The sequence below is a fragment of the Gardnerella sp. DNF01205 genome (genome assembly GCF_049244135.1).
Lineage (GTDB): Bacteria > Actinomycetota > Actinomycetes > Actinomycetales > Bifidobacteriaceae > Bifidobacterium > Bifidobacterium leopoldii.
On the sequence record NZ_CP058378.1, the window covers coordinates 979466 to 1094808 of the forward strand.

Sequence of the window (115343 nt, forward strand, 5' to 3'; positions counted from 1 at the left end):
TCATGGTTCGTTGCTTTTTGCATTGCTCACGCACGTCATATTACAGCTGTTGCTCCTGAAACATTGCGCAGTATGATTATTGCTCGCGCTCAACGTGAATTAAGCGTTAATCACGCTGATAATGCGAATACAGAGGAATAACAATGCCTTGGTGGATTTGGCTACTCATAACAGTTTTTATGCTGATCATGGTAGCGCTAGGAGTTGTTATTGTCGTTTTAAGCGCAATAAAAATAGCTAGGGTCTGCTTTGGCATTTCCGAAGACGTTTCTTCTAGATTTGAACGTTTGCATGAACCAAATAAAGAAGATAATGAAAATCCTCGAGATCCATTATTTACACTTCCTATTAAAGATGCAACGAATCGATATGAGCGAACGCACGCAAGAGTTATTGAGCGTCATCAAAAAATTCGCGAAAATCACCGTAAAATATGGCAGCATTGGGATAAAAAATCTCTTCGCGAAGAAGACATTCAGCTATAGCATATAAGAAAGCGACTAATACTTTTTATGTCTCATTTATCACATAAAAAAGACTGCAAAAATAAATCAAGCAATCCAACTGACTGCAATGAGAATGATGTAGTATTATCTCCTTCACAACGTTTCGCAGCTTTTAAAAATACAATGAAGCACGAGCGTTCAATGGCATCTAAATTTGAGCGTTCTTTGTCTTTTGAACTTGATGATTTTCAACTTGATGCTATTGATGCACTAGAAAATGGCAATAATGTTTTAGTTGCTGCTCCTACTGGAGCTGGTAAAACTGTTGTTGCGGATTTTGCTGTATTTCTTGCGCAAAATCGCAATGTAAAAGCTTTTTACACAACGCCTATTAAAGCTTTAAGTAATCAAAAATATCACGATTTCTGCGAACTGTACGGCTCAGACAGAGTAGGGTTATTAACTGGAGATACTTCTGTAAATCCTGAAGCAGACATTGTTGTAATGACTACTGAAGTTTTAAGAAATATGCTTTACGAGCATTCGATTACGTTGCAATCTTTAGGTTTTGTCGTTCTTGACGAAATTCATTATCTTGCAGATAAATTCCGCGGAGCTGTGTGGGAAGAAGTTATTATTCACCTTCCGAAATCAGTGAAAATTATTGGGTTGTCTGCAACTGTTTCAAATGTTGAAGATTTTTCTGCATGGCTAGAATCAGTGCGTGGAGAAACTCATTTGGTTGTCGACGAACACAGACCTGTGCCTTTAGAAAGACATGTTGTTATTCAAGAGGATTCTGTAACTGAGCCTGAGTTACTCGATTTATACGACCATGACAATAATGGGAACGTAACTAAGCGCGTTAACCCTGCATTGACTAGGAAACTTAATGAATTTGAATACCGCGCTCGTCGCCGTAAAGAATCTTACAGCGATAGCAAATACCGTTACAGAAAAGGTAAGAAGCACAGTATTAACGGGGGAGTTGCACAGTTAGATAAATGCGCGAAACGACATACTCCTCGCCGCTGGGCTGTTATTGACGAATTAGATTACCTAGGAATGCTGCCAGGAATTTATTTTATATTCTCTCGTTCCGGATGCGATCAAGCTGTTCAACAATGTTTAAACGCAGGATTAATACTTACATCTGATGAAGAAATGTACGAAATACGTAAAATTGTCGACAGCATGGTTGCAAATCAACTTTCTAAAGAAGATTTACACGCTTTAAGCTTTGAGCGTTTTCGTTTTGCTCTCGAACAAGGATTTGCAGCACATCATGCCGGTATGATTGCGTTATTCCGTCACATTGTTGAAACGCTATTTGAACGCGGACTTATTAAAGTTGTTTTTGCAACAGAAACACTTGCTTTAGGCTTAAATATGCCAGCTCGAAGCGTTGTTGTAGAAAAGCTAGTAAAATTTGACGGTACTGGGCATGTACCTCTTACACCTGGAGAATTTACGCAACTTACAGGTCGTGCTGGAAGACGTGGAATTGACGATATTGGTTACGCAATTCTTGTAGATCATGCTGATTTTGTTCCTCAACAGGCTGCAGCGCTTTCTAGTAAACGCGTATACCCACTACATTCCAGCTTCGTTCCTACGTTTAATATGGCAGTTAATTTGCTGAACTCAAGCGATGCAGATACTGCTCGAACAACACTAGATCGTTCTTTTGCTCAATGGGAAGCTAATGCTTCTGCTGAACGTTTACATAATCGCATGAACGAACTTGAAACAGCTCTTAAAGGCTATGAAGAAGCATTCCACTGCGAACATGGGGATTTTGCTGAATTCTTACAATTACGTATGAAGCTTAAAGAAGCTCAACACGATCAACGCCGTAAACTGAAACATACTTTATTCCACACAGATGCAGAACGCACAGCAGCGTTTAAAGCGCTGGATGATGTTATTGCAAATCTTAAAGAAGCTGAGCGAACGCATCCGTGTGCAGGTTGTGCAGATATTCAACAACATTTGCGTTGGGGCTACCATTGGATTAGAGAACATAAGGAACTTGATCAAGTACGTGAACGCTACGAATCTCGTACTGGTTCTGTTGCTAGAACTTTTGACCATATTTGTGACGTATTGTACAGTTTGGATTATTTACAATCTGAAGATTCTTCACAAAACCAAATTTTGCACCTTACTGAGCGCGGTCAATTGTTAAGAAGGTTGTATAACGAACTAGACATTGTATTTGCTGAAGCTATTTGCGAAGGAATTTTTAATAATCTTTCACCACTTGAATTATTATCGTGCTTGTCTGCATTAGTTTATGAATCTAGAGGACCTGCAGGGGGAGAACCTAGACGATATCCAGGCGGCAAGGATGGCGCGATATTTAATACAGTATTGCGAATGAAAGAATTATTTATGCGTACTAGCGCATTATGCGCAGACGCTCATTTGCCAGCGTTAAGACCGCTTGAATTTGGTGCTGTAGATATTATGTATGATTGGGCTAATGGTGCTGATCTAGCTGAAATTTTGCGCAATACTGACAGCACTGGAGGAGATTTCGTGCGTCAAGCTAAACGTCTTATTGATTTACTTACTCAACTTTTCGCAGCAGGAGAATATTTACAATCTATAGATGGCGTAGATAAAAATCTTTCTTCGTGCGCTTATGAAGCTGCAAAACTATTAAACCGTGGAGTTGTTGCATACTCAGATGTATAAGTATGAGCATATACAAATAAAACGCATGTATTTTGTATATATAAATCGTTTTTATATATATAGTCCGTGCAATTCGGTAATTTTATAAAGTACTACACAAGGAGATACTATGGCAGAACGCAGTTTACGCGGTATGAGCATTGGTGCGAAATCATTAGAATCTGACGATAATGTAGATTTCGCGGCACGAAATGATGTTGTGTATGTGTGCCCAAAGGGACATCGCACGATTCTTCCTTTTGCTCAAGGCGCAGAAATTCCTGAAGAGTGGGAATGCCGCTGCGGCACGATTGCACATCGCGAAGGCGACGATGATCGTCCAGATGATGATTTCAACAAGCCTTCTAGAACGCATTGGGATATGCTGCTTGAACGTCGTAGTGAAGAAGAATTAAAAACTTTACTAGACAAACGTCTAAAAATGCATCATGAGGGCTGGATTCCTGACTATGAGTGAATTCTCGGTGACTTCAGGATGCACTAGTCGTCGCATTATTCTGCTTGATCTTGATGGCACATTAACAAAGTCAGATGCTGGTATTATTACTTGCGCAAAGCTTGCATTGAAAGAATTGAAACAGTCTATTCCGGACGATGCTGAAATGCATCGTTTTATAGGTCCTTCAATTTTAGAATCTCTTCAACGCAATAATGTGCCTGAATCGCTGCTAGCAAAGGGACTTGCTACGTATCGCAAGTATTATTCTGAAGTAGCAACTTTTGATGATCCAAATAATCCTGGTAAAAAGATTCCAGGATGCCTACTTAACAAAGTATACGATGGAATACTTGAGCAACTCACAAAACTTCGTGAAGCTGGATATTATTTAGCAACCGCATCTTGCAAGCCAGAATATCAAGTAAAGCCTATTTGCGATTATTTTGGTTTAACGAAGTATCTTGACGGAATTTATGGCGCTAGCAAAGATATGTCGCGCATTAGCAAAACTCAAGTTATTCGTTATGTTTTTGATGAGATTGATTACAATCCAGAAAAAGGCGACAGAGCTTTGATGGTTGGAGACCGCTGGACTGATGCCGACGGAGCAAAAGATTGCGGCTTGGATTGCTTGGGATGCGCTTGGGGCTATGCTGAGCCTGGCGAGCTTGAAGCACACGGATCTTACAGAATTATTGATAACGTAAGCGAATTAAGCACTGCAATTTGCGAATATTTCGCTTAATCTAATCAGAATTTTTGTCGTAACGGCTTTTTCTTTACACCCTCGTAAAGTTTCGGTCGTTTTTTGGCGGGAAAACGGCTTTTTCTTTACATACATGCACAGTTTCTGTCGGTTGAGCTTATTATTTGACTAGATTTACTTGATATTTATCCGATAATGTACGTTATGTCAAATTAGAGATAAATAATCAAACACAACCAACAAAATCTCAACTACTATCAAATAATATCCCTACGATACTTCTTACTAAATAATCTAAGACTTGCAACTTCGGTACGCACAAAATAGCATTGCAAAAATATTGACAAAAATAAGCGCGATAATAATCACATATGACGTAATCAGCGTTGATCTCATTAATAACCAATAATCATCGCGAACAAATCCAAAATCGCGAACAATATGTAAAAGCATGTACGCAAGCATTGCGCAAGGAAGCCCACAACAATGCGTAATAACAATACTCCAAGGCATTAAACCAATAGAATTTCTCTTATTACTATTGCTAATACTATTTGCCTTCAAATAAGCATTTTTTCGAAATTTTACTAAAAAACGCACGCAAGCAAATAAACTATAGAAAAACAATGATACTGAAGCAAACCAGCAAATAACAGCGATAATAACAACTACAAACATGCCATTATCCCCACGTTTCCTGAACAAGACTCCATGAGTTTGAAGATGTATGAGAAGTAGGTTTTGAATAAGATTTGCGAGTAGACTTACTACTTTTTTCTTCAACTTGCGTAGCATCAACAGAATTTTCAGAAGATAAGTCCTCTTCAACTCTAGAAACAATGCGGCCAACAGCAATAGCAAATACTGCTAAACCAGAAGCAAGCATACTACGCATATTATCTTGATTCTCATCGCACTCTTGAACAGATTGACCATCACAAATAATAGTCATATTTCTCAAACGCTCTTCTGAGTATCGATTAAGAAAAATAATAGCCGTAGTAACATTAACTAAATTAACGCCAGCATCAAGCAGCCTTTTAGCTACAGCCATAATCGCAATATCCTTAAAAGAATACAAACGACGAGAACCAGAACCGCTAGATGCATGAATTGAAGGCTCTATAATGCTTTTACGAGCCCAATAATCGAGTTGCCGGTAAGTAATACCGGCAACCTTCATAGCGACACTACCACGGTATCCTGAAGCGTGATCAGCAGACAGAGAAAAATTAAAAAGCTCCCCCTGTACTGCGTTAATCACATTATCGGACTGTGACTGCGTCATGTGCGAAAAATACCAGTCTGAATTTGCCAATCATAATTTCATCGCCATTATGCAGCACTGATTCATCAACACGTTCACGATTTACATACGTACCATTTAGACTTCCAGAATCTGAAATGCTAAACACGCCATTATGGCGCTTAAACACTGCATGAGCACGCGAAACAGTAGAATCATCTAACAAAATATCAGCATGCGAATCGCGCCCAACTGTTACTAAGTCTTCATCGAGAAGATAGCGAGAACCAGACACTGCTCCCCTAGTTGAAATCAACAACGCAGTACCAGGACGTAGTTTCGCTATAGTATCAAAATCATCCTGCTGCATAGGACGATCTGAAGTTGTATTCATTGGAATATGAATAGCTGGCATACCAATAATAGTGGTTTCGCCAGCTGTAGGAATCGGTTCAGTCATACTTGCTATTCTACCTTGTTACTCGACTGGTTTTGCATATTCGTACTGTTTTGGTTCGCGTGTCGAAGTAATTTCTACCTCATCAGGCACTGAAACCATTACAGAAGAACCAAATTTAATTTTTAAACGCGACCCAACACCGCCTGCAATATTAACAGCATTTTGCAAATTCTGAGGGTCACCAATTGCTTTCACAATATAAGGAGGATCAATCATAATATTGTCACATATAAGACCATGCTTAGTTTGTGAAATATAGCTTGAAGTAACTATTCTCACACCGTTAATAGACATAACTTCTACGCCAGCATTTCGCAATTCCTCTATTAGCTGAAACATCGTAGCGGCATCAATATTCTCTTTTTCACCTGCGGTAATGTGAACTACAATACCTTTACCTACTGCCGGCAGACGTCCAGAAATAAGACCATTTGCTTGAGCATTCTGCTGAGCAATGCGACGAGCTTCATCTTGTTTATCTACTGCTTCACGCAACGAATTAAGCTGACCTGTTAATTCACTTTTTCGGCTTTCCAAACTCTGAATTTGAGAATGAGTTTCTGTAATAAGACGCGTCAACTCCTCTTCACTCATTGTTTCATACAAAAGTGAGTTACTACGATTAACTTGAATCATGTACGCAAAACCTAATAAAGCGCAGAGCAACATCATTAAAAAGCCCGTAAATATACGCGCCCGCGTCACATGACCACTTAGTGAAGATTTTACTTTACGATGAACTGCTGGGAAAGATCCAGTTTGAGTTTCATCACTTTCACGATCATGCGCTTTTTGACGACGCATTTTATGAAGAATATCATCACCTTGTGGAGAATGAGAAAACATTGAAACCATATGCTAACTCCTGAAGATGAAACGACGAATTGCAGAAACGTTAGAGAAAATACGAATTCCTAAAACAACAATAACTGCAGTTTGTAATTGTGCACCTACACCAAGCTGATTTCCAAGTAAAACAAGCAACGTAGCTGCTATAACGTTTGAGAAGAATGAAATAACAAAAACTTTATCCGAAAAGTTTCTTTCAAAATATGCACGTGCAGCACCAAGCAACGCATCTAGTGCTGCAACGACCATAATAGGTAAATAAGGCTGAATGACAATAGGAATATCTGGATGAACAACAACTCCAATTAATACTCCCAAAATTAATCCAAAAATCGCTGCCATGCTTATCTCCTAATTCTCTCGTTGGCAAAACTGATATCGCCTGTGTTTGCTGCGCTGAGTCGTATAACTCTCGAAGGTGAAACCTGTGGATTAATGCCTGCATTAGCTAAAGATGCGTACCATTTCATGCGTTTCATATCATTACACTGTTTAATTAAATCATCAGAATCGCCAATAACTTCAATAACATATGGACTTTGAGTTTGATTAACTCCAATAAGAATAGTTTGGCCAGCAACACGAATAGAAGTTTGTGCTCCAAGTCTATGCCCATTAACAGAAATAGCTTCAGCGCCTGCTTTCCACAATAATGATACAAATTGTTGAATATCGCGATCTGTAACTAATCGCATTCTTGCGCCATTACTCTCGCGAGGCAAAGAACCGCTATTCACATCGCTCGAAGCAGAAATAGGATTAGCAATAGTTACAGTAATCCCAGAACCTTCTACAGCATGAGTGCCATTAACCATATCATCTGATTTACTAACTTCATCCTCTTCAGGCGTAGTAATTTTTTGCGACTCATGATCTACGTTATTTCTCAATAACGTTACTTCTTCTACAAGCTTATCGAAACGAGACGTATAACCTGACAACTCATTAGCTAATGAAGAACGTATTGCTTTTCTAGGATCAGTGTGTAACTTACGAACAAACTGACTCCCAACAGTACCGATAGAAACACACAATAAAAATACTATAGCTCTAGTGAACCACAGATTAAACGGTTTAACAGGTTGTTTACTTAATCTTGCATCCATAAACATTGGATCAACCGGACGATTAGTTAAATCATCAATAAGACGCAAAGCATAATCGTCAATATAACGTCTACGATCATGATTGTGAGCAAAACCACTAGGAGACATTACAACATGATGCGTTGAAATACCAGTAAATGAGTGCGAGAATAATGCTCTACGCCTAGTTAACAACATTCCATCAGGAGCAGCAAAAGACATTGGCATAGTGCTTTTATGAGACGTATGTTTTACATCTAAATCTTTGATACTATCTTTTAAACTAACAAATTCATCTTGCTTAGTCATATGTGCGTACACGCCTTATTTAGTTTTTTCTTGACTTAGCAAGTAACAAATAAGCTTGCATATAGTAAAGCAAGCCAGCATACCAATATAGAGCAATACCCCACACTCCACATGCAAGTGCAGCAGCATAAAGCAGGAACATAGACTCAGTAGCTACAGCATAAACAATCATTAAAGAAACGATCGAAAGCATAAGAAGCGCTGTACCAGCTTTACCTACAAAGTTAACAGGCAAAGGACCATAATCTCTTTGCGCAAGTACTATTACAAGTACAGCCATAATAACATCACGCAATACTACTAATAAAAGTGCCCACCAAGGGATAATCATTGCAACAGCTAAAGCTAACGTACTGCAAAAAATCAATAGACGATCAGCTATAGGATCAAGGATTTGACCCAACTTACTAACTTGATTCAAAGTACGAGCAATATAACCATCAAGACAATCAGAAAACGCAGATATTGCTAAAACAATAAGAGCAAAAGTCATCTGATGCTGTGTAATAAGCCAAGCAATATAAGGAATTGAACATATGCGCAAAAAACTGATTAGATTAGGTATTGTCAAAACTCGATTCATTGCTTCAGGACTATATTCCTGATTAATAACGAACTTAGTCATAATATCTTCCTCATACGAAATCACTCAATTAATCAGCATATATTCGCATCAAAAAAACTCGCTTGTTGTGCAATACTTAATATGTTGGGGACATATTTCATGTCCCCAACATACATCTAATATTTATTCGTGCCAAGCAGCTTTTGCAGTATTACGAATAGCTTCAATCGCCTCTTTAGGACTTTCTGCTCCATAAACTGCAGAACCTGCAACAAGCACATCAGCACCAGCTTCAGCAACTATTGCTGCAGTTGAAGGACTAACTCCTCCATCGACCTGAATATGAGTCTGCAATCCGCGACGAGTAATTTCGTCACGTAAACGGCGAACCTTATTCATTTGATTAGCTAAGAACTTCTGTCCACCGAAACCAGGCTCAACAGTCATAATAAGAACCATATCGAATTCATCAAGAATATCGAAAATAGGTTCAACTGGTTCCGCAGGGCGCACAGCAAAGCAAGCTTTACAACCCATATCGCGAAGCTGACGAGCTAATCTCACTGGAGCATGAGTAGCACCCATATGGAAACTCACAGAAGCAGCTCCAAGCTTAGCGTATTCTGGAGCCCAACGATCTGGATCCTCAATCATCAAATGTACGTCAACTGGAAGTTTAGTAACCTCACAAATTCGCTTAACAATTGGTTCACCCAAAGTCAAATTAGGTACAAAGTGATGATCCATTACATCGACATGAACAAGATCCGCATTAGATATTGCATCAAGGTCACGCTCAAGATTGCAAAAATCTGCGGAAAGAATGCTAGGTGCTATTTGTATATTCATGTGTACTATTCTAGAAAATGCAAGCGACTAGTTTTATAAAAACAAAATTTTTAAAATTGTTTTTTCAAATACTTGAAACTTATTTACTAGAAGTATTCTGAGACTCACGTTCTCTTTCATCTGAAGTTATATCTATAAGTCGTTCAACAAGAGAATCACGAGTACTAGCACTCTTTTGCAGCAAAGCAAAAACAATAGTTGCACAAATAAATACGATAATAGAAACCCAAACATTAATGCGAACACCTAAGAAAACATGTGAAAAATCAATTCGCAATGCCTCAATCCATACTCGTCCGATTGTGTACCACATAACATAAAGTGCGAATACGGAACCGGCTTTTAACTTCTTAGCTATAACTTTGCCAAAATAAATAAGCAATGCAGCACCGATGAAATTCCAAATCATCTCGTACAAAAATGTTGGATGAAATAATGTGCCTTCTGGGCACGTTAACCCATCATAACATCTTTCACTATGACCTATTGCTTGTGTGGTATCATAATTTAACTTCAAACCCCATGGCAAGTTAGTAGGAGCTCCGTAAAGTTCTTGATTAAACCAATTCCCCAATCTTCCTATACCTTGAGCAATAAGCACTGCAGGAGCTGCACAATCAGCTAGTAATCCAATAGGATATTTACGATACTTGCATAACACACAAGCAGCCAATGCGCCTAAGAATATGCCGCCCCAAATTCCTAGACCACCATTCCAAATTCTAAATATTTCTAAAAAATCACCATTAGAGCCAAAAAACTTTTCTGGAGTTGTAATAACGTGATACAAACGCGCGCCAATTATTCCAGCAGGAAGACTGACTAAAACAAGATCAAGTATCTGGTTAAAATCTCCTCCAAGACGCTTCCATCGACGCGTAGTAATCCACATTGCAACCAAAATACCGGCAAGAATACTAAGAGCGTAAAACTTTATGTTTACAAAGCCAAGAGAAAATTGCGAAATACTTGGCGACGGGATAAAACAGACTGTCATGGCGTCGATATTAGTCTAAGCCCACGATTGCGACAGATAAATTCAGAAATGAGCAAGTTGCAAAAGCACAAGCAGCACAGGACCGCACAGCAAAATAGAATCTACTCGGTCAAGAACACCACCATGACCTTTTAGCAAATGCCCCATGTCTTTAATACCAATATCTCTTTTAAGCATAGAAGCACACAAGTCACCGAATGTGCCAATGATTCCAGAAGAAATACCCATGACTAATGGCATCCACCAGAAATTGAACCAAGAGGAACCATAAAAACCTGCAATAATTGCATATGCTCCTATAATTGCAAAAAGCATTGAGCCTATTAAGCCTTCTACAGACTTCTTAGGAGAGATTCGCGGAGAAAGCTTATGTTTGCCCAACCATGCACCAGCAAATAATCCGCCAGTGTCACTTAATGCAGGTAAAAATACCAAAAGCATAGCGTGAGCAACTGCGTATTTTGTATTTGTAAGAGCTAATACAATGCAAGAAGCTAAAAGTGGAATGTACAACACCACGAATAGCGAAACAGACGTATTCGTAAATAAAGTATGTTCGTATGATGAGCGGTTAGAACCATCGAGCTTTTTTTCTACAGCTTGCATCGTTCTATCTGAAATAGTACTGCTAAGAGTCGCACAAATTACTGTAAGAAGCAAAGATGCAGTAATTCCACTAGCCATAGCAACAGCATGCCATTTTGCATAGTATGTTGCAAAAATAGTTACAAGCGAACATATTGATAACGTTACGAAAGGAATACGCAAACCGAGAGTTGCAAAATCAACATGTAATTCCCACAATGCCAGAACCATAAAAATGGCCATAAGCACTATAAAGACATCAATGCTAATAATTAAGCAAGAAACAATTGCTACAACTAGTATTGCGGCAGTAGCAATTGCTTGAGGCATATTCCTGCCCGTGCGACGATTAATATCACTTAAAGTTTCATGGGTGCCATGTGTAGCAGTATCTGCTTTGTCAAAAGACAATCCTACTTCTGATGCAGTTTTTTCAGCATTTGCTTTACTGACTTCATTGGCAAAATTATGCTGTTTTATTTGACTCATACGGCACCCATTCAGTTTGAAACTACAAAAATCTCAGACTTCCATAATTTCTTTTTGCTTACCTTCAAGCAAAACGTCTAAAGAATCAGTAACTTGCTTAGTTACTTTATCAAGCTCTTTTTGTAAACGATCGCCTTCATCTTCGCCAAGTTCACCATCTTTAACAGACTTGTCAATAGATTCCTTAGCTTTGCGACGAATATTGCGAACTGCAACTTTGCCTTCTTCTGCTTTATTCTTAGCAAGCTTGACGTATTCCTTGCGACGCTCTTCCGTGAGCTCTGGCATAGTAACACGAATAACATTGCCATCACGATTAGGGCTTACACCTAAATCAGAATCGCGAATAGCCTTTTCAACAGCATTCGCTTGAGAAGCGTCAAAAGGCGTAACTGAAAGAGTTCTAGGCTCTGGAACACCAATAGATGCAACAGCTTTAATTGGAGTTGGAGCACCATAATAATCAACCATAATTCCGTTTAGCAAAGCAGGATTAGCACGACCGGTGCGAATACCCATAAAATTCTCTTTAGTAGCTTCAACAGACTTATTCATCTGTTCACGGGCTTGATCAATTATTGCTGACATGTGTTCTCCTTTATAATATTTAAGCAAATGTTGGCTCTGCATTAGACACTAATGTGCCAATAGATTCTCCAACAAGAGCACTAGTTACGTTACCTTCGCCCTCAAGACCAAACACACGAATTTTTTGATTATTATCGCGAGCCATAGAAAGCGCAGACGCATCCATAACAGCTAAACCATCAACGATAGCGCGATTGTAGTTTAGTGTTAAGAACTTACGAGCAGTAGAATCTTTACGAGGATCAGCACTATATACGCCATCCACACCATTCTTGCCCATAAGAACTTCATCGCAATGAATTTCCAATGAACGTTGAATAGAAACAGTATCAGTAGAAAAATATGGCATTCCGGCACCAGCACCAAAAATAACCACACGACCCTTTTCAAGGTGACGAATTGCTTTCAACGGAATATAAGGTTCTGCAACCTGACCCATTGTAATAGCAGTTTGTACGCGAGTTGCTTGCCCTGCTTGCTCAAGAAAATCCTGAAGAGCCAAGCAGTTCATTACAGTGCCCAACATACCCATATAATCGCCACGGCTACGATCAATACCTGCTTGCTGCAGTTCTGCTCCCCTAAAGAAGTTACCGCCGCCGACAACAATAGCAACCTGAACGCCTTGATTCACTGCAGCTACTATTTCGCCAGCAATCCTACGAATAACATTAGTATCAATACCAACAGCGCCACCACCGAATGCTTCTCCAGAAAGCTTTAATAAAACCCTACGGGACTTTCCTTCATCCGTTTGTGCAATAGCCATACAGATTCCTCCAGTCATAACGGCGAATGAGGTATATCTTTGTCAGTTTATCTATCAATAACGACACTCAAAACGCACGTTAAGCTGGAAAATGAATATAAAAAATGGGTTGCGCACAACTTGTGCACGCAACCCTATATACAAGAACAAAAATAAATTCTTATATAATTAGTGCTTATTCAGCAGCACCTTTGCCAACCTCAACGCGAGCAAAGGCAAGAGCGGTGCCGCCAACTTCCTTGAACAAGTCACCAACGCTCTTGGATGGATCCTTAACGTATGCCTGCTCGAGAAGTACAGTTTCCTTGAAGAAAGCGTTCATACGTCCTTCAACAATCTTTGGAACAATCTTCTCTGGCTTGCCTTCAGCCAAGGACTTCTCGGTTGCAACGCGACGCTCAGATTCCAAAACTTCTTCTGGAACATCTTCGCGGCGAAGCCACTGCGCACCCATAGCGGAAATCTGCAAAGCAGCTTCGTGAGCAACCTTTGCACCAGCCTCGTCAGTAGCAATCATGGAAACGATGCTTGGAGGCAATTCCACAGACTTCTTGTGAGCATAAATCTCAACGTGTGGACCGCTTACCTTAGCAACCTGACCAACCTTGACGTGCTCGCCAAACAAAGCTGCTGCTTCTTCAACAGATTCCTTAACAGTTGCGCTATCAGCTGGTGCTGCAAGTACTTCTTCAGCAGTAGAAGCATTAGCTTCAACAGCATGGTCAAGAACAGTGTTTGAGAATTCCACAAACTTTGGTGTCTTTGCCACAAAGTCAGTTTCAGAATTCAACTCAACTGCGTAACCAGTTTCGCCTTCAGCAGACTTAACAACCTTAGAAGCGATGGTACCTTCCTGAGCCTTACGACCTTCACGCTTACCAGCTGCCTGAATACCCTTAGCGCGGATGATTTCCTTAGCGCGGGCAACGTCGCCTTCAGCTTCAGTAAGAGCCTTTTTAACGTCCATCATGCCGGCGCCGGTTTCTTCACGCACCTGCTTAATCAACGCTGCAGTAATTGCTGCCATTTTGTTCTCCTCGTATCAATATGATTCTTAAAAGCTGCAAAAAGCAAAATCAATTGGATTTTGCAGCTTCTAGATAAGAATCTGGTTGCAAATTAGCTTATCAGGCGTTTGCCTCAGTATTTTCTTCCTTGGCAGGCTCAGCTTCAGCTTCGCCTTCCTTGGTGAGCAATTCCTTCTCCCAAGCTGCCATTGGCTGAGCATCATTACCTTCAGACTTAGCGCCCTTACCGGCATGCTCAAGCAAGCCTTCAGCTACAGCATCAGCCATCAAGCTGGTCAATAACTCAATGCCACGAATAGCATCGTCGTTAGCAGGAATTGGATACTCAACAGCCTCAGGATCAGTGTTAGTATCAACAATTGCCACAACTGGAATACCGAGCTTATGGGCTTCTTCAACAGCCAAAGCTTCCTTGTTAATATCAACAACGAACATGGCGGATGGAGTGCGGTTCATGTTGCGAATACCACCGAGCTGCTTGGAAAGCTTGTCCTTCTCGCGCTCGAGAAGCAAAAGTTCCTTCTTAGTCAAGCCGGATCCACGAACATCGCTGAAGTCCATTTCCTCAAGTTCCTTCAAGCGCTTTACGCGAGTAGAAACAGTCTGGAAATTGGTCAACATACCGCCAAGCCAACGCTCGCAAACATAAGGCATGTTTACGCGAGTTGCCTGATTCTGTACAGCTTCCTGAGCCTGCTTCTTAGTGCCCACGAAGAGAACAGTGCCATTGTGAGCAACAGTCTGCTTGATGAAGTCATAAGCCTTGTCGATCATGTCGAGAGACTTGAACAAATTGATGATATGAATACCATTGCGCTGGGTAAGAATGAACTGCTTCATCTTTGGGTTCCAGCGACGAGTCTGATGACCGAAGTGCAAACCAGCCTTCAGCATTTCGCTCATGGTAATCTGTGCCATATCTATATACCTTTCTTGTCGGTTATTTCCTGGCCATGTCTGTTCGCATGCAACCTGGCTGACACATGCCTAAATCCAAGCTGACCGACACGAACGGACGCGTACATGGCGCGTATTTGCGAATCCGTGTAGACAATAAAAAGCGAGCAATCATATAACGCGGCAATACTCATGCTCAAAATGGACACGCAGAGAGTGATTATATCAGATACTCAATACCAAAAATCGGCATCCTTGTAGCTATAAAAGCAACAAAAATGCCGATAACTTTTAAAAAATTATTTACACATAACGCATAAAAACTAAAACTTAGCTACGCATATTATTGCGCAACTCACGCAACGCTTGACGGCGCACATCCTTTTCAAGCCTATCCAAATAAATATGACCATCTAAATGATCACACTCATGCTGAATCATTCTAGCCATAAGACCTTCACCTTCAAGCACTACAGTCTTACCATCTAAATCAATTCCACGAGCTCTAGCATAATTTGCACGCCTAGTTTTGTACCATAATCCCGGAACAGAAAGGCAACCCTCGTCGTCGTACTGTTCACCTTTTAGCTCTTCAATTACTGGATTTAGAATATAGCCAATTCGACCATTTATATTGTAAGAAAAAGCTCTAAAACTTACACCAATCTGATTAGCAGACAATCCAGCTCTACCTGGATCATTTACCGTTTCCAATAAATCATCAACTAAATGTTTCACAGCTGGCGTAATTTCACGAATCTCATCACAAGGAGTTCGCAATACGGGATCCGGAACAATACGAATTTTTCTAATAGACACTCGATTACTCTTTCTTTTATGTAAGTAGGAATAACGAAAAAACAACTACAAATATGTAAGCTTTTTACTCGACATGTTCATTATGATCACTATGCGATGTCGAAGAGGAATCTGATGAAGATTCTTCACCAAAACGCTTCAAATGATTCGCAGCTTGATCGATAGCTTGACGTACTCGAGGAGTTACAGCTTCCTGTGCTTGCTTAACAGTCTCCTGTGCTTGCTTAACAGTCTCAGTAGTTTTATCGAGAATCTTTACAGTTGCTGGCAAAGGACGAGTATTAGGCTTTGGAGCATACAATTGCGTTTCGATAATATCAGCATAGCGAGCAAGAATCTTCGGACGAACAATCTTCATACTTGGAGTCAAGGTTCCAGCATCTTGAGTAAATTCATCTTGCAAAATAACAAACTTACGAACAGACTCAGCGCGAGAAACAGTACTATTAGCTTGGTCAATAAATTGCTGAATTACTGAACGCACTGCTTCGTTAGTAGCAATCTCACTCATAGTAAGGTTAACATCCATACCCTTATTCTTTAGCCAAGAACGAACCATATCTGGATCAAGCTCAATTAAAGCAGAAACAAATGGCTTACCATCGCCCACTACTACAGCATGAGAAACTAATGGGCATTGAGCAATAATACCTTCCATAGGAGCAGGACTTATATTCTTGCCACCGGCAGTAATAATAATATCTTTTTTGCGACCAGTAATAGACAAGAATCCTTCATCATCTATTGAGCCAAGATCGCCTGAATGCAACCATCCATCTTCGTCAATAACTTCTGCAGTAAGCTCAGGCTTATTGAAATATCCCATAAATACGTTAGGACCTTTAATAAGCACTTCATCGTCGTCAGCAAGACGGATAGCTATACCAGGACCAGGTCGACCTACAGATCCAACTTGATTTGCATGCTCAAAATTAACTACACAAGGAGCGGCAGTTTCAGTCATTCCATACCCTTGAATAAAAGTAATACCATCAAGACCATTAAAGAAATGAGCCAAATCAGCATCCATTGGAGCTCCACCGCAAGCTAACCATGAAAGATTAGGACCTAAAGCTGAACGAATAGAAGAACCAACTGTTTTCATGTACATCGCATGATTCATGCGTGCAGCAAGAGAATGAGTTTTACCTTCAACATTGTCGCGAGACCATTGAATGAAATGCTTTACAGCTTTAGCAAAGATACGACCCTTTATGCCAGCACCAGCTTTTTGTGACGCAGCATTATAAACTTTTTCAAAAACTCTAGGCACGCCAAGTAAATACGTAGGCTTAAAACTACGCAAATCAGCCAAAAGATGCTTAGCATTAGGCACATATCCAATAACACCGTGAGCACCAATAGCAACATATTGAATGTACCGAGCAAAACAATGCGCCAATGGAAGGAATAAAAGCAAACGATTTGGTTTGCATAACATATCGTTAAGAACATCGTAACCAGCAAAAACAATATGCGTAAAATTACGATTTGAAAGCATTGCGCCTTTAGGTCTACCAGTCGAGCCAGAGGTGTAAACAATAGTAGCTAAATCATCTGCCTTAACAACATCAACAGCTTTATTAAGCTCATCCTCAGTAATAGATCTACCAAAATCAACAACTGCTTCCAAGCCACCAGCTTTGAAATTAAATACGGTTTTCAAAGTTATATGTTTATGATCCTGACGAACACGCTCTAAGCATTGAGCATGCGCATCGTCTCCAGCAAAAGCAATAACTGGCTTAACTTCATCGATAATGTCAGCTGCCTGCAATGCTGAATCTGTTTCATAAATAGGAACGCTTACAGCACCAATACATGCACAAGCAAAATCGACAATACCCCACTCATAACATGTAGCAGAGTAAATAACAACTTTGGAGCCATGCTGAACTCCGAGTGCTATTAAGCCTCGAGCTACTGCACGAACTTTCGCGAGCATTTCAGATGAAGTAACATCATGCCAACGACGAGTTTCATCGTCTTGCCATTGAGCAACCAAGTCTTGTGGGCTACGCATAGCACGATTGGCGAGTAAGGAATAAATGGTATCACCGTCTTGAGTTGGGTGAATGGCTTCTACAGCAAATTCTCGGAGCATATTATTTATTGTACTTGATAACAGAATCGACACGACTGCACGAAGTACAAAAAATAATACTTAATATTGTCATTTACAAACAAACACTGGGAAAAAACTTAGATTCTACAAGTCGTGCAAGGTAGAATGTTTAATCTTACAAAAGTGAACCCCTTTATTGCTAAAATTGTTGAAAAATCAGCAAATCAAGCAATAAGGGGCTCATATTTATTTGAATATATGTACATAAGTCTTCAAACGCATTATCATAGATGTCTTATTTCAGCTACCTACTATAAGCGACGATTTTATCCTAGATCTGCATACGTGCAAATCCAACGATTATTTTTCAATTCCAAAGATAACGACGCCCAGTATTTCACAGGTCCTGCACAAATGCGCACAACACCTTCAAAATGATTCGGGCTGACTAACATTCCATTAAACAAACTCGGAACTGCAGGAAAACTACGCACAGCAGAGCGAGTTTCCGAATCGTTATTATCAGTGAAATACTCATCCATCAGTTTCCACATGTTAGTTAATTTAGTAATACAACTTTTTGTTAAAAGCTGCGACATTGCTGGAGAAATAGGCCTACCTCTCGAAATATCTGCAGCTATGCAAGCAATTTGACAAGTTTTTAAAGCTAAATTAACAAAAGCCTGCTCATCTCTACTGTCGAAATAACACATTCCAACATGGTATTTCAAGCATTCACGCGAAAAACCAACACTAACTTCACCCTCATATACAGGCAAGCTAATACGAGGTCTACAGAAAACATGTGGAGGATCCTCGTCATTGTTTTTCTTAGTCTTTGAGGACTTATCTTTCAGCTCATCATCACTGTAATCGTTATCTTCCATGCCATAGGCATCAGCAAAATCTATCTTCATGTTTCTCTCCTGTTTTAACAATTATTTAAAACTGTTGTTATTTAAAACTTGTTAAGCTTATATTTCTACAAACTAAACGAGTTTAGATAAAAGCTTACAACGTAATTTTTCTCTAACTGCGTAATTAATAAAAATGTGGATAAATTACAAAATATTCGTCGTTTTTATTGAAAATAAACGATTTTATGCGTGTTGAATTATACACATTACGGTTTAAAAGAATAGCAAATATAGCTAAAAAATCATATTTATGCATAAATCAATAGAATGTTCATATAGATATAACAATTTTGAAAACAAAAATGGCGGCTCAGAGCAAATTACTGAACCGCCATATTTTATGCAATAAGCATCATACTTATAACACTAACGAATATCCTGATGGAATGGGTTAAATACTACGTTGCAACGCTGGAAGCTCTTAACATCAACATAACCTGTAGAAGCCATTGTTCTGCGCAATGCACCAACAAAGTTTGTAGTACCATCTGCTTCATGACTTGGACCGAAAAGAATATTTTCTAACGGAGCCACAGTGCCAACATTTGAGCGCATGCCACGAGGAAGTGATGAATGGCGAGCCTCAGCACCCCAATGAGTGCCATGACCAGGAGCCTCAGTTGCGCGAGCTAATGGAGTACCAAGCATAACTGCGTCAGCTCCAACTGCAAGAGCCTTAATAAAGCTGCCGGAATTACCCATTCCTCCATCAGCAATAATTTGCACGTAACGACCGCCGGATTCATCCATATAATCCCTACGAGCTTCAGCAACATCCGCAATGGCAGTAGCCATAGGTGCTTGCACACCTAAAGTATTCATTGTTGCGGATACTGCTCCGCCGCCAAATCCGACTAAAATACCTGCAGCTCCAGTTCTCATCAAATGAAGAGCAGAAGTATAATCCGCGCAACCTCCAACAATAACAGGGACATCGAGATCGTAAATAAACTTCTTTAAATCAAGAGGTTCATGATCTTTAGAAACATGTTCCGCAGATACTGCTGTTCCGCGAATCACAAATAAATCAACACCAGCTTCTAGCACAGTGTTATATAATTCTTGCGTGCGTTGTGGAGAAAGAGCTCCTGCTACTGTCACTCCAGCATCTCTGATTGTATGCAAACGCTTTGCAATCAATTCTGGTTTGATTGGCTCAGTATAAATCTCCTGAATGCGGCGTGTTGCAATATTTGACGGCATCTCAGCTATTTCTTTTAACAAAGGTTCTGGATTCTCATATCGAGTCCATAAACCTTCTAGATCAAGAACTCCAAGACCACCCATTTGACCAATTGCAATCGCAGTATCCGGGCTAGTAACAGAATCCATCGGAGCAGCAATAATTGGGATATCAAACGTGTAAGCATCTACTTGCCATGAAGTAGATACAGCTTGAGGATCACGCGAGCGGCGCGAAGGAACAATAGCAATATCGTCAAGCGAATATGCAACTCGGGCTTTTTTGCCCAAACCAATTTCAATTTCCTGAGACATACTTCTTAGGCTAGTGCCTTATGCTGACGAGTTACGACTCATAGTAAGACTCATAGTAAGACTCATAGTAATTCAAAAGCTATTTATCATTATTTTTACGCAAAGCACTGTATATAGCTTTTGCTTTATTCTCGCCAATTCCAGGTACTTTTTGCAAATCTTCTAATGAAGCATTTTTCAAAGATTTTATTGAACCAAAAGATGCAAGCAAACGCTTGCGATACACTGCTCCAATTCCAGGAATTGCATCAAAAGTAGAATGCAATGAACCTTTTCTTCGCAATTTACGATGATACGAAATAGCAAAACGATGAGACTCGTCTCTAGCACGCTGCAATAAATACAATCCTTCTGAGCTTCTCTTAAAAATGATTGGATAATCTTCGTCAGGAAGCCACACTTCTTCAAGCTTCTTAGCTAAACCACAAACAGTAATATCACTTACGCCAGCATCTCTCATAGCTCTTTTAGCAGCTTTTGCTTGTTCTTTTCCTCCATCGACAATAATTAATTGAGGTTTATAAGCAAAATGCCGCGCACTAGTCAATGAATTACCTGAAAAATGCTTATTAGAAATACTGTTAGCATCGCAAATATTAATATCAGATGAGTCAGATGTATCTGATGTATCTGATGAATCTGATGCATCAAGCCTATTTTCTGCATAAACATCTTTATGCTTAAACCTTCGCAATAATGTTTCATAAACAGCACTTAAATCATCTATTTTACCATCACCATGTTCACCTCGAACCGCAAAATGACGGTACTCACTAGGACGAGCAACACCATCTTCAAAAACAACCATAGAAGCAACTTGATAACTGCCATCAACTGTATTTGAGATATCATAACATTCAATTCGCAAAGGAGATTTACTCATTCCAAGCGCCTTTGCTATTTCATTCATAGCTTCTGTTCTCATATCTATGCTGTTAATACGGCTAGATTTTATTCGTTTCAATTCCTGACTAGCATTATCGTTTGCACGATCCATAAGAGCACGTTTTTCTCCGCGCTCTGCAACTCTAATACTTACTTGAGAACCACGAATATTGCTAAGCCACAATTCAAGCTCTTGCTTACGTTCATCAGAAATTTTAATTGGAACTATAATCTCACGAGGAACAGGCGAAATAGGAGCAAGTAAATCCTCACGACCTGTTCTCTCTTGACGTTCACGACGAGTTTTAGTAGCTTGCGCTCGCAATATTACATCAGTTGCAGTAGCTTGCTGCGTAGAGCTAACAGCGTCGCGAACTTTCTTAATGCTAATAGTATCTTCATGGTTTTGTGTGTAATTTTGCTCATATTCTGCGTATACGCGAGTTAATAAATCAGCTATAAGATCACTGTCACTGATATGCTCATTTCGTTCTACCGACCAATTTTTCTCTCCACGAATCATTCCAGCTCTGACAAAAAATACATGAATTGACGCTTCAAGCTCATCTCCGCAGAATCCAAAAACATCTGCTTCTACATCATTGTCAAACACAACTGCATTTTGTTGCAAAATAGTGTTCAAAACAGCAATTTCGTCACGCAATTTAGCTGCACGCTCAAATTCTAGCTCTTCACTTGCTTCTTTCATCTCATTCTTAATTTGTGAAATATAAGACTCTCCAACACTGCCTGTAAGTATGCCAACTACATGTTCTACCATCTTGCGATGTTCGCTAGGATCTATGTTTCCTATACAAGGAGCTGAACATTTACCAATCGAAGCAAATAAGCAAGGTCTACCAGTCCTATGAGCTTTGCTAAAAACAGAGGATGAGCATGTGCGAATAGGAAAAGTTTTAAGTAAAGAATCTAAACTATGACGAAGAGGCCACACTTTTGCATACGGACCAAAATATCTAGCATGCCGCGCACTACGATTTCTAGTAATCCATACTCTTGGAAAAGTTTCCTCTAGCGAAACTGCAACATAAGGATATGTTTTATCGTCACGAAAAACTACATTAAACCTAGGATTAAAAGCTTTAATCCAAGTATATTCAAGTGTAAGAGCCTCAAATTCAGTGCTTACAACAGTCCATTCCAAACTGCGAGCTGTAAGAACCATAGATTGAGTTCTAGGATGAAGTTGGTAAAGAGGTTGAAAATAATTCGCTAAACGATTGCGTAAATTTTTTGCTTTTCCAACGTAAATAACTCGCCCCTCGCCATCACGCCACTTGTATACTCCAGGTTGCGCTGGAATATCACGAGAAGCTGGACGGAATAAATCACGGGTATCACCAAGCAATGGAGCTCCTAATGCATTTACTCTTTCATCATCAAATGATGAATCTTTCGAAAACTGTTCATCTATTATTGCTTGCGTTTTACGCCATTTTTCACTATCTCTCATCCTATTTTCTTCTTGCAAATCATATGCTTTATAAGAATTTTTATTAAGATCATTATCTTTCATTTTCACCTCCTTTCCTAAACAAGATTTATGCAACTATTCATGAGATTTGTCGAGTAAATTTCTCAGTTCAGCAAATTACAGATCGGTAACTTTTTTGAACGCTTAATGTAACATTTGCTTAAGGAATTTACCTGTCCAACTCTCGCCATTACGCGCTACGCTCTCAGGACTACCTTCTGCAACTAAGGTTCCGCCTTTATCTCCTCCTTCTGGACCTAAATCAATAATCCAATCTGCAGATTTCACAACATCAAGATTATGTTCAATTACAATAACACTGTTGCCTTTATCTACAAGAGATTGCAAAACCGCTAGAAGTTTCCTAACATCTTCAAAATGCAGTCCAGTAGTAGGTTCATCAAGAATATAAACTGTTTTACCAGTAGATCTTCTCTGCAGCTCTGTAGCAAGCTTTACTCGTTGAGACTCACCGCCAGAAAGCGTTGTTGCGCTTTGACCAAGACGAATATAGCCCAAGCCAACTTTTACTAAAGTATCTAAATATCGAGAAATAGAAGGATATGCTTTGAAAAATATTGCAGCTTCACAAATAGGCATATTAAGAACATCTGCAACAGACTTTCCGTTATATGTAACTTCCAAAGTTTCACGGTTATAACGTTTACCATGACAAACTTCACACTCTACGTATACGTCAGGCAAAAAGTTCATTTCTATTTTTAAAGTACCGTCGCCATGGCATGCTTCACATCTGCCTCCTTTAACATTAAACGAGAAGCGACCAGGACCATAGCCACGAACTTTTGCTTCTGGAGTCTGAGCAAACAATGAACGTATTTTATCCCAAACACCAGTGTAAGTTGCTGGATTAGAACGAGGAGTTCTTCCTATAGGATTCTGATCGACATGCACTACTTTGTCACAAAGCTCAATACCATCAATACGTTTGTGCTTTCCTGGAACAATTCGAGCACCATTTAGTTTGTCTGCAAGAACAGGATATAAAATTGAGTTTATAAGTGTTGATTTACCAGATCCAGATACACCCGTTATGCATGTGAATACTCCCAAAGGTATGCTTACATCAATATTTTTTAAATTATGCTCATGGGCATTAATTATATGGAGCATACGATTTTCGTCTACACTACGACGTTGTTTTGGCACATCTATTGAGCGTCTGTGAGCAATATAATCTCCAGTAATTGAACGCTGAGCTTTAATAATTCCATCAGACGGACCTGAATATACTACTTCTCCTCCATGCTCGCCAGCTTCTGGACCAATATCAACAAGCCAATCGGACTGACGAATAGTATCTTCATCATGCTCGACAACAATAAGCGTATTACCAAGATTTCGCAGATGATGCAATGTTGCAATCAAACGCTCATTATCTCTTTGATGCAATCCAATAGACGGCTCATCAAGCACGTACATAACACCAACTAAACCTGATCCAATTTGAGTAGCTAAACGAATACGTTGAGCCTCTCCACCAGACAAAGTTTTTGCAGCTCTTGAAAGAGTGAGATAGCTTAAACCCACATCGTTCAAAAAACCAAGTCGAGCACGAATCTCTTTTAATATTTCTGTTGCAATTACTGCTTGAGAACCATCCAAATGCAAAGCATTTACCCATGCTAGACTTCGCTCTACTGGCATATCGCAAACTTCAGCTATGGAAGTATTAGATACTGTAACTGCAAGAACTTCTGGACGTAAACGCTTTCCATTACATTTTTGGCATGGAACTTCACGCATATACGACTCATAATATTGACGCATTTGATCAGAATCAGTTTCGTCATGTTTGCGCATAAGCGTACGAACTACACCTTCAAAGCCAGTAGAATATTCACGCTGACGCCCCCACCTATTTGTGTAGGAAACTTGAACTGTGAAATCATGACCATACATGATGTCATGTTTAACGTCTTCCGCTAGATCCTTCCACGGAGTATTCATATCAAAATGCAAATCTTTAGCAAGTCCTGAAAGTATGTGCTGATAATACATTCCAGCTGACTTATTCATTGCCCACGGCTCAATAGCTCCCTGCGCAAGAGATTTGTCTGGGTCTGGGATAACAAGTTCAGGATCAATTTCGAGATTGTATCCAATGCCAGAACATTCAGAGCAAGCACCATAAGGAGCATTGAATGAAAATGTTCTAGGCTCAATCTCATCAAGCTCTAATTGATGATTATTTGGGCATGCGCGATGCTCCGAAAATGATTTACGACGCGTTTGTGAGTCTTCTGGTTCGTCAACAAAATCAGCAATTACTACTCCCTTAGATAGTTTTAATGCTGTTTCAATCGAATCAGTTAATCGAACACGAATGCCATCTTTAATAACTAAACGATCTACTACTACTTCAATTGTATGTTTCTTCTGTTTAGTAAGAGTAATATCTTCAGAAAGCTCATGCATTTGTCCGTCAATAATCGCACGAGCATAACCATCTGAGCGCAAAAGCTCAAGCGTGTCTTTAAATTCTCCTTTACGACCACGAACTACTGGAGCAAGAATTTGTAACCTCGTACGTTCTGGCATAGCAAGCAACGAATCAGTCATTTGCTGAGGAGTTTGAGAGCTTACTATTTGACCACATTCAGGACAGTGAGGCACACCAATCCTAGCAAACAATAATCGCAAATAATCATATATTTCTGTAATAGTTCCAACAGTAGAACGAGGATTACGATTCGTAGTTTTTTGATCAATAGAAACAGCAGGACTTAGGCCCTCAATAAAATCAACATCAGGCTTATCCATACGTCCTAAAAATTGGCGAGCATAAGCACTAAGCGACTCAACATAGCGTCGCTGACCTTCTGCAAAAAGCGTATCAAACGCAAGCGAGGACTTACCAGATCCAGAAAGACCAGTAAAAACAACCATACGATTCCTAGGAATCGATAAACTTACATTTTTTAGATTATGCTCTCTAGCACCCTGGATAGTTATTTTCCATTCAGAAGGAATACTAGATAAATCAGCTATAAAAGTACCGTTGTTAGCGCTCATAGGAGCATTATCAAGCAATTCTTGCAACGAGTCATTTTGTTCATTCGCCTGTTTTGACACAATTACCTCCACACTTCCCCATAATCACTTGAATATTCCCAACCAATACCCAATTTTATTACTAACAAGAAAATTATAGAACAAGTGTTCGAAAAAGTAAAGTATTTGACTATCAACCACATGCTGTATTCGTTACCAGTAAGCAGTATAATGGTGAGTTTGGTTATGACTTTTATAAGTAATAAATACTAACAGCCTAAATTTTGGGGAACGGAACAGACATTATGCCTATTGACGCACAAGCTTTAACCATTCAGATTGGTGCGCGAACGCTGTTAAATCCTACCGATTTTCACGTCACAAAGGGAGATAAGATCGGTTTAGTCGGCAGAAACGGCGCAGGCAAAACTACGCTTACTCGCGTTATTACAGGAGACATGCTGCCAGCAGGAGGCTCGGTTAGAGTTAGTGGAGGTTTAGGCTACTTACCTCAAGACACGCACGCAGCAGACCCAGAGCAAAGTGTTATAGATCGCATTATGAGTGCTCGAGATATTGCTTCTATCGTTTCGCGTATTCGCAAAGCGGAAAAAGAAATGACAGATCCAGATCCAGACATAATGACTAAAGCTATGAACCGCTACGACAAAGCAATGCAAGATTTTGAAAAAGCAGGCGGTTATTCAGTGCAATCTGAAGCAATATCGATGGCAACAAGCTTGGGACTTCCACAAGAAGTTATGCAACAAGCTTTAGGAACACTTTCAGGTGGTCAACGTCGCCGGATAGAACTTGCTAGAATTCTGTTTTCTGACGCAGATACATTAATTCTCGATGAGCCTACAAACCACTTAGACGCAGACTCAATAATATGGTTGCGCAATTATCTTAAACGATTTGAAGGCGGATTCCTAGTAATTTCTCACTCCACAGAATTACTAGACGAAGTAGTCAACAAAGTATGGCATTTAGATGCGCAACTTGCAAAAATAGACATGTACTCAATGGGTTGGAAAGCATACTTGCATCAGCGCGTAGTAGACGAAGAAAGACGTCGTCGCGAACGAGAAGTTGCAGAAAAGAAAGCTGAACGCCTTATGAAACAAGGCATTCGCTTGCATGCTAAAGCTACAAAAGCAGTTGCTGCTCAAAACATGATGCGAAGAGCTGAACGCCTATTAAGCGAAACAAGTGAAGCTCAAAAACAAGAAAAAGTTGCAGATATTCGTTTTCCAGAACCAGCTGCATGCGGAAAAACTCCAATTATGGCAAAAGATATTTCCAAAGCGTATGGTTCTAATATTGTTTTCGCTGGAATTAATCTTGCTATAGACAAAGGTTCACGCGTTGTCATTCTAGGCTATAACGGTGCTGGAAAAACAACAACATTACGCATTTTGGCAGGAGAAGAAACAGCAGATACTGGTGAAGTTCAATACGGACACGGATGCAAAATCGGTTATTTTGCACAGGAACACGATACATTAGACTTGGATTCTACAGTTTTGGAAAACCTTCAGCATGTTGCACCAAACCTGGATGACACGCAAGCACGTTCTATGCTTGGCAGCTTCCTGTTTTCCGGCGACGACGCAATGAAGCCTGCAAGAGTGCTTTCAGGTGGCGAAAAAACGCGTCTAGCACTTGCAACACTAGTCACTTCCAAGGCCAATGTGCTACTACTAGACGAACCTACTAACAACTTAGACCCAGCATCTCGAGATGAAATACTTAAAGCTATTGCAAAGTATGAGGGAGCAATTGTTCTTGTTACACACGATGAGGGTGCAGTTCAAGCCTTACAACCTGAGCGAGTGCTACTCATGCCTGATGGCGACGAAGACTTGTGGAATGACGAATATCTCGATTTAGTTGCCGAAGAGTAAAATGTTGAACTGAATTACTTGAATTGTGCAATAGAATGGTTAAGCAGTGATTTCAACGTACGCGTCTAAGACTTTGCCAAATACGGCAAATAGTGACAACAGTCGTATAAGCAATCAAATTGACAAACATTGCATAAAACGTACGCTACATTTTTTGCGAATACCATTCATCGTAATAATTCTTATAACCTTATTTGAATGTTCTATTGGAAATCTGCCATTTTGGAGTAGTGTTACAGGAAGCACAGATAGCATTTCTGCACACAACGATATAGGTTCTGGAATTAGACGCTTAGCTTCCGGCGGCATTCTTATAACGGATCCTTCAGAAGCATATTTAGAAGTAACATCCGATGGAAGTTCGCCTTATATTCGCTTAGAGCCTGCGATTATTAAAAAGAAAAGCAAAAATAATAATCTTATTTCAAACATCAATGTTTTAGTTGAAGCAAACAAATACTTAAGCAAACCTCAAAGCACAAACACTGCTTCTCTAAACCCATCTTTGCTTAAACTTCCAAAACAAGCAGTAGGAAAATCTTGCATTGTTAGAGTGTGGCTGCAGCATCCAATAGGATCAATATTGAATATTGAAGACTCAAGAGCAAACGTTCGAGTGCCTTTTAGGTGGTCATGGGGTCGCGTATTAATACTTGCTATTTTTGCATTTTTTGTTACGCTTTGGAATCCTTGGTCCAAGCTTTGGAAAATTAAACTCAACACTCATAGTCTTATTCAACGTTGCTGCTTTGCTGCTTCTCTTCTTCCATTTATTGCTGTTGGTTTAATAACTATTTTTTGGAATTTACGAAACGCAACTCCTATGCATTTTTACACAAACGGTAATTATGCATATGATTTTGATCAATATGCTCACACTGCAGACGCATTGTTAAAAGGTCAAGTGCATTTAAATCTTCCTGTTCCTAATGAGTTAGAACACTTGCAAAATCCTTACGATCCTACGGCTAGAAATAATTTGTTAAACCACTCAGTACAACATATGTATTGGGATTACGCATACTACAAAGGTCACTGGTATTCCTACTTCGGAGTTCTTCCAGCAATATTGCTATTTTTGCCTTATCGCATTATTTCAAGACTATGGACTCCTGAAGGCTCTATGCTTCCAACAACAGTAGCTACGATAATATTCTTAATTGGTTTTCTTATCGCAGGTTCCCTATTGGTTATTCGAATTATTGAGCAGACTTCAAAAAAAGTATCTTTAGGAACGACATCCATCGTTCTTGCTTTATTCTTCATTACTTCAAATACAGTGTATTTGTGGTTTAGAACGTCATTTTATTCCGTACCTATGGCAGCCTCACTTTTCTTCACATCTCTTGGATTGTGGTGCTACTTAGGTTTTAATAGAACACACTCTTTGCTAAATATTGTTTTAGGTTCTTTCTTTATCGCATTAAATTTAGGATGTAGACCTACTTTTTCTATAGCTGTTCTTTTTGCACTTCCTGCAATTTATTCGCATATAGAAAAAGATTTACCAAATATTTTGCGCAACTGGAAACAAGTTTCTTCATGGCATAAGCCTTTTAAATATTTTGCAGCTTGGATACTGCCATGCGTAATTACTGCAATTCCATTTGGCATTTATAATCTTTTGCGCTTTGGCTCACCGTTAAATTTTGGCAATGAGTATCAAATAACTATTACTGACATGACGACTATGCGTTTGCCGTCACAAAATATTTTGCCGTCTATTTTCAGCTATATTGCGCTACCTTTACGTTTTATTCCAACTTTTCCTTGGATTGGTATTCAGCCTATTGCATTTGACCGTTGGCAATATGCAGAGCCTATGATTGGCGGAATGTTTACACTTTCACCATTGGCATTAGTTGGCATAATATGCGTATTTATTATGAAAAAACGCTGCCGCACGCATATTGCTTGGCAAACAAGCGTAATAGCTATAATAGTTGGGCTTGTTCTTATTGTTTTTGACAGCTTAAAAGCTGGTATCGGATGGAGATATATTGCTGATTTTGCGTGGTCTTTTGCTATAGCTGCCGCAATTGGAATTAGCTTGCTTTTAGAATATGCATCCACTTTGCAATCAGAAAATTCTTTACATAAAAAAACTATTGCTTACACAATACGCTTACTTGTAGCAGTATTGCTATTTGCTTCTATTGCTATCGCTGTACTCAGTTGGTTTGTTACAGGACGTGAAGACAGCACGCTTCGTTTTAACCCAAACTTATGGTTCGCGTTTAGAAGTTGGATGACATTGTTTTAAATAATTATTTATATAATTACTATTCTTCTAACAATGCATCTACAGTTCGAAGAAGCGCATGCAATCCGCTAATAAACTGTTGCGGCTCTGGCAATAATGACAATGCTAAATACCCATTAACTGGCATATCGAAATAATATCCAGGTTGAGAAACTAAATTATAATCTTTCATCAATCTCAAAGCTAATACATCATCGTCAATGCAAGATGGTACACGCAATAAAATATTCCATCCGCCCTCCGCACGCAACGCGCTAACACAGCATTTAGGCGTGGATGCCAACGTTTCTCGAAGCGTATGCAGATTATTAATAATACGATTTCGTACAATAGCGCTTTGAGAAGATGCATATTGCAATAATTCTGGTATTCGCTCAGAAACAGTATTACCAATAGGCAAAAAATCATCCGCTATAACGTCAAGCCTTTTTTGTGCTTCATAAACATCATCTTTAGGACCTGAAACTTCAATCCAACCAACTTTTGCGTGAGGAGCAGCAAGCATTTTGGAGAATCCATCAAGCGCAAAAACTAAAGTAGAAGATTCTCCAGCAAGACGAGCATTTCCAGCAAAAGGTTCAAGCGAATATTCATAAAATACTTCGTCTGCAATAATCGCAACACCATTATCACGACATAATTGCAATAGTATTTCACGTTCTTCAGGCTTGACATATGAGCCTGTAGGATTATTTGGATTAATAAGCACAAGAGCTTTAATACGCAAAGACACATCTTCTAAAAGTTCTCTAGCACGCGCAATATCAATAGTCCAAGAACCATCATAGTGCAAAGGATACGGTATTGCATTCACACATTGCAAGCGCGCAATAGACTCTATAAGAGGATATCCAGGAGTTGGTCCCATAACGGCATCCCCTGCATCACATAAAAGCATCATAAGCCATGCGTAAGCTTGAGAAGTTGAAGAAAGCACATAAAGCTGATCTGGATTAAGCTTTGATGGAACAGACTTTTCAGTGCGGTTATCTCGCTTATTGATAAAGTTTGAAAGAATATCGCGAATTTCCTTAGGACCCCTAGGGTCTGCCGTGTAACGTCCACTTAAACATTTAGGCGCTAAGCCGTGAGACGTTGGATTGGAATCGTTTAATTTAGTAAGCTTTACACCATTAAAAATAGCTTTTCTCTGAGCTAAAATAATAGGATTTGGCTCACTCACATCTACTCTAGAAGAAAATCGCACGAAACTACCCTAACACTTGGCATAACAAAAGCTGGGCTGCAGTATAAACTGCTCACCCAGCTCAATAGATAACAAATAATATTTAGTTATTTTTTAGTTTTGCTGCATCTTTTGCATTGCATAGTAAGCTGCACCAATAATTCCAGCCTCATTATGCAATGTTGCAACAACAATAGGAGTTTTAATATCGATATGCGGCAAGAACTTTTCGCTTACGCGGCTAACACCGCCACCGACAACAAACAAATCTGGGTTGAAATACTTTTCCATCAGGCCGTAGTACTTAGTCAAACGCTTAGCCCACTTCTTATAGCCCATATCCAACTTTTCACGAACAGAAGAAGCAGCGTACTTTTCAGCATCGCCCTTACCTTTTTCAAGCTGAATATGACCAAGCTCAGTGTTTGGAATAAGCACACCGTTGTAAATCAAAGCCGTGCCGATACCAGTGCCAAGAGTAGTAGCAATAACCAAGCCATCCTTGTCTTTCGCCGCACCAAAACGCTGCTCAGCTAAACCAGCAGCATCGGCATCGTTAACTACTGTTACAGGACGACCACAAGCCTCGCTAAAGACTTCAGTAACATCAACACCAATCCAAGACTGGTCAAGATTTGCCATAAAATCGAGCTTCTTACCAGGCTTAATTGGAGCAGGGAATGCAATTCCAACAGGAACATCTGCAGGTACTTCAAAATGTTCAAGCTGCTGACGAACAATATCTGCAACTGCTTGAGGCGTAGAAACCGCAGGAGTGAGAATTTTGTATCGAGGTTCTGCGAACTCTCCCTTTTCCAAATTTACTGGAGCAGCCTTAATACCGGATCCACCAATATCGACGCCAAATGCTTGTGCAGTGTCAATCATTTCACTAACACTCCCCTCTGAATGTGTGCTGTATGGACAATTACCAGTATTCTATCGTATATTTGATACGACACGCTTACTGTTTACTAACTTCTACTTCAACGAAGGCATAGGTTTCCAGTCTTGATCGTGCAAAATTTTTCGAGAATCAATCCAACCGGTAAACAATTTACCAATACCCGAAATAATATGCTCACGATCGACAGCTATCAAACGAATAAGCTCTTTAGCAGCTGTTAAAGCAGTTCCAAGCGCAAACATAAACGGACGAAAATCGCCATGAACCATAAAGTAGCGAGCCATAAAGCCTCTATTTCGCATAATATGATAACGATTCATGTCCGATGTTGAATTTAGCTGACGCACTCCTGCAATATCCCAATTAGGAATATCACGAGTGCGACGAAGAATAATATCCGGAACAACAATAGGATTCGTAACCTTACTCGCAAGATACCCGTAAGTAGTATCATCCCAGTAAATAAAGTAGCGCGAATCCGGGAAGCCGATTTTTTCAACTATATCTCGACGAATCAAACCGCCCTCAAAACACATCGTATTCATAACTTTGTATCCAGCTCTGCCGAAAGCAGCAGGCGCAATAGGATTTGGAATACCAAGCGGAACCAAAAAATCGTACTGCCAGTAGAATTTACCACCGTCATAATCTAAACGACTTCCTTGAACAACAGCATGACGCTTAGTCCAAGGAGCAAGACGCTCAATAGATTCAGGCACTGTTTCAACATCGTCATCCATAACCCAGAACCACTTAGCTCCAAGTTCATAAGCTTTTTTAACACCAGCACTAAAACCGCCAGCACCACCAAGATTTTCATCTTGAGGAGCATACACAACATGAAGTTCATTGCCTTCACAATCTTTTTGAGCTTTACCCCAACGATTAGTTAAAGAAGCTTCAAGACGAGCAACCATTTCGCCGGTTTTGTCACTGCACTCATTGTCAACAACGACAATACGCCAAGGGCATTCTTTTAAACATTCAAACGAATGGAATAAATTCTCCAAAAGCTCTTGACGCTTATAAGTGACAACAACAATAGCTAATTTATCAATGCTAGTTGCGTTATTAGTAGTAATTTTTTTTGATGCACTCGTATTGCTCATACTTGTATTCTCGCACCTACCCTCGCCACACAATTATCACAACAATGTTCTTAGCATGAGATACAAAAGAATAGTTAGTTTCAGGGAAGGTGAAAATCCTTACTGGCGGTAACAAAATACGTATTTCATGCGTTTTTGAAGCCCGCGAGCGGCTTACAAGCTGCTGATTCGGTTAAATTCCGAAGCCAACGGTTACAGTCCGGATGAAAGAAACGGAGACCCATCATGGGCATTTCTAATACAAATAATCACCAAACTTATGCAAAGAACTCTAACTGGTCTAGCGAAAAAATAGCAAAATACGCTCTATTCGTGGCACTTTCAATGGCTGTAAGTTTCATAGAATTTCCACTTATTCCAGACTTGTCGTATTTAAAATATGATCCTTCAGGAATAGTATGCCTAGTTGCAGGATTCGCATATGGTCCTGCAGCTGCAGCAATAGTAAGCATACTAGGTTTCGCACCGCACTTATTTACCAATCCACTAGGCACAGTTATGGCAGTGCTAGTATCTTTAGGAGCTAGCGTCACAGCGGCATTGATTTACAAAAAAATGCATACCAGAAAAGGCGCAATAATCGGACTTTTGGCAGGATCAATTATTGCTATTGCTCTTGCAATAGCTGGAAATCTTGTTATTACGCCACTTTATGCTCACATGACTGTTTCACAGGTTGTGGCTCTTATTATTCCAGCACTGCTACCGTTTAATATTATTAAACTTGCACTTCACGTTGTAGTAACTATGCTTATTTACAAACCAATTTCCAACCTACTACACGAAAATAAATAATAATTCTAAGCGGCATAATTATGCATAATATCAGCACAAGTAGTAGCATGAACGAAGCTAAAAAGCACATGATTGAAAACAATGCGCAAGTAGTGTTGCGAAATGTTTGCTTTAGCTACGATGATGGAAAAACTTGGACGCTTAATAATTTAAGTCTTACAATTAATGCTGGCGAGCGCGTGGCAATTGTGGGATTAAACGGTTCTGGTAAGTCAACCTTGGCAAAAATTATTGCAGGTTTAACGGCACCAGATAGCGGTTACGTTACATTATGCGGTGAAAAAGTTTTTGAAAATACTACTGCTTGTGCTGAATCATATAAAAAAGCACGAAAATATATTGGTGCACTTTTCCAAAGTCCTGAAGACCAGATTATTACAACAATTACTGAAGAAGATGTTGCTTTCGGACTAGAAAATTTGCAATTCCCTCGAAAAACAATGTATAAGCGTATCAGTGAAGCTTTAAAAACTGTTCACATGGAAGATAAGCGTTACGCTGACCCTAGCACTATGAGCGGCGGACAGCAGCAACGAGTAGCTTTAGCAAGCGCTATTGCTATGAATTCTAAACTGCTTGTTCTTGACGAACCTACTTCTATGCTCGACTCGTTCGCACGCAAAGACGTTGATGCTTTATTCGATAATTTGCATAAAAATGGCACTACTATTGTTCAAATTACACACAATTTTGAGGAATGCAAACGAGCAAATCGCATACTTCTACTAGAAAATGGCATTCTGAAAGAAGTAAGCTTTAATGGTTTAAAAACTTACCTTTCTAATATTGAGTTGGCTAATAATCATTTAACTAAAATCAGCAAGAACAAAAACTTAACAGATAGCAGATTCAAAGAAAATGAGTCAGATATCGCTGTAGAAATTTCCGGACTAACTGTTAAATATGATAAAACTTCTCCAGCTGTTATTGACGATTATTCACTCACTGTTAAAAGTGGCGAAACAGTTGCAATAATGGGCGAAAACGGCTGCGGTAAATCAACTCTTGTTAAAACAATGTGTGGATTGTTAAAAGCCAATTCAGGAAACATAACAGTGCATGGTATATCTGTTAGAGGTAAAACATCTAAAATAATACGACAAAAGCTACATCAAACAATTGGCTACGTTATGCAACTGCCAGAACAACAGCTTTTTGCTGATACAGTACGGAACGATGTTTCGTATGGGCCAAAAAATTTTGGGCTGAAAGGCAATGCTCTTAAAGAACGTGTGGATGAAACCCTACGCTTATTGAGCCTTGAGAATTTGGCTGAAAAATCACCTTTTGCGCTTTCTGGAGGTCAGCAGCGTCTTGTTGCAATAGCTGGCGTTTTAGCTTGCAAGCCACGCGTGCTCGTACTGGATGAGCCAACAGCTGGATTAGATTTTGAAGCTGCGTTACGTATTCGAGAAATTCTTGGAATGCTACACAATCAAGGCGTAACCATAATACTTATTACGCATAATCTTCAAGAAGTAGAAGATTTAGGCGCAAGATTAGTAACATTGAAAACAAGGAATAAAGCAAGCAATAAAGAATGCAGCACAGCAAAAAATATTGAAAATACCAAAAACAAAGAAAGTTCCGCAAAAGCAAAAACAACTTCGCTACTTCAATCTTTTGACCCACGCGCGACGCTGCTATCATGCTTTATTCTTATGCTAAGTGCTTTTAGTATTACTAACTACATACAGTTAGCTATTCTTGCTTTTGTAACATTTACTCTAACTGTTGCTGCAAAAATACCATTTGTTAAGCTTATTGCTTCACTGCACATGATTATTGCGGTATTTGTTTTCTCCGGATTACTTAACATTCTGGCAGTGCGAACTGGTACAGTGCTAGCAAATATTGCAACTATTCCTATTACAACTGATGGAATTAATTACGCAATACTTTTTGCAACACGATTCTCGCTTGTTATTATCATTGGAGCAGTTCTAGTACTAACAATGAGTCAGACAACGCTTAACGAATCTTGCACACGATTACTATCACCACTTCGACATATTGGAATACCAACGCAAGAAATAGCACTTATTATGAGTCTAGCGCTACGGTTCTTGCCAACACTTAGTGCAGAAGCGCACTCTGTGGCGCTAGCGCAAATCGCTCGCGGAAGTAGCATTCGAGATGGTTCTTTTAAGCAACGAGTACACGCTATAACAGCTTTAATAGTGCCAGGTTTTGCAGGAGTAATTCGCCATGCTGACACTCTTGCGCTCGCATTAGATGCACGCTGTTACACGCCTGGAGCTGAAAGAACTCACTTGCACTCATGGAAAATGCGTATAAAAGATGTGCTGCTATCAGTAGTTACTCTTGGTGTTGTAAGCGCGATTATTGTGTGCAAAATGCTACCTTTGTAATAAAAAATTTTGAAAATATTTCACCTTTTGCAGCAAGCGCAATAAATACGGAATAAATAAATTTGCATTATCACATACAACAATTCGCAATATACTGTATAATCCGTTAAGCACTATGTAATTTATGTAATATTTGCGTTATAAAACTTGCATTTGAAAGGACGCCTTATGGCATTGACAAAAAAGCAGATTAAGCAGCTTCGCGCGCTCGCTAATACGCTTAGCCCACTTTTATACGTTGGCAAGAACGATATTACTGATGCAGCTGTGAAGCAAGCAGACGAAACCATGCAGTACCACGAGCTCATGAAGTGCTCTGTGCAAGATGGTTCCGGATTAAGCGCTAAAGAAGCTGCTGATGCACTTGCTCAAAAGCTCGGCGCCGAAGTCGTGCAAGTAATTGGCAATCGTTTTGTGTTGTTCCGCGTCTCTCCGCTAGACAGCGTTGACCACATTATGCTTGTGCGTGAATAATGATTTAGATTAACACGCCGTTTAAATCGTATACGAATGGGCTTCTCTAATTTGAGAGGTCCATTTTGCTTATGAGAAGCTATATAAATTACGTAATCAAACCAAAGATGCAGCATAATTTTTGCATGTTTTTTATCAACTCATGTAGCTAGAATTGCATGTAAGAATTTCGCTTAAGAGAGATTGATTGATTCGAAAACTGAGTCAGTGATGCTTATTTTGTATCATGCCTGAGATGGAGGTTTATTATGAGTAAAGCTAAAAGTTATTTTTGGGGATTTGTTGTTGTCGCTATATTAGCTGGTTTGTGCTATTGCGTTCAGCACAATCCTTCTTTTAGCGGATTGCGTCACTTACTTAATATAAAACCAGATCTTAACGCTATTAGCGAAAAGTGCCATTTACCAATAAAACGCAGCTACGCTCTCGGAGGAGATAATGCGATTATAAAAGTTGGAACTGGTGACAATTTTCAACAAGCCGCATCATGCGTACTTGATGAGTTTCCTTCTTCTGACGCAAATCATAAAAAATTAGAAAATATTCTTTATAAAAACGGCAACCCATTCGACATGAATGACGACAATCATATTTTTATTGTTAGCGACCCATGTTCTGTAATGATTTTCCCAACTACTGCTGGTGACGTTATGATTGTTGGAAATGCTAATAATCTTTCCAAAATAGACAACGGCTCACTCATGGCAGGTTTAATGAAAGACGTTTCTTCCAATTACGGTGAATGAGTTACACATAAAACGTAGGTTTTGCCAAAATACGATTAAACAATTGCAACTTTGCGAAAGTAGAGATGCTGGGTATGAAAAAGAATAGTGATTTTCTGTATTATTGCGTATCGACTGTTGTACTTATATGCTGGCTTACAACATGGGTTGTGTATGTTTGCTTTGTTGTCGACACTGCACAAAATAGCGGTTTTTCACTGCAACATGTTGCCAGTAGTGCCATAAGCACTATCACAAAACCGCATACTCGCAATGCAGATGACATTCTTTCTCAAGCTGGCCGCGCTTATAAAGACGTACTAACTAATCTCAACGGCAAGTATAAATTTGGTGATGCAGATAAATATTATTATTCGCTTTGGGATGTTAACAATGACAAAATTCCTGAGTTGATTGTAACTGCTGCGAAAGTTGTAGATCCAAATTGTTCGCCAGCACAAAATGGTGAGACTTGTGAAAATGATCGACCAATATCAGCTCGGTTATTTTCATATGATGGGAAAAAGTTAGTCATTCCCTCAACCATACTTAGTTATGGCACTAATTTTGGAACTATGTTTTTTGACAAAAATCATGATGGTATTGTTTTCCTTGAAAATAAAGTACCAGATGGCGGTTATTCTGAGATCCATAACTGGTCGGAAGATCCTCATTTCCCATGGAAAAAAACAATATATAAACTGCAAAATAATGATTTTGTTAAAAAAACTTATTTAGTTGAATATCCTATCGACACAAATCTAACTAAAGGTAGTAATGAGTTAGGTAAAGTAACTGCGCCAAATTATTTGGAATCTGATGATCTTAGCGAAATTAATAAGTTAATTAATATAACTAAATTAACTTCTAAAGAGCGTCAGCATGAAGCAGAAGTGCTGAAATGGCGAGAAAAAGGTTATCAGGTTTTCGACGGTACAATATCTAGTGAAAATGAATTTATTTTCACTAAACGTCTTCTTATTGTTACTAATTTTCATGGAACAGAAAGTGGTTTTTCAGCTCCAGGTTCCTCTGTAGCAAGAGGTTTAATACTTCAAGGAAATTCTGAAGAAGATAATTCTAAATTAGATGCTTATTTTTCAAAATACGCAAAAACTGGGGATAAATTTACCATAGCTATTAAAGATTCTAGATATTGTTGTTGGGATGAAGATCTTTCAGGAACTCCGGAAGCTTTTGATGCTATGCATATTATTCCGTAATATACATTAATATATCATCGCAAAACTTTCTGTTCCTATGAAGTATGTAAATACACATAATTACATAGATTAAATGCTCCATGAGTGTTGAACTGTCTCAGTAGTTTTGCAATCATGGAGCATTTTATTTGCGCGAATAAATTTCATTTTTAAATGAATATCACTTCGCTTGATGCATGTAATGCAGTTTAGTCACGTTCAGGAAGCTTACTCCAGTCGAAAGGCTTTTCAACCAAGTAGTATGCAACACTATCGTCTGGAGCAGGCTTAAACGGAACAGCCTTGTGCTTAACTGTTGGCACGAACGGGTTATCTTCTATTGCACCTTTGTAAGGCTCAGCATCAACAGTTGTTTTAGAATACAGTTTCGGATTTCTGCGTAAAATAAACGGTCTTGTAGTATCTGGCTTTTTATTGCCTTTTCCTTCAAAATAGCCAGAAGATTCAATCTTATTAAGATTTGCATGAACTGGAACTACAAGGAAGAAGTCGCGCATTCTAAACGAAGAGTCTTTCCAATAGCCAGGAATTTTATCAGGACTTCCATATTGTTTAATGTCTTCAGGAGGTTCAAACGCGTCAACCCACTTACCATTAACACACATATTGCCAATATTGTCATTAGCTGTTTCACCACAATATGGCAATCCCATTCCACGATAAAGTTCAAAAGCGCCAGTGTCTCCAACAATCAAATGATTCTTCATCTGACTGTCTTTGTTTTTATTATTATCCTTATAAAAAATTACCCCACCAGGATCATGAGCGCCATTACCCAAAGTTAGATACTCATAGAAATGAGAGTCTTCAGGATATACAGGGTCATTTGGTAACCGCAAAAATGTAAACATTGGATGTTTTTGCGGATAATAATATGGCTGAAAATCTATACAGTCACCATCATTAGTACACCAAGTGCCAATTACAGGATTGGTATTCGTTGCCCAGAGTGACTTATCGTCGCTATCGCTTTCTTTTGTCATCACATTTTTGGTTTCAGAAGCGTCAACACCGTAGTACAAGTCAACATGCCCACCTGAAAACTTTGTACCTAAAGCAGGCTTAGAAGAAATAATCCTACCAAGATTCTTTTCTGACGAGAAATGCGGGTGCAATGAAACATCTTTCAATCCTAAATCTCGCAACTTATTTACTGCTTCGTCTTTATCCATGCCGAACAAGTCAGCAGGAATACCTTTGTCTTTAACTCCAACAGCAATACGAATCACACCATCATCACTACTTCCGCTCGAAACTGGGAAGCCTGGCATAGGGTCAGTTGCAATAACTTTTCCAGTATTAGTAGAAATAATATTGTATGTTTCAACAGGAACGCCCATAGATTCAGCTATTTTCTTAGCTTTTTCGAGAGGCTGACCTACTACACCCTTTTTAGGAATTCCAGGACCTTTAGATTCTATAACAGTAACATGCGATGAACTTTGCACACGTTGACCAGGACGAACATTAGTAAAACGAACAAAACCACCACGTTTAACAGAAGAAAACTCTTTAACAATAATAACTTTCACACCCTGCTTACGTAGATCGTCTACAGTTTTTTGCAATGGCGCACTTTTTAATGCACTAGCTTTAGGAATAAGAACAGTATGACTACTTTGTGAAGGTAAATAAAATACCATAAACGCAACCGCAGCAGCAATAACAAGTACTACAGCAACAATTGAAGCAATCAGTAGTTTAAATTGCTTTGATTTAGTAAAAGATTTCTCGCTACTACTTTTTGCAATATACCCAGGCTGAGTATAAGTTTCTTTTACAGGTGGCACATTATAATTTTCATTCGCAACATCCGAATAATTTGCAACAACATTGCCACATGAATCACAAAACTTACTATTCTGCTCTAGTTTATTTCCACAATTTTCACAAAATGCCATAATTCCCTCTCTTAACTGTGCTCACACTTACCGAGTTTTTAACACAGCAAATCCCTCTTAAGTGAAATATCTACACACGATTCTAGTTACACTGTCTGATAAACACAAAGATGCAATAACAAACACAGCACTTATTTATTTGTTAGATTCGTGAAGAATGGCACGGATTTGAGATAAACGTTGCGAAATCTCGTGCTCGTAGCCGCGATTCGACGGCTGATAGTATTCGCAACCAACCAGCTCATCTGGCATGTACTGTTGGGATGCTACAGCACCCGGATAATCGTGAGCATACTTGTACCCGTCATGGTTTCCCCAACTTTTCATCAAAGCAGTTGGAGCGTTACGCAAATGAAGAGGAACTTGACCAATATTTCCAGCATCAACGTCTTTGAGAGCCTGATTTATAGCATTATAGCTTGCATTTGATTTAGGAGCAGTTGCTACAGCAATCACAGCTTCCGAAAGAATAATACGCGCTTCTGGCATGCCGATTAAAGCAACTGCTTGAGCTGCTGCAACAGTTACTTGCAAAATTTGCGGAGCTGCCATACCAACTTCTTCGGCAGCAGCAATCATAATTCGCCTTGCAATAAAACGCGGGTCTTCACCAGCTCGAAGCATTCGCGCTAAATAATGCAAAGAAGCGTCAACATCACTTCCGCGCATCGACTTAATAAAAGCAGAAATCACATCGTAATGATCGTCGCCGTCTTTGTCGTAACGAACTGTAGTAGTATCCATTACGTTAGAAACAATATCAGCAGTAATTACAGGCTTCTTTTTGCCATGCTGTAACGCAACATCTCCTGTTACTGCTCCTGCAGCCGCCTCTAAAATAGTGAGAGTTTTGCGAGCGTCTCCCCCGCTTAAGCGAATAATAGAATCTATTGCGTCATCGTCGATTTTAAGCTGATTATTAAGACCATTTTCGCTAGTTAGCGCACGTTCTATAAGAGTATGCAAATCTTCAACGCTAAGTGACTCAAGTTTAACAACTACTGATCTACTAAGTAGCGGCTTAATAATTGAAAAGCTTGGGTTTTCGGTAGTAGCTCCAATAAAAGTTACGTCGCGATTTTCAACGCTTGGAAGCAAAGCATCCTGCTGAGATTTAGAAAAACGGTGAACTTCGTCAATAAATAAAACTGTTTCTTGACCATTACTAACTAAACGCTCATGTGCTCGATCTAACACAGCTCGAACGTCTTTAACTCCAGAAGTTACAGCAGAAAGTTCTTCAAACACGCGACCAGACTGACGAGCAACAATATAAGCGAGCGTAGTTTTGCCAACTCCCGGAGGACCAAACAACACAACAGAACTTGGAGCAGTAAGAGAACCTTTAGATTGCGGATTTGCAAGCCTGCGCAAAGGCGAACCTTCTTTTAGAGCATGCAACTGCCCTAGCACGTCTTCAATACTGCTCGGGCGCATACGCACTGCCAACGGACGAGTCACATCACTCGGCACGCTACTTGCTGCAAATAAATCCTGCTCCATAAATACCAGCTTACACTACATATAGAACAAACGTTCGATTGCATTTTGCGTCTTGCATTTCGTATTCTGTTAACACATTTTTAAAAATCACACGTGCGAAACTTGGTAATCGAAGAACACAACTTCGCCTTCATCTTGAGTTGTATCTAAATCGACAACGCCAGTAATAGCCCAATTATGATCCCCGTCTGAATCGTCAATAATCTGCCGAACTTTCCACGAATGTTCACTTTTCTCAAGCGAATCATCCAAAATAAACAAGTCGCCACTTCGAGCCTTAGCATCTATTCCAACATACTCGTGCTCATCGTAATAGTCGTCAAGCACATCATTCCACTCGTGAACGCCGTAACCCCAAGCTTTGTCAAGCTCTCCCAAAGATTCCGCATCTTCCAAATCCATAAGCTGCACACGGCGGAACATTGCGTTTCTAATCAACACAATAAGTCCACGACGATCCTCAACTACAGACTCAGAAGTTGAAGGCGCAGCCGTAGTTACAGCGCTAGCTTCAGCATCCGATCCTCCTGCACTCTCCCACTCGTCAACAAGACTTGAATCAATAGAGCGCACAACAAGACGAAGCCACGAAATAATATCACGCAATTCTTCGTTAAGCATATCTTCAGGCACAGTGCGCGCAAGAGAACGGTAAGCGTCCGAAAGGTAACGAAGAAGCGTTCCCTCACTTCTAGCAATGCCATAACGAGAAATGTACCCAGTAAAATCAGATGCTGTTTCAACCATGTCTCGAAGCACAGATTTTGGCTTAATCCAGTAGTCGTTCGCCCACGGCACATCCTTGCGATATTGCGCAAAAGCAGGAGCTAGTAAGTCTTCAAGAGGCTTAGGATAGCTAACTTCAGCTAAGCGTTCCATGCGCTCCTCATAGTCAATGCCATCGTCCTTCATACCAGCCATTGCAGCATCGCGTTCTTTGCGCTCTTGAGCACGAAGAACAGGCTTAGGATCATCCAGAGTTGCTTCAACCATGGAAATTACGTCAAGTGCGTAGCTTTGAGACTCGGGATCTAACAATTCCAAAGCTGCGAGCAAGAACGGAGAAAGCGGCTGATCCAGAGCAAAGCCTTCAGGCATTGCAACGTCAAGCTCATAATCGCAAGAACCGTCCGAAAGCTCTCTGCATTCAATAACTTGAGTATCGAGCAAAGTTTGGAAAATATCGTCGCAACGCTCAAGTAATTTTTCTTTATCTTGTGGCCTTTGTGCACTATCTTCAATAAGTTTTTCAACGCGCGCTCTAGCATCCCCACCTTGCGTAACTTCGTTCAAAATCATTGAATGCGTTACAACCATGTGAGGATTCAAAGTTTCAGGAGCGCTTTCAATAAGCTTAGTAAACGTTGGCTCACCCCAAACAACAAAGCCTTCTGGAGCTTTCTTACGCTTAACTTTTTTAAGCTTTTTAGGATCATTTCCAGCTTTTGCAACAGCGCGCGCATTCTCAATCTCGAACTCTGGAGCCTCTGCAACTACTAAGCCCTCAGTATCGAATCCCATTCTGCCTGCACGTCCTGCAATTTGGTGAAACTCGCGAGCGCGAAGCTTTCTACTACGATTCCCATCAAATTTTGTAAGAGCTGTAAGCACAACCGAGTGAATTGGCACGTTAATGCCAACGCCGAGAGTGTCTGTGCCGCAAATAACTGGTAGAAGTCCAAGCTGAGCGAGCTGTTCGACAAGCCTACGGTAGCGCGGAAGCATACCAGCATGATGTACGCCTACACCAGTGCGCAGTAACCTTTGCAAAATTTTGCCGAAACCTGTAGTAAATTTAGTACCTTTAATGGCTTGAGCAATTTTGTCTCGCTGCTCTTTGCTTGAAACTCCAGTACTTGCGAGCGCTTGCGCTGTTTCAAGAGCTGCGTCTTGCGAAAAATGAACTACGTAAATTGGCGTTAAACCCTTGTTAAATAAGAGTTCTACAGTTGTTGCAAGCGGCTTATCTGTGTACTCGTATTCGAGCGGGATTGGTCTTGGAGCGTCTGCAATAATATCGACGTTTCTTTTTGTTGATTTTTCTAAGCGTTCCGCAATATCCGTTACGTCTCCAAGAGTTGCGCTCATAAGTAAGAATTGCGTATTTGGAAGTGTAAGCAGCGGAACTTGCCAAGCCCATCCGCGCTCTGGATCACCATAGTAGTGGAATTCGTCCATTGCGACGCAATCGACTTCAGCGTTTGCGCCTTCACGCAGAGCTTGATTTGCTAAGATTTCCGCCGTGCAGCAGATTATTGGAGCATCCGCATTAATATGCGAGTCGCCTGTAATCATACCAACGTTGTCACGCCCAAAAATAGCTACTAAATCGAAGAATTTTTCGGATACAAGAGCTTTAATTGGCGCAGTATAGTAGGAGCGTCTGCCGGTGGCGAGCGCCGCGAAATGCATACCGAGCGCGACAAGCGACTTTCCAGAACCTGTTGGAGTGTTTAAAATGACGTGGTCTCCTGCAAGCAAATCCATAACGGATTCTTCTTGATGCGGCCACAAATCTACATGTTTGTTATCTTTAACCCAATCAACAAATGCTTGAAAAATCTCATCTTCGCTAGCATGATGCAAATCGAAAGCTAACTCGCCCAAACCAGCCATATACGCTCCTACTTTACTTAACCCTAACTTACTTTGACTTAATCACGCTTTATTTGCGCTTTACTTGCGCTTCTTCTTATCTCGTACTTTTACAGAGATTTGAATAGGAGTTCCCTCGAATCCAAACTCTTCTCGAAGAGAACGCTCAATAAAGCGACGGTATCCGTGCTCTAAGAAGCCAGTTGTGAATATTACAAAACGCGGTGGGCGCGTAGAAGCTTGCGTAGCAAACAAGATTCTCGCTTGTTTTCCGCCTCGCAAAGGATGCGGATGAGCAGACTGAATACGACCTAAGAAAGCGTTGAGCTTGCCTGTAGGAATGCGCTTATCCCAGCTGTCTAAAGCTGTTCGCATAGCGCGCGCAAGACGATTCGTATGCCATCCTGTTTTTGCGGAAAGATTTACACGCTCAGCCCAAGTTACGCGCTCAAACTCAGTTTTCCATAAGCGTTCCATGCGCTGTCTGGAAAATTCGTCCATCAAGTCCCATTTGTTAAACACAAGTACGATTGCGCGACCAGCGTCTACAGCCTGGCTCATAACTTTCAAATCCTGCTCTGCAATCGGCTGGGAAGAATCGAAAAGAATCAAAGCAAGTTCCGAGCGTTCAATCGCAGCTTGCGTACGAAGTGAAGAATAGTATTCAGCACCCGTAAGCTTGTGCTGCCTGCGCTTAATACCAGCAGTGTCAATAAACAGCCAATCCTCGCCGTCAACTCGCACAACCTCATCAACAGGGTCACGAGTAGTTCCAGCCAAATCGTTTACAACAGATCGCTCTTCATGAGCTAAATGATTCAAAAGCGAAGACTTACCAACGTTTGGACGACCTACTAAAGCAACTCTGCGAAGTCCTTCTGGAGTTAAGAATCCTGAAGTTTTATTCGCTTTCTTCAAAGAATTGAGCGCTGCATCAAGCAAATCTCCAACGCCTCTGCCGTGCATTGCAGAAATTCCGTAAGGCTCACCCATTCCGAGCTTCCAAAACTCTGCAGTCAAATACTCGCTTCTAGCGTCGTCAACTTTGTTAACTGCCAGAGTAATAGGCTTACCTGCAGCGCGAAGCATTGAAACAATACGCTCGTCTGTAGCTGTTAAACCAACTTGACCATCTACTAGGAAAATCACAGCATCGCTTAAACGCACTGCTACTTGCGCTTGTTGAGCAATAGAAGAATCAATACCTTCAACATCTGCTTCCCAGCCGCCAGTGTCAACAAGCTTGAAGTTGGTCCCAGCCCACTCAGCGTCGTAGCTTACGCGATCTCTCGTAACACCTGGAGTATCTTCTACAACAGCTACACGATGACCCAAAATACGATTTACAAGCGTTGATTTTCCAACGTTTGGTCGACCTATAATGGCGATTACTCCAACAGCTTTAGAGTCTTTTGCATCGTCTTGACTTACTTCGTCGCCTCGAAGAAGCGCACGATCTTCATCGTCAAGATCGTAGCCTTCAAGATTAGCCGCATAACGGTCATACTCATCCTGCTCAATTGCAGCGTCAACCATTTCAACAAGAGCATCGAGAGTCTGCTCAAAAGTCAAATCAGAATTATCGAGCGTTGTAACACCGTCTGCCGCTTGAAGAAAATGCGTAACTTTAGCATCTTTAGCGTCACGAGCGCGAATATCGTCTTCTTCAGATTCATTATTTTTAGATTCATTATTTTGCAAATTTTCTTGCGCAATATTCTGCTTGTTTCTGCGAGCTTGACGCACTTCTTCGCGTGCAGTAAGAAGCACTCGAACTTGAGCATTAGGAGCAACAACAGTAGTAATATCGCGTCCTTCTGCAACTATTCCCTCACCTTTAGAGAAAGAATCTTCATCTGACTCTGAAGCAATATACGCACGCTGAGCAGCAATAAGCATACGGCGAACTGCAGGAATCGAAGATACAGTAGACACATGCGAAGAAACTTCGCTGGAACGCAATTCTTCGCTAATATCCTCACCTTCAACAGTCACTACAGGATTCTTAGGATCAACACTAAAGTCAGCGTCACTTTCAGTAAATAAGGCTCCAACAGCTTCAATAATTTGATTAAAACGTTCAGCATCCGCTGGATTTACAGGATTTCCTTCTTCATCCAATTCAAGTTGCGTGCTTAAATCAATACCTTGTTTCAAGCACCACCAAGCAGCAGCTCTATACATTGCACCCGTATCTAAATACGCAAAACCATAGTATTGCGCTAAAGCACGAGAAGTAGAAGACTTACCTACTCCTGCTGGTCCATCAATTGCTACACAAATCACAGGCCAACCTCCTTAGAAAGCGAGCGCACTTCTGTTTGAGAAAGCACGCGATACGATCCAGCTTTTAAGTCACCCAATTTAATAGGGCCAATTTGCGTACGAACAAGACGCTTTACAGGGTATCCTACGGCTCCAAAAATCCTGCGAACAATACGATTTCTGCCAGAATGCAACACAACTTTTACCATGGTTGTGTCGTGATTCTGATCGATTATTGCGCAACGGTCGAGCTTAATCCAACCATCTTCAAGATTTACACCTTGTGAAACCAAGCGGCGGCAAACCATACCGTTGATTTTGCCTTCAACAGTTGCAATATAAGTTTTCTCAACCTCATACTTTGGGTGCATTACGTGCTGGCTTAGCTCGCCATCGTTGGTCATTAAAATAAGACCTTCAGAATCGTAATCCAAGCGTCCCATGTGGAAAATTCGCTCGTACTTGTCTCCAACAATATCTCTTAAAGTAAAGCGACCTTTTGGATCGTCCATTGCGCTAAGAACTCGCTTAGGCTTATGCAATGCGAGCGTTACTAGCTTTGTGTTGAACTTTACGCGAGATCCATCAACGCGCACTTTTTGACGTTTTGGATCTACTCGAGTACCAAGTGTTGTAACCAATTCGTCGTCTACTTCAACACGCCCGTCAAGAATAATCTCTTCACACTTGCGTCTTGAACCAAATCCCGCTTCAGCAAGCAGCTTCTGCAGTCGAATGGCGTTGTTGTCATCTGAATGCGCCTGATTGGCGCGGGAATATGCGTTTGGCATCGTTCTCCCAACGTGACCTAAAGAATTACATACATATTTGCGCCAGAATTTACTTAAGAATACGCAATATAAGCAATTCATTACTCATTAATTTACTAATTTATGTGGTAATTTATTAAATTTGCAATAAATCAAAAACACCACGTCTTCCTATGTTACCGTATGGCATAGCCGTGATAGTATAGCCTAGGTTTCATTGTGTTGCAATCATTAACAAAGCGGCACAACTAAAATTAAGGAAAATTATGATTAAAACTACAGATACACCGTGCAGCACAACTAAAACTGCTGCGCCACTTATTGTTCGTATTGGTACTGAATTTATTGCTACAGCTTTAGCGATGTTCGTTGTTTACACTTTTTATTCTCTTACTACCGTAATGTACGGAATCAACGTTTTAATGATTGCCGCCGGCACTGGTATCGCTTATGCTGCAGCGACATATATTGCATCTAAAGTTTCTGGGGGCCACCTTAACCCTGCAGTAACAGTTGCTTCGATGCTTACTGGACGCACTTCATACACTGCAGGATTATGCTACATTGTTGCCCAAGTTCTTGGTGCTATTGCAGCTGCAGGATTGTTTATTCTTATTATTCCTCAGCAGGATTCAAGCATTGATCCGTCACAAGTTGGTCAAGGCTCAGGTTTTGACAAAAAGTATTGGTTTGTTTCAATAGTAAACGGATTCGAAAAGGCATCTCTTTCTGCACGTCAACTAAAAGAAATAAACTTGTCTTTCGGAATAGTATCTGCGTTATTAGTTGAAGTTATTGCTGTTATTTTGATTGTTGCCACTGCATTGCGCAGCACAGACCATGAAGGTAATACTAAATGCGGTTATGCAACACACATCGGTATTGCATACGCAGCTGGCGCTTTCATTACGTATCAAATTACAGGAGCTGGTTTGAATCCTGCGCGTTCTACCGGCATCGCATTATTCGCAAACTCTCATGATTTGGAAGTTAAACCACTAAGTCAATTGTGGGTATTCTGGATTGCTCCAATTTTTGCTGCAGCGCTTGTTAGCCTAGTTTTGCTATTAACAAAGCTTCTTTCAAACTCAGCACAAAAACTTGCTGTATCAAATGAAACAAATCCTGCACCAATACAAAATTTTGCAGACACAAAAGCAGATGCTCCTGCAGCGCCAGATATGAGCTATGAGTACGTTCAAAACGCATCTGACAATAACGTTGCGAACAATCTTTAAAAATAAAATTATAGCAAAAATATAATTGAAGCGTATGTTATAAGCAAACCTATGCCGAGCGTAATACTTATGAAAGAATCAAAGCCAACTGAGCGAACTTTCCAAGGACTACGCTGACGCATAATTAAGCGCATAACTCCTAGAAGTACAGCCGTCACAGAAATAACAACTGTGGCGGCTTTTACATATCCTATAAATGCCAATAATGCGCAAAGTGCAATAATAATTGCTACAATCCATTCAGCATAAGGCTTACCCTCACGTTTTTCCGACACGTACGGATGCTCCGTTTTAGCACTTCTAGTCTGATGCTCACTATCTGTCATACTTGTATCATACCTGCTCCGCGATAAGAAAACATGAGTTGTTTTAGGCACTAACACAAAGATGCAGCGCTTGAAGTACACAAACGCTGCATCCATAATATTGATTAATTTATTTGTCTATGAATCTTAGCTAAAGCAATTTTAGTGGAAGAAGTGACGAGTACCGGTAGTGTACATCGTTACACCAGCTTTGCGCGCAGCTTCGAACACTTCTTCGTCGCGAATAGAGCCACCAGGCTGCACGATTGCGCGAACGCCCGCTTCAATCAAAATTTGCGGACCGTCAGCAAATGGGAAGAAAGCATCCGAAGCCGCAACAGCTCCGCGAGCACGTTCAGCACCATCAGCCAAAGTATTCGCACGCTCAACAGCCAAATGGCATGAATCCACGCGATTAACCTGCCCCATTCCAATGCCAACAGTAGCATTGTCGTGCGCAAGTAGAATTGCGTTAGACTTTACACAACGAAGCGAACGCCACGCGAATTGCAAGTCGCGCAAAGTGTCAGCATCAGCAGGATCTCCAGAAACAAGCGTCCAGTTTTCAGGATTATCACCAACTGCATCAATCTTATCTGCAGACTGAACTAAAGCACCACCGTCAATAGGATGAACTTGCAAATCTAAGACTGGCGGAGTTGCAACCTTCAAAATGCGAAGATTCTTTTTCTTAGTGCGAAGCAATTCCAAAGCTTCAGGCTCATAGTCTGGAGCCACAATAACCTCTGTGAAAATTGGGCGCACACTTTCTGCCATTTCCAAAGTCACAGTAGTGTTTGCAGCAATCACGCCACCGTAAGCACTTACAGGATCGCAAGCATGAGCTTTTTCGTGCGCTTCTACTGCAGTCGTGCCTATTGCCAAGCCGCAAGGATTATTATGCTTGCAAACAGCAACCGCAATTTGTGGAGCAAAATCCCAAACTGCACGCCAAGCAGCATCCGCATCCACATAATTGTTGTAGCTCATAGGTTTTCCGCCAAGAAGCTCAGCCTGAGCCAAACCACCCTTATGCAAAGGATCTAAATACAATCCTGCTTGCTGATGGGGATTCTCACCATATCGAAGCGTATGCTCTAAATTCCAAGTGCGCGTGTAGTTTGCAGGAAGCTTCACAGCTTCAGCATTTTGATTATCTTCTTCATCATTTGTGTTCAAACTTTCAGGCTTCTGCCATGCTTTACTTGTCCACTCAGATATAGAAGCATCGTAAGCTGCTGTATGAGCAAATGCTTTACCAGCCAAATATTCGCGCTCTTGCAAATTAAAGCCTTCACCTGAAACGATTCTATTAGCTAAAAGCTGGTAATCTGCAGGATCTGTAATAACAGCAACAGACTTATGATTCTTTGCTGCAGCACGAATCATAGAAGGTCCACCAATATCAATTTTCTCAATAATTGCGTCACTATCAGCACCGCTCATTACAGTGTCTACGAATGGATACAAATTAACTACTACGGCATCAAACGGCTTTATGTTTAACTTTTCAAGTTGCTTTACATGATCAGCATTACTCATATCTGCAAGAATTCCAGCGTGAATATGCGGATCTAAAGTCTTCACCCTTCCATCAAGACTTTCTGGGAAACCAGTAACGTCAGAAACTTCAGTAACACAAACACCAAGTTCCGCCAATTTAGCAGCAGTAGAGCCGGTTGAAACTACTTCAGTATCAGCCTTTCTAAATGCTTCAGCTAATATTTCAAGTCCCTCTTTATGAAAAACTGAAACAAGAACTCTACGAATTTGCTTTTCACCTGTGGTTATCAGCACATTTGCGTTTGATTCTTTGCTCTGTGTCTGTTGCACGGCGGCCTTCCTTCCCAAAATAGTAGTGAGGAATTATTTTCTTTTAGCCTTCGATGAAACCGTCCTAGGAGCAGCTTTTTTCAAAGGCAAAGGTTGATTCTTTTTATTACTAGTCTTATTTTCGATTAATTCTGCAGATTTTACAGGTTTATTCGACTTACTAGCAGCAATAAGATTAAAGCAATATCGCGCGCCACAAATAAGTAGGATACTAAAAATCGAAATAACCCATGCTACAGCAGAAGCGTATAGAGTAAGATGACCAACAGCCCTAGTACTTTCAATAATGTCAACTCCAATATAAGAAAGTCGACATTCACCCAATGAACCATTTGCTATTGAGAAAACAACAGTCCACATAATTGTAATTAAAGCGGATACACCTACACTATCAGTTGCAGCTTCTACAGCATTCAACATAAAAGACTCACGCTCGGTTTTGTCAATAATATTTTTTAAACGCAAGCCACAGCCGCTTTTATGCAATAAAGTTATAAGCATTACAATAAAGCAGAAAATTGGAACTATGGAGTAAAAAACAGTGCGATGCATAACATCAACAACAGCATCAGGAAATATTCCAAAAACCGGAATAGGGGGCAAAGATTTACGCTGAGAAACTGTTAAAGTAAATTGTGCAACAGATCCAATATTAAATCCAGATCCACAAATCCAAGATAATGCCCAAATAGCAATATTCGGCAGCCAAACTAAGCAAGCAATAGTTGTAAGAATACGAGAACCATTTTGCATGCCTAATTTATTGAAATATGAATTAACATAGCCAAAATTTATGCAAGCCCAAACTACAACAGTTATTAACGCAACGAAAGCGTATAAACCAAATAAAATTACTGCTGTACGCTTAGTAATACGAATATTTTTTTGAATATACTCAGGGCACATTTGCTTGTAGCGCTGCTTTAACGACATAAACAATGAGCTGCTTGGAAAAACCGCTATAAGCAAAGAAATTAAATAAATACAAGAAGATTTACAAGCAACAATAAAAGTAGAATCCAGTAAAGTAACATGCGTATTTTGAGAAAGTATCGCATTAATAACAGCCCAGACTACAAGCCCAGTAAAATATGCTATATCTCCACCTCGAATACGGCGAATTAAACATACAAGTGTTGCAATAAGTAGAAAAGTAAGACCTAAAGGAATAATCGTAAGAATGCAATTGCCAAAAGTAAGACCTACGCCTTGAGCAAACATAAACACAGCCCAAGTCATAGACATTGCAGATTCAGAAAGATTGCCTGCTCCCTCTTCGATAGAAACCACAAGAAGTGTGAGAGATAGGAAAAGACCTATTGTAAGAGAAAAAATAAAAATAACAATAATAGGAGTTATTACACCTTTAGACATGTTTATTAAGAATGACTTAAGTTTCTCAACCATGCCTTTTCCTTTCAATTCTTTTAGGTGCAAAACCAATATATTGCTTTAAATAGGATATTACTTTAATAATAAGCGATAATAATAAACTTTTAAGCTGGCATAGTAATTAAACTACTGCAAGGATAATCGCATAACTCACTCATTCCACTAATACCTGTAAGTTCAATAACAAAACTAAAACCTGCAACTATTCCTTGAGCGCGCTTGACAATATTTGCAGCAGCTTTTGCAGTGCCTCCAGTTGCAATAAGATCGTCAACAATAAGCACACGTTGACCTGGCTTAATAGCGTCGTTTTCAATTTCAATACTTGCCTGACCATACTCAAGCATGTACGACTCAGTAATAACTGGAGGAGGTAGCTTACCAGCTTTACGAATAGCAAGAAAACCTTTGCCTAACCGAGATGCCAACAATGGTCCAAAAAGAAAACCTCGAGCTTCAAGCCCAGCAATCAAATCAATTGAATCAGCCGGTACAGGCAATGCATCAATCAAAGAATCAATAAGAATTCGCGAAGAGCGAGCATTTGAAAATATAGGAAGAAAATCACGAAATATAATACTAGGATTTGGGAATCCTGGAACGGTACGAATCAAAGAAGCAAGATAAGCGGCGTCATCGTTACTTACTGTTTTCAACGTTTTCACTGTAATATCCGTTGCTGTCATAATTCTAACGTTCTTTTCTTCACAAGACTTGTTATTGGAATATGGAAAGAATGTCACATATTCGCATGATGTGTGAGACATGCGCTGACTCACACATCACGACTTAAGTATTAAATTATAAATTTATGAAATAAAAGTTATTACTTTTCAGATTCTGCAGATTCTGATACTGGCTTGTTATCTTCGTTTACAGACTTATTTGCATCATCCTGCTTAGCTTCTTCTGCTTGTGCAGCTTCTGCCTCTTCATCGCTAATAAACGCTGGACGCACATACAATCTGTTTACAGCGCGGAAAGATACTCGCATCAAGCTACCTTCTGAATCGATAACAATCTCTTCATACTGCGTATCTACGCTTACAATCTTGCCGATAATGCCGCCAATTGTAATAATTTCAGTGCCTGGCTCCAAAGATTCATGGAAGGAACGCATTTCAGCTTGACGCTTCTTAGCATTGCGAGTCTGGAACATCATCATGCAAACCATTGCTACAACGAGAATAATAAGCATGCCATACTGCTGGAAAAATTGAGGCAAAGTAAACTCCTTAAGTATCCAACCCTAAGACGGTCGAAATGCCGTCCAAGTCAATTATTTTAAGCTAGCTCACTGACATTACTAGGCTCTTTAAAGCCCAAATGTTTCCAAGCTTTACTAGTTGCAACACGACCTTTAGGAGTGCGAATTAAGAATCCTTCACGCACTAAATATGGTTCACATACTGTTTCAACAGTTTCAGCTTCTTCACCAACCATTGCAGCTAAATTATTAAGACCAACCGGTCCACCGTTAAACTGACAAACCATAGCCTTCAAAACTGCAATATCAAGTCGATCAAGACCTTGCGTATCAATCTGGTATAAAGCTAACGCTTCAACAACAGCTTCATGATTTACTTCTGACAAATCATGCACAATAGCCCAATCTCTGACACGCCTCAACAAACGATTCGCTATACGAGGAGTGCCACGAGAGCGCAATGATAGCTCTTTAGCAGCTTGATCAACAAGACGAATCCCTAAGACTTTAGCAGATCGTTCAATAAGTTTTTCAAGCTCTTCGTGAGGATAAAAATCAAGATGAGCAGTAAAACCAAAACGAGCACGCAATGGAGAAGGCAACATTCCTTCCCTAGTGGTAGCTCCCACTACGGTAAAACGAGGAAGAGTTAACGGTATTGATGAGGCGCCAGGACCTTTACCCACCATAACGTCAACGCGAAAATCTTCCATAGCAATATAAAGCAACTCTTCTGCAGCACGAGGCAAACGATGAATTTCGTCAATAAACAACACTTCACCTGCATCAAGCGCGCTTAGTATAGAAGCTAAATCTCCAGCATGCTGGATAGCAGGACCTGAAGTAATTCGAATAGGAACTTGCAATTCATTAGCAACAATCATTGCTAATGTAGTTTTTCCCAATCCAGGAGGGCCTGCCAATAACATATGGTCAGGCGCAACATCACGCTTTTTAGCAGCATCTAAAAACAGTTGCAATTGCGCTTTTAAAACTGGTTGACCAATAAAACCTTCTAATGCGTGAGGACGAAGCTCCTCATCACTGAGTTGCTCATTTCCTAAAGGAGTTGAAGAAACCATGCGTAAGGATTCTTCAGCAACACCAGTATTTAGCGCAGAAGCATACTTTTCACTCACTTCAACTCCCCCAATACTAGATTCTTTACAAACATGATTACCTACCTCTATCAAGTGAAGCTAATGCCATTCGTAAGACATTAGGCAAATCTGCATCAGATATAGGAGTTGAAATATTATTCTCTGCACAGACTTGCTCAACTGCTCTTTGAGCGTCAACTTGTCTCCAACCCAATGAAATAAGACCCTCTATGACGCATTGCACGCTAGAATCAACAATCTGCTTATTAGATTGAGTAGAATCATTAGAACTATCTGCCAGTATTGAAGGATCAAGAGAACCCTTCAATTCCAAAATAATCTTCTGCGCACCCTTTTTCCCTAAACCAGGCGCAGAAGAAAGAGAAGTTACATCTCCCTCAGAAATAGCTTGTAAAAGACGATCAACATTCAAAGTTGAAAGCATAGAAAGAGCAACTTTAGGACCAATTCCACTAACTTTTTGCACTTGCAAAAACATTCGTTTAGCAGCTTGAGTTGTAAAACCATAAAGAGTTAAAGCATCTTGCGAAACTTGAAGCGACGTATAAACGCGAACTTCCTGCCCTTCATGCAAAGAAGACAAATCTTGAGAAGGCATATAAGTCTCGTAGCCAACTCCAGAAACAACAATAAGAGCAGAACGAGCATCAATTGACGCAACTTGCCCAACAAGCATTCCAATCATAAGCTCACTCCTACTTAACAAAAACTCATAACTTAAAGCACATAAAGTCAAATACAATTATAATAGAACATCTGTTCTATTAATATCCTACATGTCTCGAACGACAGAAGAAGATTTACGCGCCTGAGCTTGAGCTAAAGCCCATTGTTTCTGTGCAGCAGTTAGATGCTGCTCGCGCTCGCCACCTTGCAAAGCACCAGAAGGACGAAGAGCATGACAAATAGCTTGAGCTAAAGCGTCGGCAGCATCAGCAGGAGTAGGCAAAACATTAAGACCAAGTAATCGCGCTACCATGCGCTCTACTTGAGGTTTTTGAGCTTTTCCGTTTCCAGCTACAGCAAGTTTAACTTCAGTAGGAGTGTGTAAAGCAACAGGAATATTGCGCTGAGCTGCAGCAAGCATTGCGATACCAGCAACCTGTGCAGTGCCAAGAACAGTATTTCGATTTTCTTGCGCAAAAACACGTTCAATAGACACAGTATCAGGCGAAAAACGCTCAATTTTTTCAACTAATCCGTTATAAATCTTTAAAAGTCGCAAATCTTGCGAAAGATCAGGCTCAGACCTCAACACATCGACGTGAATAAAAGAAAGCCGACGCGAGACGCCGGCTTCAATCACGCCGACCCCGCAGCGAGTAAGCCCGGGGTCAACGCCCAAAATCATCATAGGAGACTATTCATCTTCCTCAAGCTGAGCCATAACCTCATCTGAAGCGGTCCAGTTGCTGTAAATATTCTGAACATCGTCCAAGTCATCGAGATTATCGATTAAGCGAGAAACCTTTTGAGCATCTTCGAAGCTTAATTCAACCTCATTGTTTGGATGCATAATGATATCTGCAGAATCATAGTCGAAACCAGCTTCCTGCAAAGCCTTACGCACAGTTACCAAATCACTGGAATTGGTGTAAACAGAATAAACATCGCCATCATCAGCAACATCTTCAGCTCCAGCTTCAGCTGCAACTTCGAAAAGCTTATCGTAGTCAACGCCTTCGGATGGAACCTCAATCAAACCTTTACGTTCGAAGTTGAAGCTCACGGAACCGCTTGTTGCCAAAGAACCGTTGCCCTTAGTAAGAGTTGAACGCACATCAGCAGCAGCACGATTACGGTTATCAGTAAGGCATTCAATAATCAATCCAACACCTGCAGGAGCGTAACCTTCGTAAACGATCTCTTCATAGTTTGCGCCGCCAGCTTCTTCACCAGAACCACGCTTTACAGCGCGCTTGATGTTGTCAGCAGGCATGGAAGCCTTCTTGGCTTTAACGATGGCATCGTACAGCGTAGGGTTACCATCAGGATCGCCACCACCCAAACGTGCAGCAATTTCAATGTTCTTAATAAGCTTGGCAAAAAGCTTGCCACGCTTTGCGTCGATAGCGGCCTTCTTGTGCTTTGTAGTCGCCCACTTGGAATGACCTGACATGATACTCCTAAAACGTACAGTTAATCAAACGAAACGATTTTATTGCGCTTTCGCGACAAATTTTATTTATCTTTTATATCAAGCCCATGCTTTACTTCAAAAATACGCTGGAAAACTGTAATAATACCGCCAACAGCAAGCAGAATCATAGCAAAACTCAACCAAAAAAGTTGATTTGTAAAACCAACAAGCCCCATAGCAACAAGAATCACGGCAACTCTATCTGCACGAGTTATTAAACCTTTTTTAGGATCTACATTTATTGACTGACCGCGAGCGCGAGTGTATGAAGTTACGAAAGCTGCCATAAGAGCAACCAAACAGCTTAATAATCCTACATACTTTATTGCATTGCCATTCAAAGTTGAAATCCAAGTGCACATATTTTTTTCGTGAGCTTCATACAAACAAATGCATACAGAGGAAAATAATGACCAGTCTGCAATGCGATCGAGAGTTGAGTCAAGAAATGCACCAAATTTTGTGCCGCCTGTTGTCAAAGCAGCAACAGAACCATCTAAACTGTCTGCAAGCACAAAAATAGTTAAAAATATAGTGCCAACAACAAACTGTTTAGTAAAAGCAGTAACAAAAGCAATAATAACTACAGCTATTGTGCCGACAATTGTTACACAGTTAGCACTTATGCCTAATCGGACTAGCAATTTTGCAATTGGAGAAATAGTGCGCTTAAACCCACTGCGTAATGATTCCAACATTGAATGCAACCTTCCTAGCGTAATCAAGCAAATAAAACTTGGGTTCAATAAACAATCCCATATTAGTCAATCGGCTGTAATACACACAAAAGCCCACACAACTTTAAGAAGTGTGGGCTTTTGCTTATTTCGTTTATTTATTGCAATTTAGTTTTCAAGCGAAACTGTGCTGCTTAAGTAACGTTATTTAAGTTACATAACTTAAATAGCTTATGCTACTTAGTGTAGCGCTCAAAATCTTCTGCAGTATTGACCTGAACGCGCTGCTTAATGATGGACAAAATCCACTCTTTAGCTTGCGAAACAGGAACGCCATTCAATTGGCTGCCATCGCGGAAGCGGAAGCTCACAGCATTGTTGTTCACATCCTCTTCGCCAGCAATCAAAGTGAAAGGCACTTTAGACTTAGAAGCGTTACGAATCTTCTTGCCGAAGCGATCGTCAGAGTTGTCCATTTCGCAACGAACCATATTCTCTTCCAAATCGCTAATCAACTTTTGCAAGTGTGGAGCGAACTCATCTGCAACAGGAACGCCAGTCACCTGGACTGGAGCCAACCATGCTGGGAATGCGCCTGCATAGTGCTCAAGCAAAATAGCGAAGAAACGCTCAATAGAGCCAAAGAGTGCGCGGTGAATCATCACAGGACGCTGGTGGCTACCGTCAGCCGCAATGTATTCCAACTTAAAGCGCTCAGGCAAGTTGAAGTCGAGCTGAATAGTAGAAACCTGCCAAGTGCGGCCGATTGCATCGCGAGCTTGCACGGAAATCTTCGGGCCGTAGAATGCAGCTCCACCTGGATCGTCCACGAGTTCCAAACCAGACTCTTTAGCAACCTCTGCCAAAGTATTAGTTGCTTCTTCCCAAATCTCGTCGGAACCAACGAACTTGTGCTCATCCTTAGTGGAAAGCTCCAAGTAGAAGTCGTTCAAACCGAAGTCTTTAAGAAGACCAAGCACAAAGTTAAGCAAGCTCTTCAACTCATCGCGCATTTGCTCGCGAGTGCAGTAAATATGCGAATCATCCTGAGTCAAGCCACGAACACGAGTTAACCCATGCACAACGCCAGACTTTTCGTAGCGATACACAGTACCAAACTCAAACAAGCGCAAAGGAAGCTCGCGATAAGAACGCTGGCGAGACTTGAAGATCAAGTTATGCATTGGGCAGTTCATTGGCTTCAAGTAGTAGTCAGCACCTTGGCGAGTTACGTTACCGTTTTCGTCGCGCTCTTCGTCAAGCTTCATTGGAGGATACATGCCATCCTTGTACCACTGCAAGTGGCCGGAAGTCTCATACAAGCCGCCCTTAGTAATGTGCGGAGTTTGTACGAAGCTGTAGTGATGCTTGCGATGCTGTTCGCGGGAATAATCTTCCATTGCGTTAATAATTGCAGCACCTTTTGGATGGAACACTGCTAAGCCTGGACCAATCTCATCTGGGAATGAGAACAAATCCATCTCTTGACCGAGCTTACGATGATCGCGCTTAGCAGCTTCTTCCATGCGAGTTGTATAAGCTTTAAGCTCTTCCTTGCTAGGCCAAGCAGTTCCGTAAATGCGCTGAAGCATAGGATTATGCTCCGAGCCACGCCAGTAAGCTGCAGCAACACGCTCAAGCTTAAAAGCCTTAATATAGCGAGTGTTTGGCAAATGAGGTCCACGGCACAAATCGCTCCAAACTTTATTGCCTTCGCGATCCAAATTGTCGTACATGCTAAGCTCATGCTTGCTAATTTCGCCAGCAGCAGCCGGATCAAGAGCAGCTTCCTTATCCCCAATCAACTCCAACTTATAAGGTTGATTTGCTTCTTCAGCGCGCGCTTCATCTTCAGTTACAACGCGACGACGGAAGCTTTGAGACTCTTTAATAATGCGCTGCATATGCTTTTCGATTTGCTTCAAATCGTCTGGCGTAAATGGAGTATCAACATCGAAATCATAGTAGAAGCCGTCTTTAATTACAGGACCTACGCCCAACTTTGCGTCTGGTCGAATTTCTTGAACAGCTTGAGCCATCACGTGAGTAGCGGAATGACGCATGATTGCGATGCCATCTTCACTATCAAGGGCTACTGATTCCACGGTATCGCCGTCATGAAGAGGCGTGTACAAATCACGCAACTCGCCATTTAAACGCACGGCAATAATATTCTTATCTTCCGCGAAAAGTTGGGCGCCAGTGAAGCTTGCATCCACCTCCTTGCGTTCCTCGTTTACGGTGATGGAGATGGTATTTTCAGCCATAATTGTCCTTTTCTATCGGGGTCTTGCGTTACTAATGTGCAGACCTGGACTTGTGTGGCGTCGATAAACTTACGCGATTAAAACATAAATAAAACGCGCAAAAAACGACGTCAATCGCGCGCATTTTTCACGCGCAATTCGTTGATATTCTAGGACAACAGAGCGACTTTTAAGGAACTTTTGCTAAATAGCGTTTTCGGCTACTTTTTCTCGCCTTGCATGCAATCTTGATGAAAAATCATTAATTTTTATAAAAATGCTTTCACTAATCTTGACTATTAAGAAGAAAGCTCCAGCTACGATAGCAATAGTGCCGCCGGCAGAAAGTTTCAGTATTACAGCCAAAGCTAGTCCAATTAAAGCAATCGAAACAGCAGTAATTACGCATGCAAGCACGAATTTATTTATAGAAGCAATTCTTCCCTTTAATGCTGCAGCAGGAGCAGCAATAAGAGATACTGAAACAACTGTACCAACTGCTGGAATAATAACGGAAACAGTAATAATAATCAAAGCAAGAACCATGCCCTGTATAAAACCTGATCTTCCGCCTGCAGCACGGTAATTAATAGGGTCAAACGAGCAATGCACAAGATTAGCAGAATTAAAAACCCATAATCCCAAAACAAGTAAGAAAGCAACAGAGGCTGAAATCACGTCTGCAGGAGTGCAATTAAGCAATGATCCAGTTAAAAATCCCTCAATACGCAATGGCAATGGAGCAAACCACTTATTTAAAAAGTATCCACTAGCAAAGCCGACAGTTAAAGTAATGCCAGCTGCAGCTTGCGAAGAAATGCCTTTAAGATGCGAAAGTGCATACATTACTAAGGAAAGTACAACGCACGCAACAGCAGCACCAACAAAAAGCCCAAGCGACAAAATATTTTGATCTATTGTATAAGCAGAAGTTAAAACTACACCTAATACTGCTCCAGGAAATGCAGCATGAGTAATAGATTCAGTAAAGAATATTCGCTGATTAAGAAGAGCAAGAGAGCCAACAAAACCGCATAGAGCACCTACAACAATTGCTTCAACTATAGGTAGAGCGATAATTTGCCAAATACTTACCATCTATGCCCTACCTTTATAAGATTTTGCTAAAACTTGCATATCGCTATCGCTTGTATGAGTTTTATGCGCAAAAACTATAGATGAAATAACTTGGAACAGCCAGCGCACAACAAGCACAACTACGAACATTGCACACATGCTTAATGCAATTGCTGCTTGAGGAGAAATAGGATGATCAAGCTCCAAATTCATAACGTACATACCAAGAACAACTCCAGCAATACCAACAAAAATACCAACTGCAACCATGCGCCCAACTGTTCTAGACACTAAACGAGCACTAGCTCCTGGAATAATAAGGTATCCGATCACAAGAAGAACGCCAACAGCTGAAGATGCAGAAACAACAACCGCAGCAATACCAACGTTAAGAACAATATCTACAAAAAGAGTATGCACTCCCATTAATGGAGCACTTGCTCGATCGAAAGCAACAATAATCTGCTGTTTCCAAGTTGCCAAAAGCACAATAATTGCAAACAAGCAAATCCACATTGCTTGAGTCATTCGCTCATCAGTGACATCAAGCAGCCTACCAAACATCAACGCTTCGAGCTGACCTGACATATCACCTTTTTTTAGTGAAATTACTACACCAAGAGCAAAGAAAGTAGTTAAAACAGTTGCGATAATCGATTCATTTATGCGAGCTGAACGAGAAGCCCACACTAACGCAGCAACTAAAAATACTGAACAAATTGCAGCACCAGGAATAATTTGATCTATGCCACCGTACAAAGCGCCTACAACAATTCCAGGAAATATGCCATGCACAATAGCTTCCGCATTAAATTCAGCACATCTCAAGTTCACGAATACACCAACGATTCCGCTAGCTATAGACAGAACTATAAGTAAGCAGAACGGGCGAAAAATATAAGGAGCAGAAGCAATAAAATCAAAACCTGGAATTGGTTCCAGAGCTTCTCTTAATGACTCAACTAATTGGGCAAGCATTGAAAATCAGCCTTCCGCAATTTCCGAAAAAGTAAGACCTGCAGAAGCAGCAGGCATGCTTCCACCATATGCGCGAGTAATATTTTCTTTAGTCATTACTTCTTTAAGCGCACCAAAAGCAATCTGCTTGCCAGCTAAAAGTAGCGCTTTTTCACAAATAGCATCTGCAATAACTAAATCATGCGTAGACACAACAAAAGCAATACCTTCTTGCTTTGCTGATTTCATAATATTAAGAAGTTCTCGGCGATTCGGTTCATCAAGACCATTAAAAGGTTCGTCGAGCAAAATAAGCGTTGGCTTTGCAACAATAGCGCGCGCAAGAAGAATGCGTTGGCGCTGACCGCCAGAAAGGTCACCAAATCGCACATCTGCACGATTTAATAAACCAACATGATTAAGAGCATCCTCAACAGCTTTTTTCTGATCTTTTTTAAGCAATCCAAGAAAACCTGTCTGTCTACTTAAGCCCATTGCAACAACTTGCCGTGCAGTAATAGGGAATGTTAAATCCAAATCAACCTGCTGTGGCACATATCCAATAGACAAAGCCTTAGGCATTTTCAGTTCACCGCGACTTACGCGCACGATACCAATAATAGCCTGCAAAAACGTTGTTTTTCCAGAACCATTTGGACCTATTAAAGCCAAAGCTTCCCCGGCTTGCACACTGCCATTAATACCAGTCACTACAGTTTTATAACCGTATGCCAGGTCGCAATTTTTCATTGCAAGGACGCTCTTATTCACTATATTTCCAGTCTTTTCAGTTTATTAATAAGTATTCGTAACAGTAACTTCCTGCTTTCGCTATTAAACTTTCGCTATTAAAGTTACTGTTACGATACTATTATTTTTACTGTTATTTATATGTCACTTCTTCAATGCAGTCTTAACTGAATCTGGAAGTTCAGGAACATTACCATTCCAAGCTTTCACCAATGTTTCAACATTGTGAACAATGGAACCGATGTAAGTTTCTCCGGCAGATCCGACTGGTCCAAGCGAATCTCCATAAAGTGCGTCGTCGCCAATAACAGCCTTTACTCCTGCTGCTGCAGCAACAGCCTTGATAGACTTGGAATTGTTAGAATTCTCAGCAAAAATCGCAACAGCTCCGGACTTCTTGACATCTTCTGCAGCTTTCTGAATATGATCTGCAGTAGCATCCTGCTGGCTGTTGAAATCAGAAAGTGCTGCACCAATGAACTTCACATTGTAGTCACGAGAGAAGTAGCCAAAGGCATCGTGAGAAGTGAAAAGAACACGATGCTTTTGTGGCACACTATTCAAAGCTTTAGTTGCCCAAGCATCCAAATCAGTCAAAGACTTAACGAACTTTTCAACATGCTCATCGAAAACAGACTTGCTCTTAGGAAGAGCTTTTCCAAGGAAATAACCGATATTCTTAACCTGAATCATCGTGTTCTTCGTGCTGGTCCAAATATGTGGATCGTACTGGAATTCAGGCTCCTTCTCGCCTTCTTCTGGAGGGAATGGCCACTTTTCAGCATGCACCTTAGCGATACCGCGATCAACCTTGTATGGAAGATCCTTTTCCTTAGCAATCTCAGCCTTTGAATCCTTGATTTCATCAGCAGTGAGAATACCGGAAGTTACACCCATTGTGCCCTTAAAACCAGTAGCTTTCACAGCTTGATCCAAGAAGTGCTCGAGATCTACACCAGAAACGAGCATCAAATCAGCCTTAGAAAGAGCTTTAGATTGAGCTGGAGTCATTTCATGCTCATGAGCAGAAGCATTTGGCGCAAGCAAGCAGGTCAAATTAATTGTTGACTTTGCTTTGTCTTGAGGAGCTCCGATTACAGACTTCTTGCCCTGAGAATCAGTCTTATTGAGGCTCAATCCAGATTTTGCGTCAGCAGTTGAAGCGATTTGAGTTACGTAATCGCAAATTTGAGTTGTAGTTGCCACTACATTTACTTGATTGCCCTTCGCCTTATTTTCGGCATTTTTTGCAGAGCCGCAAGCACCCATAGAAGTTGCTAATAATGCAACCGCAGCTGCAGTTGCGAAAATTCGTGAAGTTTTCACACTCGTTCCTTTCGGGAATCTTTAACTGTTATTGCATGGGTTGATTGTGAGAGGTACTCATGAAAGCTATTCATGAAAAAAATAATCATTCGCAATAACGCTTATAGCATAAGAAAAATATGCGTGACGGTCAATAAAAAATGTGAAAAAATATAATTATTTTTGCAAAAATGCGTTTCGCGACTTTTCCATCTGTTATAATGCAAAATTTCAAAAAAGACCGTGCTACTTTCTGCTTTATCTTGCATTAAAAAACGTTAATATACCAACGAAAAAATAAATGTGATTATAACATTTGAACAAATTTATTAATCAGGCATTTTTGTTTATTTTTTACGCAAAACTAGTAGCGACACGCCGTAACACTCACGACACGCAGAATAACAAAAAAATTACAAATATTTTCAAAATGTTTACAAATTGTAACAATACATAAGTTTAGACAATAATACACATGTTTAGCCAACTCTGCATGTGCTTAACAGCAATTACACTTAATACTATGTTTGGCAATACAGATGGTATGAATTACATTGCAAAACCCGACAGTTCACGCACTGACGATAAAAACTCTGCAACTAATGAAATATCAGTAGATATTCATCTTGCTTCCACACCATTGCGCACGCCTCACGCAAGCGATAATAAATATTCAAGAGGTGTTCTAGGCGTAATTACCGGTTCAAACGACTATCCCGGAGCAGCAGTGTTAAGTACAAGCGCTGCAATACATGCAAATATTGGAATGGTTCGTTATTCAGGTCCTCTTCGCGCACAAAACTTAGTATTGCAAGCATCGCCTGAGGTAGTAGCATCTGAACAATTAAACGGAAAAATAGACGCAATAACAGTTGGATGCGGCATACCAGACGAAAGCCATTGCAACGACGAAACTGCTTTATCTCAAAGAAAATACATTGCTAGCATACTTGCAAAATACTCCAACGAAAACGACAACAAAAACGAAAACGATAACGCTGAAACGCAATTAAATAACAATCTTCCGCCAATATGCGTAGATGCTGGAGCATTAGACTTACTACCAAAACAAGTTTGCGAAAAAGTAGTTCTCACACCTCATGCAAGAGAATTAAGCTCGCTTTTTACTAGATACGATTTAGAAGTAAGCGCACAACAAATATCTAGCAACCCAACACACTACGCTCAAAAAGCAGCCGATCTTACTGGAGCAACTGTGTTAGTTAAAGGCGCAACAACAGCAGTTGCTTCACCATCATCGCTGCACTCTCCTATTTATATTGCACAATACGCTCCATCTTGGCTAGCAACTGCAGGCTCAGGAGATGTGCTAGCAGGAATTTTAGGAGCATTGCTAGCACAGTACGAAAAAGATAACGAAAACAACAACGCAAATAACAAAAATTACGCACTTATTGCAGCGAGCGCAGCTGTAATCCACGGAATTTGCGCAGTATTTGCATCACGCAGTAGCGGAGGAAACAATTACACTCAACTAGTGCAAGACATAGTGAAATCAAAGCATGCTTTAACTTTGGAACATCCAATTGTGGCAAGCGACATTATAAATGCATTACCGCATGTTCTTGGGATTCTTATTAATATAAAGTAGCGCGCAGAATAATATCAATAGCGTGCAAAATTAACGCATGAAACAAAATACGCAAATGTAAAATAACGTATGAAACAAAATAGAAGGAGTAGAAACAAATGACTAACGCACAAAATATTGAAATCCATGACGTTATGTTTGACTATTGCAAAGTTCTACTCGAATGGAATTGCCGAAACTGTTTGCAAAAGCAATTCCCGAATTTAGTTGATACTATTTGCCCTAATGGAAGCTTTGGAAAGAACGATTTAGCCGGGTTCTATGAATTTGAGGACCGCATGGATGGCGGCGAGCTTTTGAAAGATCTTATGCCTGAATACGAACATCGCTTTGGAAGCGAACTTGCTGAAGCTTTCCGTTGGTATTGTGCTCATTATGACCAAGTTTTGACGCGCATGATGCCTGGAATGGTTGATTTATTGCATGATCTGCGTAAAGCTGGATACGGCGTGTGGGGCTTAACGAATTGGTCTAAAGAAACTTTCCCACTTGCTTTACGTAAATTCCCAGAACTTTCTACTCTTTTACAAGGAACTATTATTTCCGGCGTTGAGCATTTGCATAAGCCAGAACCGGAAATTTTTGAACTTGCTATAAGTAGATTTGGATTGAATCCGCAAACAACTGTTTTCTTCGACGACAAGCCAGCAAATATTGATGGAGCTCATAGAGTTGGCATGTATGGCTTTGTCTTTACAACTGCAGAGCAAGCGCGTAAAGATTTAGCTTCAGTAGGAGTAAATCTTTAATAATATTGCTTAAATATTTAGCTTATATTACTAAGATCATGTATGAGACTATGGTTATGTGAAACTATGGTTATGGCAACTAAAAATTAAGTTATGCCTATACCTTTTGCTAGATTCGTTAGCGGTTCATTTATGTGATTTTTGATGATTATCGTAACTTTTAGCTCACGAAAGAAGCTCGTATGACTTTGCTACAACTGAAATATATTGTAAAAATCGTTGACTGCGGTTCAATGAACGAAGCAGCACGAGCACTATATATTTCACAACCAGCATTGAGCTCTTCTGTAAAAGAGCTTGAAAGAGAACTTAACATTGAAATTTTCACTAGGTCCACTCAAGGAATTGCATTAACAGCTGATGGAGCGGAATTTTTGACGTACGCTCGACAAGTAATTGAGCAGGCAGATCTTCTTGAAGAACGATACAAAAGTACGAAGCCTCGCCCACAATTATGCAGCGTTGCAACACAACACTATATGTTTGCCGTTGAAGCATTCGTCGATATGATTCGCAGTATTCATTCTGATGAATACGAGTTTTCAATTCGCGAGACACGCACAAAAAATATTATTAAGCAAGTAAGCGATATGCGCGCAGACCTTGGAATTCTTTATCTTTCTGACTACAACAAGGATGTAATCGGCAAGCTGCTTCGTGAAAAACATTTGGAGTTCCACCCGCTTTTCCGTGCAAAATTGCATGTTTTTCTTTCTAGAAACAATCCGCTTGCAGTGCGAAAAAGCTTGAGCTTGGAAGATTTAAAACCGTACCCGTTTATTCAATACGAACAGGGAGAAGAAGGAAGTTTCTTCTTCGCAGAAGAGGCTGTTTGGCCTACTCGCCCACCGAAAAAAATCAACGTTTCTGACCGCGCTACCATTTTAAACTTTATTATTGGGTTGAATGGTTATACTGTTTGCACTGGAATAGATAACGGCGATTTAAACAATGAAAAAATCGTCACTATTCCGCTTGAATGTGATGACACTATGCTTGTTGGCTGGATTACCAACGAGCGCACGAAGCTTTCAAGAGCTTCACTCGCTTATCTTACGCAACTTAAATCTGTGCTTGTAAGACATGGCTACGCGCTTATAGATTCACAAAATTAACGCAAGCCAAAAACTACGCATAATAAAAGTTGTCCACATTTCTTTAATCGAATTGACGCTCACTTTTTCCATTCATAAAATCGCTATTAATTTGTTGCAGAGAAAAAGGAGGTGCGCGATGGGTATTATTAACGTAGCGGCAAAAATATTGGAAATTATGGGGCCAATGACAACTATGAAGCTGCAAAAGCTTGTGTATTATTCTCAAGCGCACAGCTTAGCTACAACTGGATTGTCGCTATTTCCGGAAGATTTTGAAGCTTGGACGAACGGTCCAGTTTCATTGGAATTATTTAACAGGCATCGAGGAAGATTCACAATTCGCAAAGAGGAACTACTGATTTCTCTTCCAGAAAGATGCGCAACTTTAGAATATGAGCAGGTGAAGATTATAGAGGAAGTGTGCGCAAAACTTGGAAATCTTACAGGAAATCAGCTCAGCGAAAGAACACATAAAGAAGATCCGTGGATTCGCGCGAGAATCGGCGTATCTGCAAATCAAGGCAGCGAGGAAATAATTTCCAAGAAGTCAATGCGAGATTACTACATTAAGCATCCTATTGTGTAAATGCGCGAATGTCCGAAGAGCGCCAACTAGAGACCGTAACGCAGTATGCGCTCGCGCGCTTTGGCCGAGCTTGAAATCAACAGGATTTCAAGCTCTTTCAAAGCGTGATTTGGCTCAATTGTGAAGCACGGTGTGCTTCACATGCCAAATCAGCCGAACGGCTACCAATAGCCGTGAGGAATAAGCGCTCGCTTACGAAACTCGCGTTGGAAGTCCACTGGACTTCCAACTTAAGCGAGTTTCCGCTCCGAGTTGCTTTCGCGCGCTACGCTCCAAGCGCGAAAGCAGTTCGGAGCGCACACAAATAACTAAGGCGAGCACGTTGTTATTAGCAAGTGCCCGCCTTAATTATTAAAAACATTCTTATTTTATAAGTACATCTAAATCGCAGTGCCGTGCTCGTCAAGGCGCGGATTCTGCCTAGAATTACTAAAGCTAAAGAACAAGCCAAACACGCCTAATGCAAACAAAACAGAAACTACCACAACAAGCACAATAGGCTGATTAGGAAGCCACATAATCACCAAGAAAGCAAGCGCTGAAAGCAAAATCACAGCCCAGGAAAACACTCCAACAACTTTACGAACAACATTCCAAGTATCATCGCCAACCTGAGATCGCTTAACATTGCGAGCCAATCTCTCCTCCTCAGCTGTCACGTTAGACGTTGGCTTCCAAGGACCAGTTCCCCTCTCTTGAAGTCTTCTAGAGCGTTCTTGTAAATTGTATTCGTCAATCATGCCTCCGCGAGCGCGACCTTTTGTTTCATCATATTGAGAAGGAATCCCTTTGCGGCTCTGCCTTTCCTTCGCGCGACGCTCTTTGCGGTTTGCCATGATTGTTCCTTTCTACATTGAATTTTCTTATATCAAGCATTTATGACACAATACGCACTATTTTAGCACGGTCATACCTTCTTCACACGCGTCGACAATTCTTTCTATTAATAAATCGTTGAGCAGCCTACCTTTGCGTGTTGCGATAATGCGATTTTCGTGCAACACTGCCAAATCTTCCTTACACACTTCGCGTAACACTTTTTGCAAATGCGAATCATCGAACACCTTATTAGTTTCGCGCATTTTTTCGCACAATTGCGAAATATCAAGCCCTTCTTTAATGCGAAGCCCAAGCATTACCTCTTCAATAAGCGCGTCTTCAGCATTTATACACTCGTAGTTTTGCCACGGCACATTTCCAAGATTTATAGCATGCGCCCATCGTTTTGGGTGCAAAATATCCCATGCGCGCAAGTTGTAAAACTCGTTTGAATCAGCTAAAGAAGCGTCATCATCCATGCTTTGTTTACTGATGTGATTTGCAGCATTGTAGTGCGAATGCGCTCCAGGACCAATTCCAGCCCAATCAATATTTCGCCAGTAGCCAAGATTATGACGAGACTCAAAACCAGGATGCGCCCAATTAGAAATCTCGTACCATTGTAATCCAGCAGAGTTAAAAAGTTCGTCTGCCAACTCGTATTTTGCGGCTTCATCATCATCATTTGGCGCTTGAATAGTGCCAGCAGCGATTTGACGGCCCATTTTTGTACGCGGCTCTACCGTTAGCGCGTATGCAGAAATATGGTTAACGCCTAGACTTAAAGCCATTTCTACCGACTTTCGCCAATCGTCTAAACTCTCCCCCGGAGCTCCATAAATCAAGTCAACGCTTGAACGCAAGCCACATGCGTTTGCTGCGTTTACACCGCGAGTTACATTTTCTGGAGTATGAGTACGGTCAAGAGTTTTAAGAACATGCGGAACAGCCGATTGCATTCCAAAAGATATTCGAGTAAATCCACCTTCTGCAAGCGTCTCAATATACTTTTCATCTGCAGTATCCGGATTTGCTTCAGTAGTTATTTCCGCTCCAGTTTTCAATCCCCACAAGTTACGTATTTCTTGCAAAATTCGCACTAAGTCGCGCGCTTTAAGAACTGTTGGAGTGCCGCCGCCGAAGAAAACAGATTGCGCTTTAGGCTCGAAAATCCCGTGATATTCCTGCCATTTTTTTACGAGTTGCATTTCACGAATCGCAACATCCGCGTACCCTTCGCGACTTGCTCCCTCTCCTAAATCGCGAGCAGTATACGTATTAAAATCGCAATAACCGCAACGACGCAAACAAAACGGCACATGCACGTACACTTCAAAAGGCATACTTTTAGTTTGCATAGCTGATTTATTTAATTCAGCATCCAACTCTAAACTCATCCCTCGGACTTTTGTGCTGCACGAATCTTATCTTTAGTATCGCGATCGTTTGCGCTCTCGTCTGTAGCTAATGCAGCAACAAACGCTTCTTGAGGAACTTCAACATGGCCGAGCATCTTCATACGCTTCTTACCAGCCTTCTGCTTTTCGAGAAGCTTACGTTTACGCGTAATATCGCCGCCGTAGCATTTAGCGAGCACGTCTTTTCGAAGTGCGCTAATAGTTTCGCGAGCAATAATTCTAGAGCCGATTGCAGCTTGAATTGGGATCTCAAATTGCTGGCGAGGAATAAGTCCACGAAGCTTCTTCGTCATCATAACGCCGTAAGAATAAGCCTTATCGCGGTGCACAATTGCGCTAAAAGCGTCAACCTTATCTCCCTGAATAAGAATATCAACCTTCACAAGATCCGCAGACTGCTCGCCGTCTTCATGGTAGTCGAGAGAAGCGTAGCCTTTTGTGCGACTTTTAAGCTGATCGAAGAAGTCAAAAACGATTTCTGCAAGAGGAATCCTGTAATGCATCTCCACGCGGTCGGCACTAATATATTCCATTGTGCCCATTTCTCCGCGATGTTCCTGACACAAATCCATTACAGCACCAATAAATTCTTTCGGCGTAATAATATCGGCAGCAACCATTGGTTCAATAATGCGCTTAATCTTGCCTTCTGGAAACTCGCTAGGATTCGTTACATGATGCTCTTTACCATCTTCGCTAGTAACGTCATAAGTTACGTTAGGAGCAGTGGAAATAAGATCCAAGCCAAACTCGCGGCTTAAACGCTCGGAAACAATCTCCATATGAAGAAGACCTAAGAATCCGCAACGGAAACCAAAGCCCAACGCAACAGACGTTTCTGGCTCGTAAATAAGAGCAGCATCGTTAAGTTTTAGCTTGTCGAGAGCATCTCGAAGATCCGGGAATTGCGCGTTATCAATCGGGAAAAGACCTGCGTAAACCATAGGTTTAGGATCGCGATAACCATCCAAAGGCTCAGATGCAGGATTTATAGCGCTAGTAATGGTGTCGCCGACTTTAGATTGACTCACGTCTTTTGCGCCTGTAATTACATAGCCTACTTCTCCGGCTCCAAGCGCCTTAGTTGGAGTCATATCTGGGCTAATAACACCGATTTCAATAGGATCGTGCGTCATGCCGATTCCCATCATATGCAACTTTTCGCGCGACTTAAGTTCGCCATCAACCATACGAATATAGGTGACGATTCCGCGATACGAATCGTATACTGAATCAAAAATAAGAGCGCGAGCAGGAGCATCAGGATTTCCGCTTGGGGCTGGAACTTCCAGCACAATTTGATCAAGTAAGTCTTTAACACCTTCGCCGGTTTTACCAGAAACGCGCAACACGTCCTCCGGCTTGCAACCAATTAAACCAGCTATTTCTTCAGCATGCTTATCTGGTTCAGCGCTAGGCAAATCGATTTTGTTAAGAACAGGAATAATCGTTAAATTATGGTCGATTGCCATATAAAGATTAGAAAGAGTTTGCGCTTCAATTCCTTGGGTTGCATCTACCAACAGCACCGCACCTTCGCATGCTGCCAGCGCGCGCGAAACTTCGTAAGTAAAATCGACGTGTCCAGGAGTATCAATCATGCCGAGAGAATACTCTTTGCCTTCAAAAGTCCAAGGAACGCGAACAGCCTGCGATTTAATAGTAATACCGCGCTCTTGCTCAATATCCATGCGATCCAAGAAACGGTCTCGCATTTCACGCTCTGGCACAATTCCTGAAAGTTGTAAAATGCGATCTGCTACAGTGGACTTGCCATGATCTATATGCGCAATAATGCAGAAATTGCGTATCAACGATTGATCCGTAAATCCTGGCTGGTTATGCGGTGTAATCAAAGCAAGCATCTCCTTATTAAATACGCGGATAGTATTAAATTGCGTAAGCTACGCAAGTAATTAATCTTACCAACTCTACTACCCTATTTTATAATATAAATCAATATTTTTAGCACTTATTGAGTTTTGACAATACAAAATAACGCTACGCAAAAAACTAATAGCTTATTTGACTTAATATTCGTCGTTATCAGTTAAGTAAGTATTCACGTGGTAGAGATTTGAGATTTTTCGCACTGAGCGCGGACGCTCGCGCGGGTAACGCGCTTGCTACGAAACTCGCGTTGGAAGTCCACTGGACTTCCAACCTGAGCGAGTTTCCGCTCCGAGTTGCCTTCGCGCGCTACGCTTTAAGCGCTTCGGCAGGTCGTCGCGCAGAGCCGTAGGCTGCTGATTCGCCAAGCGAAGAAGAAAAATCGAAAAATCTCTGCGATTAACACGGTTATTAAAGATTAAACACGCAGAGTTTGGGGGATTTCTCTACGAGCACTAAAAGAGGACTGAGAAGCTACATTCTTTAAAGAAAGACGAACACACTAAGCTCTTTTAGCAGCCAGAGCGCACGAAGGACGGGACGTGCGAGGAGAGAAATCCCCCAAAACTCGCGCCACATTGAGGAGGAAATCCCAAAACGAACAATAGAAACGAATAACGTTATCTAATAAGCATGATACACTTACTATTTGTATGTCCTTATATAGCAAACGTCGTTTGGAGTAACAGTGGCAAACATTAAGTCGCAGAAAAAGCGTGTTCTCACTAACGAGAAAGCACATAAGCGTAACGTAGCAGTAAAGTCTGCTTTGAAGACCGCTATTCGTGCTACTCGTGAAGCCATCACCGCTGGTGATAAGGCTGCAGCGCAGGCCGCTTTCGCAGTAGCCGCTAAGAAGCTTGACAAGGCTGCAGGTCGTGGCGTGATTCATAAGAATCAGGCTGCAAACCGCAAGTCTGGTCTTGCTGTAGCGATTAACGCTCTGTGAAGTTTGTGCAGATAACTGCATAACACAGCATGTAAGGAAAATCCCCAGTACCAATCGGTGCTGGGGATTATTTTTATCATCGTATGCAATATTAGCGGTGACGACGATTATTAATACGACGAATACGAGGACGTCTAACCTTAATAGGTTCCGTGCGGTTCATTGCTCCAAATAAAGTTAAATCTAGTTTCACAGACAACAAGCGCATTGCAACAACAAGAACAACAATAAGAACATCAAGCAATATTTCAACAGTTAAACCAAAGTAACCTGCATGCTTTGCTTTTACAACAAAAACAGTTAATACACATCCAAGAGCAGCAGGTAAAGCATACCAATGCTTATCTCGCACAATAACAGGAACTTGGTTCAAAATCATGTCGCGAATCAAACCGCCTCCCAAAGCAGTTGCCATTCCTAAAAATACTGAAGCCATACCAGACATGTGGAAATCCAAACCTTTTGCTGTGCCATTCACAGCAAACAGACCCAACGCCAAGGCATCAAGCGTAAGCATAAGCCAACGCCATTTATCAATCTCAGGGTGAGCAACAGCCACAATAACGCCAGAAAGCAGACCTGTAATAACAAAACCACGATCAGCAATACCAACAGGCGGCAATGCTCCAAGCAACACATCACGAACAATACCGCCACCCAATGCAGTTATCCAAGACGTAGTAATAATCGCAAAAACATCATAATTCTTACGAATAGCCCACATGCCGCCAACCATGCCACAACATCCCATAGCAACATACTCAACTATAAGAAAAAAGACGTTATCCCCTAACGCACCTTCCAAAGCATTTCCCTTCAAATAAATTCACCAAAACACTACGTGTATAACAAACAAACGCGTTGTACTCTATACGATATCTAAATATATAGAGTACAACGCGCCATAAGCAACATTAGATGAGATAATATTAACTAACTTATATAAATTAGTCGCAAACTTTCCACATCCAGTTATGCTTATCTTCGACATCACCGAGCTGAATGCCAAGTAACTCATCGCGCAAAGCCTGAGTTAACTCACCAACGCCACCATCGGCAACCTTAAGATCGAATTCATCGGACTTAAAACGACCAATTGGCGTAATGATTGCAGCAGTACCGCAAGCAAAGACTTCAGTAACCTCGCCAGAACGAATATCGTCAAGCAACCCTTGAAGAGGAATCATGGTTTCAACAACCTTATGTCCTGCTTCCTCAGCAAGCTGAATCAAAGAACGACGCGTAACGCCAGGAAGAATGCTGCCAGTAAGAGATGGAGTTTCCAAATGGCCATCCTTGTGGAGTGCGAACATATTCATGCCACCAAGCTCTTCCAAATATGTCTTAGTTGCAGCATCAACGAAGCACACTTGCTCACAACCATGTTCAATACCCTTGTATTCACCAAGCAAGGAAGCTGCATAATTTCCACCACACTTAGCAAAACCAGTACCACCAGGACCAGTGCGGAACCACTGATCTTCAACCCAAATGCTAACAGGCTTCAAACCACCCTTGAAGTATGGGCCGGATGGAGAAGCAATAACACAGTATTCAACTTCGTGAGCTTCGCGCACACCGAGGAACGGCTCGGAAGCAAACATGAATGGACGCATGTAAAGCGTATACTCTCGACGGCTCGGAACCCATTGCTTATCTCGCTTTACCAAGGCTGCAACCGATCCAATAAAATCATCAATAGAGAGTTCCGGCAAATACAAACGCTTAGCAGAATTTTGGAAACGAGCAGCATTAATATCTGGGCGGAAAAGCCAAATAGAGCCGTCGGCGCGCTTATAAGCCTTCAAACCTTCAAAGCACTCCTGAGCATAGTGCAACACAGATGCACCTGGATCCATTTTCAATGGACCATAAGGCTCTACACGACGATCAGACCATCCTTCACCTTTAGTCCAAGACATATGAACCATATTGTCGGAGAAAATCTGACCGAAAGCAGGCTTATCAATAAGTTCGTTGCGTTTTGCATCCGAAACTGGATTATCATTCGGCAGAACTTCAAAGTTGCCAGCCAATTTGTTCAACAGAGCTGTATCGCTATGATCATAAGACTCATAAGCGTCAGAAAACTCTGGAGCTACTTCTAAATCAGCCATTATGTCTCTTTTCTATGTGGATTATTTCTACTTGCCTTTTACCGCAATTAACGTATAGATTAATACGATTCTTGTTTTTCGCAAAACTTACACGCCAAAATATCTTAAGAAATATTTCAAAAAATATGCTTTAAAATAAAAATTATTTAGCAAATTTGTTGATTTTATATGAAAAAAGCCGCATAAGAACTGACTTATGCGGCTTAAAATTTTAAACTATTTTATAAGTTATGAATTATAAGTTAATTAGTAATCAAATACATTAACTTATTTTATAACTTACTTTTCTTCTGCAGCTGGAGCGGCAGCAGGAGCAGCATCAGCAGCAGCATCAGCAGCTGGAGCAGCAGCTTCGGCTGTAGCAGCATCTTCAGGAACAGTGACGCTCACCACGGATTCTTCGCCATCCATATCGAGCTCAACACCCTGAGGAAGCTTGACATCCTTAGCAAACACCTTGGTACCGTCGGTCAAACCATCAACGTTAACAACCAAACGCTCTGGCAAGTTAGCAACGTCTGCGCGAACCTTGAGCTCCTGGACATCCACGAATGCAACTGCAGCACCCTTTGGAGTGCCTTCAACGAAGACTGGAACTTCAACGTCAATCTTTTCGCCAGCCTTAACTTCGTAGAAGTCAATGTGTTCTACAATGCGCTTAACAGGGTTACGCTGAACATCCTTAACAACTGCAATGCGAGATTCCTCGCCAAACTTAATAGTGAACAAAGCATTAGCGTGACGCAAAGCCAAAGTGGTCTCGCGCATTGGAAGAGTAACATGCACTGGTTCAGCACCGCCAGCATAAAGGCTTGCTGGAATCAGCTTAGCTACGCGCAAACGACGAGCAACACCCTTACCAAACTCAGTGCGCAATTCGCCTTCAAGAGTAATTTTTGTAGCCATATCGGTCTCCTTATGGTCTGGATAGTTTAGTTTGTTAATCCAGCTTCAGGCGCACCGACGCGCCGAAAACCATAAGAGGCTATCAGCCCAGTCGATAACGGAACTCTGCCAACAAACTAATCACAAGCTAGTGGCATATTCCCTCGCCAAAGCAACTTTGCTATTCTAACGACAGGCTACGACTTATAGCAAATACAAAATTATTACTAATCAAATCGAATATAACTGCTACTTGAGCATACAAACGATTATTATAGTTAATAGTATGTAAGTGCATAGCATGATACTATGATGTGCGCTTAATCCGCAAGCCGTTTGGCATAATGAAGGAGCAAATGTGTCCGTTTTTAATGCACTCCAACAGCAAGCGTTTAATCTTGCCCGTAAAGCATTGCGTATTGGCAGTAACTTCGCGCACCCAGTCAGCGATGACCGTGCAGGCGGACCAGACTACCTTAATACGGATCAAGAAAACACAAATACTTTACTTTCACAAAAACAACGCCTTCCACACGTAGAAGAGTGGGGTGCGCAAATGCCAACAACGACGTTTATCGATCCGGAAACAGGCTTGCTGACCACAAAAACCGAAAGCGCAGCACCTCTTGACGATGGCACAAGCATTTATGACTTATACGCAGATCGCGCAGCACGTATGGGCGACGATCCTCTTTACACTTATAAAGAAAACGATAAGTGGGTCACAAAAACAGCTAATCAGTTCCTTCAAGAAGTACGCGATGCCGCAAAAGGTTTGATGCACTACGGATTGCGCAAAGGCGACGCTGTTGCTTTTATGTGCAAAACATCATACGAGTGGGATGTAACAGACGCAGCAGTTATGGCTTGCGGCGGTGTTCTTGCAACTATTTATGACACGGATTCAGCTGAGCAAATTCGCAATATTGTGAATAATTCCGACTCGCGTTTCCTTATTGTTGAAACAACTGACATGCGAGATAAAGCTGATGGAGCTATTGAAGAATGCCCAAGTTTGGAACGCATTATTTGCATTGAAACAGGCGGTTTAGCAGAACTTCAAGCTTTCGGATACGCTGTTAGCGATGAGGAACTAGATGCTCGCATTGATTCTGTAAAGAAAACAGACTTGTGCTCTATTGTTTACACTTCTGGCTCCACAGCTGCACCTAAAGGTGTGGAAATGACTCACGAACACTATTGCACTACAGCGTTGAATTTGCCTGTTTACTTGCCGAATTTGCTTAGCGAAAAAGACGGCTCTGTGCTTCTGTTCCTTCCTCAAGCACACTCTTTTGCAAGAGCAATTAACTATATTGTTGTTGCAAGTACGTTGCGCATTTATATTGCTCAAGGTATTCCTACTTTGATTTCCGATTTGCAAGTTGCAAAACCTACGGTTATGATTGTTGTCCCTCGAGTTCTTGAGAAGGTTTATAACGCAGCTTCGCAGAAGGCTGGTCACGGTGCTAAAGGCTTGGCTTTCCAGGGTGCTGTTGTGACAGCACAGCAGTATATGAAGGAAGTTCAGGAATTTGGTGACGCTAAGGCTCTTACTAAAGCTCGCCGCACTGCTTACGATCCGCTTGTTTATCGTCCACTTCGCCAAGCTCTTGGCGGTCGCGCACGCTGGATTGTTGCAGGTGGAGCTCCTCTAGATCCTGAATTGCTTTCATTCTTCCGCGGAGCAGGAGTTCCTGTCTACGAAGGTTATGGTCTTACAGAAACTACTGCACCATGCGCGTTTACTCCTATTGGAGTTCCATTCCGAGAAGGTTCTGTTGGCATTGCATTCCCAGCTTTTACTTTGCGAATCGCATCCGACGGCGAAGTTCAAATTAAAGGCACTTGCGTATTCCATAAGTATCACAAAAACGATGAAGCAACAGAAACTTCATTTACTAAAGACGGATGGTACGCAACAGGCGATTTGGGACGAATTGACGACGATGGCATGCTTTATATTACCGGACGTAAGAAGGATTTGATTATTACTGCTGGCGGTAAGAATGTTGCTCCTGGACCTATTGAAGAGATGATTAAGAGATGCGAACTTGTGTCTCAGGCTCTCGTTCTTGGAGATAAGCGTCCGTTTATTTCTGCACTTGTTACTTTAGACGAAGAAACTTTACGAAATTGGCTTAAACTCAAGGGTCTTGACGCTACTATGAGCATGGAAGAGGCTGCTAATAATGCTGTCGTTCGTGCTGAAGTGCAAAAATTTATAGATCTTGCCAATGAAGGCGTGTCACGCGCAGAATCTGTGCGAAAGTTCATTATTTTGCCAGAAGAGTTTACGCAAGAAAACGGCTTAATGACTGCGTCTATGAAGATTATTCGTCCACGAGTTATTAAGCGCTACACTACTTTACTTAATACACAAATGTATACGACGCGCAAAAAGTAGTTTGTTTAAATTAACTCAGCTGAACGCACACAATTTACCCCGTATTTGGAAAGTTAATATATTTAACTCTACAAATGCGGGGTAAATTGCATAAAAAATACACATTTAAAATGTTTCACATACTTATTAAAATTATGCGTGCAAGGGAATTTTTCCTACAAGAAAGAGAACAATTATGAATAAAAACAAAACTATAAAATCTGAAAGAAAAGTTTATTCAAATACTTTTTCTAAGAAACTTACTGCCGCAAGCGTAGCGGTAATTTTAACTGGGGCTTCTATCTCAATGTTTGCAGTTACTGCCAATAGTGCATATGCAAACGAAACTGATTTAAAACAACCTACTGTTCTCATTCCTAACAATAAAGTCACTTACAATGTAGCATCAGCTCCACTAACAAAAGGCGCAACAACTTCACAAAGCAGTGTAGAAAAGACTGCCGCAGGTCTTTTTAGATTTGCAATGAACGATCCTTCTCTTACTGCGGCACAGCGCGAAGATGCTCGCAAAGCTTACGAAACTTTGACCGGACAATTAAATAAGCCAAGCTGGTACGACTCAAAGGTGACTTTAGGAAAAGGAGATATTTACCCAGATTCTCTTTCTCGCTTAAGCAAAGCAATATCTTATATGCAAGCAATTAATGCTTATCGCCAAAGCATAGGATTAAGTCCTATGGGCGTAAGCCTCCAATTAACCGCTGATGCAATTAACGATGCATTCTATTCTGCAAACCACACCGATCATGCTCGTCACTATAATACTTATGAAAATTTGGCTTGGGCTGATTACGGCGATGGTTCATACACCGGTGGCACAACACCTGAAACAATGACTGGCGCAATGAAGCAGTGGATTACAGACGAAAAGAAAGTTTACGACGAATACAAGTCACGTGGACAAGAGGCTCCAGAAGGCGAAGTTGGTCACTATTTGAACTTCATTAACGGCTCACTTGGTTCAATGGGATTCACTACTGGAAACATTAGTAATGAGTACGGTAGCATTGCAGCATGGGATGCTTCAACAGAAAGCGCTCCTTTCACAATCGAACAATACAAACAACTTATTGACAGGTACATCAATGGTAATGGTGGATCTTCCAGCCAAACACCAACACCGTCAGTTCCTGATCACACCGTGCCGTCAGTTCCTGACCACACCGTGCCGTCAGATCCTGAAGTAGATCATACTGTTACACCAGATGTTATGCCAAATATCAATATTCCAGAAGAATATCCAAGCTTTAGCCATTCCGATTACAATATTGGTGTAGGAGATATCAATTCTTCTAACTTCGGCTTAGGAGACTTCAACTTCGGCTTGGGCAACACCACCGACTTCGGCGGAACCAACATCGGAGACTTCACCTTCGGCTTAGGCAACACCACCGACTTCGGCGGAACCAACATCGGAGACTTCACCTTCGGCTTAGGCAACACCACCGACTTCGGCGGAACCAACATCGGAGACTTCACCTTCGGCTTAGGCAACACCACCGACTTCGGCGGAACCAACATCGGAGACTTCACCTTCGGCTTAGGCAACACCACCGACTTCGGCGGAACCAACATCGGAGACTTCACCTTCGGCTTAGGCAACACCACCGACTTCGGCGGAACCAACATCGGAGACTCTAGCTTGGGAGACTTAAACGGCTCCAACGCTTCAACTACTTTACCTGCATCTAGCACTACGGATACCCCTGTAGTTGATCCTGACACACTTCTGTAGGAAGCTGAAATCTAATTAACAAACAAAAATTAAGTGACGCAGCGGCATTCACCGTTGCGTCACTTTTTATTACAACTTATTTGCAAAGAATTGTGTTTTCAACTTGAGTAAGGTTACTCTCATAATCACTTCCACAGAAACCATTATTACTTATAAGTAGATTGTCACAAAATAAGTAAAATATGCTCTACTAGAACCCCAAACGCTCAAGCTTCTTAGGATCGCTCTGCCATCCTTTTGCAACCTTCACATGCAATTCAAGTACAGCTTTTGTACCAGTAATGCGATTTACAGCCGTGCGCAAACGCTTCTTTACGCGCACTAAATGCTCCGCACGATGGCCAATAATAATCGGCTTTTGAGAATCACGCTCAACATAAACAGATACAAGCACATACGCTTTATTGTCGTCGTATTGAGTATCTTCGCCACCACCCGGATACACAATATCGTCAACTACAACAGCTAATGAATGAGGCAACTCGTCGTCCAACTCTTCCAAAAATGCGCCGCGAATAAGCTCCGAAATCATGCTTTCTGGGCTTTCCTCACTAAGCTGATCCGCCGGATACATTTGCGGACCTTCCGGCAAGTTTTGAATCAAAACATTCTTAACTTCGTCAACATTGTCGCGTTCCAACGCACTAACCGGCACGATATCCGTAAAATCAGCAAACTGCTGAATTTGAAGCAAATGCTCAACTAATTCACTGCGACTAAGCGTATCGATTTTCGTAACAATGCCGATAAGCGGAACTTTCCAAGTCCAATTGCCCTTCTCATCTTTTTTAGCAAAATCAGAACGAAGTCGACTCAGAATTCGCCTATCTCCAGGTCCTATCTCCTGGTCTGCTGGAAGCAAGAATGCAATCGCGTCAACATCTGAAAGTGACTCGTCAACAATATCATTCAAACGCTGACCAAGAAGCGTACGAGGACGGTGAATACCAGGCGTATCAACCAACACCATTTGTGCATTATCGGTAGTAACAATCCCTCGAATAGCTTTACGCGTAGTTTCCGGACGAGACGACGCAATAGCAATTTGCGTACCAATAAGAGCATTCATAAGCGTAGACTTACCAACGTTTGGTCTACCAACTACAGCTACGAAACCGGAACGATAACCGTGAAAATCAGGAGTAGAAATCGTTGCGCGAGTTGAAGCGTCTAGATTTGCAAACATCTCGTCGTCGAAGTCATCAGTATCATCAAAGTTGTTAATATTATTCACGTTATTCTTACCGTCCAGTTCTTTATTTCAGCATATTCGTTTGTTTCATAGTACTAGCTTGCTTCAAAGCATTGGTTTGTTTGCTTTCAGCAGATTTTTCGGAAGAGCTAATGTCATTTTGATTATCCTTAGAATCCTTAGACTCTTCCAAAACTTGCGCATCTCGTTCTACTAAAATAGTAGATACTTTCTTTCGCCTACCAGCTGAATCTACAGCAGTTAATTTTAGTCCTCTTGTAACAGCGCTGGAACCAACAATCGGCACATTACCAATCAACTTCGTAAGCAAACCAAACACAGTATCCACATCGTCTTCGTCAATATGAACTTCAAAAATATCTTCCAAATCTGCGATTGACGTTCGAGCAGGCATCTTCCACACGCCGTCACGTATTTCTTCTGGATCTGCATGCTGAGTGCGATCGTGCTCATCTTCCAACTCGCCAACAATTTGCTCAATAGCATCCTCAATAGTAACCAAGCCTGCAATACCGCCGTATTCGTCAACCACTACTGCCACATGCTGGCGAATTCGTTGCATTTCATGGAATAAATCGTCAACCGGCTTCGACTCAGGAACAAGCATGGGGTCTCGGCTAATTGTTTCAACTGCTCTAGAAGATGCTGCAGGATTAAACACAGTAGCGCGTACAGCATCCTTCAAATAAGCAACACCTACTAAATCATCTACAGAATCTCCAATAACGGGAACTCGAGAAAATCCTGAACGAGAGCATAATTTAAGGAAATTTTCCAGCGTTTCATCACTTTTAACGCAAATCATATCGGTTCTAGGTACCATTATTTCGCGAGTCAAAGTATCTGAAAGCGTGAGCACATTGCGCATCATTTCCGACACTTCCGGATCGAAATCATTCGCTTCAACAAGTCGATCAATACTCGCCTTTGCTTGATCTAGCTGAATATCTTCCAAAGCTTCATCATCTGAAAGATCAACATGCTTTTTCCTAGAAGTGACGTCAACATCGCTAGCAATATGCACTAAAGGATTAATCGCAATAGCAATAGACACAATGCGAGAAAGTCGCATCAACTTTGCTACAGGTTGAGCCGCACCAACTGAACGTGGACGAACAAGAATAGAAATCACAGCTACAGCTACTGAAACAACAACACCAATAATAAGAGTTACCCATAAAGGCGAGCCGAAAAATGCAGCTAAAGAAGCAAACAAAACTCCATCTAAAACGTTACATAGCACACGCACAAAAGCGCATGCTCCAGAAGTTGTATAACGGTCAGCAATCAGTTTTTTTACACGATGGATTCTAGCGATTCGACGCATACGCACTATGGCACTAGTTTCATCATCATGCGTTTGCGCTTCAATCATAAGATTATTTAAACTTGCACGAGTAACTCTAGGCACTGCCCCTTCTGCAGCAGCCATAGCAAGCGAAAGCCATACAAGCAGCATTGCCAGCACAAGCAATGCAGCTAAGCCAATCCAGATATGCAACGGCAATTGCGGAACTGATATGCTAGAAAATATTTGCTTAATATATTCCATAATTATGCTCTTAATGCGCTTTAATGCTGTTTTTTATTTTTATTTTTGACGCTACTCGCTTCATGCTCAACATCGTAACGCTCAAGCTCGTTTACTGCACCTTCTGGCAAAGTTGCATCGTACAATTCTCCAGATCGAGCAGCGAAAAAAGTAAGCATTAGTTGACGTTGCAAACCAAACATTTGCTTTTCTTCTTCCGGAGTAGTGTGATCGTAGCCAAGCAGATGCAGAATACCGTGAATAGTTAGCAACAACATTTCTTCCATAGTACTATGCCCAGCTGCGAGCGCCTGCTGTTGAGCAACCCATGGGCAAATCACCAAGTCGCCAAGCATTCCTTCAGAAACTTTTTCATCGCTTCCAGGAGTAAGCTCGTCCATTGGGAAACTCATAACATCCGTTGGGCCTTCTAGGTTCATCCAACGTTCATGCAAACAGGCAATTGGCTCTGGATCAACAAAAGTAATCGATAAATCCGAATGCGTACTTACTTTCATTTGTTGAAGAACCCACATTCCAAGATCTGAGAAGATTTTAGCGTCAATATTCCACACTGTTTCATTCATGACTTCAATGCTCATGATTTATCCGTTATTCCTCTCAGTAGATTCTTTAGTACGTTCACGTTTTTTACGCTCAAGCATTGCATCGTAATTTTCGTATGCTTCCACAATACGACCAACCAAAGCATGACGCACAACGTCTTCTGCTTGCAAATGCACAAAAGCAATATCTTTAACTTCGCCCAAAATCTTCTCAATAGAAACAAGACCAGAACGCACAACTGCTAAATCAACCTGCGTGCTATCTCCTGTAATCACCATGGTTGTATTAAAACCGAGTCGAGTTAGGAACATTTTTAATTGCTGAACAGTCGCATTTTGCGCTTCATCAAGAATAACAAAAGCATCGTTTAATGTGCGACCTCGCATATAAGCAAGAGGAGCAACTTCAACAACATTCTCGTCAAGATAGCGTTTTAGTTGTGCAGATCCAAGCATATCAGAAAGCGCATCATAGAGTGGGCGCAAATATGGATCAACTTTATCGTTTAAAGTGCCAGGCAAGAATCCTAAGTTTTCGCCAGCTTCAACAGCAGGACGAGTAAGAACAATTCTGCGAACTCTTCCATCTTCCAATGCACGAACAGCTTTAGCAACTGCTAAATACGTTTTTCCAGTACCAGCAGGACCAATTCCAAACGTTACAATATTGCAATCCATTGCTTGCACGTACGCTGTTTGCCCAGCAGTTTTTGCGCGAACAGGATTTCCTCCAGCAAACGTAATCACGCCTTTACTCATTCGAGCTCTTCTGCTCATAGCACGGCGATGCGCTTCTTCGCTAGAAGGCAACAGCTCACTTGAATCTCTTGAAAACTCATTTTCAGCGCGCGAAGCAGAATTATTAATTGCATAGGATGAAGAAATAATACTATTTCCAAGCACTCCACCATCATGACCGATACGGTTTATACGCACATTGTGTTCATCGTTATGCAAAATATCACGCTCAAGCATGCGTCTTACTTCGTACGCATCCATAGGTTGTTCGTAAGCTGCATCAATCATGCGCCTAAACGCATACTCAGCTTTAGCTGCATCTTCATCTGCTCTAGCTGAACGAGCAACAATTTGAACATCTTTGCCTCGCACAGTAATATCTGCTTCTGGAAAAGCATGTTCTACTTCACGCAAACCAGCATCTGCAGCACCTAAAACTGCAACCGAGCTTAATTCGCTAGGAATTTGCACAAAACGCGTAGTACTTTTCGTCACGATTTACAAGCTACCTTCTACAAGTTTTTCGCCAGTTAATACATGAGCATGAACATGAAACACTGTTTGACCAGCATCAATACCAGTATTAAATACGAGTCGATAATCACCGTTGAATTCATCATCAGCAATTTTTTGCGCAACACCAGCAATATGGGCCAAAGTTTCAGGAGCTTTACTAGCAAGCTCAGCAACATTCTTATAGTGATTGCGTGGCACAATCAGCACATGCACTTTTGCTTGAGGATTAATATCTTTAAAAGCAACTACCGAATCGTCTTCATAAACTCTGCTGCTCGGTATTTCTCCAGCAACAATTTTACAAAAAATGCAATCAGCATCAGTATTATAAGTGATATCACTCATGGTTTCTCCCCTATTTGCTACTAAATGAAATCAATGCCTTAAGCCAAAAGCAATCGACACTCTTCTTATTATTTTACACAATTATGAGCACTTTTAGATACGATTTATGCGATTATTCGTAACGTCCTAAAACACGCGAAAGAAGAGAAAGAGCTACAGGTCCTGCAGTAGATGCACGAAGAATATTGCTACCTAAAACGCAGCTTTTAGCACCAGCATCAATAAACATTGACACTTCATCGTCACTAATACCACCTTCTGGCCCAACTAAAACGTAAATAGTGCGCTCTTTACCATCCTCCAAACAGCGCTCGCTAAGAGTATTTACTGCTTGTTCTATTTGATTCCAGCAATCAGTTGCGTCTTGATGCAATACGATTACGAGATTTCCGTAAACGCACGCACGCCTACATATTGCAACTATTTGCTTGCTCGAAACACATTCTTGAAGTTCAGGCATCCATGCACGACGAGATTGCTCTGTGGCAGACTGTAAAACTTGGCTCCAACGCTTATCTGTGCGACCAGGTTTCCACTTTGCAATTGAACGATCCGCGCACCAAGGGATTACTTCATCCACGCCAATTTGCGTAGCCATATCAATTGCTTGCTCATCGTGCCCTGTTTTTGCCAAAGCTTGAACAAGTGCAAGTCTAGTCATTCGCGGAGCTTCCCTAGTAAACGCTTCTACACGAACTAAGCCATTTTCAACATCCGTCACCTTTGCATGAATGCGCAAGCCTTTGCCGTCAGAAAGTTGCAAAGCATCGCCTTCTAATAGTCGCATGGCAGATATAGCGTGACGTTTTACTTGAGATGGAAGCGCAATCGTCCACCCTTCTTCGATTCCTTCTGCAAGCACAGGAGCATTATCGTGATCAGTATCAAGCAAAAATAAAGCGTCAGTCATAGTTCAAGCCTAACGTGAGGATGCGCCAAGTACTAAAAAATGTTTCTGTGCAAGTATTGTGGCAAACTAGAACAGTACGTATTGGAGGTTTGCAATGAGTAATGAGCTTGGTGATAACACTGCGCTTGTTACTTTGCGTATTTCACGCTTTACTCCATGTAATAAATCTGAAGATGATGCAAACAGTAAACAGACAGAGCGCAAGCGCAGAGAAAGTCCTTTTGCGCGCAGAAAGCGCAGTAATCCTTTCGCAAAACTAGATTCTTCAGAAAATAACATAAATAATTCTTCCGAATCTAGTGAATCCAGAATATCTAGTGAATCCGGTGAATCTTACGAATCTTCTCCAAAACGCATTCAAGGTAAGCATTGGGTTCAAGATTACAGTTTACGCGTTCATTCTACTGACACTATTCTTGACTGTTTACTGACTATTAAACGCACAATCGACCCAACTTTAGCTTTCCGCTACTCATGCGGTCACGGCGTTTGCGGTTCCGACGCTGCAAACGTAAATGGCATGCCAACCTTACTATGCAGTGCAACTATTGGTGCGAACGCACGTCCTGAAAGCACAAATAGCGTGCAATCTCGAGGCTTTAGAAAAACTGGCACTACTAGCAGCTCCTCACAGTCGACAAAATCGCCAACTTTACAGCAAAAATCTAAAGAGACTACCACTTTGCAAAATGGCACTTTTGGTGTTATTGAGCTTGCTCCACTTTCAGGATTTGCAGTTCAACGAGATCTTATTTGCGATATTTCGCCTATGATTTCGCAAATAAAACGCTTAGAACCTTATTTGCAGGCATCTAACGTTTCTACGAGAAATACTGAAGGGAAACTCCAGCTTATTGAGTTTTTGCAACATCCTGAGGAACTTAAAAAATTTGAGCTTTTGAGCAATTGCATTATGTGCGGTGCTTGCGAAGGAATTTGCCCAATTTATGCAGGCGGAGAAGCCTTTATTGGGCCTGCAGCATTAGTTAACGCGGCTCGTTTTATTTACGATTCCAGAGACAACGCAACAGAGCATCGCCTTGATCTAATAGACAGCAGTGACGGTATTAGCGCATGCCAGTCAGTTAGAGCATGTTCAAGACAGTGCCCTCGCGGAATTGATATTGGCGAAGAAATTTGGCAGCTTACAACGCTTGTAAACGAGCGCAAAAACTCTTAGATTATTCAATTCCAGATGCTATGCGCACTGCCTCTATTGGGTCGTCTGTAACAGCAAACAAGTGCGGATCGAGTGAAGAAATAAAACCTCGTTGAGTTACTGTAGACTTCAGCCAGTCAATCAAACCATTCCAATACGAAGTACCGAAAAGAACAACAGGCACGCGCGCAACTTTATGCGTTTGCACTAAAGTCAAAGCTTCAAACATTTCATCCATCGTGCCAAAACCGCCAGGGCACACAATAATTCCAGAAGAATACTTCATAAACATTGTTTTACGCACGAAAAAATACCGAAATTGCATGCCAAGATTAATCCACTTATTCAAACCCTGCTCATGAGGAAGCTCAATCCCCAATCCTACAGACGTACCACCAGCTTCTGCAGCTCCACGGTTTGCAGCTTCCATAATTCCAGGACCGCCACCTGTAATAACAGCAAAACCGCGTTTTACAAGCTCTGAACCCATAGTACGAGCTAAAGAATACTCAGGATCATCTTCTTTTATTCGAGCAGAACCAAAAATACTAACAGCTTTACCTAACGATGCGAGCGCGTCAAAACCATCAACAAACTCAGCTTGAATACGAAGCGCACGCCATGGATCCGCGCTACGCCAATCCCATCTCTTATCTACTTCTACACCAACTCCAGAAGCAAGCTGCTGATTGTTATCGTTACGAAGAAGCGTCTCTGTAGTGCTCTCCTTAGGAATCATAGAACCGCGCATCACAACAGAACCACGATGATACGTGTTATTCCAAGGTGGAACATCTACTGAAAAATCTTCTTTACTATTAAACATGATTTCTCCTAGAAATTTACTTTCAAATATATTGAAAATAATAATTAAAACTAGTCTTCAACTTCATCTAATTCTTCTTCCATATGCTTTGCTTGCATAGAAAGTAAGAAGCCAGAAACTCCTGCAGCAATAATAGAAGCAACAAGAACGCCAAAACGTGCTTCAGCGGACAAATCTGCGTCAGAATACGCAAGCGAGGCAATAAGAAGAGAAACAGTGAAACCAATTCCACACGCACATGCTGTAGGCATTAAGTCTACTACGCGAAGACCATCAGGAACTTTCAAACCTAGAACACGCTTTGATATCCAAGCAGTTGCCATAATTCCAACAGGTTTACCAACAACAAGAGCAATAGTGATGGCAATCAAAATTGGCGAGAAGAACAACTCCCAAGTCAATGTTTCAAAATGCACTCCTGTAGCGAAAAGAGCGAAAATTGGAAGAGCCAATAACGCAGAAACAGGCTGAATTTTTTCACGATAGCGTTCAGCCCGAAGCGTTTTTTCACCATGAACTAAATGCGCCGGAGTTAGCAAACCCACCATTACTCCAGCTAAAGTTGGATGCACGCCAGCTTCATACATCATAATCCAAGCCATAATTCCTACTATTGCAACCAACGGCCATGGAACGCGCTTCAAACGCACTAAAGTAGTCCAAACCAAACCGCAAGCAATTACTCCAGCAAACCAATACCATGCGTTAAGAGACGAGAAGAAGACAGCAATAAGTGCTATTCCAAGCAAATCGTCTACTGTAGCAAGAGTCATAAGAAATGCGCGCAAAGCGTGTGGCAAAGTTTTTGCAAATAAAGCAAGAACAGCAAGAGAGAAAGCTATATCCGTTGCTGTAGGTATTGCCCACCCGTCACGAACCATATCAAGCGAAGGTAAAGCGCCAGAAGTAAGACGCATAATCTCCTGCCCGGCATGCAATTCAGAAAATACAGTTACTGTAGCAACAAACAGCAAAGGAGGCACAATCATTCCACCAACAGCACAAATCATTGGCATTGCAGCTGCGCGAGGGTCAGAAAGCGAACCAGCAATAAGCTCATGTTTTAAATCTAAACCAACCGAAAGGAAGAAAATAGTAAGCACGCCGTCTTGCACCCAGTGACCAATCGACATGTGTATATTCGTCCACGGAATGCCTACATGAGTATGCGAGACAGCTTCAAATATTGGCGCGGTTAAAGGAATATTTGCAAGCAATAAGCCGGTAAGAGCGAAACCAAGCATAATTAAGCCAGAAATTCGCTCATTATTTGCTATCTTGCGTGCTACTCTCCAACTGCGTCGTATCATATTGTAAATATTTCCTCCACTAAATGCATTTATAACGTTTATAACGTTTTATAGTGCAAAATATGTGATTCGCACTTTTAAGTATAACTGAGAGGCATAAACCGAGCGAGTTGTATTCGAATTAAAAAAAAAACGCGGAGCAAAAGCTTCGCGTTTTGTCTGTGCGCCAGACAGGATTCGAACCTGCAACCTTCTGATCCGTAGTCAGATGCTCTAATCCGTTGGGCTACTGGCGCATGTCCCCAGTCTCAAGAACCATGTCCTTGTTTCCGGCAACTTGACTAATATACAACCATCCGCACTAAAACACAAACCCCGGCGTGTCGACCGGGGTTTGTTGTTAAGAAATGCAAGAATTGATAAATACTCGCTAAGTTGTAAAAATTGAATTATGCTCTGCGCTCAAGCACTTCGTCAACCATTCCATAAGCTTTAGCTTCTGGAGCAGTCAAAATAGTATCCACTTCAATATCTTTACGGATGCGCTCAATATCTTGACCAGTATGCTTTGCAAGAGTTGATTCTAACCAAGAACGCAAACGCAACATTTCCTTAGCTTGAAGCTCAATTTCAGTAGCTTTACCAAAATCTTGACCCATTGCAGGCTGATGGATAAGCACACGAGCATTTGGCAAAATCATGCGCTTACCAGCAGCTCCAGCAGCAAGAATAATAGCAGCAGCAGAAGCAGCCTGACCTAAACAAACAGTTTGAACATCTGGATTAATGTATTGCATTGTGTCATAAATCGCAGTCATAGCAGTCATCGAACCGCCAGGTGAATTAATGTACATCATCACATCGCGATCAGAATCCATGCTTTCTAAAACAAGCAACTGAGCCATAATGTCGTCAGCAGAAGTGTCATCTACTTGCACACCCATGAAAATAATGCGATCTTCAAACAGCTTAGTGTAAGGATCTTGCGTTTTCATGCCGTATGGAGTTTGCTCGCCAAATTGAGGCAACACGTAACGATTAGTAATGCGCTGAGCAGAAGTAACGCCGCCAAAACCAGCTAAACGCTCAGCACGCGCAACAAACTTTGCTTCTTCACTTGCCATAATTACTCCTCACCGCGCATAGAAGCAGGAGTGGTCACAATCTTATCTACGAAACCATACTCCAAAGCTTGCTGAGCTGTAAACCAGTGATCGTATTCGTTATCTCGGTAAATTTCCTCTACCGTATGACCAGTCTGCTTTGCAGTCAATTCAGAAAGCGTTTTTTTCATATCCATAATAAGCTCTGCGTTAATTCGCACATCCGTAGCAGTGCCACCGACACCGCCAGAAGGTTGATGCATAAGCACACGAGCATGTGAGGTAATATAACGCTTACCAGGAGTGCCAGAACTAAGCAAGAACTGACCCATAGATGCAGCCATGCCAACAGCAATAGTTGCAACATCTGGCTCAATTAATTGCATAGTATCGTAAATTGCCATACCAGCAGTAATTGAACCTCCAGGCGAATTAATATACAACCAAATATCCTTCTTAGGATCTTCCGCAGCAAGCATTAACATTTGCGCGCAAATAACATTGGCATTCTCGTCTTTTACTTCAGATCCCAACCAAATAATGCGATCTTTTAGCAACCGATTAAAAATAGAATCAGTTGATGTAGGCGCTTCAGCCTGTTCCATCACAGGAGAAGCTGTAAAAAGCTCAGTCACTATATCTCCTTGTTACCACGTAATTATTTCTACACTACCTTGTGCGCATGACCGCATAGAAAATATTGCGAATATGATTTGAATTGAATGTTTTACGCCAAATTTCTAAAATTTTATTCATATCAACAGATGTAATTTTTACTTATTACCTCACGTTAGTATGCATTATTGAGTATATTTTTATTGGATTATCAATTCATTATAAGGAGTAATTATGGATCCTAACCAATTGCCAGACAACAACTACTCGCCTGCTCCGATGCCAAATAACGAGTATCCAAATAATGGTTACCAAAATAATACATACCCAAATAATGTAAATCCAAATAACGGATACCCAAACAATGGTTATGGAAACAATGGGTACCAGAACAACGGATACCCAAATAACGGATACCAGAACAACAATTACCCTAATAATGTAAATCCAAATAATGGTTACCAACCAAACTTATATCAGAATAATCAACAACCAGTCAACAACTATCCTGCAAACGCTTATCCAAATGCAACAAATACAAGTGCTCATAAGTCAAAATACATTTGGCTTATTGTTGTCATAGTAGTAGCAATAGTTGCAGTAGGTGGCTACGTAATTTCAACTAATCTTAAACCGCATTACAATTGCGCTGCACCAAAAAGCGCAAATATTGAAGAATACGTACATTGCCATCCAGAAGAAGCTAAAAAACTCACTAATGGATTTAATGATGCCACTAACAGCTCACCATTCAACATAACGTTTGACACTAAAGGTGATCAGCTCAATATAAATGCAAAGTTCAAAAGGCACCTATCTGATTTAGAAATTACAGCGTTAAAGACTGGAATGCAAACATACGGCGATAGCCTCTCGAACTTGATGCCACAATCAGCATCGGATGATATGAAAGAAAAAATTATTGCACCAGTACGAGTGCATTTCATCTTCTCAAACGATGATGGAACTTTTATCGCAGATAAAGAATTCAGTTCTAATAATTAATTAAAAAATAACTAAAATAACCAACATAACTAAAAAATATTTACTAATAACAAATGCGCCTTTGCTAATACTGAACTAGCATAGGCGCATTTATTTTGCACATATTGTATTTTCCATACTAAAAATTCAAACATTATTTGCGCATAAAAATTTTTGGTATTATCGCTATGCTTCTAGATACAGCACAAGAAACAGCCATCGGAATAATCATAATCATAGGCGCATTCACTAATTGCGCTACCAAAAAAAGCGCAAACCACAATGACTTTCGGCTTGCAGTTAACAGACTTGCAGCGCCAAAAATAGCAGCTATTATCAATATTTTTAGCTGACTTGATAGCATGCCACCAACAACTGGAATGTTCATACTTATAAAACCTACGATCAGCCCTACGCAAGCCCCAGACGACATACTCGGCTGAAGCACACCACCACTTGCGCCAGCTCGAAGAGTGCAACTTGTTAAAATTATTTTTGCAACAAATAGTAGAAGCAAAGTTACCAAAGAGTTTTTGTCAATTGCAATACTTGTTTTTGCAATATTATATGCGTATTGTGCTAAAGCTCTGCCATTGCCCATAATTGCTGGATTCCACGATGCAACTAATCCCGTTACTAAGCCCATTAATGGCAAAAAATATAAGATTTGGTAATTGTGAGCACACTTAGAGCGAGCCCAACGAATCATCTTATGGAAAAGAATACCCACAATACCGCAAGCAATGCCAACTATAATTGCAAGCAGCAACACAGTAGTGTTGACAATATGGATGTCATTAAGACTTGGCAAACAATAGTAAGGTTCATCCCCAAGCACAAAAATAGTAGTCAATGATGCAATTTCACTTATACATAACGCAATAGCAAAAATACCAAATTTTTGTATAAGCCAATACCATTTCAAACGCTTTAAAGAAGATTTCGATTCGTGAGAAAAACGTGGAATTGCAACCAAACCTAGTGTCATAATCGCACCCGCTATTGGAGCGCGATAAACTCCAGCTAAACCAGCACCAGCAGCACTTGCAACCAAAACGCGAGCTTGAAATTCACTGACTCGAATAAAGCAGAGTAACTTCTGAGTAAGCATTGCAGCCAATTCTCGAGGCGCAACTTCTCTACCTAAACTTGCGCCAGAAGCAACTATAAAAATTTGTAAACATACATGGATAATCGTCGTATTAAATGGCATCGATTGGCCACTAACAGCATGAGCTATATCGACAATACGATTAGAAGATTTTGTCCATAACCACATCCAAATAATTGCAGCAACAGACATCACAATTAATACAACAGCAACATAATGCAATACTGGCAATCCAACTGGCGAAGGTTTAAGAGCAGATTCTGAAAATCCGAACATTACATTTTGCACAGCATGTAGTAACAGAGTTAATAATATTGCACCAACTCCAGCCATAACTGCAACAAAAAAAGCAATAAGACTTAATCGTAAACATGTAAAAACATAGTTCAAACACTTACCAGGTTTTTTACTGCCTACCATTTGCAAATTGCGTTTTTCCATTAGCAGCAGCCTTCCTTATGTTATTTGTTTTTCATTTTATTTGTTTTTCACTTTCTTTAAAGTATAACAACAACACAAAAACCCAGAGCAAAAGCCCTGGGTTTTTAGCAAATATGAGAAAGTATAAACTTTTTTCTTGCTTGAAAAATACTACTTAGAAAGTTCGTCAGCAACTTCTGCAGCAGCAGAAGCAGCCTTCACGCTTTCGTCTTCGTCATCATCCTCAGACAAGAATGCACTCAAGTCAAGAGCTTCTCCGCCGGAAACGAACTTTACAGCACGCATACCAGCAAGCAAGCCCTTAGAACGAGCAACTTCCTGCACAGCGGAACCAAGCTGACCGTTGTTAACGATTGCGTTAATGAACTGGTTTGGATCCATGCCGTACTGCTGAGCAACAGAAACCAAGAAGTTGGTGACGTCAGCCTGGGAAACAGTCACATCCATCTGTTCAGCCAAAGCGTCAAGAACCATCTGGTCGCGAAGTTCCTTCTCAGCAGCCTGCTGAGCTTCGTCCTTCTGCTTCTTGGTAGCTTTTTCAGGATCAGGGGTCATGCCCTTCAAATGCTCTGAAACAGCCTTGTCCAAAACGCCCTTTGGCACAGGAATTTCAACTTCTTCCTGAAGCTTAACAAGGAATGCGTCACGGGCATTAGTTGCCTGACGACCTTCAGCAGCCTGCTCGCAAGCCTTGCGAATATCTGCCTTCAAATCCTTCAAAGTATCAAACTCAGAAGCTTCCTGAGCAAAATCATCATCAAGCTCTGGCAATTCCTGAGTCTTTACGGAATTAACCTTAACCTTGATCTGAGCCTTCTCGCCCTTATGCTTACCGAACTCGAGAGTACCCTCAAAGGTGGTTTCTTCACCGGCAGAAAGGCTATCCAAAGCCTCATCCAAACCGTCGAGCAACACACCGGAACCGATTTCGTAGCTTACGCCCTCTTGCGCATCAACTACTTCGTCATCGATACGAGCTTCCAAATCAATGTTAGTGTAATCACCCTTAGCTGCAGGACGGTCAACACCAACCAAAGTAGCAAAACGCTGACGGAGGCTTTCCAAGCGCTCCTTGACATCCTTGTCGGAAACCTTTGGCTTCTCAACTTCAATCTCAACGCCCTTGAACTTGTTCAACTTGAAATCTGGACGACGCTCAACTGTTGCTACAAACTTAAGACTTGCATCTGCATCAGTCGACGTTGGAACTTCCTGAACGTCAAATTCTGGCTGATCCATTGGGCGAATCTTCTTTTCTTCCAAAGCCTTAGAATAAAGCTCTGGTACAGCGGAATTTACGGCTTCGCCGGCAACAGCTGCGAAACCGACGCGCTGATCTACAATCTTGCCTGGCACATGTCCCTTACGGAAACCTGGCACGTTAATTTGCTTAGCAATCTCCTTACGAGCTTCTTCCAAAAATGGCTTGAAGTCTTCGAGATCTGCGGTAATGGTGAGCTTAACTTTAGTTGGCTCAAGATTCCTGACGCTGATTTTCACGCTTGCGCTCCTGAAATTACGTTTTTTCTAGCTTCTGCCGTATGGCACAACCGTTACATGATAGCGCGAGTTACGGACTCAGCTACCAATCGGGTTTGCCATTCGCGAGCGCCATGCTCACTTAGGAATGTTTTAACATCAATATCTTGCGCATCATCATGCCAGCAAAGATTACGAATAATCTGCGGTTTGATAATAATTTCTGCAGGAGTATGAGTGTATTCAGAAATTTGATTTAACTCAGCTTTTACTCTTTGTAAACGCTCATAACGCTTAGGGTGATGTTCTCGCCAATATTTCATAGATCTAGGAGCGCTTTGGGAATCTTGCATATCCTGTAAATACTGCGAATCTGACGAATCATGGCAATCCTGACAATCGTTAGAACCTTGTGACTCGTCAGTATCTGTTGATTTAAGTACGCTCGTTTTACGAGATTCGCGCGAATTAAGTTGAATAGCTCCATTCGGTAATACTGGATGCACATCATCCATAGCTGTTTCACCAGATTTAGCGCGCAAAATAGCATTCTCTATAACGTTTTTCCAAATAGATGGTTTAATTTTGCGCTGAATTGGAGCGTAACGCTCGAACATTTTGTCTTGCTCACTGCCAGTGTGTACTCGCACTCGCTCATTCAAAGAACGAATAGCACGAAACGCGCGCGCATTACTAGGTTTACGCTTACCAGCTTCAATAATCGCAGCGTCAGAAAGTAGAAGAGTTGGCGCAATATCATATTCACGCGCTAAAGCATCTCGCCTTTGCCACAATGCTTTCGCAATAACTAAACCAACACGATCGTGCATAAGCACACTTATATGCGATATTTTAAGCCATGGACGCGGATGCGGAGCTTTCTTTTGTGCACCCTTACTAAGTAAGTGTTTAAATTCTTCTTCCGCCCAAGAAAGTTTACCTTGCTTTTTTAGCTCACCGCGCATTACTTCTTCTAGCTCAATAAGTAATTCAACGTCTAAAGCCGCGTAATTTCGCCAATCTCTAGGAAGTGGACGATAAGACCAGTCCGCTGCGGAATGTTCTTTTGCGAGGGTCAAACCCAAATAATATTCAGTTACAGAGCTTAAACCAAAGCGCTTTCTACCAAGTAATTTAGCCGCAATCTCGGTATCGAATAAAGCACGAGGACGCAAACCAATATCGAAAAATCCTGGCAAATCTTGCATCGAATCGTGGATAATCCAAGGCGCATCTCCTACTGCCTTGTTAAATTCGTTCCAATCGGCTCCAAGTTTTGTAAGTTCTATTGGATCCAGTAACCCGATTCCTGCACCTTTGCGTTTAAACTGAATCAGCCAATCTTCATGACCATATCTAAAACCGGAAGCTCGCTCAGCATCTGCAGCTAAAGAACCGGAACCTGATGCCAACAAGCTGCAATAATCTTTATATGCTTCAAGCGTATCAATGACTTCTGGAACTCCTTCTCTAGGCTCTTTTAAAAGCTTTGGTTCCTCGTTCAAGTACGCCTCCCGATTTGCATGCTTTAGCCAAATTCTTACGTTTTTTGCAACTTATTCTGTACTTTTTGCAAAATGTTGCGCAAGATATATTTAAGCCGTGTTATAGATTATGCATCTTTTAACACGGCTTCAACTTTCGCACACAACTACGACTATTCAAAAAATAAATAATCAATTAAATAATCAATCTGTTTTATTGTTTGCTATTTCGTCATTTATGCGTTTAACAAGCTTAGTTTTAAGGAATCTAGTAAGAGTAAATGCGACTGCCGAAACTAAAACCGTTGGGATAACGTAGACAGTATGTAAACCTAAATCTCTTATTGGGAAAGTGGCAAGTTCTGTAGCAATGGTTATAGCAATAGATATTATTGGCACTTCAATAAGAAGTTTCTTACCGAAAGCCGCAACGATATTTATCGGCAACAAAATTATCGGCAAAACAATTAAAATAATAAGCGCTGTGCCAAAGCCAAACTGATCGTTACACCGTGCAAAAATAGCTAACGCTAATGCAAAAGCTAATGCAATCCAACAACCTATTCTGCGCTTCATTGCGTATCCTTTCTCTAAAAAGGGTGTTTGTGTAATTATACAAAAATCCTTTAAAAAAAAAACAATACAATACGCAAAAATTGCCTAAAACGCATCGAGGTTCAGTCTAGTACACAACAAAACCGTGGTCTTTGAACTGGTTTACAACTCGCTCTTTAAGTGCTCTAGAAGGTCCTTTTTGATTCTCAAGAGGGTACGGAATTCGAAGCTCATGCCACTTTGGACGACCTAGTTGATGGAAGCCAAGCACGTCAATATGCTCAACAGCATCACCAAACGAATCGCAAATCTCAGCAACTTTTTCAACATTTTCTTCGCTGTCTGTCAAACCTGGAACGAGCACAAAACGCACCCAAATCTTCTTACCAGCCTTCGCCAATCGCTGACCAAAGTCAATAGTTGGCTGAAGTAAGCCGCCAGTTACTTTTTTATACGTTTCTTCAGTTCCGGATTTAACGTCAAGAAGGCAAAGATCAATGTCTTCAATCATTTCATCCGTATAATTGCGATTCAAAAATCCGGAAGTGTCCAAGCAAGTATGAACGCCCATCTCTTTTGCAGCACGAAAAACTCTAGATACAAAAGCCGGCTGCATCATGGATTCGCCGCCAGAAAAAGTGATCCCACCGCCTGTTGCTTTAAAAAGACTTTGATAACGGTCAACTTTTTTAATCATCGCATCTAAATAGACTGGCTTTCCGTCGCGCATTTTCCAAGTATCAGGATTCTGGCAATACTGGCAGCGCAGCGGGCAGCCACTCATAAACACTGTCATACGAGTACCAGGACCATCAACAGAAGTGTTAATATCCCACGAATGCACAAATCCAATATCGCCAGTTTTAAGAGCTACAAGGCGATCTTTTCTGTCTAATCCAATTGGAGATTCAAAGCCGGAAAGTCCACCCATTAAAGTTTGGCGAGCATACTCTTTTGACTCCTTCAACATATGCTGAGTTGTGGTACGAAACGCTGTGTTTTCAGCCATCTAACTGCCCTCCAAACTATTTATAAATAAATAATAAATAATATACGCAATTAACAAAAGCCGGGAGCGAAACTAGCCTCGCTCCCGGCGGTGTTTACTAATCAACCAAATCAGTCAGTAACTGAACCCTGGTGGAATGTACGAGAAATAACGTCGAGCTGCTGCTCCTTAGTGAGCTTCACGAAGTTCACTGCGTAGCCGGAAACTCGAACCGTCAAATGCGGATACTTTTCTGGGTGCTCAACAGCATCTTCAAGCTGTTCCTTACGCAACACGTTGATGTTTGCGTGGTACAAACCGTGACCGTTGCCAGCATCCAAAATGCCAACCAAGTTGCTGATGCGCTCGTCTTCGTCACGACCTAAACCATCAGGAGTAATGGTGTTCGTAAGCGAAATGCCGTCAAGAGCATCGTCGTAATCAATCTTTCCAACGGAGAACATCGAAGGAAGCATGCCGTGCGAATCCATGCCGTTTTCTGGGTTTGCGCCTGGAGCGTACGGAGTACCCTTCTTGTGACCGGATGGGAAGGAACCAGTATTCTTGCCATACTCAACGTTAGAAGTAATAGTCAAAATGGACTGAGTTGGTACAGCATTACGGTACACAGGCAAACGCTTTACCTGACCCATAACAGTGCTCACAACCCACTTAGCTAAGTCGTCTGCACGATCGTCGTCGTTACCGTAAATTGGGAACTCTCCAACAGTCTTGTAGCCAACGATTAAGTCGTCGTCGCCGCCCTCAATGTACTCGTACTCGTGGCCTTCAGTGGTCTTAGCATCCTTGTTGTAGATTGGGTAAACCTTTGCATACTTCAAAGCAGCCAAGGAATCTGCAGCAATAGACAAACCGGACATGCCGCAACCAAGCGTACGATAGACTTCCCTATCATGCAAAGCCATTTCGATGGACTCGTAAGCGTACTTATCGTGCATGTAGTGGATGATATTCAAAGCCTCAATATAGGTTTCGGAAAGCCATTCCAAAGCCTTCTCGTAGTTAGCCTTAACTTTCTCGTAGTCGAGAGTACCGTCAGCTTCTGGCTTGATTGGGTCAATAACACCCTTATCAATAACCTGCATACCGGTCATTTCATCGCGACCGCCGTTGATTGCGTAAAGCAAAGCTTTTGCAGAGTTCACGCGAGCAGCGAAGAACTGCATTTGCTTACCGACGCGCATTGGAGAAACGCAGCAAGCAATAGCAGCGTCGTCACCCCAGTGCTCACGAATGTCTTTATCGGACTCGTACTGGATTGCAGAAGTGTCGATAGAAATTCGTGCGCAGAAACGCTTATAAGCTTCTGGAAGCTTTGGATCCCAGAAAATAGTGATATTTGGCTCAGGACCAGGTCCCAAATGCTCAAGAGTCAAAGTGTTGAGCAAACGGAACGAAGTCTTGGTTACGAAAGTGCGACCATCCTCGCTGAAGCCTGCATCGGACCAAGTTGCCCAGTAAGGATCACCAGAGAAGATTGCGTCGTAATCCTTAGTACGCAAGAAGCGCACAATACGAAGCTTCATAACAAGAGCATCAATAATTTCCTGAGCGTCGGTTTCGTTAATTAAACCTGCCTTCAAATCGCGCTCAAAGTAGCAATCAAAAAATGCAGAAACGCGACCAAAGCTCATTGCAGCGCCATCCTGGCTCTTAACAGAAGCAAGATAGCCCATGTAAGTCCACTGAACAGCTTCCTTAGCGGTCTTAGCTGGACGAGTCAAATCCAAACCGTACTCGTTACCCAAGTTAATAAGCTGCTTCAAAGCCTTAATCTGCTCGTCATGCTCTTCGCGGAAGCGAATCCAATGCTCAATTTCAGTCTCGGTAAAATCGTTACGGTATGGAATCGAATCCTTGTCGCGCTTCTTGAACTCAATAAGCATGTTCACGCCGTAAAGAGCCACACGACGATAATCGCCAATAATACGACCGCGGCCGTAAGCATCTGGCAAACCGGTCAAAATCTTGTTGTGGCGAGCAATCTTAATATTCTTGGTGTAAACGCCAAATACACCATCGTTATGAGTCTTGCGGTAGACGGTGAAGATCTTCTTGATTTGAGGATCTACTTCCTTGCCAGCTTCTTTAATAGCCTGCTCAACCATGCGCCAACCGCCGTTTGGCATCATAGCGCGCTTGCAAGGCTCATCAGTTTGCAAACCGACGATTACGTTATCTACTTCTGGGCTTTCAATATAACCTGCTGGCATTGCGTCAATGCCTGCTGGGATATGAGTTTCAACATCATAAACACGACGTTCACGTTCAACAGCCAAGTAGTTGTCGTCGAGATACTTCCACATGTGCTTCGTTTTTTCAGTGGCATTTGCCAAGAAGCTTTCGTCACCTTCATATGGCGTATAGTTCTTTAATATAAAGTCGCGTACGTCAATGTCTTTTTTCCAATTTCCGTCAGTAAAACCATTCCACGCTTCGGTACGAAGATCCTCTTCACTGAGAACTGGTGCATCAACTGATGTCATGTTTAGACTCCTTTTGTACCCGCAACGCATCTTCACGCTGCCCTAATAACAATGTTAGGGCATATGTAAACGCATACACGAGTAGTTTTGCAAAAAATCTAGTGAAATATATCACATTTATTCACGAAAAGCTGTGGTAACAGGCATTCTGCGATCCCTGCCAAAAGCAATAGCGCTTACTTTTGGTCCAAGCGGATACTGCCTGCGCTTCCATTCTGCGCGATCAACTAAACGCATAACCGTGTCAACAGTATGCTCGTCAAAACCATCTGCAAGCAAATCTGCTCTACCATGAGCAAGCTCAATATGAGCCTCTAAAACGCGATCGAGCAAATCGTACTCAGGTAAAGAATCAGAATCCTTTTGCCCTGGACGCAACTCTGCACTCGGAGGCTTAATAATAGAATTAACAGGAATAAGCACGCCATCTTGCGGAGCTTTCGCTTTCTGAGAATCCTCATATCCAACAATTGGCAGCATACCAATACCTACTCCAGCATTCGCAGCGCGATTCCTCCAACGAGAAAGTGCCCAAACGCGCGTCTTAAGCAAATCCTTAATAGGAGCATACCCTCCTACCGCATCGCCATAGATAGTAGAATATCCGCAAGCAAGCTCCGATTTATTACCAGTTGCGAGCGCCAAAACACCGCGCGAATTTGAATATGCCATTACGATTACGCCACGAACGCGAGCTTGCAAGTTTTCTGCAGCAACTCCTTCTAAGGAAAGTTGTGATTGGAAAGCTTTAAAAAGCGGTTCAATTGGTTGCACATCGTAGTGAGCGCCAATTCGCTCTGCTAAATCGCGCGCATCGTCTTTAGAACCGTCCGAAGAGTACATGCTTGGCATAGAAATACCATATACATTTGCTCCGCCGCAAGCATCGGCAGCCATAGTAGCTACTAAAGCAGAATCAATTCCTCCAGAAAGTCCTAAGCACACACCCTTAAAACCATTCTTACGCATGTAATCTCTAAGACCTACAACACACGCACAATACACTTCTTCGTCTGCGTCAAGTTTTGAAGCAATGCTTGAAACTTTCTGCTTTTTCAGCGAGTTATCAAAATCAACAAACGACAAATCTTCAGCAAACATTGCCGAGCGTTCAAGCAAAGTTCCGTCAGAATCAACAACAAAACTTCCACCGTCAAAAACCAAATCATCTTGACCACCGACCTGGTTCACATACACAACCGGCGCATTGACTTCAACAGCGCGCTTTTGAGCCAAACTCAAACGCACATGAGTTTTACCTTCCTCATATGGAGAACCGTTCATAGTTATTAGCGCATCGATACCAAGTTTTGCCAAACGCGCAACAGGACCGCCGTCTTGCCAAATATCTTCGCAAATAGCAAAACCTAGACGTATTCCATCTACTTCCAGCAGCTCACACTTATTGCCAGAAGAGAAAATACGAAACTCGTCAAAAACACCATAATTTGGCAAGAAATGCTTGTCGTATTGCAACACAGATTTGCCTTCATGCAATACGAGAAGCCTGTTTCGAGGCTTTCCAGCAGACTCGTCAAAGCCAACAGTTCCAACTACTACGTAAAGCTCCCCCAAGCCTTCTTCTGAAAGTTTTGATGCAAGCAAGTCTGCAGCTTTTTGTGCAGCTGTGCGGAACGTGGCACGCAAGGCGAGGTCTTCAATAGGATACCCAGTCAAAGTCATCTCAGGAAATACAACCATGCGAGCACCCGACTGCTTTGCGCGCGCAGCATACTTCAAAACTTTTTCAACGTTGCTATCAATATTCCCAACGCAGGTATCTATCTGCGCTAACGCCAATCGCAAAAAACTCATACATTACAGTCTAGTAGATAGCTTCATTGCAAGTAAGCGACGTGTTGAAAAACTTATTTTTTCTCTTTCCACACTGCAAGTATGCGAATTATTAACACGTCATAAATAATACTAATAAGCAAAGTATAGAATTATTGATTTTTCTCGCCTATATTGATAATTCGTTACTCGCGAAGGGGATTTAACTTTAAACGAATTTCACCGAACAAGGAGCAGGAAATATGCGAAAAATTAAAGTTATTGCATCAATTACAGCACTGGCAGCATTAGCGACTTTCACTTTAAGCGGCTGCGGTAGCTCAAAAGCAGGAGCGAAGGATGACAAAACTATTACTGTTGCTGCTTCGCCTACTCCGCATTCTGAAATCTTAAATAAGGTTGTAAAGCCAATCTTGCAAAAAGAAGGCTACAAGCTAGTAGTAAAGGAATTTACTGACTACGTGCAGCCAAATACAGCTACTGAAGAAGGCGAAGTTGACGCAAACTACTATCAGCATTTGCCTTATCTTGACAACTTCAATAAGGAAAAGGGAACTCATCTTGTTTCAGTAGGTGGAATTCATTTTGAACCATTTGGATTGTATCCAGGAAAAACCAAGACGATTAAAGCATTAGCAAATGGCGCAACTGTTGCAGTTCCAAATGATCCTACTAATGAGGCTCGCGCATTGCTTCTTTTGCAAGATGCTGGATTGATTAAGTTGAAGAATCCAAAAGATATTAACGCTACTACAAAAGATATTACTGAGAATCCTAAGAATTTGAAGTTTAAAGAACTTGAAGCGGCAACAGTTCCTACTGCCATTAAGGATGTGGATCTTGCTGCCATGAATGGCAATTACGCTATTCAAGCTGGTTTTAACCCAACTAAAGACCCACTTACTTCAGAAAAAGTCGGTGGCATTGCGGCTAAAACTTATGAAAATATTATTGTAGTAAAGAAGGGCTCTGAAAAGTTTGCAAAAATCAAAGCCTTACTCAAAGCTTTGAAGACAAGCGAAGTGCGCGACTATATTACTAAAACTTACAAAGGCGCTGTGCTTCCTGTTTTCTAAATAATACTCACAATGTAGCCACCTAATGCCGCATGTGTATGCTTCGTGTATGCTTTGCGGCATTATTTTATAAGCGTGTAATATACGTAATGTGCGTGCTAGTCAATAATCTAGTTAATGACGCTAGTTAGTAACTCTAGTTAGTAACGAAGTATATTTCACACAGAAAGCAATAATCTGTTAAGGAAAAGCATGATTCAGATCGAACATCTTCACAAAAGCTACGGCAAAGGTAGCAAAGCGAATGAAGCATTACACGACATTAATCTGACTATTGAATCGGGAGAAGTATTCGGAATCCTTGGTTCTTCTGGTGCAGGAAAGTCTTCGCTAGTTCGTTGCATGAATCTGCTTGAGCGACCAACTTCTGGCAAAATTATTATTGACGGAAATGATATTAGCGAAGTAAAAGATAAAGAACTTGCAAAAGTACGCACTAATATTGGCATGATTTTTCAGAATTTTAGCCTTTTCCAGCAGCGTACAGTATTGCGAAACGTCACTTTCCCATTAGAGTTAAATCACACTGCAAAAAAGGAACGAGAAGAACGCGCAAACTACTTGCTTGACTTAGTTGGTTTAAAAGATTTTGCAAACCGCTACCCTAGCCAACTTTCAGGCGGACAGCAGCAGCGCGTAGCAATTGCACGAGCATTGGCAAATAATCCGTCGATTATGCTTTGCGATGAAGCAACAAGCGCACTGGACTCCACAACTACTGCGCAAATCCTTGATTTATTGCGCCGAATTAACCGCGAACTCAACGTAACACTTGTTATTATTACACATTCGCTGGCTGTAGCACGAAATATTTGCGACCGAGTTGCAATGATTGATGGCGGACACATTGTGGAATTAGGTGACACGGATACACTTTTTGCAAATCCACAAAGCGATATTTTGCGAACTCTTATTGCAGATGAAAAACAAGAAAATCATCGCGCTAAAACTACAAACACGCTTGCAAACGAGGCAACAGATGCACAAACAAGTGCGCTTAATGAGGTGAAATAACAATGTTAGAAGCTGCTACACAATTTTTTAACGACTACGGTGACTTACTTATTGAAGGCGTGCAAGACACACTCGTAATGACATCAGTTGCAACACTTTTTGCATACCTTATTGGACTTCCAGTTGGCGTACTTCTCATTACATCAAACAAAAAAGGTATTTGCCCTAACGCGCCAATTAACGCAGTTCTAGGCTGGATTGTTAACATCGTGCGTTCTGTGCCGTTTATTATTTTATTAGTTGCAATAATTCCTTTTACTCGTCTCATAGTTGGCACTTCTTTGGGAGTTCCTGGAGCTATTGTGCCTCTGGTAATTACAGCTGCACCATTCGTTGCTAGAGTAGTTGAACAATCTTTAGCCGAAGTTGACGGAAGCTTAATTGAAGCAGCACAAAGCTTTGGAGCAAGCAAATTGCAAATTGTTTGCAAAGTGTTGCTGTGGGAAGCTTTACCTTCGCTAATTCGCGGAGCTGCGCTTACATTTATTACGCTTTTTGGATTCTCCGCAATGGCTGGAACAGTTGGCGCAGGCGGACTCGGAGATATTGCAATACGATACGGATACCAGCGCTATCAATACGATGTGATGACAGTGGCTGTTATTCTTTGCATTATCCTCGTGCAGATTGTGCAAAGCCTGGGAGATTTTATTTCACGCGCAATCAATCATCACGAACGCTAAAGAATTTCGCAACATACCCACCACCAATTAAATGCACATAATCGTGTAAACTTACTGGTAATTCGACATTTTGCAGGGGTGCTTTCGAAAGAAGGCTGAGATGGTATTAATTTGCCTAACCCTTCGAACCTGTTAGTTAATACAACGTAGGGAGCAACGATTTTAGTATGACATCGAATTATCCGTACGCATCAATGCGTAATCAATTTAATCTAAGTGCCTGCTTTATTGCAGACCCACAAGCTTGTAATAATCGTCCACTTACAGATATTGTCGATGATGCTTTGCGCGCTGGAGCGACTTTTATTCGTCTTCATTGCAACAATGAAAACGCTAAAGAAATCACTACTATTGCACGCGATATTGCACAAATCATCGAAGACAATAACAAATGCGATTCTGTGACTTTTGTTATCGATGAACGTGTTGATGTCGTTTGGCAAGCTCGCAATCAAAGCATCAAAGTTGACGGAGTGCATTTAGCACAAAGCGACATGGAGCCTAGAGAGGCTCGCGCACTTCTTGGCGAAGATGCTGTAATCGGCTTATCTGTTGAAACCGAAAGCTTAGTTAAAGTAATAAACGAACTGCCAGATGGATGCATTGATTACATTTGCGTAACAGCAATGCACAATCCTGAAGAAGGATGCGAAAGCACTACTGCCGCTTACGAATTGGAAGCAAACCACACAACGCTGGACGAAGCGAAAATTAATACGATTTGTTCCGCAAGTGATTTCCCAGTTCTAGTTGGCGGAAGAACTGCGCTCGACGATATCGATACAATCGCTCACACTAAGGCTGCAGGATGGTTCGTTTCTGAAGCACTGTATTCTTCAGAAACACCAGAATCAACTATGCGTGAGTTTGTTGAACATTGGAAAGCTGTGCGAGGCGAAGAAAAGCACGGCTACGCCAAGCGAGTAATAGTTGCAGAAAATTCTGAATCAAAATCTTCAGAAACTCAAGAAAAGAAACCAACTTTTATTAACGCTAAAGAAGCAAAGGATGCTGCGAAATTAGCTAAACAACAGCGAGTTGACATTGCAGCTCGTGGTTGCACTCAGCGCGATAAAGCTCATATTCGCAAAACAACTCCAGTTCATTTTGAGTATGAATATGGTTCTTACGATTTGGAAGTTCCTTATACGGAAATTAAGCTTTCGGATACTCCTGGCGTAGGTCCTAACCCGCCTTTTAAGGATTACAATACTGAAGGTCCAAAGTGCGATCCGAAGGAAGGCTTGGCTCCGCTTCGACTTGACTGGATTCGCGACCGCGGTGACGTTGTGGAATATGAGGGTCGCAGGCGCAATCTTCAAGACGACGGCAAGCGCGCAATTAAGCGAGGCAAAGCTTCTAAAGAATGGCGTGGTCGCACGCATAAGCCAATGAAGGGCGCAGATCATCCGATTACGCAAATGTGGTACGCTCGTCACGGAATTACTACTCCGGAAATGCAATACGTTGCAACGCGCGAAAATTGCGATGTAGAGCTAGTTCGAGAAGAAATTGCAGCAGGACGCGCTGTAATTCCTTGCAATATTAACCATCCTGAAGCTGAGCCTATGATTATTGGCTCACGCTTCTTAACTAAGCTCAACGCAAACATGGGTAATTCTGCTGTTACGTCGTCTATTGACGAAGAAGTAGAAAAGCTTACGTGGGCTACGAAGTGGGGTGCGGATACCGTTATGGATCTTTCCACCGGTAACGATATTCACACAACGCGCGAATGGATTTTGCGCAACTCCCCTGTGCCAATTGGAACAGTTCCAATGTATCAGGCTTTGGAAAAAGTTGAGGATGATGCTTCTAAGCTCAGCTGGGAGCTTTTCCGCGACACTGTTATTGAGCAGTGCGAGCAGGGCGTTGACTACATGACTATTCACGCTGGCGTGCTTCTTCGCTACGTGCCGCTTACTGCAAACCGCGTAACCGGTATTGTTTCTCGTGGTGGCTCAATTATGGCTGAATGGTGCTTGCAGCATCATCAAGAGAGCTTCTTGTATACGCACTTTGAAGAATTATGCGAGATTTTCGCAAAGTACGATGTTGCATTCTCTTTGGGCGATGGTTTGCGTCCAGGTAGCTTGGCTGATGCTAACGATGCGGCTCAGCTTTCCGAGCTTATGACACTTGGCGAGCTTACAAAGATCGCTTGGAAGCATGACGTGCAGGTGATGATTGAAGGTCCTGGTCACGTGCCATTCGACACTGTGCGTATGAACATTGAGATGGAGAAGGCGATTTGCCAGAATGCTCCATTCTATACGCTTGGTCCTTTGACTACGGATACCGCACCGGGCTATGACCACATTACTTCCGCAATTGGTGGCGTGGAGATTGCACGATACGGAACTGCAATGCTTTGCTATGTGACTCCTAAGGAACATTTGGGATTGCCTAATAAGGACGACGTGAAGCAAGGCGTGATTGCGTATAAGATTGCTTGCCACGCAGCTGATCTTGCTAAGCACCATCCACATGCTATGGATCGCGACAACGCAATCAGTAAGGCTCGCTTTGAGTTCCGCTGGTTGGATCAGTTCAACTTAAGCTACGATCCGGATACCGCAATCGCCTTCCACGACGAAACACTTCCTGCAGAGCCGGCAAAAATGGCGCACTTCTGCTCGATGTGCGGACCAAAGTTCTGCTCGATGGCTATTTCGCAAAATATTCGTAAGCGTTTTGGCGGAGCAGCTCAGCAGGAGCAGCTCGTTGAAGAAGCACGCAGTCAGGCAATTGCCGATGGTATGAAAGAGATGAGCAAAAAGTTCCAAGAATCCGGCTCATCGCTGTATCAAAGCGTGAAAGCATAAAATGCAGAAGTACGGAAGCAAAAACTGAATTGCAAGTGCTTCAATAACAATACTTACAACGGATAACAATAGAAGAAGGTTGATATAAACCAAAGCGAGTTTTATAGTGAGCTATTACGCTTGCTATAAGACTCGCTTTCTTTATATTCGCATTTAGATTCTATTAATCCGACCTTTTCGTTGCACGCTTGTAAAGTTTCTGCCGCCTTACAGCAAAAATCCGACCTTTTCTGTACACAAGCGTATAGAAAATGTCGGATTAGTAATTGAGAACTGTAGTATTAAAGAATATTAAATCACATAATGTTTAATCACAAAACTTCAATAGAAATAATACCTACAGGCTCAAGAGGAGCATCAGATCGATCAGTTGCGACAGCCTCGAGCTTATCGACAACCGCCTTCGATTCATCGTCAGCAACTTCGCCGAAAATTGTATGGTGACCATCAAGCCATGGAGTTGGCACAGTTGTAATGAAGAACTGCGAACCGTTAGTGCCATGCAAACGACCGTCACGACCGCGACGCTTTCCAGCATTTGCCATAGCGAGCAAATAAGGCTTATCAAACTTCAAGGATGCGTCAATTTCATCGTCAAACTCGTATCCAGGACCGCCAGTTCCGTTACCAAGTGGGCAGCCACCCTGAATCATGAAGTCCTTAATAATGCGGTGGAAAGTTAAACCATCGTAAAATGGCTCATGCGAAGGTTTTCCACTGAATGGGTCAAGCCACTCACGCTCGCCGGTAGCTAAGCCAACAAAATTTTTGACGGTTTCAGGCGCTTTACTGTCAAACAAATTGATTTTTATATCGCCTTCAGAAGTATGCATAATAACTGTAGTCATGTGGTAATTCTCCCATATTTTCAAGACTGTTTCAATTCGTGTTAGATAAAAATATTCGCATACAAAAATGCCTCACTTTGCGTAGTAAAGAAAGACGCAAAGTGAGGCACATTTTACATTAACTTCATTATGCTAATTAACCCAATACTCAGCAAACTTACTGAATACAATTAAACAAGCATTAAGCAGCTCTAAAACTAGCTGATCTGCAATAACCAGACCAGCTAGCAAATATTCTACTTATTACTGTGGCGAGAAGTACCACGACGCTTAGCCGAGAAAAGCGCAGCACCAGCAGCACTAAGAGTTGCAGCAAACAAGCCAAACACAGACACGTCACTACCAGTCTTACTAAGCTGAGCAACACTACCACTCTTCAACACCTGAGCACGCACAGAAGCACGAACATCAGCCGCATGAGCCTTAGCAGCAGCCAAAGCCTTACGAGCAGCAGAAAGATTCTTAACCGCAGCATCAACCTGAGCCTGAGTAGCGTTAGGATCAGCAGCAACCTTCTTAGCCTCAGCCAAAGCAGCATCAAGAGCAGCCTGAGCCTTAGAAACTTGAGCGTCTGCCTGCTTAACTGCCGGCGAATTTTCAACAGCTGCATTCATAGCAGCAGAATTTGCGCCATTAGCATTATTAGCGTTAGCGTTGGCAGCATTGGTGTTAGCAGCGTTACCTGCATTACCAGAGTTTGCGCCAGCACCAGCTTTACCAGCTACGTTGGCAGAATTACCAGTATTAGCACCAGCACCAGCACCAGCACCAGCGTTACCGTTACCAGCATTTCCAGGCTGCGAATCAGACTCAGCACCCTGAATCTGAATGTTCAGCTCGCCCTTATCCACAGTAGTAGGCGCATTATCATTCACACCATAACCAGCTTCAGAACCAGAACCAGTATCACCAGTTCCTGTATTGCCGGTTCCAGCATTACCAGTTCCAGCACCAGGCGTTGGCAGCGGGCTTGGGCTCGGCAGTGGAGTTGGGGTTGGAGTTGGGGTTGGGTTTGGGGTTGGGTTTGGGGTTGGGTTTGGGGTTGGGTTTGGGGTTGGCTTCTTACCGTCCAACGCAGTCTTAGCAGTATTAATAGCATGAACAGCGTTAGCAACCTCATCAGCTGTAGCATCAGTCTTAGCTAACACGCTTTGACCATCACTAATAGCCTTATCATAAGCACCCTGCTTATTAGCATCAGCATACTTATACGCGTCAGAATCCTTCACCTGCCCAGCAGCATCAACAAGAGCCTTTAAACCACTCTTATCAACAGAAGGAGCCGGGGTTGGCTTTTGTTCCTTACCATCAAGAGCCTTAGCAGCATTCTGCAATGCAGTCAACGCATCATTAACAGCTTTCTGCTTCTGTTCTTGAGTCTTTGGATCCTCGCCAGCAGCCAACTTCTTATTGCCTTCAGCATCCGCAATTGCATCTTCAGCCGCTGCAAGTGCCTTGTCGAAAGCATTTTTCTTATCTTTAGAAGCATTCTTGTATACAGGCTTATCCTCCAAAGGCTTATCTTTGTCGACTTCAGCCTGCAATGCAGTTGTATCAATACCGTCGAGAGCCTTGCGAGTATTCACTAAGTTAGCAAGAGCAGCACCAATTGCATTCTGCTGATCTGCAGCCGTAGCACCAAGCTGAGTTGGATTCTTTGTTGCACTGTCAAGAACAGACTTTGCAGCTTCAAAAGCCTTATTGAATGCTTCCTTCACATTCTTAGTTGCATTCTTGTATACAGGTTTTTCCTTCAAAGCAACATCAGCATCGTATTCTTTTTGCAAGTCGTCAGTGTATAAACCAACACCCTTAACAGTATTATCAAGACCTTGCATAGCTTTAAGCAAATCATTGTATAAAGCGTTAGCACCGTCAGCGTTAATATTGTCGCTGTCTGCGCCTTCAACCTTATCCAGTTGAGTGTTTGCAGCATTCAAAGCAGCATCGAAAGCATCCTTCTTATCTTTATCAGCAGAAGAATACTTTTTATCTTTATCATCCTTCTTAAGCGCATCTGCACTCGTAGCAAGATCAGCCAAACGCTTCATCACACCGTTCAGGTTCAATGCTTGCTCAAGAGCATCATCGATGTCATCCTTGCCGTCAGCATGATCAGAGGCATCAGTGCTATCAAGAAGATCCTTATAATACTGCTTTTGAGCCTTGTTCAAATACTTAAGATCAGCAATCTGCTTCTTAGCATCCTCAATCTTTTGAGCTTTCAAGTAACGATTAGCAATACCGGTTGGATCACCAAGCTTAGTTGCAGCATTGATTTCTTTCGTAGCTTTTTCCTTGTCAGCAGCAGAAAGATTACTTGCATTAATACGTGCAATCTGAGCTTTCTTCTCTTCGGCAAGTGCAGAATCTTGATCGTTGGTGATACTAGAAGTATCGCGCTTAGGCGTATTATTCTTGATATCTTCCTTAGCAGCATTAAGCGAAGTATCTACGCCATCAACAGCCTTCTTGATTTCAGAAGGCTTAGTTGCTTTGTTAACAGCAGATTCAGCATCATCAATAGCTTTAATAGCAGCATTATACTTATCTTTAGCTTTCGTCTGTTGATCAGCACTTAAAGCATTATATGCTGCAACAAGCTCTGCTTTCTTAGTTTCAAGCTTCGCAATACCAGCATTCCTGGCATTCTGCTCATTACTTGTATTCTGTAGCTTTGCAGCTTCGAGAGCATCACGAATCTCAGATGCAGATGCAGGATTTGCTTGCAACTTCTCAGCCAAAGTCTTAAGCGTAGAATCTTCTTCTGGCGTAGAGCCAAGTACGCTGTTAAGAGCAGCATCCTCAACGTGGTTTGGATCAGACGAATCATCTTTTCCACCCTTACCGTGATCGAGGAACACAAACTTTTCTTTTTGTGCTTCTTCCTTAACGCCCTTAAGCTCATCTGCTAGCTTTGCAGCATCAACAATCTTTTGAACGTCTGCAGGAGCCTTAACATCTACACCATTAAGCTTATTCTTAAACTCCGTCTTTTCTTCAGTTGACAAATGAGTAAGAGCATCGATTGCTTTCTTAGCAGCTTCTTTAGCAGCATCGAGTTTCTGCTGGTTCTCAGCGTCAGCACCATTCTGATTGCCGCTTATTTCACCCTTAATCTTAGGATCATTAGAAGTTGAGTTCTGATTTGCTTTCTCTGCAGCTTCCTTCAAAATGTTTTGAATCTGCTCAGCAGTAGTTGCTGCATCAATACGCTTATCAAAACCATCCTTATCTGTCTTAGTCAGATTTGGATTATGATCGATAGTCTCCTTAGCTTGCTTCTTCATCTCGTTAAGAGCATCGTCGCTAAGCTTTGGAGTTTCTTCCTTCTTCTTGTAGCTAATAGCAACAGTGAAAAGCTGAGTACCCTTGGCATCCTTAAATACCATTGACTTATAATCAGCGGCATCGCCAGTCTTACTGGAAGTAACTGACTTAATATTATCGTCAGCAATCTCCATATCAATAGTGCCAGACTTTGGAGTTAAATCAGTAGGCAAAGCTGTAGTAACAGTATTAGCATGGAAATTGTCGCTCTTATCGTAGTTAGCTTTTACGAACGCTTCCACAGCCTTCTTGAAATCATCTTCAGTAAGCTTGTTTGGATCATCAACTACAACGTCACCAGCAGAGTTGTACATACGATCAGCATGCTTTGCTTCACTCAGCTTCTTAATAAGATCACGAAGCTCTCCGGCATCATTCATTTTATCAATAGCATTATCAGTTATTTTATCTTTATCTAAACCAGCTCTTGTAAAGTCAGATTTAGTAAGATTTTTCTTCTCATCCAAAAGCTGCTTAGCAAGAGCCTTCAGCTGATCAATAGTGTTATCCGTAGGAGTCTGCTGAGTATTACCCTTTTTAACATACAAATCGCTGGGTTTGATGGTAAACAACGGCATTGTCTGAGCGGAATCCCAGTCACCATTATCATCGTTGTCAGCCCATGGGTGGCCAATCACCTGGATGCCAAAGTCATTGCCTACTATACTAAACGAACTCATTGGTCCATAATTACTACCTGAAGCTTCATACGCACCCATATTGTGAGTACCATTTTTTGGAGTCCAAGTCTTTTTAACAGTAATGCTATCACTAATAGAAGATAGATCAGCTTCAGATACATTATCGTAATTGTCTGTTACAAACTGCTTTAGTGCCTTAATGGCATCTTGAGCATTTGGCTTATCTCCATCAATCTCAATTTTTCTAACGTTATATGTAAACGTATTCTTTGGATTATCTGTGTCAGTATCGGTCTTGCTCGTAGGCGTCTGCTGCGTAGGATTCTGAGTACCAGTTCCAGTTGACTTCTTCTTATAGAAGATGCCGATTGGATACTTTCTATCTTCATATCCTTTAGCTTTAAAAGTTACCGTACCAGTTGCAATATCAATCTTTGCAGAAGTAAGAGTTACAATCTTATTACTATCGCTTGCGTCCTTAGCTGTTAAAGCTTGCAATGAAGCTTCAAGGTTGTTAAGTTGATCCTGACCAACTGTTGCATTCTTATCAAATGGATCGAAATTAACTTCCGTAGGTGTTGCCGGCAAATCAACCGTAAACTCTTTGGTAGTTTGCTTTTGCTCAGGCTTTGTAGCTTGCGTCGGCTTCTTCTTCAAGAACATCCAAGCAGGAATGGTAGTTTGTGAACCATCTGCCCAGGTAATTACAGCATTGTTTTTGTTATCAAACGTTACAGGAGACGTATTCTTGTTATGCTTTTTAGCAGCTTGATAAACAGGGAAACTCTTATTTGCTTCATCAAATGCCGACGCAATAGTAGTCTTTTGATCTTGAGTTAATGACTTAGATGGGTCATCTACTTCCGTAGGAACTGGAACGCGATACGGTGCCCAATCGGCGATAGTTGCGCCTTGATACACCAAATCTGTAGAAGGAATAGTAAGCTCTGATCCATCAGCATAAGTAACTTTTGCACTGCCGTCTTCTTGAACGCGAATTTCATAATGGTTGTTAGTTTTCTTCACATTCTGCAAGAAGGCATTAGGCGTAGAACCACCATTAGCATTAATAATTGCCTGAGTTACCGCAGTCTTTTCATCAGACGTGAGCTTCGACAACTTCACTACAGGCGTACGAGCTGGAAGCGTTGGCTTATACTTGTCTTTATCTGTTTCGTTCTTTAATACCAATAAGCTAGCCGGCATAACACGCTTAGTGCCGTCTGTAAAAGTAATAGTCGCATTACCTTTAGCATCAACACTAATGCCGTTTTCTGCTACCAGTTGATCAAACAGATTTGGATGGTCTTTATCGTTACTCTTATTAGCATCATTAATAGCAGTTTTTACTGCTTTCTGTTCATTATCATCAAGCGAGTCAAGATTCTTTACAGGCGTCAGCTTAGGATATTTCAATTCCAAATGATCCGCAATCTTTGGTGCACGCATCGTGCTGCCTGCAACGTAACGCCAATTACCAACACCGCGGTAAATGCCTGCAACAAACAATAGCGGCTTCTGATCGCGCTGCTTCCAAGCATCATCTGTCATTTCTGCTACATACGACATTTCGTAGTAGCGTTGACCAGCAGACTCCCAGTCAGCAAAAATACCTTGAAGACCGTTAGCATTACCATCCTTGTAAATATTCCACTGATCTCTGGTATTACCAGAATTATCGTAATCTCCTGATTTACCACCAATACCGACCATACGCTGCCAACCCTTGCCATCGATGGTCTTGTCGCTACCAGAGTAATAATCGCGTGAAACACTGTGTTTCCACTGATCTATGCTGTTATACGTGTGGTCACTTGCTACAACATAGCCTTGCCTTGAAGCATTTTTCAACTTTTTAGCGCCAGGAGTAGATGGACTAGAAGCCTCTTGAGTTCCTCGCTCATTCCTTACCAAGCGGATTTGGGAAATCGTATCTGCTTTCAAACCATTTGGCACACCAAACCACCAAGTTGGTCTTAAAGCCCACTTATCTGGTTGTTTATTGGCATCCTCAGGATTATTAGAAGTATATTCAACGCGCACAAACTTACCAAGCGGATCAACACCATCGTTTCCACCTTTAAGCGCGTCAGCCTTAGTTTTATAATATGTTACTTTAATCAGCAAACGCTCTTTACTGTAATCAGCGTCAGCTTTGTAGCCGTAATAAACGCGAGCACCATCACCACTTACATAGCCGTCAGCATACGCAGGCAAAGGAGTAGAAACGAATACCCCCCCCCCAATCACCATAGCACCTGCGAGCATAGCTGCGCACACGCTCTTAGAAAGTGGCGCGTAAATAACGCTGTTACTAGATTTTTTCATAGACTTTTGCAAATCAGCAAGATGCTTTGCACTCATGATCTTCTTCGTCATTATTCCTCACTTCAATAATGTGTCTTCTTTATGTTTCTGCTTATACATAATTTGTAATATGCAATCATGCGGCAGCCAATAAATTAGCATTCGCTTCTTTGTTTCATACCAATTTGCTATTTACACAACGCTTCATACTCTCTTAATACGTTTCAATATGCATAAAAATGTGCAAACTGACACTCATACAGGTTGTATGATACTCACATGTTCATACATTGCAAG

At 41.4% G+C, this 115343-nt stretch carries 93 protein-coding genes, 1 tRNA gene, 1 pseudogene and 2 riboswitches (1 of these 97 cut by a window edge); of the genes and pseudogenes, 26 read left to right on the forward strand and 69 right to left on the reverse strand.

Annotated features, from left to right (window positions below; genetic code table 11):
• From HXT47_RS04115 to HXT47_RS04135, 5 genes are all read left to right on the forward strand, one after another.
• Window positions 1-141, forward strand: partial view of a helix-turn-helix transcriptional regulator gene (locus HXT47_RS04115; protein ID WP_004106631.1) — the final stretch only. The gene continues 1779 nt to the left of window position 1, outside the view; only the last 141 of its 1920 coding nucleotides appear in the window; its start codon lies beyond the left edge, outside the window; its stop codon occupies window positions 139-141.
• 2 nt (window positions 142-143) lie between these two features.
• On the forward strand, window positions 144-485 hold the full coding sequence (locus HXT47_RS04120; RefSeq protein WP_004574254.1) for a hypothetical protein: 342 nt from the start codon (window positions 144-146) through the stop codon (window positions 483-485).
• A gap of 27 nt (window positions 486-512) precedes the next feature.
• Window positions 513-3146, forward strand: coding sequence for a DEAD/DEAH box helicase (locus HXT47_RS04125; protein WP_421788884.1), 2634 nt, complete (start codon window positions 513-515; stop codon window positions 3144-3146).
• A 109-nt stretch (window positions 3147-3255) separates the two neighbouring features.
• Window positions 3256-3603, forward strand: coding sequence for an RNA polymerase-binding protein RbpA (locus HXT47_RS04130; protein WP_004106625.1), 348 nt, complete (start codon window positions 3256-3258; stop codon window positions 3601-3603).
• Window positions 3596-4330, forward strand: coding sequence for an HAD hydrolase-like protein (locus HXT47_RS04135; protein ID WP_064340295.1), 735 nt, complete (start codon window positions 3596-3598; stop codon window positions 4328-4330). The genes HXT47_RS04130 and HXT47_RS04135 overlap by 8 nt, the downstream gene beginning before the upstream one ends.
• Window positions 4331-4585: 255 nt before the next feature.
• On the opposite strand, the gene HXT47_RS04140 is transcribed toward HXT47_RS04135, so the two are convergent.
• From HXT47_RS04140 to uvrA, 20 genes are all read right to left on the reverse strand, one after another.
• A complete protein-coding gene (locus HXT47_RS04140; RefSeq protein WP_421777327.1) occupies window positions 4586-4855 on the reverse strand; it encodes a hypothetical protein in 270 nt (89 codons plus the stop codon).
• A gap of 118 nt (window positions 4856-4973) precedes the next feature.
• Entirely contained in the window at window positions 4974-5579 is a 606-nt protein-coding gene (locus tag HXT47_RS04145; protein WP_004106620.1) for a MerR family transcriptional regulator, read from the reverse strand.
• On the reverse strand, window positions 5557-5997 hold the full coding sequence (locus tag HXT47_RS04150; protein ID WP_004106618.1) for an FHA domain-containing protein: 441 nt from the start codon (window positions 5995-5997) through the stop codon (window positions 5557-5559). Before HXT47_RS04150 ends, HXT47_RS04145 begins: the two co-directional genes overlap by 23 nt.
• An 18-nt stretch (window positions 5998-6015) precedes the next feature.
• Window positions 6016-6852: a DUF881 domain-containing protein gene (locus HXT47_RS04155; RefSeq protein WP_004574263.1), complete on the reverse strand. Its 837-nt coding sequence runs from the start codon at window positions 6850-6852 to the stop codon at window positions 6016-6018.
• A gap of 3 nt (window positions 6853-6855) precedes the next feature.
• Entirely contained in the window at window positions 6856-7188 is a 333-nt protein-coding gene (locus HXT47_RS04160; RefSeq protein WP_004106615.1) for a small basic family protein, read from the reverse strand.
• Between the two features lie 2 nt (window positions 7189-7190).
• Window positions 7191-8240, reverse strand: coding sequence for a DUF881 domain-containing protein (locus tag HXT47_RS04165; protein WP_004106613.1), 1050 nt, complete (start codon window positions 8238-8240; stop codon window positions 7191-7193).
• Window positions 8241-8259: 19 nt separating this feature from the next.
• A complete protein-coding gene (locus HXT47_RS04170; protein WP_064340298.1) occupies window positions 8260-8865 on the reverse strand; it encodes a CDP-alcohol phosphatidyltransferase family protein in 606 nt (201 codons plus the stop codon).
• A gap of 123 nt (window positions 8866-8988) precedes the next feature.
• Entirely contained in the window at window positions 8989-9654 is a 666-nt protein-coding gene (rpe, locus tag HXT47_RS04175) for a ribulose-phosphate 3-epimerase (RefSeq protein ID WP_004574269.1), read from the reverse strand.
• A gap of 79 nt (window positions 9655-9733) precedes the next feature.
• Window positions 9734-10651 (reverse strand): prolipoprotein diacylglyceryl transferase, encoded by a 918-nt coding sequence (gene lgt / locus HXT47_RS04180; RefSeq protein WP_004106607.1) that lies wholly within the window; start codon window positions 10649-10651, stop codon window positions 9734-9736.
• 42 nt (window positions 10652-10693) lie between these two features.
• The gene (locus HXT47_RS04185; RefSeq protein ID WP_012914196.1) at window positions 10694-11725 is read right to left on the reverse strand and encodes a phosphatidate cytidylyltransferase; all 1032 of its coding nucleotides are present in this window, start codon (window positions 11723-11725) and stop codon (window positions 10694-10696) included.
• Window positions 11726-11758: 33 nt separating this feature from the next.
• Window positions 11759-12313 carry a ribosome recycling factor gene (gene frr / locus HXT47_RS04190; protein ID WP_004106603.1) on the reverse strand — a complete coding sequence of 185 codons (555 nt, stop codon included), beginning with the start codon at window positions 12311-12313 and terminating at the stop codon, window positions 11759-11761.
• Between the two features lie 19 nt (window positions 12314-12332).
• Window positions 12333-13082: a UMP kinase gene (gene pyrH, locus HXT47_RS04195; RefSeq protein WP_004106602.1), complete on the reverse strand. Its 750-nt coding sequence runs from the start codon at window positions 13080-13082 to the stop codon at window positions 12333-12335.
• Window positions 13083-13257: 175 nt separating this feature from the next.
• The gene (gene tsf, locus HXT47_RS04200; RefSeq protein WP_421788885.1) at window positions 13258-14109 is read right to left on the reverse strand and encodes a translation elongation factor Ts; all 852 of its coding nucleotides are present in this window, start codon (window positions 14107-14109) and stop codon (window positions 13258-13260) included.
• A 100-nt stretch (window positions 14110-14209) separates the two neighbouring features.
• Window positions 14210-15028, reverse strand: coding sequence for a 30S ribosomal protein S2 (rpsB, locus tag HXT47_RS04205; protein ID WP_119526583.1), 819 nt, complete (start codon window positions 15026-15028; stop codon window positions 14210-14212).
• A 309-nt stretch (window positions 15029-15337) separates the two neighbouring features.
• The gene (locus HXT47_RS04210) at window positions 15338-15826 is read right to left on the reverse strand and encodes a peptide deformylase (protein ID WP_004106598.1); all 489 of its coding nucleotides are present in this window, start codon (window positions 15824-15826) and stop codon (window positions 15338-15340) included.
• A gap of 64 nt (window positions 15827-15890) precedes the next feature.
• Window positions 15891-17930, reverse strand: coding sequence for an AMP-dependent synthetase/ligase (locus tag HXT47_RS04215; protein WP_004106596.1), 2040 nt, complete (start codon window positions 17928-17930; stop codon window positions 15891-15893).
• A gap of 287 nt (window positions 17931-18217) precedes the next feature.
• The gene (locus HXT47_RS04220) at window positions 18218-18808 is read right to left on the reverse strand and encodes a hypothetical protein (RefSeq protein ID WP_004106594.1); all 591 of its coding nucleotides are present in this window, start codon (window positions 18806-18808) and stop codon (window positions 18218-18220) included.
• Window positions 18809-19174: 366 nt separating this feature from the next.
• Window positions 19175-20305, reverse strand: coding sequence for a GuaB3 family IMP dehydrogenase-related protein (locus tag HXT47_RS04225; protein ID WP_004106592.1), 1131 nt, complete (start codon window positions 20303-20305; stop codon window positions 19175-19177).
• 79 nt (window positions 20306-20384) lie between these two features.
• Entirely contained in the window at window positions 20385-22727 is a 2343-nt protein-coding gene (uvrC, locus tag HXT47_RS04230) for an excinuclease ABC subunit UvrC (RefSeq protein ID WP_004106589.1), read from the reverse strand.
• Window positions 22728-22829: 102 nt separating this feature from the next.
• The gene (gene uvrA / locus HXT47_RS04235; protein WP_223293644.1) at window positions 22830-25721 is read right to left on the reverse strand and encodes an excinuclease ABC subunit UvrA; all 2892 of its coding nucleotides are present in this window, start codon (window positions 25719-25721) and stop codon (window positions 22830-22832) included.
• A gap of 284 nt (window positions 25722-26005) precedes the next feature.
• Here uvrA and HXT47_RS04240 point away from each other — a divergent pair, with 284 nt between their 5' ends.
• Window positions 26006-27607: an ABC-F family ATP-binding cassette domain-containing protein gene (locus tag HXT47_RS04240; RefSeq protein WP_012914200.1), complete on the forward strand. Its 1602-nt coding sequence runs from the start codon at window positions 26006-26008 to the stop codon at window positions 27605-27607.
• 46 nt (window positions 27608-27653) lie between these two features.
• Window positions 27654-29870 carry a beta-carotene 15,15'-monooxygenase gene (locus HXT47_RS04245; protein ID WP_421788887.1) on the forward strand — a complete coding sequence of 739 codons (2217 nt, stop codon included), beginning with the start codon at window positions 27654-27656 and terminating at the stop codon, window positions 29868-29870.
• Window positions 29871-29889: 19 nt separating this feature from the next.
• On the opposite strand, the gene HXT47_RS04250 is transcribed toward HXT47_RS04245, so the two are convergent.
• The 3 genes from HXT47_RS04250 to HXT47_RS04260 all read right to left on the reverse strand — a co-directional run bounded on the left by HXT47_RS04250 (window position 29890) and on the right by HXT47_RS04260 (window position 33072).
• The gene (locus HXT47_RS04250) at window positions 29890-31077 is read right to left on the reverse strand and encodes a pyridoxal phosphate-dependent aminotransferase (protein ID WP_421788889.1); all 1188 of its coding nucleotides are present in this window, start codon (window positions 31075-31077) and stop codon (window positions 29890-29892) included.
• Between the two features lie 93 nt (window positions 31078-31170).
• Entirely contained in the window at window positions 31171-31944 is a 774-nt protein-coding gene (ppgK, locus tag HXT47_RS04255; protein WP_004108876.1) for a polyphosphate--glucose phosphotransferase, read from the reverse strand.
• A gap of 93 nt (window positions 31945-32037) precedes the next feature.
• Entirely contained in the window at window positions 32038-33072 is a 1035-nt protein-coding gene (locus tag HXT47_RS04260; protein ID WP_004106577.1) for a glycosyltransferase family 2 protein, read from the reverse strand.
• 72 nt (window positions 33073-33144) lie between these two features.
• A riboswitch (FMN riboswitch) is annotated at window positions 33145-33291 on the forward strand.
• Between the two features lie 6 nt (window positions 33292-33297).
• Between HXT47_RS04260 and HXT47_RS04265 the strand changes: the two genes are divergently transcribed.
• From HXT47_RS04265 to HXT47_RS04285, 5 genes are all read left to right on the forward strand, one after another.
• Window positions 33298-33867, forward strand: a complete 570-nt coding sequence (locus HXT47_RS04265; RefSeq protein ID WP_004574293.1) for an ECF transporter S component — start codon at window positions 33298-33300, stop codon at window positions 33865-33867.
• Between the two features lie 47 nt (window positions 33868-33914).
• A complete protein-coding gene (locus tag HXT47_RS04270; protein ID WP_410295851.1) occupies window positions 33915-36239 on the forward strand; it encodes an energy-coupling factor transporter ATPase in 2325 nt (774 codons plus the stop codon).
• Between the two features lie 168 nt (window positions 36240-36407).
• Window positions 36408-36713, forward strand: coding sequence for a YhbY family RNA-binding protein (locus HXT47_RS04275; RefSeq protein WP_012914205.1), 306 nt, complete (start codon window positions 36408-36410; stop codon window positions 36711-36713).
• A gap of 248 nt (window positions 36714-36961) precedes the next feature.
• The gene (locus HXT47_RS04280) at window positions 36962-37459 is read left to right on the forward strand and encodes a hypothetical protein (protein WP_116442733.1); all 498 of its coding nucleotides are present in this window, start codon (window positions 36962-36964) and stop codon (window positions 37457-37459) included.
• A 74-nt stretch (window positions 37460-37533) separates the two neighbouring features.
• Window positions 37534-38661 carry a hypothetical protein gene (locus tag HXT47_RS04285; RefSeq protein ID WP_116442734.1) on the forward strand — a complete coding sequence of 376 codons (1128 nt, stop codon included), beginning with the start codon at window positions 37534-37536 and terminating at the stop codon, window positions 38659-38661.
• A gap of 188 nt (window positions 38662-38849) precedes the next feature.
• Here HXT47_RS04285 and HXT47_RS04290 read toward each other — a convergent pair whose 3' ends face one another.
• The 5 genes from HXT47_RS04290 to HXT47_RS04310 all read right to left on the reverse strand — a co-directional run bounded on the left by HXT47_RS04290 (window position 38850) and on the right by HXT47_RS04310 (window position 47716).
• Window positions 38850-40562: a PASTA domain-containing protein gene (locus tag HXT47_RS04290; RefSeq protein WP_421788892.1), complete on the reverse strand. Its 1713-nt coding sequence runs from the start codon at window positions 40560-40562 to the stop codon at window positions 38850-38852.
• Between the two features lie 135 nt (window positions 40563-40697).
• On the reverse strand, window positions 40698-42065 hold the full coding sequence (locus HXT47_RS04295; RefSeq protein WP_421788894.1) for a replication-associated recombination protein A: 1368 nt from the start codon (window positions 42063-42065) through the stop codon (window positions 40698-40700).
• Window positions 42066-42152: 87 nt separating this feature from the next.
• The gene (locus HXT47_RS04300; protein ID WP_421788896.1) at window positions 42153-44681 is read right to left on the reverse strand and encodes a DEAD/DEAH box helicase; all 2529 of its coding nucleotides are present in this window, start codon (window positions 44679-44681) and stop codon (window positions 42153-42155) included.
• A 60-nt stretch (window positions 44682-44741) separates the two neighbouring features.
• The gene (der, locus tag HXT47_RS04305) at window positions 44742-46946 is read right to left on the reverse strand and encodes a bifunctional cytidylate kinase/GTPase Der (protein WP_101886053.1); all 2205 of its coding nucleotides are present in this window, start codon (window positions 46944-46946) and stop codon (window positions 44742-44744) included.
• Window positions 46943-47716 carry a pseudouridine synthase gene (locus tag HXT47_RS04310; protein ID WP_101886054.1) on the reverse strand — a complete coding sequence of 258 codons (774 nt, stop codon included), beginning with the start codon at window positions 47714-47716 and terminating at the stop codon, window positions 46943-46945. The genes der and HXT47_RS04310 overlap by 4 nt, the downstream gene beginning before the upstream one ends.
• Before the next feature lie 245 nt (window positions 47717-47961).
• Here HXT47_RS04310 and HXT47_RS04315 point away from each other — a divergent pair, with 245 nt between their 5' ends.
• A complete protein-coding gene (locus tag HXT47_RS04315; protein WP_117008758.1) occupies window positions 47962-48933 on the forward strand; it encodes an MIP/aquaporin family protein in 972 nt (323 codons plus the stop codon).
• 8 nt (window positions 48934-48941) lie between these two features.
• On the opposite strand, the gene HXT47_RS04320 is transcribed toward HXT47_RS04315, so the two are convergent.
• The 15 genes from HXT47_RS04320 to HXT47_RS04390 form a co-directional block, all read right to left on the reverse strand.
• A complete protein-coding gene (locus tag HXT47_RS04320) occupies window positions 48942-49259 on the reverse strand; it encodes a hypothetical protein (RefSeq protein WP_004574306.1) in 318 nt (105 codons plus the stop codon).
• 141 nt (window positions 49260-49400) lie between these two features.
• The gene (gene purH, locus HXT47_RS04325; RefSeq protein WP_174191565.1) at window positions 49401-51071 is read right to left on the reverse strand and encodes a bifunctional phosphoribosylaminoimidazolecarboxamide formyltransferase/IMP cyclohydrolase; all 1671 of its coding nucleotides are present in this window, start codon (window positions 51069-51071) and stop codon (window positions 49401-49403) included.
• A 33-nt stretch (window positions 51072-51104) separates the two neighbouring features.
• The gene (locus HXT47_RS04330) at window positions 51105-52478 is read right to left on the reverse strand and encodes a DUF6350 family protein (protein WP_117008755.1); all 1374 of its coding nucleotides are present in this window, start codon (window positions 52476-52478) and stop codon (window positions 51105-51107) included.
• 89 nt (window positions 52479-52567) lie between these two features.
• Window positions 52568-53149 (reverse strand): adenine phosphoribosyltransferase, encoded by a 582-nt coding sequence (locus HXT47_RS04335; RefSeq protein WP_004574311.1) that lies wholly within the window; start codon window positions 53147-53149, stop codon window positions 52568-52570.
• A gap of 140 nt (window positions 53150-53289) precedes the next feature.
• A complete protein-coding gene (gene yajC, locus HXT47_RS04340; protein ID WP_004574313.1) occupies window positions 53290-53688 on the reverse strand; it encodes a preprotein translocase subunit YajC in 399 nt (132 codons plus the stop codon).
• Window positions 53689-53747: 59 nt separating this feature from the next.
• Window positions 53748-54752: a Holliday junction branch migration DNA helicase RuvB gene (ruvB, locus tag HXT47_RS04345; RefSeq protein WP_217428681.1), complete on the reverse strand. Its 1005-nt coding sequence runs from the start codon at window positions 54750-54752 to the stop codon at window positions 53748-53750.
• Window positions 54753-54846: 94 nt separating this feature from the next.
• Entirely contained in the window at window positions 54847-55476 is a 630-nt protein-coding gene (ruvA, locus tag HXT47_RS04350) for a Holliday junction branch migration protein RuvA (RefSeq protein WP_004106548.1), read from the reverse strand.
• An 87-nt stretch (window positions 55477-55563) separates the two neighbouring features.
• Window positions 55564-56145 (reverse strand): crossover junction endodeoxyribonuclease RuvC, encoded by a 582-nt coding sequence (gene ruvC, locus HXT47_RS04355; RefSeq protein WP_004106546.1) that lies wholly within the window; start codon window positions 56143-56145, stop codon window positions 55564-55566.
• Between the two features lie 6 nt (window positions 56146-56151).
• A complete protein-coding gene (locus HXT47_RS04360; RefSeq protein WP_004106544.1) occupies window positions 56152-56910 on the reverse strand; it encodes a YebC/PmpR family DNA-binding transcriptional regulator in 759 nt (252 codons plus the stop codon).
• Between the two features lie 62 nt (window positions 56911-56972).
• Window positions 56973-57629 (reverse strand): CDP-alcohol phosphatidyltransferase family protein, encoded by a 657-nt coding sequence (locus tag HXT47_RS04365; protein ID WP_004574317.1) that lies wholly within the window; start codon window positions 57627-57629, stop codon window positions 56973-56975.
• A 215-nt stretch (window positions 57630-57844) separates the two neighbouring features.
• The gene (thrS, locus tag HXT47_RS04370) at window positions 57845-59875 is read right to left on the reverse strand and encodes a threonine--tRNA ligase (protein ID WP_004574318.1); all 2031 of its coding nucleotides are present in this window, start codon (window positions 59873-59875) and stop codon (window positions 57845-57847) included.
• A gap of 183 nt (window positions 59876-60058) precedes the next feature.
• Window positions 60059-60952, reverse strand: coding sequence for a metal ABC transporter permease (locus tag HXT47_RS04375; protein WP_004574320.1), 894 nt, complete (start codon window positions 60950-60952; stop codon window positions 60059-60061).
• Window positions 60953-61909, reverse strand: a complete 957-nt coding sequence (locus HXT47_RS04380) for a metal ABC transporter permease (RefSeq protein WP_004574321.1) — start codon at window positions 61907-61909, stop codon at window positions 60953-60955.
• Window positions 61910-61915: 6 nt separating this feature from the next.
• Window positions 61916-62638 (reverse strand): metal ABC transporter ATP-binding protein, encoded by a 723-nt coding sequence (locus HXT47_RS04385; RefSeq protein ID WP_004574322.1) that lies wholly within the window; start codon window positions 62636-62638, stop codon window positions 61916-61918.
• 144 nt (window positions 62639-62782) lie between these two features.
• Complete coding sequence (locus tag HXT47_RS04390) at window positions 62783-63964, reverse strand: metal ABC transporter substrate-binding protein (protein ID WP_116442741.1); 1182 nt, start codon at window positions 63962-63964, stop codon at window positions 62783-62785.
• Window positions 63965-64436: 472 nt separating this feature from the next.
• Here HXT47_RS04390 and HXT47_RS04395 point away from each other — a divergent pair, with 472 nt between their 5' ends.
• From HXT47_RS04395 to HXT47_RS04410, 4 genes are all read left to right on the forward strand, one after another.
• Complete coding sequence (locus tag HXT47_RS04395) at window positions 64437-65555, forward strand: NAD(P)H-hydrate dehydratase (RefSeq protein WP_174164373.1); 1119 nt, start codon at window positions 64437-64439, stop codon at window positions 65553-65555.
• Window positions 65556-65653: 98 nt separating this feature from the next.
• A complete protein-coding gene (locus HXT47_RS04400; RefSeq protein WP_174163872.1) occupies window positions 65654-66304 on the forward strand; it encodes an HAD-IA family hydrolase in 651 nt (216 codons plus the stop codon).
• A 182-nt stretch (window positions 66305-66486) separates the two neighbouring features.
• Window positions 66487-67419 carry a LysR family transcriptional regulator gene (locus HXT47_RS04405; RefSeq protein WP_101886060.1) on the forward strand — a complete coding sequence of 311 codons (933 nt, stop codon included), beginning with the start codon at window positions 66487-66489 and terminating at the stop codon, window positions 67417-67419.
• Window positions 67420-67537: 118 nt separating this feature from the next.
• Window positions 67538-67987 (forward strand): type II toxin-antitoxin system antitoxin SocA domain-containing protein, encoded by a 450-nt coding sequence (locus tag HXT47_RS04410; RefSeq protein ID WP_174163868.1) that lies wholly within the window; start codon window positions 67538-67540, stop codon window positions 67985-67987.
• A gap of 380 nt (window positions 67988-68367) precedes the next feature.
• On the opposite strand, the gene HXT47_RS04415 is transcribed toward HXT47_RS04410, so the two are convergent.
• The 3 genes from HXT47_RS04415 to lepA are packed head-to-tail and all read right to left on the reverse strand — an operon-like array spanning window position 68368 to window position 72080.
• Window positions 68368-68823 (reverse strand): hypothetical protein, encoded by a 456-nt coding sequence (locus HXT47_RS04415; RefSeq protein ID WP_004106523.1) that lies wholly within the window; start codon window positions 68821-68823, stop codon window positions 68368-68370.
• Between the two features lie 57 nt (window positions 68824-68880).
• Window positions 68881-70203: a radical SAM family heme chaperone HemW gene (gene hemW / locus HXT47_RS04420; protein ID WP_174163865.1), complete on the reverse strand. Its 1323-nt coding sequence runs from the start codon at window positions 70201-70203 to the stop codon at window positions 68881-68883.
• Entirely contained in the window at window positions 70200-72080 is a 1881-nt protein-coding gene (lepA, locus tag HXT47_RS04425) for a translation elongation factor 4 (RefSeq protein ID WP_032842496.1), read from the reverse strand. Before lepA ends, hemW begins: the two co-directional genes overlap by 4 nt.
• Before the next feature lie 722 nt (window positions 72081-72802).
• Between lepA and rpsT the strand changes: the two genes are divergently transcribed.
• Entirely contained in the window at window positions 72803-73063 is a 261-nt protein-coding gene (rpsT, locus tag HXT47_RS04430) for a 30S ribosomal protein S20 (RefSeq protein ID WP_004106518.1), read from the forward strand.
• A gap of 91 nt (window positions 73064-73154) precedes the next feature.
• Here rpsT and HXT47_RS04435 read toward each other — a convergent pair whose 3' ends face one another.
• From HXT47_RS04435 to HXT47_RS04445, 3 genes are all read right to left on the reverse strand, one after another.
• Window positions 73155-73868, reverse strand: coding sequence for a trimeric intracellular cation channel family protein (locus HXT47_RS04435; protein WP_032842495.1), 714 nt, complete (start codon window positions 73866-73868; stop codon window positions 73155-73157).
• Between the two features lie 142 nt (window positions 73869-74010).
• Window positions 74011-75180, reverse strand: a complete 1170-nt coding sequence (locus tag HXT47_RS04440; RefSeq protein WP_004106516.1) for a branched-chain amino acid aminotransferase — start codon at window positions 75178-75180, stop codon at window positions 74011-74013.
• A gap of 279 nt (window positions 75181-75459) precedes the next feature.
• Window positions 75460-76086, reverse strand: a complete 627-nt coding sequence (locus tag HXT47_RS04445) for a 50S ribosomal protein L25/general stress protein Ctc (RefSeq protein ID WP_004106514.1) — start codon at window positions 76084-76086, stop codon at window positions 75460-75462.
• Between the two features lie 337 nt (window positions 76087-76423).
• Between HXT47_RS04445 and HXT47_RS04450 the strand changes: the two genes are divergently transcribed.
• Both HXT47_RS04450 and HXT47_RS04455 read left to right on the forward strand, forming a co-directional pair.
• Window positions 76424-78472: an AMP-dependent synthetase/ligase gene (locus HXT47_RS04450; RefSeq protein WP_004106511.1), complete on the forward strand. Its 2049-nt coding sequence runs from the start codon at window positions 76424-76426 to the stop codon at window positions 78470-78472.
• Window positions 78473-78647: 175 nt separating this feature from the next.
• On the forward strand, window positions 78648-80207 hold the full coding sequence (locus tag HXT47_RS04455) for a CAP domain-containing protein (protein ID WP_421788900.1): 1560 nt from the start codon (window positions 78648-78650) through the stop codon (window positions 80205-80207).
• 190 nt (window positions 80208-80397) lie between these two features.
• Here HXT47_RS04455 and era read toward each other — a convergent pair whose 3' ends face one another.
• From era to HXT47_RS04485, 6 genes are all read right to left on the reverse strand, one after another.
• A complete protein-coding gene (gene era / locus HXT47_RS04460) occupies window positions 80398-81393 on the reverse strand; it encodes a GTPase Era (RefSeq protein WP_421789402.1) in 996 nt (331 codons plus the stop codon).
• Between the two features lie 70 nt (window positions 81394-81463).
• The gene (locus HXT47_RS04465) at window positions 81464-82972 is read right to left on the reverse strand and encodes a hemolysin family protein (RefSeq protein WP_004106315.1); all 1509 of its coding nucleotides are present in this window, start codon (window positions 82970-82972) and stop codon (window positions 81464-81466) included.
• A gap of 20 nt (window positions 82973-82992) precedes the next feature.
• On the reverse strand, window positions 82993-83553 hold the full coding sequence (ybeY, locus tag HXT47_RS04470) for an rRNA maturation RNase YbeY (RefSeq protein WP_004106316.1): 561 nt from the start codon (window positions 83551-83553) through the stop codon (window positions 82993-82995).
• A gap of 3 nt (window positions 83554-83556) precedes the next feature.
• Window positions 83557-84750: a PhoH family protein gene (locus HXT47_RS04475; RefSeq protein WP_004106317.1), complete on the reverse strand. Its 1194-nt coding sequence runs from the start codon at window positions 84748-84750 to the stop codon at window positions 83557-83559.
• Window positions 84751-84753: 3 nt separating this feature from the next.
• On the reverse strand, window positions 84754-85116 hold the full coding sequence (locus tag HXT47_RS04480; protein ID WP_004106318.1) for a histidine triad nucleotide-binding protein: 363 nt from the start codon (window positions 85114-85116) through the stop codon (window positions 84754-84756).
• 112 nt (window positions 85117-85228) lie between these two features.
• Window positions 85229-86026 (reverse strand): 16S rRNA (uracil(1498)-N(3))-methyltransferase, encoded by a 798-nt coding sequence (locus HXT47_RS04485; protein ID WP_004106319.1) that lies wholly within the window; start codon window positions 86024-86026, stop codon window positions 85229-85231.
• Between the two features lie 94 nt (window positions 86027-86120).
• Between HXT47_RS04485 and HXT47_RS04490 the strand changes: the two genes are divergently transcribed.
• Window positions 86121-87206, forward strand: a complete 1086-nt coding sequence (locus tag HXT47_RS04490) for a succinate dehydrogenase/fumarate reductase iron-sulfur subunit (protein WP_004119090.1) — start codon at window positions 86121-86123, stop codon at window positions 87204-87206.
• Between the two features lies 1 nt (window position 87207).
• On the opposite strand, the gene HXT47_RS04495 is transcribed toward HXT47_RS04490, so the two are convergent.
• The 5 genes and pseudogenes from HXT47_RS04495 to HXT47_RS04515 form a co-directional block, all read right to left on the reverse strand.
• On the reverse strand, window positions 87208-88011 hold the full coding sequence (locus tag HXT47_RS04495) for a TIGR00730 family Rossman fold protein (RefSeq protein WP_117008746.1): 804 nt from the start codon (window positions 88009-88011) through the stop codon (window positions 87208-87210).
• A gap of 71 nt (window positions 88012-88082) precedes the next feature.
• Window positions 88083-89321, reverse strand: a pseudogene (locus HXT47_RS04500) (Na+/H+ antiporter NhaA); the annotation flags it as partial.
• Between the two features lie 162 nt (window positions 89322-89483).
• Window positions 89484-89557: transfer RNA gene (locus HXT47_RS04505), tRNA-Arg, on the reverse strand.
• Window positions 89558-89710: 153 nt separating this feature from the next.
• On the reverse strand, window positions 89711-90385 hold the full coding sequence (locus HXT47_RS04510; protein ID WP_004106323.1) for an ATP-dependent Clp protease proteolytic subunit: 675 nt from the start codon (window positions 90383-90385) through the stop codon (window positions 89711-89713).
• A gap of 2 nt (window positions 90386-90387) precedes the next feature.
• Window positions 90388-90999, reverse strand: a complete 612-nt coding sequence (locus HXT47_RS04515) for an ATP-dependent Clp protease proteolytic subunit (RefSeq protein WP_004106325.1) — start codon at window positions 90997-90999, stop codon at window positions 90388-90390.
• A 214-nt stretch (window positions 91000-91213) separates the two neighbouring features.
• On the opposite strand from HXT47_RS04515, the gene HXT47_RS04520 reads away from it, so the two are divergent.
• A complete protein-coding gene (locus HXT47_RS04520) occupies window positions 91214-91984 on the forward strand; it encodes a hypothetical protein (protein WP_421788903.1) in 771 nt (256 codons plus the stop codon).
• 133 nt (window positions 91985-92117) lie between these two features.
• On the opposite strand, the gene HXT47_RS04525 is transcribed toward HXT47_RS04520, so the two are convergent.
• The 7 genes from HXT47_RS04525 to HXT47_RS04555 all read right to left on the reverse strand — a co-directional run bounded on the left by HXT47_RS04525 (window position 92118) and on the right by HXT47_RS04555 (window position 102343).
• Window positions 92118-93515, reverse strand: a complete 1398-nt coding sequence (locus tag HXT47_RS04525; RefSeq protein ID WP_421788905.1) for a chloride channel protein — start codon at window positions 93513-93515, stop codon at window positions 92118-92120.
• A 150-nt stretch (window positions 93516-93665) separates the two neighbouring features.
• Window positions 93666-95015 (reverse strand): trigger factor, encoded by a 1350-nt coding sequence (gene tig / locus HXT47_RS04530; RefSeq protein ID WP_421788907.1) that lies wholly within the window; start codon window positions 95013-95015, stop codon window positions 93666-93668.
• 53 nt (window positions 95016-95068) lie between these two features.
• On the reverse strand, window positions 95069-96499 hold the full coding sequence (locus HXT47_RS04535) for an HRDC domain-containing protein (RefSeq protein WP_117008742.1): 1431 nt from the start codon (window positions 96497-96499) through the stop codon (window positions 95069-95071).
• Window positions 96500-96682: 183 nt separating this feature from the next.
• Window positions 96683-97054 carry a hypothetical protein gene (locus HXT47_RS04540; protein WP_421788909.1) on the reverse strand — a complete coding sequence of 124 codons (372 nt, stop codon included), beginning with the start codon at window positions 97052-97054 and terminating at the stop codon, window positions 96683-96685.
• Between the two features lie 106 nt (window positions 97055-97160).
• On the reverse strand, window positions 97161-98042 hold the full coding sequence (pflA, locus tag HXT47_RS04545) for a pyruvate formate-lyase-activating protein (RefSeq protein WP_004106335.1): 882 nt from the start codon (window positions 98040-98042) through the stop codon (window positions 97161-97163).
• 110 nt (window positions 98043-98152) lie between these two features.
• Window positions 98153-100528, reverse strand: coding sequence for a formate C-acetyltransferase (gene pflB / locus HXT47_RS04550; RefSeq protein WP_116971069.1), 2376 nt, complete (start codon window positions 100526-100528; stop codon window positions 98153-98155).
• 117 nt (window positions 100529-100645) lie between these two features.
• A complete protein-coding gene (locus tag HXT47_RS04555; protein ID WP_410294736.1) occupies window positions 100646-102343 on the reverse strand; it encodes an NAD+ synthase in 1698 nt (565 codons plus the stop codon).
• Window positions 102344-102564: 221 nt separating this feature from the next.
• Here HXT47_RS04555 and HXT47_RS04560 point away from each other — a divergent pair, with 221 nt between their 5' ends.
• The 4 genes from HXT47_RS04560 (at window position 102565) to thiC (ending at window position 107920) form a co-directional block, all read left to right on the forward strand.
• Window positions 102565-103398: a MetQ/NlpA family ABC transporter substrate-binding protein gene (locus tag HXT47_RS04560; protein WP_004106340.1), complete on the forward strand. Its 834-nt coding sequence runs from the start codon at window positions 102565-102567 to the stop codon at window positions 103396-103398.
• Window positions 103399-103590: 192 nt separating this feature from the next.
• Window positions 103591-104412, forward strand: a complete 822-nt coding sequence (locus HXT47_RS04565; protein ID WP_116971072.1) for a methionine ABC transporter ATP-binding protein — start codon at window positions 103591-103593, stop codon at window positions 104410-104412.
• 2 nt (window positions 104413-104414) lie between these two features.
• Window positions 104415-105095, forward strand: a complete 681-nt coding sequence (locus HXT47_RS04570) for a methionine ABC transporter permease (RefSeq protein WP_004106344.1) — start codon at window positions 104415-104417, stop codon at window positions 105093-105095.
• 64 nt (window positions 105096-105159) lie between these two features.
• Window positions 105160-105265, forward strand: a riboswitch (TPP riboswitch).
• Window positions 105263-107920: a phosphomethylpyrimidine synthase ThiC gene (thiC, locus tag HXT47_RS04575; RefSeq protein WP_004119078.1), complete on the forward strand. Its 2658-nt coding sequence runs from the start codon at window positions 105263-105265 to the stop codon at window positions 107918-107920. Its footprint overlaps the riboswitch before it by 3 nt.
• Before the next feature lie 311 nt (window positions 107921-108231).
• Here the strand turns inward: thiC and HXT47_RS04580 are convergent, their stop codons facing one another.
• Together HXT47_RS04580 and HXT47_RS04585 are read right to left on the reverse strand one after the other, a co-directional pair.
• Window positions 108232-108768 carry a peptidylprolyl isomerase gene (locus tag HXT47_RS04580; RefSeq protein WP_116971074.1) on the reverse strand — a complete coding sequence of 179 codons (537 nt, stop codon included), beginning with the start codon at window positions 108766-108768 and terminating at the stop codon, window positions 108232-108234.
• Between the two features lie 236 nt (window positions 108769-109004).
• Entirely contained in the window at window positions 109005-115103 is a 6099-nt protein-coding gene (locus HXT47_RS04585) for a hypothetical protein (protein ID WP_421789404.1), read from the reverse strand.
• Window positions 115104-115343 lie beyond the last annotated feature (240 nt).

What these genes read in the sequence shown, in the direction of transcription:
- HXT47_RS04120 (WP_004574254.1), top strand. Translation starts at nt 144, where the DNA reads ATGCCTTGGTGGATTTGGCTACTCATAACAGTTTTTATGCTGATCATG.
- HXT47_RS04125 (WP_421788884.1), top strand. Translation starts at nt 513, where the DNA reads ATGTCTCATTTATCACATAAAAAAGACTGCAAAAATAAATCAAGCAAT.
- HXT47_RS04130 (WP_004106625.1), top strand. Translation starts at nt 3,256, where the DNA reads ATGGCAGAACGCAGTTTACGCGGTATGAGCATTGGTGCGAAATCATTA.
- HXT47_RS04135 (WP_064340295.1), top strand. Translation starts at nt 3,596, where the DNA reads ATGAGTGAATTCTCGGTGACTTCAGGATGCACTAGTCGTCGCATTATT.
- HXT47_RS04145 (WP_004106620.1), bottom strand. Translation starts at nt 5,579, where the DNA reads ATGACGCAGTCACAGTCCGATAATGTGATTAACGCAGTACAGGGGGAG.
- HXT47_RS04150 (WP_004106618.1), bottom strand. Translation starts at nt 5,997, where the DNA reads ATGACTGAACCGATTCCTACAGCTGGCGAAACCACTATTATTGGTATG.
- HXT47_RS04155 (WP_004574263.1), bottom strand. Translation starts at nt 6,852, where the DNA reads ATGGTTTCAATGTTTTCTCATTCTCCACAAGGTGATGATATTCTTCAT.
- HXT47_RS04160 (WP_004106615.1), bottom strand. Translation starts at nt 7,188, where the DNA reads ATGGCAGCGATTTTTGGATTAATTTTGGGAGTATTAATTGGAGTTGTT.
- HXT47_RS04165 (WP_004106613.1), bottom strand. Translation starts at nt 8,240, where the DNA reads ATGACTAAGCAAGATGAATTTGTTAGTTTAAAAGATAGTATCAAAGAT.
- HXT47_RS04170 (WP_064340298.1), bottom strand. Translation starts at nt 8,865, where the DNA reads ATGACTAAGTTCGTTATTAATCAGGAATATAGTCCTGAAGCAATGAAT.
- rpe (WP_004574269.1), bottom strand. Translation starts at nt 9,654, where the DNA reads ATGAATATACAAATAGCACCTAGCATTCTTTCCGCAGATTTTTGCAAT.
- lgt (WP_004106607.1), bottom strand. Translation starts at nt 10,651, where the DNA reads ATGACAGTCTGTTTTATCCCGTCGCCAAGTATTTCGCAATTTTCTCTT.
- HXT47_RS04185 (WP_012914196.1), bottom strand. Translation starts at nt 11,725, where the DNA reads ATGAGTCAAATAAAACAGCATAATTTTGCCAATGAAGTCAGTAAAGCA.
- frr (WP_004106603.1), bottom strand. Translation starts at nt 12,313, where the DNA reads ATGTCAGCAATAATTGATCAAGCCCGTGAACAGATGAATAAGTCTGTT.
- pyrH (WP_004106602.1), bottom strand. Translation starts at nt 13,082, where the DNA reads ATGGCTATTGCACAAACGGATGAAGGAAAGTCCCGTAGGGTTTTATTA.
- tsf (WP_421788885.1), bottom strand. Translation starts at nt 14,109, where the DNA reads ATGGCAGCAATTACTGCAGCGTTGATTAAGCAGGTGCGTGAAGAAACC.
- rpsB (WP_119526583.1), bottom strand. Translation starts at nt 15,028, where the DNA reads ATGGCACAGATTACCATGAGCGAAATGCTGAAGGCTGGTTTGCACTTC.
- HXT47_RS04215 (WP_004106596.1), bottom strand. Translation starts at nt 17,930, where the DNA reads ATGCTCCGAGAATTTGCTGTAGAAGCCATTCACCCAACTCAAGACGGT.
- HXT47_RS04220 (WP_004106594.1), bottom strand. Translation starts at nt 18,808, where the DNA reads ATGAAGATAGATTTTGCTGATGCCTATGGCATGGAAGATAACGATTAC.
- HXT47_RS04225 (WP_004106592.1), bottom strand. Translation starts at nt 20,305, where the DNA reads ATGTCTCAGGAAATTGAAATTGGTTTGGGCAAAAAAGCCCGAGTTGCA.
- uvrC (WP_004106589.1), bottom strand. Translation starts at nt 22,727, where the DNA reads ATGAAAGATAATGATCTTAATAAAAATTCTTATAAAGCATATGATTTG.
- uvrA (WP_223293644.1), bottom strand. Translation starts at nt 25,721, where the DNA reads ATGAGCGCTAACAACGGTACTTTTATAGCTGATTTATCTAGTATTCCT.
- HXT47_RS04240 (WP_012914200.1), top strand. Translation starts at nt 26,006, where the DNA reads ATGCCTATTGACGCACAAGCTTTAACCATTCAGATTGGTGCGCGAACG.
- ppgK (WP_004108876.1), bottom strand. Translation starts at nt 31,944, where the DNA reads ATGATTGACACTGCACAAGCATTTGGCGTCGATATTGGTGGATCCGGT.
- HXT47_RS04260 (WP_004106577.1), bottom strand. Translation starts at nt 33,072, where the DNA reads ATGAGCAATACGAGTGCATCAAAAAAAATTACTACTAATAACGCAACT.
- HXT47_RS04265 (WP_004574293.1), top strand. Translation starts at nt 33,298, where the DNA reads ATGGGCATTTCTAATACAAATAATCACCAAACTTATGCAAAGAACTCT.
- HXT47_RS04270 (WP_410295851.1), top strand. Translation starts at nt 33,915, where the DNA reads ATGAACGAAGCTAAAAAGCACATGATTGAAAACAATGCGCAAGTAGTG.
- HXT47_RS04275 (WP_012914205.1), top strand. Translation starts at nt 36,408, where the DNA reads ATGGCATTGACAAAAAAGCAGATTAAGCAGCTTCGCGCGCTCGCTAAT.
- HXT47_RS04280 (WP_116442733.1), top strand. Translation starts at nt 36,962, where the DNA reads ATGAGTAAAGCTAAAAGTTATTTTTGGGGATTTGTTGTTGTCGCTATA.
- HXT47_RS04285 (WP_116442734.1), top strand. Translation starts at nt 37,534, where the DNA reads ATGAAAAAGAATAGTGATTTTCTGTATTATTGCGTATCGACTGTTGTA.
- HXT47_RS04290 (WP_421788892.1), bottom strand. Translation starts at nt 40,562, where the DNA reads ATGGCATTTTGTGAAAATTGTGGAAATAAACTAGAGCAGAATAGTAAG.
- HXT47_RS04295 (WP_421788894.1), bottom strand. Translation starts at nt 42,065, where the DNA reads ATGGAGCAGGATTTATTTGCAGCAAGTAGCGTGCCGAGTGATGTGACT.
- HXT47_RS04300 (WP_421788896.1), bottom strand. Translation starts at nt 44,681, where the DNA reads ATGGCTGGTTTGGGCGAGTTAGCTTTCGATTTGCATCATGCTAGCGAA.
- HXT47_RS04310 (WP_101886054.1), bottom strand. Translation starts at nt 47,716, where the DNA reads ATGCCAAACGCATATTCCCGCGCCAATCAGGCGCATTCAGATGACAAC.
- HXT47_RS04315 (WP_117008758.1), top strand. Translation starts at nt 47,962, where the DNA reads ATGATTAAAACTACAGATACACCGTGCAGCACAACTAAAACTGCTGCG.
- HXT47_RS04320 (WP_004574306.1), bottom strand. Translation starts at nt 49,259, where the DNA reads ATGACAGATAGTGAGCATCAGACTAGAAGTGCTAAAACGGAGCATCCG.
- HXT47_RS04330 (WP_117008755.1), bottom strand. Translation starts at nt 52,478, where the DNA reads ATGGTTGAGAAACTTAAGTCATTCTTAATAAACATGTCTAAAGGTGTA.
- HXT47_RS04335 (WP_004574311.1), bottom strand. Translation starts at nt 53,149, where the DNA reads ATGACAGCAACGGATATTACAGTGAAAACGTTGAAAACAGTAAGTAAC.
- ruvB (WP_217428681.1), bottom strand. Translation starts at nt 54,752, where the DNA reads ATGGTTTCTTCAACTCCTTTAGGAAATGAGCAACTCAGTGATGAGGAG.
- ruvA (WP_004106548.1), bottom strand. Translation starts at nt 55,476, where the DNA reads ATGATTGGAATGCTTGTTGGGCAAGTTGCGTCAATTGATGCTCGTTCT.
- ruvC (WP_004106546.1), bottom strand. Translation starts at nt 56,145, where the DNA reads ATGATGATTTTGGGCGTTGACCCCGGGCTTACTCGCTGCGGGGTCGGC.
- HXT47_RS04360 (WP_004106544.1), bottom strand. Translation starts at nt 56,910, where the DNA reads ATGTCAGGTCATTCCAAGTGGGCGACTACAAAGCACAAGAAGGCCGCT.
- HXT47_RS04365 (WP_004574317.1), bottom strand. Translation starts at nt 57,629, where the DNA reads ATGTTGGAATCATTACGCAGTGGGTTTAAGCGCACTATTTCTCCAATT.
- thrS (WP_004574318.1), bottom strand. Translation starts at nt 59,875, where the DNA reads ATGGCTGAAAATACCATCTCCATCACCGTAAACGAGGAACGCAAGGAG.
- HXT47_RS04375 (WP_004574320.1), bottom strand. Translation starts at nt 60,952, where the DNA reads ATGGTAAGTATTTGGCAAATTATCGCTCTACCTATAGTTGAAGCAATT.
- HXT47_RS04380 (WP_004574321.1), bottom strand. Translation starts at nt 61,909, where the DNA reads ATGCTTGCCCAATTAGTTGAGTCATTAAGAGAAGCTCTGGAACCAATT.
- HXT47_RS04385 (WP_004574322.1), bottom strand. Translation starts at nt 62,638, where the DNA reads ATGAAAAATTGCGACCTGGCATACGGTTATAAAACTGTAGTGACTGGT.
- HXT47_RS04395 (WP_174164373.1), top strand. Translation starts at nt 64,437, where the DNA reads ATGTGCTTAACAGCAATTACACTTAATACTATGTTTGGCAATACAGAT.
- HXT47_RS04400 (WP_174163872.1), top strand. Translation starts at nt 65,654, where the DNA reads ATGACTAACGCACAAAATATTGAAATCCATGACGTTATGTTTGACTAT.
- HXT47_RS04405 (WP_101886060.1), top strand. Translation starts at nt 66,487, where the DNA reads ATGACTTTGCTACAACTGAAATATATTGTAAAAATCGTTGACTGCGGT.
- HXT47_RS04410 (WP_174163868.1), top strand. Translation starts at nt 67,538, where the DNA reads ATGGGTATTATTAACGTAGCGGCAAAAATATTGGAAATTATGGGGCCA.
- HXT47_RS04415 (WP_004106523.1), bottom strand. Translation starts at nt 68,823, where the DNA reads ATGGCAAACCGCAAAGAGCGTCGCGCGAAGGAAAGGCAGAGCCGCAAA.
- hemW (WP_174163865.1), bottom strand. Translation starts at nt 70,203, where the DNA reads ATGAGTTTAGAGTTGGATGCTGAATTAAATAAATCAGCTATGCAAACT.
- HXT47_RS04440 (WP_004106516.1), bottom strand. Translation starts at nt 75,180, where the DNA reads ATGGCTGATTTAGAAGTAGCTCCAGAGTTTTCTGACGCTTATGAGTCT.
- HXT47_RS04445 (WP_004106514.1), bottom strand. Translation starts at nt 76,086, where the DNA reads ATGGCTACAAAAATTACTCTTGAAGGCGAATTGCGCACTGAGTTTGGT.
- HXT47_RS04455 (WP_421788900.1), top strand. Translation starts at nt 78,648, where the DNA reads ATGAATAAAAACAAAACTATAAAATCTGAAAGAAAAGTTTATTCAAAT.
- era (WP_421789402.1), bottom strand. Translation starts at nt 81,393, where the DNA reads ATGTTTGCAAATCTAGACGCTTCAACTCGCGCAACGATTTCTACTCCT.
- HXT47_RS04465 (WP_004106315.1), bottom strand. Translation starts at nt 82,972, where the DNA reads ATGGAATATATTAAGCAAATATTTTCTAGCATATCAGTTCCGCAATTG.
- ybeY (WP_004106316.1), bottom strand. Translation starts at nt 83,553, where the DNA reads ATGAGCATTGAAGTCATGAATGAAACAGTGTGGAATATTGACGCTAAA.
- HXT47_RS04480 (WP_004106318.1), bottom strand. Translation starts at nt 85,116, where the DNA reads ATGAGTGATATCACTTATAATACTGATGCTGATTGCATTTTTTGTAAA.
- HXT47_RS04485 (WP_004106319.1), bottom strand. Translation starts at nt 86,026, where the DNA reads ATGACTGACGCTTTATTTTTGCTTGATACTGATCACGATAATGCTCCT.
- HXT47_RS04490 (WP_004119090.1), top strand. Translation starts at nt 86,121, where the DNA reads ATGAGTAATGAGCTTGGTGATAACACTGCGCTTGTTACTTTGCGTATT.
- HXT47_RS04495 (WP_117008746.1), bottom strand. Translation starts at nt 88,011, where the DNA reads ATGTTTAATAGTAAAGAAGATTTTTCAGTAGATGTTCCACCTTGGAAT.
- HXT47_RS04510 (WP_004106323.1), bottom strand. Translation starts at nt 90,385, where the DNA reads ATGGCAAGTGAAGAAGCAAAGTTTGTTGCGCGTGCTGAGCGTTTAGCT.
- HXT47_RS04520 (WP_421788903.1), top strand. Translation starts at nt 91,214, where the DNA reads ATGGATCCTAACCAATTGCCAGACAACAACTACTCGCCTGCTCCGATG.
- HXT47_RS04525 (WP_421788905.1), bottom strand. Translation starts at nt 93,515, where the DNA reads ATGGAAAAACGCAATTTGCAAATGGTAGGCAGTAAAAAACCTGGTAAG.
- HXT47_RS04540 (WP_421788909.1), bottom strand. Translation starts at nt 97,054, where the DNA reads ATGAAGCGCAGAATAGGTTGTTGGATTGCATTAGCTTTTGCATTAGCG.
- pflA (WP_004106335.1), bottom strand. Translation starts at nt 98,042, where the DNA reads ATGGCTGAAAACACAGCGTTTCGTACCACAACTCAGCATATGTTGAAG.
- pflB (WP_116971069.1), bottom strand. Translation starts at nt 100,528, where the DNA reads ATGACATCAGTTGATGCACCAGTTCTCAGTGAAGAGGATCTTCGTACC.
- HXT47_RS04555 (WP_410294736.1), bottom strand. Translation starts at nt 102,343, where the DNA reads ATGAGTTTTTTGCGATTGGCGTTAGCGCAGATAGATACCTGCGTTGGG.
- HXT47_RS04560 (WP_004106340.1), top strand. Translation starts at nt 102,565, where the DNA reads ATGCGAAAAATTAAAGTTATTGCATCAATTACAGCACTGGCAGCATTA.
- HXT47_RS04565 (WP_116971072.1), top strand. Translation starts at nt 103,591, where the DNA reads ATGATTCAGATCGAACATCTTCACAAAAGCTACGGCAAAGGTAGCAAA.
- HXT47_RS04570 (WP_004106344.1), top strand. Translation starts at nt 104,415, where the DNA reads ATGTTAGAAGCTGCTACACAATTTTTTAACGACTACGGTGACTTACTT.
- thiC (WP_004119078.1), top strand. Translation starts at nt 105,263, where the DNA reads ATGACATCGAATTATCCGTACGCATCAATGCGTAATCAATTTAATCTA.
- HXT47_RS04580 (WP_116971074.1), bottom strand. Translation starts at nt 108,768, where the DNA reads ATGACTACAGTTATTATGCATACTTCTGAAGGCGATATAAAAATCAAT.
- HXT47_RS04585 (WP_421789404.1), bottom strand. Translation starts at nt 115,103, where the DNA reads ATGAGTGCAAAGCATCTTGCTGATTTGCAAAAGTCTATGAAAAAATCT.